This is a genomic window from Paenibacillus kribbensis, assembly GCF_001705305.1.
In the GTDB taxonomy this organism is placed as follows: Bacteria; Bacillota; Bacilli; order Paenibacillales; family Paenibacillaceae; genus Paenibacillus; species Paenibacillus kribbensis_B.
The window spans coordinates 1-115,343 of record NZ_MCBP01000016.1 but is presented as its reverse complement, the minus strand read 5'-3'; the positions used below and the strand labels follow the sequence as shown (position 1 = coordinate 115,343).

At 46.4% G+C, this 115,343-nt stretch carries 107 protein-coding genes, 1 tRNA gene, 1 rRNA gene and 3 pseudogenes (1 of these 112 running past the window's edge); 31 read left to right on the top strand and 81 right to left on the bottom strand.

The window, feature by feature from the left end:
* The 3 genes from BAZ21_RS23425 to nudK form a co-directional block, all read left to right on the top strand.
* On the top strand, positions 1–683 hold the final stretch of the coding sequence (locus tag BAZ21_RS23425) for a DEAD/DEAH box helicase (protein WP_068505315.1). Its footprint begins 763 nt before the window's first position; 683 of the gene's 1,446 nt are visible here — the last part of the coding sequence; the start codon falls outside the window, past its left edge; its stop codon occupies positions 681–683.
* A gap of 113 nt (positions 684–796) precedes the next feature.
* Positions 797–2,005 (top strand): MerR family transcriptional regulator, encoded by a 1,209-nt coding sequence (locus BAZ21_RS23420; protein WP_068505314.1) that lies wholly within the window; start codon positions 797–799, stop codon positions 2,003–2,005.
* Positions 2,006–2,125: 120 nt separating this feature from the next.
* On the top strand, positions 2,126–3,067 hold the full coding sequence (gene nudK / locus BAZ21_RS23415) for a GDP-mannose pyrophosphatase NudK (RefSeq protein WP_068505313.1): 942 nt from the start codon (positions 2,126–2,128) through the stop codon (positions 3,065–3,067).
* A gap of 146 nt (positions 3,068–3,213) precedes the next feature.
* Here the strand turns inward: nudK and BAZ21_RS23410 are convergent, their stop codons facing one another.
* The 3 genes from BAZ21_RS23410 to BAZ21_RS23400 all read right to left on the bottom strand — a co-directional run bounded on the left by BAZ21_RS23410 (position 3,214) and on the right by BAZ21_RS23400 (position 6,565).
* On the bottom strand, positions 3,214–4,170 hold the full coding sequence (locus tag BAZ21_RS23410) for an endo-1,4-beta-xylanase (protein ID WP_068505312.1): 957 nt from the start codon (positions 4,168–4,170) through the stop codon (positions 3,214–3,216).
* A 372-nt stretch (positions 4,171–4,542) separates the two neighbouring features.
* Complete coding sequence (locus tag BAZ21_RS23405; protein ID WP_068505311.1) at positions 4,543–5,481, bottom strand: alpha/beta hydrolase; 939 nt, start codon at positions 5,479–5,481, stop codon at positions 4,543–4,545.
* A 22-nt stretch (positions 5,482–5,503) separates the two neighbouring features.
* Complete coding sequence (locus tag BAZ21_RS23400) at positions 5,504–6,565, bottom strand: LLM class flavin-dependent oxidoreductase (RefSeq protein ID WP_068505310.1); 1,062 nt, start codon at positions 6,563–6,565, stop codon at positions 5,504–5,506.
* 373 nt (positions 6,566–6,938) lie between these two features.
* On the opposite strand from BAZ21_RS23400, the gene BAZ21_RS23395 reads away from it, so the two are divergent.
* The gene (locus BAZ21_RS23395; protein ID WP_068505309.1) at positions 6,939–7,520 is read left to right on the top strand and encodes a TetR/AcrR family transcriptional regulator; all 582 of its coding nucleotides are present in this window, start codon (positions 6,939–6,941) and stop codon (positions 7,518–7,520) included.
* Between the two features lie 277 nt (positions 7,521–7,797).
* Positions 7,798–8,244, top strand: a complete 447-nt coding sequence (locus BAZ21_RS23390) for a GNAT family N-acetyltransferase (protein WP_068505308.1) — start codon at positions 7,798–7,800, stop codon at positions 8,242–8,244.
* A 221-nt stretch (positions 8,245–8,465) separates the two neighbouring features.
* On the opposite strand, the gene BAZ21_RS23385 is transcribed toward BAZ21_RS23390, so the two are convergent.
* A complete protein-coding gene (locus tag BAZ21_RS23385) occupies positions 8,466–12,452 on the bottom strand; it encodes a glycosyl hydrolase 53 family protein (RefSeq protein ID WP_068505340.1) in 3,987 nt (1,328 codons plus the stop codon).
* 231 nt (positions 12,453–12,683) lie between these two features.
* Positions 12,684–14,183: a malate:quinone oxidoreductase gene (locus BAZ21_RS23380; protein WP_068505307.1), complete on the bottom strand. Its 1,500-nt coding sequence runs from the start codon at positions 14,181–14,183 to the stop codon at positions 12,684–12,686.
* A 479-nt stretch (positions 14,184–14,662) separates the two neighbouring features.
* On the opposite strand from BAZ21_RS23380, the gene BAZ21_RS23375 reads away from it, so the two are divergent.
* Complete coding sequence (locus BAZ21_RS23375; RefSeq protein ID WP_068505306.1) at positions 14,663–15,382, top strand: DUF4386 domain-containing protein; 720 nt, start codon at positions 14,663–14,665, stop codon at positions 15,380–15,382.
* An 8-nt stretch (positions 15,383–15,390) separates the two neighbouring features.
* On the opposite strand, the gene BAZ21_RS23370 is transcribed toward BAZ21_RS23375, so the two are convergent.
* Positions 15,391–15,975 carry a Crp/Fnr family transcriptional regulator gene (locus tag BAZ21_RS23370; RefSeq protein WP_068505305.1) on the bottom strand — a complete coding sequence of 195 codons (585 nt, stop codon included), beginning with the start codon at positions 15,973–15,975 and terminating at the stop codon, positions 15,391–15,393.
* Positions 15,976–16,065: 90 nt separating this feature from the next.
* Positions 16,066–16,440 carry a hypothetical protein gene (locus BAZ21_RS23365; RefSeq protein WP_068505304.1) on the bottom strand — a complete coding sequence of 125 codons (375 nt, stop codon included), beginning with the start codon at positions 16,438–16,440 and terminating at the stop codon, positions 16,066–16,068.
* An 86-nt stretch (positions 16,441–16,526) separates the two neighbouring features.
* Here BAZ21_RS23365 and BAZ21_RS28220 point away from each other — a divergent pair.
* Positions 16,527–16,715 (top strand): annotated as a pseudogene (locus tag BAZ21_RS28220) (transposase); the annotation flags it as partial.
* A 121-nt stretch (positions 16,716–16,836) separates the two neighbouring features.
* On the opposite strand, the gene bglS reads toward BAZ21_RS28220, so the two are convergent.
* Positions 16,837–17,550, bottom strand: coding sequence for a beta-glucanase (gene bglS / locus BAZ21_RS23360; RefSeq protein WP_068505303.1), 714 nt, complete (start codon positions 17,548–17,550; stop codon positions 16,837–16,839).
* A 598-nt stretch (positions 17,551–18,148) separates the two neighbouring features.
* On the opposite strand from bglS, the gene BAZ21_RS23355 reads away from it, so the two are divergent.
* Complete coding sequence (locus BAZ21_RS23355; protein ID WP_068505302.1) at positions 18,149–21,613, top strand: S-layer homology domain-containing protein; 3,465 nt, start codon at positions 18,149–18,151, stop codon at positions 21,611–21,613.
* Positions 21,614–22,078: 465 nt separating this feature from the next.
* Here the strand turns inward: BAZ21_RS23355 and BAZ21_RS23350 are convergent, their stop codons facing one another.
* Entirely contained in the window at positions 22,079–22,975 is an 897-nt protein-coding gene (locus BAZ21_RS23350; protein ID WP_068505301.1) for a class I SAM-dependent methyltransferase, read from the bottom strand.
* Between the two features lie 455 nt (positions 22,976–23,430).
* Here BAZ21_RS23350 and BAZ21_RS29935 point away from each other — a divergent pair.
* A pseudogene (locus BAZ21_RS29935) lies at positions 23,431–23,971 on the top strand (IS3 family transposase); the annotation flags it as partial.
* Here the strand turns inward: BAZ21_RS29935 and BAZ21_RS29930 are convergent.
* On the bottom strand, positions 23,951–24,073 hold the full coding sequence (locus tag BAZ21_RS29930) for a hypothetical protein (RefSeq protein WP_256022403.1): 123 nt from the start codon (positions 24,071–24,073) through the stop codon (positions 23,951–23,953). The pseudogene BAZ21_RS29935 and the gene BAZ21_RS29930 sit on opposite strands and share 21 nt — an antisense overlap.
* 228 nt (positions 24,074–24,301) lie before the next feature.
* Between BAZ21_RS29930 and BAZ21_RS23335 the strand changes: the two genes are divergently transcribed.
* Positions 24,302–24,541: a hypothetical protein gene (locus BAZ21_RS23335; RefSeq protein ID WP_068505299.1), complete on the top strand. Its 240-nt coding sequence runs from the start codon at positions 24,302–24,304 to the stop codon at positions 24,539–24,541.
* A 46-nt stretch (positions 24,542–24,587) separates the two neighbouring features.
* On the opposite strand, the gene BAZ21_RS23330 is transcribed toward BAZ21_RS23335, so the two are convergent.
* On the bottom strand, positions 24,588–25,097 hold the full coding sequence (locus BAZ21_RS23330) for a hypothetical protein (protein WP_068505298.1): 510 nt from the start codon (positions 25,095–25,097) through the stop codon (positions 24,588–24,590).
* Positions 25,098–25,495: 398 nt separating this feature from the next.
* On the opposite strand from BAZ21_RS23330, the gene BAZ21_RS23325 reads away from it, so the two are divergent.
* Positions 25,496–26,233: a glycosyltransferase gene (locus tag BAZ21_RS23325; protein ID WP_068505297.1), complete on the top strand. Its 738-nt coding sequence runs from the start codon at positions 25,496–25,498 to the stop codon at positions 26,231–26,233.
* On the top strand, positions 26,233–26,952 hold the full coding sequence (locus tag BAZ21_RS23320) for a glycosyltransferase (RefSeq protein ID WP_068505296.1): 720 nt from the start codon (positions 26,233–26,235) through the stop codon (positions 26,950–26,952). The genes BAZ21_RS23325 and BAZ21_RS23320 overlap by 1 nt, the downstream gene beginning before the upstream one ends.
* 336 nt (positions 26,953–27,288) lie before the next feature.
* Here BAZ21_RS23320 and BAZ21_RS23315 read toward each other — a convergent pair whose 3' ends face one another.
* The gene (locus BAZ21_RS23315; RefSeq protein ID WP_068505295.1) at positions 27,289–27,714 is read right to left on the bottom strand and encodes a hypothetical protein; all 426 of its coding nucleotides are present in this window, start codon (positions 27,712–27,714) and stop codon (positions 27,289–27,291) included.
* A 189-nt stretch (positions 27,715–27,903) separates the two neighbouring features.
* Here BAZ21_RS23315 and BAZ21_RS23310 point away from each other — a divergent pair, with 189 nt between their 5' ends.
* Together BAZ21_RS23310 and BAZ21_RS23305 are read left to right on the top strand one after the other, a co-directional pair.
* Positions 27,904–28,443 carry a nuclear transport factor 2 family protein gene (locus BAZ21_RS23310; protein ID WP_305953040.1) on the top strand — a complete coding sequence of 180 codons (540 nt, stop codon included), beginning with the start codon at positions 27,904–27,906 and terminating at the stop codon, positions 28,441–28,443.
* A complete protein-coding gene (locus BAZ21_RS23305; protein WP_068505293.1) occupies positions 28,440–29,018 on the top strand; it encodes a TetR/AcrR family transcriptional regulator in 579 nt (192 codons plus the stop codon). Before BAZ21_RS23310 ends, BAZ21_RS23305 begins: the two co-directional genes overlap by 4 nt.
* A 45-nt stretch (positions 29,019–29,063) precedes the next feature.
* On the opposite strand, the pseudogene rlmH (BAZ21_RS23300) reads toward BAZ21_RS23305, so the two are convergent.
* The 8 genes and pseudogenes from rlmH (BAZ21_RS23300) to BAZ21_RS23270 all read right to left on the bottom strand — a co-directional run bounded on the left by rlmH (BAZ21_RS23300) (position 29,064) and on the right by BAZ21_RS23270 (position 36,085).
* Positions 29,064–29,542 (bottom strand): annotated as a pseudogene (gene rlmH / locus BAZ21_RS23300) (23S rRNA (pseudouridine(1915)-N(3))-methyltransferase RlmH).
* 145 nt (positions 29,543–29,687) lie between these two features.
* Positions 29,688–29,873, bottom strand: a complete 186-nt coding sequence (locus tag BAZ21_RS28215) for an IS3 family transposase (protein ID WP_084011878.1) — start codon at positions 29,871–29,873, stop codon at positions 29,688–29,690.
* A gap of 156 nt (positions 29,874–30,029) precedes the next feature.
* Positions 30,030–30,308, bottom strand: a complete 279-nt coding sequence (locus BAZ21_RS28210) for a hypothetical protein (protein ID WP_084011876.1) — start codon at positions 30,306–30,308, stop codon at positions 30,030–30,032.
* 213 nt (positions 30,309–30,521) lie between these two features.
* Positions 30,522–31,718 (bottom strand): site-specific DNA-methyltransferase, encoded by a 1,197-nt coding sequence (locus BAZ21_RS23290; protein WP_068505292.1) that lies wholly within the window; start codon positions 31,716–31,718, stop codon positions 30,522–30,524.
* 25 nt (positions 31,719–31,743) lie between these two features.
* The gene (locus BAZ21_RS23285) at positions 31,744–33,222 is read right to left on the bottom strand and encodes a DNA adenine methylase (RefSeq protein ID WP_218061441.1); all 1,479 of its coding nucleotides are present in this window, start codon (positions 33,220–33,222) and stop codon (positions 31,744–31,746) included.
* Positions 33,204–34,466: a phospholipase D family protein gene (locus tag BAZ21_RS23280; RefSeq protein ID WP_218061440.1), complete on the bottom strand. Its 1,263-nt coding sequence runs from the start codon at positions 34,464–34,466 to the stop codon at positions 33,204–33,206. Before BAZ21_RS23280 ends, BAZ21_RS23285 begins: the two co-directional genes overlap by 19 nt.
* Before the next feature lie 127 nt (positions 34,467–34,593).
* Positions 34,594–35,073, bottom strand: coding sequence for a 23S rRNA (pseudouridine(1915)-N(3))-methyltransferase RlmH (rlmH, locus tag BAZ21_RS23275; protein WP_013312768.1), 480 nt, complete (start codon positions 35,071–35,073; stop codon positions 34,594–34,596).
* 160 nt (positions 35,074–35,233) lie between these two features.
* Positions 35,234–36,085, bottom strand: a complete 852-nt coding sequence (locus tag BAZ21_RS23270; RefSeq protein ID WP_068505290.1) for a DNA-binding protein — start codon at positions 36,083–36,085, stop codon at positions 35,234–35,236.
* A gap of 165 nt (positions 36,086–36,250) precedes the next feature.
* Here BAZ21_RS23270 and BAZ21_RS23265 point away from each other — a divergent pair, with 165 nt between their 5' ends.
* On the top strand, positions 36,251–36,595 hold the full coding sequence (locus BAZ21_RS23265) for a helix-turn-helix domain-containing protein (RefSeq protein ID WP_068505289.1): 345 nt from the start codon (positions 36,251–36,253) through the stop codon (positions 36,593–36,595).
* A 146-nt stretch (positions 36,596–36,741) separates the two neighbouring features.
* On the opposite strand, the gene BAZ21_RS23260 is transcribed toward BAZ21_RS23265, so the two are convergent.
* The 4 genes from BAZ21_RS23260 to BAZ21_RS23245 all read right to left on the bottom strand — a co-directional run bounded on the left by BAZ21_RS23260 (position 36,742) and on the right by BAZ21_RS23245 (position 39,355).
* On the bottom strand, positions 36,742–37,233 hold the full coding sequence (locus BAZ21_RS23260; RefSeq protein WP_068505288.1) for a DinB family protein: 492 nt from the start codon (positions 37,231–37,233) through the stop codon (positions 36,742–36,744).
* Between the two features lie 28 nt (positions 37,234–37,261).
* Positions 37,262–38,197: a helix-turn-helix domain-containing protein gene (locus BAZ21_RS23255; RefSeq protein ID WP_068505287.1), complete on the bottom strand. Its 936-nt coding sequence runs from the start codon at positions 38,195–38,197 to the stop codon at positions 37,262–37,264.
* 120 nt (positions 38,198–38,317) lie between these two features.
* Positions 38,318–38,485, bottom strand: a complete 168-nt coding sequence (locus tag BAZ21_RS23250) for a CxxH/CxxC protein (RefSeq protein WP_007433184.1) — start codon at positions 38,483–38,485, stop codon at positions 38,318–38,320.
* A 105-nt stretch (positions 38,486–38,590) separates the two neighbouring features.
* Positions 38,591–39,355 carry a class I SAM-dependent methyltransferase gene (locus tag BAZ21_RS23245; protein WP_068505338.1) on the bottom strand — a complete coding sequence of 255 codons (765 nt, stop codon included), beginning with the start codon at positions 39,353–39,355 and terminating at the stop codon, positions 38,591–38,593.
* A gap of 230 nt (positions 39,356–39,585) precedes the next feature.
* Between BAZ21_RS23245 and BAZ21_RS23240 the strand changes: the two genes are divergently transcribed.
* The gene (locus BAZ21_RS23240) at positions 39,586–41,307 is read left to right on the top strand and encodes a cellulase family glycosylhydrolase (protein ID WP_068505286.1); all 1,722 of its coding nucleotides are present in this window, start codon (positions 39,586–39,588) and stop codon (positions 41,305–41,307) included.
* A gap of 91 nt (positions 41,308–41,398) precedes the next feature.
* Here the strand turns inward: BAZ21_RS23240 and BAZ21_RS23235 are convergent, their stop codons facing one another.
* A complete protein-coding gene (locus BAZ21_RS23235) occupies positions 41,399–42,634 on the bottom strand; it encodes a S1C family serine protease (protein WP_068505285.1) in 1,236 nt (411 codons plus the stop codon).
* 503 nt (positions 42,635–43,137) lie between these two features.
* Between BAZ21_RS23235 and BAZ21_RS23230 the strand changes: the two genes are divergently transcribed.
* Complete coding sequence (locus BAZ21_RS23230) at positions 43,138–43,344, top strand: hypothetical protein (protein ID WP_007433188.1); 207 nt, start codon at positions 43,138–43,140, stop codon at positions 43,342–43,344.
* On the opposite strand, the gene BAZ21_RS23225 is transcribed toward BAZ21_RS23230, so the two are convergent.
* From BAZ21_RS23225 to rpsF, 40 genes are all read right to left on the bottom strand, one after another.
* The gene (locus BAZ21_RS23225; RefSeq protein WP_068505284.1) at positions 43,313–44,119 is read right to left on the bottom strand and encodes an MBL fold metallo-hydrolase; all 807 of its coding nucleotides are present in this window, start codon (positions 44,117–44,119) and stop codon (positions 43,313–43,315) included. The two genes, BAZ21_RS23230 and BAZ21_RS23225, sit on opposite strands and share 32 nt — an antisense overlap.
* 6 nt (positions 44,120–44,125) lie before the next feature.
* Positions 44,126–44,887: a two-component system regulatory protein YycI gene (gene yycI / locus BAZ21_RS23220; RefSeq protein WP_068505283.1), complete on the bottom strand. Its 762-nt coding sequence runs from the start codon at positions 44,885–44,887 to the stop codon at positions 44,126–44,128.
* 18 nt (positions 44,888–44,905) lie between these two features.
* Complete coding sequence (locus BAZ21_RS23215; RefSeq protein WP_068505282.1) at positions 44,906–46,246, bottom strand: YycH family regulatory protein; 1,341 nt, start codon at positions 46,244–46,246, stop codon at positions 44,906–44,908.
* Entirely contained in the window at positions 46,243–47,997 is a 1,755-nt protein-coding gene (gene walK, locus BAZ21_RS23210; protein WP_373441574.1) for a cell wall metabolism sensor histidine kinase WalK, read from the bottom strand. Before walK ends, BAZ21_RS23215 begins: the two co-directional genes overlap by 4 nt.
* A 71-nt stretch (positions 47,998–48,068) precedes the next feature.
* The gene (gene yycF / locus BAZ21_RS23205) at positions 48,069–48,800 is read right to left on the bottom strand and encodes a response regulator YycF (protein ID WP_007433193.1); all 732 of its coding nucleotides are present in this window, start codon (positions 48,798–48,800) and stop codon (positions 48,069–48,071) included.
* Positions 48,801–49,013: 213 nt separating this feature from the next.
* Complete coding sequence (locus BAZ21_RS23200) at positions 49,014–50,537, bottom strand: M23 family metallopeptidase (RefSeq protein WP_068505280.1); 1,524 nt, start codon at positions 50,535–50,537, stop codon at positions 49,014–49,016.
* A gap of 299 nt (positions 50,538–50,836) precedes the next feature.
* On the bottom strand, positions 50,837–51,457 hold the full coding sequence (locus BAZ21_RS23195) for a hypothetical protein (protein WP_068505279.1): 621 nt from the start codon (positions 51,455–51,457) through the stop codon (positions 50,837–50,839).
* Between the two features lie 147 nt (positions 51,458–51,604).
* Positions 51,605–52,321, bottom strand: a complete 717-nt coding sequence (locus tag BAZ21_RS23190; protein WP_068505278.1) for a GntR family transcriptional regulator — start codon at positions 52,319–52,321, stop codon at positions 51,605–51,607.
* 19 nt (positions 52,322–52,340) lie between these two features.
* Complete coding sequence (locus BAZ21_RS23185; RefSeq protein WP_068505277.1) at positions 52,341–53,366, bottom strand: CehA/McbA family metallohydrolase; 1,026 nt, start codon at positions 53,364–53,366, stop codon at positions 52,341–52,343.
* Positions 53,359–53,826 (bottom strand): hypothetical protein, encoded by a 468-nt coding sequence (locus tag BAZ21_RS23180; RefSeq protein ID WP_068505276.1) that lies wholly within the window; start codon positions 53,824–53,826, stop codon positions 53,359–53,361. Before BAZ21_RS23180 ends, BAZ21_RS23185 begins: the two co-directional genes overlap by 8 nt.
* Positions 53,823–55,310: a hypothetical protein gene (locus BAZ21_RS23175; RefSeq protein ID WP_068505275.1), complete on the bottom strand. Its 1,488-nt coding sequence runs from the start codon at positions 55,308–55,310 to the stop codon at positions 53,823–53,825. Before BAZ21_RS23175 ends, BAZ21_RS23180 begins: the two co-directional genes overlap by 4 nt.
* Positions 55,311–55,341: 31 nt before the next feature.
* Positions 55,342–56,184 (bottom strand): ABC transporter permease, encoded by an 843-nt coding sequence (locus BAZ21_RS23170; protein WP_068505274.1) that lies wholly within the window; start codon positions 56,182–56,184, stop codon positions 55,342–55,344.
* A 2-nt stretch (positions 56,185–56,186) separates the two neighbouring features.
* The gene (locus BAZ21_RS23165; RefSeq protein ID WP_068505273.1) at positions 56,187–57,356 is read right to left on the bottom strand and encodes an extracellular solute-binding protein; all 1,170 of its coding nucleotides are present in this window, start codon (positions 57,354–57,356) and stop codon (positions 56,187–56,189) included.
* 103 nt (positions 57,357–57,459) lie between these two features.
* The gene (locus tag BAZ21_RS23160; protein ID WP_068505272.1) at positions 57,460–58,491 is read right to left on the bottom strand and encodes an ABC transporter ATP-binding protein; all 1,032 of its coding nucleotides are present in this window, start codon (positions 58,489–58,491) and stop codon (positions 57,460–57,462) included.
* A gap of 27 nt (positions 58,492–58,518) precedes the next feature.
* Complete coding sequence (locus tag BAZ21_RS23155; RefSeq protein ID WP_068505271.1) at positions 58,519–59,343, bottom strand: ABC transporter permease; 825 nt, start codon at positions 59,341–59,343, stop codon at positions 58,519–58,521.
* A 452-nt stretch (positions 59,344–59,795) separates the two neighbouring features.
* Positions 59,796–61,082, bottom strand: a complete 1,287-nt coding sequence (locus BAZ21_RS23150) for an adenylosuccinate synthase (RefSeq protein WP_068505270.1) — start codon at positions 61,080–61,082, stop codon at positions 59,796–59,798.
* A 377-nt stretch (positions 61,083–61,459) separates the two neighbouring features.
* Complete coding sequence (gene dnaB, locus BAZ21_RS23145; RefSeq protein WP_007433205.1) at positions 61,460–62,818, bottom strand: replicative DNA helicase; 1,359 nt, start codon at positions 62,816–62,818, stop codon at positions 61,460–61,462.
* Positions 62,819–62,820: 2 nt separating this feature from the next.
* On the bottom strand, positions 62,821–63,264 hold the full coding sequence (rplI, locus tag BAZ21_RS23140; RefSeq protein ID WP_068505269.1) for a 50S ribosomal protein L9: 444 nt from the start codon (positions 63,262–63,264) through the stop codon (positions 62,821–62,823).
* Entirely contained in the window at positions 63,261–65,249 is a 1,989-nt protein-coding gene (locus BAZ21_RS23135; RefSeq protein ID WP_068505268.1) for a DHH family phosphoesterase, read from the bottom strand. The genes rplI and BAZ21_RS23135 overlap by 4 nt, the downstream gene beginning before the upstream one ends.
* A gap of 11 nt (positions 65,250–65,260) precedes the next feature.
* Entirely contained in the window at positions 65,261–66,178 is a 918-nt protein-coding gene (locus BAZ21_RS23130) for a DUF2232 domain-containing protein (protein WP_068505337.1), read from the bottom strand.
* A 5-nt stretch (positions 66,179–66,183) separates the two neighbouring features.
* Positions 66,184–66,486, bottom strand: coding sequence for a MazG-like family protein (locus BAZ21_RS23125; RefSeq protein ID WP_007433209.1), 303 nt, complete (start codon positions 66,484–66,486; stop codon positions 66,184–66,186).
* Positions 66,487–66,607: 121 nt separating this feature from the next.
* Positions 66,608–67,036 carry a CBS domain-containing protein gene (locus tag BAZ21_RS23120; RefSeq protein WP_068505267.1) on the bottom strand — a complete coding sequence of 143 codons (429 nt, stop codon included), beginning with the start codon at positions 67,034–67,036 and terminating at the stop codon, positions 66,608–66,610.
* Positions 67,037–67,406: 370 nt separating this feature from the next.
* Positions 67,407–68,039 carry an RraA family protein gene (locus BAZ21_RS23110; protein WP_007433212.1) on the bottom strand — a complete coding sequence of 211 codons (633 nt, stop codon included), beginning with the start codon at positions 68,037–68,039 and terminating at the stop codon, positions 67,407–67,409.
* A gap of 32 nt (positions 68,040–68,071) precedes the next feature.
* Positions 68,072–69,394, bottom strand: coding sequence for an LLM class flavin-dependent oxidoreductase (locus tag BAZ21_RS23105; protein WP_068505265.1), 1,323 nt, complete (start codon positions 69,392–69,394; stop codon positions 68,072–68,074).
* A complete protein-coding gene (locus BAZ21_RS23100) occupies positions 69,391–70,728 on the bottom strand; it encodes an LLM class flavin-dependent oxidoreductase (RefSeq protein ID WP_068505336.1) in 1,338 nt (445 codons plus the stop codon). Before BAZ21_RS23100 ends, BAZ21_RS23105 begins: the two co-directional genes overlap by 4 nt.
* A gap of 89 nt (positions 70,729–70,817) precedes the next feature.
* On the bottom strand, positions 70,818–71,804 hold the full coding sequence (locus tag BAZ21_RS23095; protein WP_068505264.1) for an ABC transporter ATP-binding protein: 987 nt from the start codon (positions 71,802–71,804) through the stop codon (positions 70,818–70,820).
* Positions 71,801–72,784, bottom strand: coding sequence for an ABC transporter ATP-binding protein (locus BAZ21_RS23090; protein WP_068505263.1), 984 nt, complete (start codon positions 72,782–72,784; stop codon positions 71,801–71,803). Before BAZ21_RS23090 ends, BAZ21_RS23095 begins: the two co-directional genes overlap by 4 nt.
* 44 nt (positions 72,785–72,828) lie before the next feature.
* Positions 72,829–73,746: an ABC transporter permease gene (locus tag BAZ21_RS23085; protein WP_068505262.1), complete on the bottom strand. Its 918-nt coding sequence runs from the start codon at positions 73,744–73,746 to the stop codon at positions 72,829–72,831.
* Between the two features lie 32 nt (positions 73,747–73,778).
* Positions 73,779–75,290 (bottom strand): ABC transporter substrate-binding protein, encoded by a 1,512-nt coding sequence (locus BAZ21_RS23080; protein WP_068505261.1) that lies wholly within the window; start codon positions 75,288–75,290, stop codon positions 73,779–73,781.
* 101 nt (positions 75,291–75,391) lie between these two features.
* Complete coding sequence (locus BAZ21_RS23075) at positions 75,392–76,312, bottom strand: ABC transporter permease (RefSeq protein ID WP_084011871.1); 921 nt, start codon at positions 76,310–76,312, stop codon at positions 75,392–75,394.
* A 412-nt stretch (positions 76,313–76,724) separates the two neighbouring features.
* Positions 76,725–77,594 (bottom strand): LysR family transcriptional regulator, encoded by an 870-nt coding sequence (locus BAZ21_RS23070; protein WP_068505260.1) that lies wholly within the window; start codon positions 77,592–77,594, stop codon positions 76,725–76,727.
* Positions 77,595–77,851: 257 nt separating this feature from the next.
* Positions 77,852–78,793: a D-alanyl-D-alanine carboxypeptidase family protein gene (locus BAZ21_RS23065; protein WP_068505259.1), complete on the bottom strand. Its 942-nt coding sequence runs from the start codon at positions 78,791–78,793 to the stop codon at positions 77,852–77,854.
* An 87-nt stretch (positions 78,794–78,880) separates the two neighbouring features.
* Positions 78,881–79,852, bottom strand: coding sequence for an ABC transporter ATP-binding protein (locus BAZ21_RS23060; protein WP_068505258.1), 972 nt, complete (start codon positions 79,850–79,852; stop codon positions 78,881–78,883).
* Entirely contained in the window at positions 79,849–80,832 is a 984-nt protein-coding gene (locus tag BAZ21_RS23055; RefSeq protein ID WP_068505257.1) for an ABC transporter ATP-binding protein, read from the bottom strand. The genes BAZ21_RS23060 and BAZ21_RS23055 overlap by 4 nt, the downstream gene beginning before the upstream one ends.
* A 13-nt stretch (positions 80,833–80,845) precedes the next feature.
* Positions 80,846–81,769: an oligopeptide ABC transporter permease gene (gene opp4C / locus BAZ21_RS23050; protein ID WP_068505256.1), complete on the bottom strand. Its 924-nt coding sequence runs from the start codon at positions 81,767–81,769 to the stop codon at positions 80,846–80,848.
* Positions 81,770–81,780: 11 nt separating this feature from the next.
* Positions 81,781–82,743, bottom strand: a complete 963-nt coding sequence (locus tag BAZ21_RS23045; RefSeq protein ID WP_007433226.1) for an ABC transporter permease — start codon at positions 82,741–82,743, stop codon at positions 81,781–81,783.
* Positions 82,744–82,811: 68 nt separating this feature from the next.
* Entirely contained in the window at positions 82,812–84,551 is a 1,740-nt protein-coding gene (locus BAZ21_RS23040) for an ABC transporter substrate-binding protein (protein WP_068505255.1), read from the bottom strand.
* Positions 84,552–85,087: 536 nt separating this feature from the next.
* Entirely contained in the window at positions 85,088–85,360 is a 273-nt protein-coding gene (gene rpsR / locus BAZ21_RS23035) for a 30S ribosomal protein S18 (protein WP_007433228.1), read from the bottom strand.
* Between the two features lie 21 nt (positions 85,361–85,381).
* Complete coding sequence (gene ssb, locus BAZ21_RS23030) at positions 85,382–85,873, bottom strand: single-stranded DNA-binding protein (RefSeq protein WP_010346813.1); 492 nt, start codon at positions 85,871–85,873, stop codon at positions 85,382–85,384.
* A gap of 49 nt (positions 85,874–85,922) precedes the next feature.
* A complete protein-coding gene (gene rpsF / locus BAZ21_RS23025) occupies positions 85,923–86,207 on the bottom strand; it encodes a 30S ribosomal protein S6 (protein WP_007433230.1) in 285 nt (94 codons plus the stop codon).
* Between the two features lie 216 nt (positions 86,208–86,423).
* Here rpsF and BAZ21_RS23020 point away from each other — a divergent pair, with 216 nt between their 5' ends.
* Entirely contained in the window at positions 86,424–86,618 is a 195-nt protein-coding gene (locus BAZ21_RS23020; protein ID WP_068505254.1) for a YjzC family protein, read from the top strand.
* A gap of 364 nt (positions 86,619–86,982) precedes the next feature.
* Positions 86,983–87,300, top strand: coding sequence for a hypothetical protein (locus BAZ21_RS23015; protein WP_068505253.1), 318 nt, complete (start codon positions 86,983–86,985; stop codon positions 87,298–87,300).
* An 89-nt stretch (positions 87,301–87,389) separates the two neighbouring features.
* Here the strand turns inward: BAZ21_RS23015 and BAZ21_RS23010 are convergent, their stop codons facing one another.
* Positions 87,390–87,755 carry a hypothetical protein gene (locus BAZ21_RS23010; protein ID WP_068505252.1) on the bottom strand — a complete coding sequence of 122 codons (366 nt, stop codon included), beginning with the start codon at positions 87,753–87,755 and terminating at the stop codon, positions 87,390–87,392.
* A 176-nt stretch (positions 87,756–87,931) separates the two neighbouring features.
* Between BAZ21_RS23010 and BAZ21_RS23005 the strand changes: the two genes are divergently transcribed.
* Together BAZ21_RS23005 and dinD are read left to right on the top strand one after the other, a co-directional pair.
* Positions 87,932–88,144 (top strand): helix-turn-helix domain-containing protein, encoded by a 213-nt coding sequence (locus BAZ21_RS23005; protein WP_068505251.1) that lies wholly within the window; start codon positions 87,932–87,934, stop codon positions 88,142–88,144.
* Between the two features lie 238 nt (positions 88,145–88,382).
* On the top strand, positions 88,383–89,222 hold the full coding sequence (dinD, locus tag BAZ21_RS23000) for a DNA damage-inducible protein D (protein ID WP_256022373.1): 840 nt from the start codon (positions 88,383–88,385) through the stop codon (positions 89,220–89,222).
* A gap of 512 nt (positions 89,223–89,734) precedes the next feature.
* Here the strand turns inward: dinD and BAZ21_RS22995 are convergent.
* The 3 genes from BAZ21_RS22995 to BAZ21_RS22985 form a co-directional block, all read right to left on the bottom strand.
* A tRNA-Ser gene (locus tag BAZ21_RS22995) sits at positions 89,735–89,825 on the bottom strand.
* Between the two features lie 76 nt (positions 89,826–89,901).
* Complete coding sequence (locus BAZ21_RS22990) at positions 89,902–90,126, bottom strand: DUF951 domain-containing protein (RefSeq protein ID WP_007433236.1); 225 nt, start codon at positions 90,124–90,126, stop codon at positions 89,902–89,904.
* Positions 90,116–91,066, bottom strand: coding sequence for a mechanosensitive ion channel family protein (locus tag BAZ21_RS22985; protein ID WP_068505250.1), 951 nt, complete (start codon positions 91,064–91,066; stop codon positions 90,116–90,118). The genes BAZ21_RS22990 and BAZ21_RS22985 overlap by 11 nt, the downstream gene beginning before the upstream one ends.
* Before the next feature lie 204 nt (positions 91,067–91,270).
* Between BAZ21_RS22985 and yyaC the strand changes: the two genes are divergently transcribed.
* Entirely contained in the window at positions 91,271–91,876 is a 606-nt protein-coding gene (yyaC, locus tag BAZ21_RS28205) for a spore protease YyaC (protein WP_084011869.1), read from the top strand.
* Here the strand turns inward: yyaC and BAZ21_RS22980 are convergent.
* From BAZ21_RS22980 to rpmH, 11 genes are all read right to left on the bottom strand, one after another.
* Entirely contained in the window at positions 91,830–92,351 is a 522-nt protein-coding gene (locus tag BAZ21_RS22980; RefSeq protein WP_068505249.1) for a DUF4446 family protein, read from the bottom strand. The two genes, yyaC and BAZ21_RS22980, sit on opposite strands and share 47 nt — an antisense overlap.
* 199 nt (positions 92,352–92,550) lie before the next feature.
* Positions 92,551–93,393 carry a ParB/RepB/Spo0J family partition protein gene (locus tag BAZ21_RS22975; RefSeq protein ID WP_068505248.1) on the bottom strand — a complete coding sequence of 281 codons (843 nt, stop codon included), beginning with the start codon at positions 93,391–93,393 and terminating at the stop codon, positions 92,551–92,553.
* Entirely contained in the window at positions 93,386–94,147 is a 762-nt protein-coding gene (locus tag BAZ21_RS22970) for a ParA family protein (RefSeq protein ID WP_068505247.1), read from the bottom strand. Before BAZ21_RS22970 ends, BAZ21_RS22975 begins: the two co-directional genes overlap by 8 nt.
* A gap of 188 nt (positions 94,148–94,335) precedes the next feature.
* A complete protein-coding gene (gene noc, locus BAZ21_RS22965; protein ID WP_068505246.1) occupies positions 94,336–95,154 on the bottom strand; it encodes a nucleoid occlusion protein in 819 nt (272 codons plus the stop codon).
* Positions 95,155–95,609: 455 nt separating this feature from the next.
* Positions 95,610–96,332, bottom strand: a complete 723-nt coding sequence (gene rsmG, locus BAZ21_RS22960) for a 16S rRNA (guanine(527)-N(7))-methyltransferase RsmG (RefSeq protein ID WP_068505245.1) — start codon at positions 96,330–96,332, stop codon at positions 95,610–95,612.
* The gene (gene mnmG / locus BAZ21_RS22955; protein WP_068505244.1) at positions 96,332–98,221 is read right to left on the bottom strand and encodes a tRNA uridine-5-carboxymethylaminomethyl(34) synthesis enzyme MnmG; all 1,890 of its coding nucleotides are present in this window, start codon (positions 98,219–98,221) and stop codon (positions 96,332–96,334) included. The genes rsmG and mnmG overlap by 1 nt, the downstream gene beginning before the upstream one ends.
* Before the next feature lie 96 nt (positions 98,222–98,317).
* Complete coding sequence (gene mnmE / locus BAZ21_RS22950; protein WP_068505243.1) at positions 98,318–99,694, bottom strand: tRNA uridine-5-carboxymethylaminomethyl(34) synthesis GTPase MnmE; 1,377 nt, start codon at positions 99,692–99,694, stop codon at positions 98,318–98,320.
* Between the two features lie 128 nt (positions 99,695–99,822).
* A complete protein-coding gene (jag, locus tag BAZ21_RS22945) occupies positions 99,823–100,578 on the bottom strand; it encodes an RNA-binding cell elongation regulator Jag/EloR (protein WP_068505242.1) in 756 nt (251 codons plus the stop codon).
* Positions 100,575–101,441, bottom strand: coding sequence for a YidC/Oxa1 family membrane protein insertase (locus BAZ21_RS22940; RefSeq protein ID WP_068505241.1), 867 nt, complete (start codon positions 101,439–101,441; stop codon positions 100,575–100,577). The genes jag and BAZ21_RS22940 overlap by 4 nt, the downstream gene beginning before the upstream one ends.
* A 71-nt stretch (positions 101,442–101,512) precedes the next feature.
* Complete coding sequence (gene rnpA, locus BAZ21_RS22935; protein ID WP_068505240.1) at positions 101,513–101,863, bottom strand: ribonuclease P protein component; 351 nt, start codon at positions 101,861–101,863, stop codon at positions 101,513–101,515.
* Between the two features lie 261 nt (positions 101,864–102,124).
* Positions 102,125–102,259, bottom strand: a complete 135-nt coding sequence (gene rpmH, locus BAZ21_RS22930) for a 50S ribosomal protein L34 (RefSeq protein ID WP_007433250.1) — start codon at positions 102,257–102,259, stop codon at positions 102,125–102,127.
* A gap of 1,072 nt (positions 102,260–103,331) precedes the next feature.
* Here rpmH and dnaA point away from each other — a divergent pair.
* The 6 genes from dnaA to gyrB all read left to right on the top strand — a co-directional run bounded on the left by dnaA (position 103,332) and on the right by gyrB (position 109,652).
* Positions 103,332–104,678, top strand: coding sequence for a chromosomal replication initiator protein DnaA (gene dnaA, locus BAZ21_RS22925; RefSeq protein WP_010346796.1), 1,347 nt, complete (start codon positions 103,332–103,334; stop codon positions 104,676–104,678).
* Between the two features lie 186 nt (positions 104,679–104,864).
* Positions 104,865–106,007, top strand: a complete 1,143-nt coding sequence (gene dnaN / locus BAZ21_RS22920; RefSeq protein WP_068505239.1) for a DNA polymerase III subunit beta — start codon at positions 104,865–104,867, stop codon at positions 106,005–106,007.
* Positions 106,008–106,053: 46 nt separating this feature from the next.
* Positions 106,054–106,272 carry a S4 domain-containing protein YaaA gene (gene yaaA / locus BAZ21_RS22915; RefSeq protein WP_007433253.1) on the top strand — a complete coding sequence of 73 codons (219 nt, stop codon included), beginning with the start codon at positions 106,054–106,056 and terminating at the stop codon, positions 106,270–106,272.
* A 54-nt stretch (positions 106,273–106,326) separates the two neighbouring features.
* Positions 106,327–107,442, top strand: a complete 1,116-nt coding sequence (gene recF, locus BAZ21_RS22910; protein ID WP_068505238.1) for a DNA replication/repair protein RecF — start codon at positions 106,327–106,329, stop codon at positions 107,440–107,442.
* Positions 107,443–107,458: 16 nt separating this feature from the next.
* Positions 107,459–107,710 carry an extracellular matrix regulator RemB gene (gene remB, locus BAZ21_RS22905; protein WP_007433255.1) on the top strand — a complete coding sequence of 84 codons (252 nt, stop codon included), beginning with the start codon at positions 107,459–107,461 and terminating at the stop codon, positions 107,708–107,710.
* 31 nt (positions 107,711–107,741) lie between these two features.
* Positions 107,742–109,652 carry a DNA topoisomerase (ATP-hydrolyzing) subunit B gene (gene gyrB / locus BAZ21_RS22900; protein ID WP_068505237.1) on the top strand — a complete coding sequence of 637 codons (1,911 nt, stop codon included), beginning with the start codon at positions 107,742–107,744 and terminating at the stop codon, positions 109,650–109,652.
* 137 nt (positions 109,653–109,789) lie between these two features.
* Here the strand turns inward: gyrB and BAZ21_RS22895 are convergent, their stop codons facing one another.
* A complete protein-coding gene (locus tag BAZ21_RS22895; protein WP_068505236.1) occupies positions 109,790–110,617 on the bottom strand; it encodes a YheC/YheD family protein in 828 nt (275 codons plus the stop codon).
* Between the two features lie 466 nt (positions 110,618–111,083).
* Between BAZ21_RS22895 and gyrA the strand changes: the two genes are divergently transcribed.
* The 3 genes from gyrA to BAZ21_RS22880 form a co-directional block, all read left to right on the top strand.
* Positions 111,084–113,648, top strand: coding sequence for a DNA gyrase subunit A (gene gyrA, locus BAZ21_RS22890; protein WP_068505235.1), 2,565 nt, complete (start codon positions 111,084–111,086; stop codon positions 113,646–113,648).
* Positions 113,649–113,868: 220 nt separating this feature from the next.
* Complete coding sequence (locus BAZ21_RS22885; protein WP_068505234.1) at positions 113,869–114,957, top strand: HD-GYP domain-containing protein; 1,089 nt, start codon at positions 113,869–113,871, stop codon at positions 114,955–114,957.
* Between the two features lie 307 nt (positions 114,958–115,264).
* A 16S ribosomal RNA gene (locus BAZ21_RS22880) occupies positions 115,265–115,343 on the top strand; the annotation flags it as partial.

Below are 115,343 nucleotides of genomic sequence, written 5' to 3'. Positions count from 1 at the left end.
TCGATATATTATTCAGGGAATTGGCTGATCTCGATTATCCATGTGATCGCATTCATGGGGGGATGGAGCAAGAAGAAAGGTTCGAGGTGATGAATGCGTTCCGAAGGGGGCAATTTCGTTACTTGATTGCGACAGATGTAGCCGCCCGAGGCATCGATATCACGAATATTACCCATGTCATTAATTACGATGTTCCCCTTGAGAAGGAAAGCTATGTTCATCGCACGGGACGTACGGGACGTGCAGGCAAGACGGGTAAAGCGATTACCCTAGTCACTCCTAAGGATAGCAAACGATTAGCCGATATTGAAGCATATATTGGATTTTCGATTCCGCAGGTAAAGGCCCCCTCAGAGGAGGCTGTTGATCTCCGTAGAGAAGATTTTGAACAGAAGCTACATGTTAAAACCAAACTGAAAAAAGATAAGCGCGAGCAATTAAACCAACAGATTATGAAACTTAACTTCAATGGCGGCAAGAAGAAGAAACTTAGAGCCGTAGACTTTGTTGGGACAATCGCTAAGCTTGACGGGGTGACAGCAGACGATATAGGGATTATTACGATTTTCGATCATGTAACAGACGTTGAAATTCTGAATGGCAAGGGACCGCTTGTACTTGAGATTATGAAAAATACGACCGTAAAAGGCAAGCTGTTAAAGGTGCGCAAGGGGAATAAATAGAAGCTACATGACACAGAAAGGGCTAGAGGAGGGGAGCTATTGGTGTACCTTTCCTCTAGCCCTACCAACAAAAAGTCCTTTAGGGAAATTAAGATAAGAACTGAGGAGAGGCCATGCCATCCCGAGAGCAGAAAAATGAGTATTTTACTACGGGTCAGATATCAAAGCAAACAGGTCTTACCGTGAGAACATTAAGATATTATGATCAGATAGGTTTGTTAAAGCCTTCGAATTACGGTCAAGCTTCACAACGGATGTATAACAGGCCGGATTTAATCAAGCTGCAAAAGATACAAGCGTTAAAATATCTCGGTTTAACGCTTATTGATATTAAGCAAACGGTAGCGGAAAGCCACATTCAGGAACAGGATCTGCGAAGCTCATTAAGAATGCAACGAGAGATCATTTTACAAAAGACAGCTCATCTGCAATTCGTTTTTAAAGCTATAGACGAAGCTATAGAAAAGTTAACTTATACAGGGGAAGAACACGTGGATTGGATGGCACTGGCTGAGCTTATTCATGCGGTACACATAGAGAAGGATTGGGTGGAGCAGTACCACACGGCAAATCGACTACAAACTAGAATTGAATTATATGAAAAATGCGGCGTGAATAAACTGGGGTGGCATCGATGGTTTTTTGAACATTTAGGCAGCCTATCGAATATCAGAATTTTAGAAGTAGGTTGTGGAGATGGAACTCTATGGTCTAGGAATGCGGACAGAATACCCAAATCGTGGAAAATTACAATCACCGATCTTTCACCCGGTATGCTCGAAGAAGCTCGCAAAAATATCCGTGACAAGACAGGGCAAATCAAATTCGTTGTAGCTGACGTTCAGTCGATTCCTTTTCACGACGAAGAATTCGATATCGTGATCGCCAATCATATGCTATATCATGTACCGGATATTCCAAAGGCAGTTTCCGAAATATACCGTGTGATGAAACCAAAGGCACTTTTCTATGCATCCACGATGAGTAAAAGCCACTTGCATGAAATTGACCTGATCGCACAATCATTCGATCCGGAGATTAAGGTACTAGATCCTATTATGGAGCGGTTCGAGCTTTACAATGGACAAGAGATACTATCAAAAAATTTCTCGGAAGTTAAGTCAATACGTTATGAAGATCATTTAATTGTAGACGAAGTACAGCCGCTATTGAGTTATATAACATCAACACCTATGAATGCAAGAAATATACTGGTTAAAACAAAACTGGAACAATTCATTGCATTTATTCAAAACAAACTGAATCTTGATGGAACTATTCCGATTACGATGGATTCCGGTTTTTTCCTTGCTCGTAAATAATGCTATTCAGGACTGTTCCATAGTAATTATCTCTTTTGTGGATTGGGCAAAAAAAGTCTTGCAGTTGACGTAACGTAACCCAATATAATGAGAGCCATCAAAAGAGAGGGGATACTTGGAATGAATCCGAAAATCCGAATTGTAAATGAAGAAATTTTGTCCGATAACTGGTATGTGCTTAAGAAAATTACTTACATGAGCGAAGCCAAGGACGGCTCTTGGAAAAGCCAGGCCCGGGAATCATATGACCGTGGGAACGGGGCAACTATTCTGCTCTATAATCGGGAGCAGCATACCGTAATTTTGACGCGACAGTTCCGGATACCGACTTATCTGAATGGGAACGAGACGGGGTTATTAATTGAAGCTTGTGCCGGACTGTTAGACAAGGAAAGCGCAGAAAACAGCATACGCCGGGAAGTCGAAGAGGAGACCGGTTACAGAGTGACAAAAGTACAAAAAATCTGCGAGGCATACATGTCGCCAGGTTCCGTAACGGAAATTTTACATTTTTTTGTTGCAGAATACACGCCCACCATGAAGGTTGGAGAGGGAGGAGGGGTCGTGGAAGAGCAAGAAAACATTGAAGTGATGGAAATCCCCTTCCAGCAAGCACTGGAAATGATAAAAGAAGGCGAGATTAAAGACGCAAAAACGATGATGCTGCTACAATATGCTCAAATAAACCGGCTTCTGGACCCCATCCCAAGTCAGCAGCATATACTCATAGCCGGCCCTTATCGTTCAGGGACGGGAGACGATCCGCATTTGATTCAACGGAACATAGATTTTATGAATGATATTGCACTTAAGGTATACGAGGCCGGTCATTTACCTGTACTTGGTGAATGGTATGCACTCCCATTAATCGAGAAAGCGGGATCACAAAGAATCGGAGACGAAATCTTTAATCGTATATTTCATCCATCCTCTGTTCGACTCTTGAAGTATTGTGATGCCGTTCTTCGTATTGGAGGGCCTTCCCAAGGCGCAGATGAAATGGTGAGAGCAGCGATCAGCATGGGGAAAATCGTGTATAGAGAGTTAGGTGATATTTCTTAAGTCATATATGAACAAAGTCATCGAAATTGACGATGCATTAATTTTTGGATCAACACTAATCGAAATAAACAAGCGTCTGAGCGAGTAGAATTCGCTCAGACGCTTGTTGTACGCGCGCTGTTTTCCTTCAAACCTCGCCCATGGCGCTAACTGCGCAGATATTGTCTCAACCATTGAAGCGCCGGGCGTTCCGTGCCGTTCGAATTCAGCAGATGTGTGTTCGACTTCCAAGTTTGTCCCTGGATATACCCCCAGAGCGTAACTCCCTTCACTGAAGGATGCTGCCAGAGTACCGGAAACTTCTCTTTGTATCTGGCAAGCTGGGTGTTGTCATCACCAGTTATATCCAATTCCGACACATAAATCGGCAATCCTGTTGCCGATAGCTTATTTAGTACAGTGTTCATCGTGTTGACTGAAACGGTATCCATATTGAATTGGTGGCACTGAATGCCAATTCCGTCAATCAAGCCTCTACTCTTGAGCTGATTAATAATATTGACATATTGATCGGTTAATGAAGGATCGCTGATAATTCCATATTCATTGATAAGCAGCTTGGAATTCGGAAAAGCTTGTCTAGCCTGTTGGAACGACCATATGACCCAATCCCATCCGGTCGACCCGTCACCGCCTATGGCATTGCGGAAGGACGGCTTCTGATGCAGTGGCTCATTCACCACATCTACAAACTCCGCATTCGGATAGCGTTGACCGGCTGCTTTAATCCACTGGGTCACTTCCGCCTTCTGATCAGCAGCCGACAGTCCGCTAATCCAACCTGGCTCCTGGGCACCCCATACCAATGTATGGAACTTGAACGGGAAGCCATTGTTACGGGCATAATTGTAGGCGGTATCCGCCTGCGACCAGTTCATGTTGTTACGGCTGCCTTCAACCGAGCCCCACTTGGTCGAATTCTCCGGCGTCACCTGATTCCAGTACGTTCCGTAACTTGCAGGGACACTGCCGGCAATAACATTCCCGAGGAATTTGCTTCCATTCGCCAGACCAGCATCAGCCTGATTCACCAGAACAGACGATAACAACACACCCGCTAACGCCAAACTGCTCACCAACTTGCCTACTTTAAGTCCTAACATAAAATCTCCTCCTCACACGTATTGGTTTTAATGCCTCTCACCATTAAATAAAACACTTACATTTCCAATTATAATAATGAGTGGTTATTTTCGCTACGTGTGAAAATATAGATTTTACCAAAAAAATTTTACTTCATTGCGGGACAGCTAAACATCCGGCACTCCTTTATTACACCGTTTCGAATAAATCTAGCCTCGTATTATGTATTTTCCTAAATTTATCAACCCATCCATGACAAATCCCAAACAACTCTGAAACGACAACAAAGGCTGCTGCGAAAAGTGATATACTCCCCTTACAGTAGCAGGTTTTATTATTCAACCTGTCTATCTTCTGGGGAGCATATCACTTGGAGACCGCCCCTTAATTATTTAAGGATTAAGCGCTCTTGCAATCGCGTCCACATAACTTTTGCTGGCACGTTGGCTTACTTCCGCTTGCGGAACCATCCCTTCAAAGCTGTGGAATGTACCGGGATACAGATGAAATTCGACGTCTACACCCGCGTGGGCAAGGCGCGTCACATATTCAATCGTCTCATCTCGGAACAGATCGAGCTGGCCTACGCACGTATAGGTTGGCGGCAGCCCCGCCAAGCTTTCCGCTCTTGACGGCACCGCATATGGGGATACCTCGCTGTCTTCAGTACGATCGCCCAAGTACATGTTCCAGGCCTCCAAATTGTTCGTCCGGTTCCATGTTGCATTATCGGCCGTAATTTCATGACTTGATGCCGTAATATTGTGATCGTCGATCATTGGATATAGCGGCATTTGGAAGATGAGGGCCGGTCCGCCTTTGTCGCGAGCCATTAAAGCAAGCGCTGCGGTCAGACCGCCACCCCCGCTTGCACCGGCAATCGCGATCCGATCCAAGTCGATGCCCAGCAATCCAGCTTCGTCGGTCATCCACTTCAAACCGGCATAACAGTCATCGATGGCAGCTGGATAGGGGTGCTCGGGAGCAAGTCGGTAATCGACCGATACGACGACGCATTTAGCCTCCTGCACGAAGCGTTCGCACAAAGCATCGTCCATATCAGGATGCCCCATCACATAACCTCCCCCGTGAATCCATAGCATAGCTGGAAGCTTAACGTCAGTTCGCTGGGCAGGTTCGTAGATTTTGACTAACATCTCGCCTGCTACGCTCGGAATCATCCGTCTTGTCGTGCGTACATGCTCCGACCGCTCAATGGGCGAACTCGACAAATAGCTTCTGCTCAGTTCTAAATTTTCCTCCAGTTGAAAACCAGGAAATTGTGCTAATATCGGCCTTAATTCTGGTAATACCCGACTTTCAAAATCCATTTGAATCACTCCTATAATTGAATTATGATCTTCTTTCCGTCTCAGCTTCCCACTTGGTTATTTCCTCCCGAACTCGGGGTGCTACCTCTGATCCCAGCAGCTCAATGGCTCTCATCACCTCGACATGTGGCATCGTGCTTAACGGAACATACAGCATAAAGCGTGTAACGCCTACATTTTTGCGAAGGTGAATGATCTTCTGGGCAACAGTCTCGGGATCGCCAACATACAGTGCACCTTCAAATCTACGCGCGGCATCATAGCTAGAACGATCATAATGCGCCCAGCCCCGCTCCTTGCCCAATCTATTCATACCTGCCATGGTAGAAGGAAAAAATGTATCAGCAGCTCGTTCAGTATTCTCTCCAACAAATCCTATCGAGTGCGATCCAACCTTAAGCCGCGATTCATCATGACCAGCGTGTGCTGCTGCTTTCTTATAAAGCTGCACGAGGGGGGCAAAATCCGTCGGTTTTCCACCAATTATCGCCAGCATCAGTGGCAGTCCTAACAGACCTGCACGGATAGCAGACTCCTGTCTCCCCCCGCTGCCAACCCATATCGGTAAAGGATTCTGAATGGGACGTGGATACACGCCCAAATTGTTAATCGCTGGTCGATGCCCACCCTTCCAGGTTACTTTCTCGGACTCCCGTATTTTAAGGAGCAATTCCAAATGTTGTTCAAACAGCTCATCATAGTCATCCAAGTCATAGCCAAACAGTGGAAAAGATTCAATAAAGGAACCCCGACCCGCCATAATCTCCGCACGTCCATTCGAAATACCATCCAGCGTAGCAAAATCCTGAAATACCCGCACCGGATCAGCTGAAGAAAGTACCGTCACTGCACTGGTCAGCCGAATTCGCTTCGTCCGTGACGCAGCCGCTGACAGCACAACTGCTGGTGAAGATGCCGAATAATCCTTCCGATGATGCTCACCTACGCCAAACACATCCAGTCCCACTTGATCAGCAAGGACAATTTCCTCAACAACTTCACGCAATCGCTGTGAGTGACTCATCACTTCACCCGTCTGAACGTCCGGCTTCGTTTCTACAAACGAAGTAATACCTATCTCCATGATCAATCTCTCCTATGCCAGTAACTTCTTCTGTCAACAACTCCAAACTATTTATTCCGTTTTTTCAAGCAGGTTGATGTGTAGCTCAGATTAATGCTGACCCCACCCCTATCTCCATTGATTTTAAATACCGGCAAATTATCATACTGATCGGTACGATAATTTTCCCAGTAAATATAACTCACAGAAACGAATGATGTCAATAAATAAACTTCCTCTTTTCAGGATAAACCAGCCTGCATTTGACAATACAAACGGCTAATTATAAGATAATAACATACTATTTGGTATGTAAAATGGCTGCTGACAATTACACATGGTCAGAGTCATTGAGCAATTAAAATAAAATCAAGAGTAACGAGAGGTATTGATTATGGGACGAACCCGCGAATTTGACGAAGAAAAAGCATTAGATGCAGCTGTGCAACTATTTTGGGAGAAGGGATACGAAGCCACCTCATTAAGTGATTTAACTTCCAGAATGGCAATTCAACGACCCAGTATATACTCAGCTTTTGGGGGCAAAAAGGAATTGTTCGAAGTCGCGCTACGCAAATACATGATGGCCCGTGCTTCTCTGGTCCGAACCAGACTTCAGAGCAATCCATCTGTAAAAGAAGCATTTCGCGCTTTTTTTGAAGGTGTGGTTGATGAGGAATATGCAGAGGGTATTAGAAAAGGATGCTTTTGCATCAACACAATGGTTGAACTTGCACCTCATGATGAGAAATTTGAAATTCTTACAAGGGAACATCAAATGTATCTATCGGTCATATTTCAAGAAACCATTGAACGAGGTATACAATCGGGTGAGCTTGAGATCGGGCTAGATGCGAAGGCTGTATCACAGGCGCTAATCGTATCATTAATCGGACTAACCGTAATATTGAAGTCTCGTCCAGAGCGATCATTCATTGATAATACGATAGAGGTGACACTTACACTGCTTAAGTAATTCGGAATGAGTCCAATTTTAACGAGGTAATCACTATTAGGTCATTCGCACATGTTCCTCAGCGCAACAAGGCTGCCGATACATTTTCTCGGCAGCCTCGCTGATATTAAACTGCTCCTTCTGCAACCGTCTTTTACCCATCGATAAATTCCACTAGCCTACCGAAGTGTATCTGGCGTAAGGCTAGTGTGATTAGGTGCTCTACTGATCTTTAATTCGAATATTTATTCTTAATTGTGTATAATAATTCAAATGTGATGAAAGGGGAGTGCATCTAATGTCATTTTTAGTAAGAAACGCTGAACCTGATGATTTAAGCAGTTTGACCGAGTTAATGTATGAATACATAGTTGGTTTTTATCAAAACCCTAGGCCACCTATCGAAAAAATTCATAATTTGATTCAAACCCTTTTTGAGCAGCAAAACGGTATACAATTTGTGGCAGAACAAGATGGAGAGTTAGTCGGCTTTGCTACATTGTTCTTTACCTTTAGCACTATGAAAGCAGACAAAATCACAGTTATGAACGACCTCTTTGTAATGGAACAATTTAGAGATACAGAGGTGGAATCACAGCTTTTTTTAGAATGCCAAAAGTACTCACGAAATCATGGATATGCTCGTATGACCTGGATAACTTCTATTGATAATAAACGCGCTCAAAAGTTCTTTAAAAAGATGAGTGCTGTCCAAGGGAAGGATTGGGTTCACTTCTCATCATAACAAAGCAAGACTGACGTGCTCATCTCTTTTGGGAAAATAATTTTTTTGCGCCTTCATCCATATCATAGTCCTCCTTATGAGTGAATTTAATCAATCGATTGATTAAGTCATAATGCGATTATTTTGATTAGACGTTCCCGATAGGTCTAGCTCGAATGAAAGAAGCCTCATCCAATGATTGCTTAGAGGCTTCTGAGAAAAATCTTCTATACTAGTATATCTTAGTGAATCCAGGTTGTTGCTGCGGCAATGTCCCGGAAAGCCCAATGCCCGGCCGGGATATCTGACCACCTGGACGAATCGGCGAAGGATACCGACTCTCTCTTCCCTACCCGATTGAACAAAGTGACTGCCTCTGCCCGGCTCAGAGTCTTGTCCGGCTGGAAGCTGCCGTCCGGCATGCCATGCATATAGCCGGCTTGCTGCACCCGTGCAATATCACCTTCCGCCCAGTGTCCGGCCGTATCCGGGAAGGTAGACGAAGCTGCCCCGCTCAGATGGTTCCAGCGTGCCAGCACTGTCGCCATCTCCGCTCTAGTGATCGGACGCTCCGGTGCAAAAGTGCTGCCGCTATAGCCCTTCATCCATCCGGCCGTTGTCACGGCATCAATCGCTTCGGCAGCCCAGTTCTGCCCTGCAACATCCGTATAGTTGGCGCGATTCTGCGCTGCTGACGATTCCACCAATGGCTGCTCCGACCGGTCAGCAGCCAGACGGAACAGAATCTCTGCCAGCTCCGACCGTGTCATCGTACGCGCTGGCTGGAATGTCCCATTCGGGTAGCCTTGCATATATGGCTGCGAACGCCCACTCTCCTGCTCTCCGCCTATGCTCGCGGTCTGCTTGTCCAGATGCAACACCGTAAAGGTGCTGAACTTGTTTACACTAAAGCTAAGTCCTGCCGCCTGGTTACCATCCCACAGCAGTGTCGGCTGTACCAGTTCTCTGGTACCGTCGCTATGCTCCACATATACGGCCAGATTGGCCAGGAATGACTGGCGTGCTTCGGCAGAGGCAGAGCTTGGCAGCGACTGCTGCGGGAGTGGCAGCACCAGCTCTACCGGCTGCCCCTGCAGATCCGTCTCGATCATCACCGGTCGGCCGATAACGAGAACCTCACCCTGACCCGCAGCTGCTTGCACGAGGCCATTCTGTTTAGCCCGTTCCAATATCGTCTGAATCGCCGCTTCACTCTTTACCGGGCTGAGCGTAAACTGACGGTTCCCGTCCATCGACGCGAGCGTTGATGGAGACAGGGTGAGACGCGCATGGTTCGTGTATACTTCCAGACCAATCTTCGCATCCGTCAGCATCTTCGCCGTATCTTTAGGCAAAGCGAATTCAAGCTCGGTGACTTCATCCTTGGGATCAGGCATTACCAGCCGGATGCTGGAACGTCCTTCGGCCTTCACGCTGCTCAATGCCTCCCGTGCCTGAGCAGATCCAAAGCTGACACGATCTTTTTTCGACCCGTCGGACAGCGTTGTCCGCTGAATGACGACATTGGAGAGCAAAGTACTGCTGTTCTTGCCGGCGTCCACGCTGACTGTCACGCTCTCACTTTGTCCGACAGATGCACCGCCATCATCAGTGGACGAATCTCTGGAGGAGTCTTTGCCCGGTACTGGCGTCGGCGTCGGTACTGGAGTCGGTACTGGAGCCGGTGATGGATCTGGTGTCGTACCCGGTGCCGGGGCTGGTGTAGGTACTGGCTCAGGTGTTGGCGTTGTACCCTCACCCGGGTTCGTCGCCTCTGCATCCCTGACGAACGTCAGATAGAAATCATCCAGAGTTCCCCACGCACCGCCGTCTGCCTGGATGGAAGCCCCCACCGTCAGCTTGCCGTCGGTTACCCGTATCTCGCGAATGATCGGCTGACTCCACTGTACCCAGCCATTTACACTGGTATCCACTGTATCTTCCTTGCCGTTGGTCGTGGCAAACAATTTCATCTGCGCGTTCTTTGCATCGCCGCCCTGGATCGACATGGAGAGGTCATAGTAGCCTGGCTTCAAACCGTAGACCGCCTGCTCCACCCGGAAATTGACCGCATCCGCCGAATAGAAATGCAGCGAATACTGACCCGACTTCGCATCGGAAGCTTTCTGCTGGTAGTCGGTGTGCGGCGCACTTCCGTCACCGTAAGTAATCTTCCACATGCTCCGGTCGCTCTGTTCAAAACTACCGTTCACCAGCAGATTGGGCCGGCGAATCTCCAGCGCCGCCTGCACCGGATAACCGCCTTTGGCTATTCCCTTAATCACGTAGCTGCCCGCTCCCTGACTCACGGCTTGCTCTAAGGCCGCCTGATCCCACTCCACAGCGAGTGTTCTGGTGCTGCCATCGTTATACGTCACGGTGACAGAATCCGGCAGCGAGATGTTCTCGCCCGCGTTGGCCGTTACCGTTACCGCTTGAACTTCATCGACCTGGAGCGCAGCAACCGCTCCGGTGTTGACGTACTTAAACACATTCAGCGAAGGAAGCGGATGACCCGTAAAATCAAACAGCGCCTGGTTGTCTACCGCGCTGCCGCCATACCATTTTCCTGCATCGTCAGGGTCATATTCCGCAGCATAGCTGGCCGCCCAGCCGGAACCATATTGTTCCCACAGCCGTTTGTTCTGCTCGACATCTGCTTTTGGTCCCACCGGCAGCCAGGCCGGCTCCCAATAAAACACGCCAATGCCTGCATCGCCTACATTGGACACCGCTTCAATGACATTACGAACCGACGTAGCCTGCCCCTGAACACTGATCGGATAGTCCAGCGTCTGGCCCGAGCTTCTCGGGGCGGTGTTCTCATGTCCATCGCCATCTTCAGATGTATAGGTATAGGACGTTTCTGCCACCATCACTTTCTTACCATACGTATCTGCGACCTGCTTCAGCACTGCTGTGAGATTGCTCGGTGAACCGTGCCAGAACGGATAATACGAGCTGGCAAAGACATCATAGTCCACATGGTTGTCCGACAGCGCCTTCGCATAAGAAGCATAGCGGCCCGGCGTCTCCGGGTTGGTAAAATGCAGTGCCACGAGAATATTCGAATCGACAGCACGTACCGCTTGGCTTCCCTTATTAAATAAAGCACTGATCTTCGTCCAATCTTTCTCCCCGACAAACGACTGGTTCGTCTCATTGCCGACCTGCACCATTCCTACATCTATGCCCTGATCGAGCAGCTGCTGCAGGCTGTTCCGGGTATAGTCGTACACCGCCTGTTCCTTGTCAGCAAAACTCAGATTCTGCCAGGCTTTCGGCACATGCTGTTTGCCCGGATCGGCCCAGAAATCGGAATAGTGGAAATCCACTAGCAGCTTCAGCCCGTTGGCAGTCGCCCGCTTGCCGATTTCAATCGCTTTGGCCAGATCGTTATTCCCGCCGCCATAGCCGTTGCCTTTGGCATCATATGGATGATTCCACACACGCACCCGGACATAGTTTGCGCCGGATTCCTTCAGCGTCCGGAATATATCCTGTTCGGTGCCCTGCTCGTTATAGAAGCGCACTCCACCCTGCTCCAGAGAGAGAATGCTGGATATATCGACACCTTTGATAAAATCAGACTTTAATCCTTCGACCTTCTTCACGAAAATATCCGCTGCCACCGGCTGAGTCGTATCCGTGCTGACCTGCTTTAAGGCAAATCGGTCCAGATAGCCCCACGCAGCCGCAGCGCCGCTGATCCTCGCTCCAATGACCAGACCGGAAGTTTGCTCGGTCAGCACGAATTTCAAGGTCACGCTTCCCCATTGGTTGTAGCCTGACGTTGCCACCTCGCTGCTCTGATCGGTACCTGCGAATACCTGTACATGTCCCGCTGCGGCATCGGAGCCGCCCATCGATTGCACTGACAGCTCATAACTTCCTGGCTGCAACGTCGGAAGCTTTTGGCTGACCGTGACCTGCTGATTCGCCGGCGCAGCGTCGTTGATCCAATACTTGAACGCATACGTGTCTTCGGACGGCGTAATAAAAGGATCACTGGCATAGGCATAATGCTGAATATCCACCTGCTTCCAATCCGATGCTTCGACCTGCCATGATTGATCACTCCAGAAGTTCGTCTCGAACCCTCCGTTTACGATTGCCGAAGCACCAGCTGACTCTGCTGCCGCTGCTGGTGTCAGCCGCATTGGCCACGAACCGAACACGAACATGATCGCCACCACCAGCAACAACCATGCCTGTCTCTTTCTTCTCATCTCTCTGTCCCCTTTCTTCAAACCCGAATAGCCATAAGTGATTCCGTTTTTATAAAGCGCTTTCACAATTACTGTGAACACTATATCAGACACCTATGATCGGAAACATGGGAGGATTGCAACATTTTGTATTCTTAAGCAAGCATTTTAGCGGTGGGAAGACCTCCCACCGCTTGGCGTTGTTGCTTATGCGATTTTAATGTATATCGTAATTAAAAATAAATCCAACAATTAACGATGGAGCGGTTCTTTTTGGCCCAGACCAAGCGTCTGCGTTGTGGAAGCATGAATTTCTTGGAAAAGCTCCGGGTTTTCCGCTAGTGACACGCCGTAAGAAGGAATCATTTCTTTTATTTTCGGTTCCCACGCTTTCATATGTTGTGGGAAGCATTTTTCTAATACTTTCAGCATCACGTTAACAGCAGTAGAAGCACCCGGAGAAGCACCGAGCAATGCAGCTACCGAGCCATCAGCCGCACTAACCACTTCCGTACCAAATTGAAGGGTTCCTTTGCCGCTCGCCGTATCTTTGATCACCTGCACACGTTGGCCCGCTACTATGATCTCCCAGTCCTCGATTTTGGCGTTCGGGATAAACTCGCGTAATTCTTCCAGGCGCTTTTCATTCGATAACATCACTTGCTGGATCAGATATTTGGTCAATGCCATCTCTTTTGCGCCTGCCGCCAACATCGTACAGAGGTTATTTGGTTTTACAGAACAGATCAGATCCAAATTTGAACCCGTTTTCAAAAACTTTGGTGAGAAACCGGCAAACGGCCCAAACAGCAGTGCTTTTTGGTTGCCGATGTATCTCGTATCCAGATGTGGAACAGACATGGGAGGAGCACCAATCTTGGCTTTACCGTATACTTTGGCATGGTGCTGCGCGACAACTGCAGGATTTTTACATACCATAAATAGCCCACTTACCGGAAATCCTCCGATATGTTTGGACTCAGGAATACCGGTTCTTTGTAGTAAAGGCAGACTTCCACCCCCACCGCCAATAAAGACGAATTTGGCAGTATGGTATTCGACTTTTCCGCTATCCAGATTATGCACTTTGACTTCCCACGAGCCGTCGCTCGTACGTTTAATATCCTTAATACTATGCTTGTAATAAATCTCGACATTTTTACTTTTTAAATGATCAAACAACATGCGTGTTAAAGCACCAAAGTTAACATCTGTTCCAGAATCGACTTTGGTCGCCGCAATCGGTTCATTCAATGTACGACCTTCCATGATCAGAGGAATCCATTCCTTCAGTTTTTCAGGATCATCGGAAAATTCCATTCCCTGAAACAGAGGAACATCTGAAAGCGCTTTAAACCTATTTTTCAAAAAAGATACATTTTTTTCACCTGTTACCAAACTCATGTGAGGTATGGGCTTGATAAAGTCCTGCGGATTACGAATCAAATTGCTGCTTACAAGAAAAGACCAAAACTGTCTTGAGAGCTGAAACTGTTCATTAATGTTCACAGCTTTACGAATATCTATAGATCCGTCAGCTTTCTCGGATGTATAGTTCAGCTCGCACAGTGCAGCATGGCCTGTACCCGCATTATTCCATTCGTTAGAGCTTTCTTCTCCTGCGTTTGCAAGTTTCTCAAACACTTTAATTTCCCATTCCGGTGCTAACTCTTTCAGCAATGATCCCAGAGTCGCGCTCATAACTCCGGCACCAATTAAGATAACGTCTGTTTTTTTCTGCATGCCGCTCATAAAAACCTTCCTTATCTTTTTAAATTTGCAAAAAAGAGCAGGCCCTCCTGCTTAGGTGATACAAGAAGCAAGGCTCCACTCAGGAACATATCTTTTCTTTTCTGTCTCCATTATAACTTAAATCTAAGCTTTTAAAAATTATATCGTCTATCATCTGATAATTATAAACTACTTTTGCTAAAAAGTGAGAATTCTCTTCAGAAAAATAAGGATTTAGCGTTAAAACCATTTTAACCGAAAATGGAGCCTTCGCAATAATCCATGACATACTAATGATAAGTGGACTTGCGTCAAGTGGGTAAAATTTTATCTTGCTGGAGATGGATTATGGTCCACACATATCCATATTATGCGAGCAGGGTTATCGGGTGATTCATAAAAACAGTTAAAAATCTCTACGTCCCCTTGATTTAAGTCAATGATCGGTCTTACTCCTCCTATTAAAATAAAATTAACAATGTGTTATAGGAGGCTACTTTATGGCTACTTCAGTGAGAGAACTATCCAATGAGCGAAAATCTGCTTTAACTGCTGGGATATCACTTATCATCATGGCACTCGCTGCATTTTTTTCCTATAGTTTTGTCCATGGAAATCTTGTGGTGAAGGGCGATGCCAGCATCACATTTAACAACATCCTGTCATCAAATGGCCTTTTCAAGGCCGAAATCTTGGGGTGGGTCATCATCCTGATCAGTGACATTATAGTCGCATGGGCTCTCTATATCTTCCTGAAGCCAATGAATAAAAACCTTTCATTGTTCGGCGCATGGCTCCGTCTTGCCTATTCGGCTATATTGGGAATGGCCATATTGAACCTGATATTTGTGCTGCTTCTCCTGAGATATACAGACGATTTATCCTCATTTAAAATCGAACAAATTCAATCACTCATGATGCTGTTTCTTGAAGCATTCGAATCTATTTGGTCTATTGGTTTGATTGTTTTTGGAGGGCATCTGTTGATTGTGGGCTATGTGGCTTTAAAATCAGACAGCATCCCTAAAGTTATCAGCATTTTATTATTGCTTGCTTCAATAGGCTATATTGTCATTCATCTAAGCAAAACGTTTCTTTCACAATATGATGGGGTAATTGCAATACTTAATCTTGTTTTTGCTATACCCATGATTGCAGGAGAACTTGGCTTTGGGATATGGCTGCTGCTCAGAGGAGGAAAACTTCCCAAAAGCGCATGACAACTTTTCTAAAAATCATGGGTATTGATCCGCTTCTTGATTCTACTTAATGACTCTGGAGTAATACCAAGATAACTTGCCAATTGATGCTGAGGTACACGATTGACTAGATGAGGTCTTTTTCGTAATAGCGCTTTGTAGCGTTCTTCAGGTGTAGAAGCGATAAATGAAGCCAATTCATCTTGTACCTCGCCCAGGTTTTCTTCTACCATCTTGCGTATCATGGATTCCAATTGTGAGTATTCGTCCAACATATCCTTTTTGGCAGCAAGATCACCAACAACCAATGTACAGTCTTCCAGACAAGTGAAGGTGTACGCAGATGGCTTATTTTGTTGATGACGATTGAAAATCGAGACCGCTTGCTCTTCTGTATAGAAATTGGAAGTAACTTCTTTTCCCGTTTTATCTATCGAGTACTGCCTTACGCATCCTTTCAACACGAAATAACATGTGGTGGGGACGTCCCCTTGTCTAAGGAGCACGGTTCCCTTTTTATATTCCTCAACAGGGATTTTTTCAGCGATAGCCTGTTGTTCCTCATCGTTAAGAGATGTAAATTTCGTCATATACTTGAACAATATGCTTTTCATTGTCCTCTCCTTTCATCTCGTACATAAAGACGTAGTACCATCCTGCGATTGTCCTTGCCCGATCGGTGCATGATTGCTCCTTCTGCACCCTCACTTGTCGTTGCGTTGAATAAACTCACCTAAAATGAAATTCCTAAGTGATATAATTAAAACTTCAGGTAACAAAACGAAGAATATATATGCCATTATAATAAATGGCAAGGAAGAAATAAAAATTGCAGGCCCCTGATCTTCTCGAAAACGCTCAATTAGCAGCCACCACATAGGTATTGCTACAACCCATAGTAGAACATTAGAGATCATTAAATAACTAAGATTTTTCCATAAGAAACAAAATAAAATCGCAATAACTGCTGGAACAGCCCATGTGCCTATCGTACGACCATTACTTAATATCACAAACGCAACAATCGGGTAGAGAAGTGCGGTTAATATCTGAACCCATCTATTATTATAAAAACTCAATTCTTCATCTCCCCTCCTCTTATTTCAATACAAATTTATTTTTACATAATTATACCTCATTATTATATTTACTCCCAGTATCTAGGAAACAGCTGTACCGCAAACAAAAAGAGACGATTGAGCGAAGCTTCGCGGATGCCAAAGAGCTCCATGGGTTTCGCTATTGCCGTTTGCGCGGACTTCCGAACGTCAGGGAACAAGCCCTTATGACGGCAGCCGTGCAGAACATGAAGAAGATGGCGATCCACCTGGATCGCCTGGAGAAGCAGGGATAACCCCCCCGTTTTTCTAGAGACGAGAGCATTATGATGTAAAGAAAAAGAAACCCACGTCTCAAAAAGACGGGGTTTCTCGACAATCTGAAAGCAGCCACTATAGGGCTGCTTGTATTGTGGGCTAATTGCTTGTATATCTCACCCAATCGTATTCCGCGTACAGCGGGTTAGCTCCGTTATACGGTCCTAACCAGTCGTCAACGCCAGTGCCATTCCATAAATTCATCATAATCTTGCCTGGCGTGCTCGGTATGTTCGTAGTTGCCGTATGCTTTAGAACCCCGTCAACATACCACTTAATGTACCCTGGCTGCCAATCGAAAGCATAGGTGTGGAAGCCTGTTGATGCATCAAAGCCCAGATCGATAATCTTCTCATGACCACCAACCCCGTTTGTAAAATAGTTGAATTGTACTTTTGTCGTGTCTTTTCCTAAAAATTCAATATCTATTTCATCCCATTGCGTACCATGAGCAGGTCCGGTATACGTGAAAAAGGAAGATACGATTCCTGTATTTTTAGCAGGCTTCATGCTGACCTCGTATAAGCCGTATCTGTAAGTATTAGTCGATCGATACTCTCCGCAGTCAATTTGATTGTACGCAGAGCTCGTTAGACCAAGCTTCATTTTGCCATCGTTAGTAAAATTGACATTGTTGGCGCGCCAAGTGCAATTAAACATGTTTCCATTGGAATATCCATCCGCCTTTTGCCATGCATCAGAATTGAAACCATTAAGTGGCTCCCAAAAAACATTCCCCGCATAAACGCTTACCGAAAAAAACAGAGAGACAATACCAATCGTCACTAAAGTGAACCAAGACTTCTTCTTCATCTTACACCTCCATAAAAGATTGTCCGAACATGAAAGAAGTCGCGGAAAGCGATGAACCATTGCAAATATTGCCGATCTTGCTATACAAAAATAGAACGCTTTCATACTCGGTATCTTCACTATATATCAATGTACATACACTCACAATAGAAAAGTTAAAGGAATCCATATTAGATCATTATTCCCTTACCAACCTATCCGTAACAGGAACCCCTATACTGTTCTCGACAGCCTTGATCATTGTCCATTACTTAATATCAATTCTTTCCTTCCTCTTATTTCAACAAAAAAATTTCTTTTTTTACCTGCCAGAGCGCAATCCAACGGATTGTTCATCCAAAGGACAAAATTAACATTACTATGACATCTCGAAAACATAAAAATGATAAAGTGAGCTACGCAGCCGTGGAAAAGTATTTCCGTTCTGCATGAATTCATCCATTTTAAATGAACAAGGAAGGAAGAACGGGAAATATGACGAAAAATATCAGCCCCAAACTATGAACCCGAAGCAGGTTAGTCGCTTCACATTTGGATTTTAAATGAACAAACGCATGAAACAGCATGAGAAAACATAAGAGTTGGAGGCTTATTTATAATGTTACCCCAAAAACGGTTTTTTCGATTATTTTCTCTCTCCCTGGTGTGTGCCATACTCGTTACAGGACTCCCTGTATCTAAAGGATACGCTGCTCCTGAAGATCAGGTTCAGACCGGAGCTAGTAACGGAAAATGGATGACAGGTGAGTATCATACACACACCTATCAGTCTGATGATGCACAGGAATCCCTTACGAGCGTGTTGGACCATGCATTTGAGCAAAACGACCTCGATTGGCTGGCCCTTTCCGATCACCTGCGGATGTCAAGCCGAGACGATAACGGAACTACGCTGCCTGGAGGTGCAATTCCGTTATCCAAGGGACTGGCACTTTACCAGGTGCCTAAAATAAAAGAGCTGCAAAACTCAGGAAAATACAAAGATAAAATCATCTTTTCCGGCTTTGAGTGGGACATGCCTCAATATGATCATGCAGGGGTAGGCATCCTCACGGATCATCCGGGATCAGAAGAGGAACTAAAGGCGATTAACCAGTTCGAATATATGTTTACCAATCGAAGCGAAAGCTCGTTCGATCCCGCAAATGTAGCCGAGTGGAAGCTACAAGGTAACAGAGCTTACTCGACAAAAGAAGATACCCGGACCGCCATACAATGGCTCAAAGATCACTACCCCGACAGCTATGTTTTCATCAATCATCCTTCGAGAAAAAAAGGGAGCAGCTCGGAAATTAAAATATCGGATATCCGTGATTTTAATAATCTTGCCCCTAATATTGCTTTTGGGTTTGAAGGCATGCCCGGCAACCAGATGTCTCCAGACAGAGGGGAAACCGTCGATGTGTATGGCGGGGCAGATATCACGCTTGCAAAAGTTGGCGGCGTCTGGGATGCGCTGCTTGGAGAAGGGCGTAAATTCTGGACCTTCTCCAATTCTGATTTCCATTTTAATATCAGCAAAGACCGGAAATACTCCAGTGGTTACTGGCCCGGCGAATACTCTAAAAACTATACATGGGTGAACGGTAACACCATGAAAGCCGTTGTGGACGGTATGCGATCAGGAAAATCATTTTCCGTCTATGGCGATTTAATTAACGCACTTGATTTTAACATCACCAGCGGCGGAAAAAAGGAAGAGACGGGCGGCAATCTTCAGGTCACACAAGGAGATAATCTTCAGCTTACGATCCGGTTCAAGAGCCCTGAAAAAAATAATAACGGCGATCCCGTTCAGGTTGACCATGTGGATCTGATTGCAGGGGATGTTACCGGACCGGCAGCGTCTGGAACTGCTGAATATACCAAGAGCACCAATGATTCAACCAAGGTACTTCGTCGATTTACCAGCAATGACTGGACGACAGACGCCGAGGGTTACCATGTCATCACTTATAAATTGGATGCTGCGAGCAAAAATCAATATTTCCGGCTGAGAGGCACCAACCTGGGAATCAACGTACCTGGAGAAACCAGTAACGGGGAGCCTCTGATTGATCCGAAGAATACGACCACTGATAACGAAACTCGTTTCGCAGAAATCAACAAGCGTAACTATTCCGATATGTGGTTCTATTCCAATCCGATTTTTGTGAGCGTTGAGCCTTACAGTGACCAACAGGCCGTTGACCATACAGCAGCCACTTTGAGCCTGGGTGATACAAGTCAAGTCACCAATGATATTACACTGCCGCAAGAAGGCGAGCATGGAACGACGATTCAATGGGAAAGCTCCAATCCGGACCTCCTGAGCCATGATGGACATCTGCTTGTTCGTTATCCGCGGGAGAACCAGCCGCTTACGTTGAAAGCTACCATTACGCGTGGAGACGTAAGTGTAACCAAACTGTTCGATGTAACGGTCAAAGGTCTTGACGACATAACATCCGTAGAACTTTTTGACTCAATGAAAACAGCAGATGGACAAGGCTATACAGCCGGACAATGGACAAATCAAAGCGTTATCGCCAGCGTGTATTCGAGTGTATATGCCGAGCCTGTGACGTCCGTCAAGCTGGAGTTGTCCATGGACAAAGGCGAGTATCAGCCTTATATAGCTAACCAGCCTATCGAAGTTTCCCAAGAAGGCAAGCATACGCTTGAATTCAAAGCAACTGATAATTTGGATAGACAAGCCTTACTTTCCCTGCCGATAAATATCGACCATACGCCCCCGGTAATTACGCTAAAAGGGACGAATCACGTGATTCTGAAACAAGGGTCCTTATATAGCGAGCAAGGAGCTGATGCTACCGATAATTTCGGGGTTTCGGGAGACGTTCTGGTGAGCGGTACGGTAGATACCACAACACCAGGGACATACACTCTGCGTTACAACGTGAACGATCTGGCGGGGAACGCAGCACAAGAAGTCGTACGTTCCGTATCTGTAGAGGCTGTGAAGAAAAACGATTCAAATGATAATGACAGCCAATCTGGGGGTAGCTCGAATAGCGGTTCAAGCAACAGCTCCTCCGGCCAGACTAGTGGCGGTGGCGGCAGTGGCAGTGGAGAAACGAACACTAGCAGTAAGCCTACAAACGAACAGCCTTCAACTATGCAAATGGATGTAAAGGCACAGCAAGGATCAAAAGGAGCTCTCAACGGTGTGTTCAGCTTAGACATTCCGACAGGGGCCGTGAATTCGGACGGTCAAGTTAGCGCTGTCGTTCTGCCGAAGGATCAAGCCCCGTCAGCGGGAAATCTCCAATTGTTAAGCCAGGTGCTCGAATTGAACAGCACATCCGGTAATAACTTGAACAAACCTGTGAATCTCACCGTCCATTATCAAGCGGATAAGGTTGCCCAGGATAGCAAGCCAGCGGTCTATTATTACAACGAATCACAGCAAAAATGGATTTATATTGGCGGAACTCCAAACGAAGACGGAACGGTCACCGCCAGCTTTAATCGCATGGCTAAATTCGCCGTATACGATTATAAACCATTGTCACTTAGCGATCTGGATGGGCACTGGGCGCAATCGTATACTGACCGTTTGATCGGTATGAATGTCATCCAGGGATTTGAGAACCAGACGTTCCGTCCCAATGATCAAGTTACGCGGGCTCAATTTGCCAAAATTCTCGTTAACGCATTGGGGCTGCGTCCGTCCGATGAGGAAACCACCTTTGCTGACGATGGCAAAATTCCTTCCTGGGCCAAGGCTCAAGTAGCAGCGGCTGTCAAAGCCGGACTGATCACTGGCTACAAAGAGCAAGGAAAAACGGTCTTTAAAGCAAATCAGGTCATCACCAGAGCCGAAATGGCAGTCATGATCTCCAAAGCGCTGAACTCAAATGCTGGCGGCTCGCAAGGTACGGTGAATCCGTTCCGGGATACATCCAGTATTCCAGCATGGGCGCAATCTTCGGTGAACACTGCGGTTTCCGCTGGCATTCTGAACGGATACGAAGACAGTACCTTCCAGCCGGATGCCGAGGCCACCCGAGCGGAAACGACCGCGATGATCTACAAGCTGCTTGGCGCATTGCATATCTAACAAGTTTCCGAGAATATGATAGCTCCCCTTACAGTAGACAGGTTAATCATAAAACCTGCTGTTGTGAGGGGAGCTTTTTCATATCAAAAATACAATCTAGCGCACCAGAGGGGCAGAAAATGCATACGGGGCAGATGGGTGTTAAGACAGCGACTGTAAAATACGGCATAACTAAAAACCACCTTGACGAAGTGGCGTCGTCGTTATGAATTTACAGATACGAGGGATTAGAGACACGAAGCCTGCTGTGTGCAGAAATACAATGCACACGAGGTGCCCGATGGAAGTTGAAAAGGTATTTAGAAATACGCGGATTTATGATCTTAATGGAGATTACGAAGCCGTTCATTACCATTTAGTGGTCAATTCGTTTATTCCGCATCAGCAACTCTGCGGAAGGAATATCAAAATAGAGCCCGTCAAGGCACAAAGCTTGCTTGACGGGCGTTTACTTTTACCCTTTGACTATAAGTCATATTCTTGCTTTTGGAAAAATCCAGTTAATTGCCTTCCTAATCCCAATTCTCCTAGTGCCGAATACAAATTTAATGTTTTTTCTATAGAAAGATCATTTAATAAATTTTCAATTGCAATTCGTTCTTTATGACACGAGTTCCCTTTTGTTGAATCATTAATATAATTAGTATTTGGATTAAATAAGTTTAAATCAATAGGATAATCACCGATGAAATATTTTTCAGAGAATCCCGCTTCTTTACATACGCTTGCTAATCCCATTCTATTAAAATATGAAATATGATCGGGACTTACAACCCAATAATTTCTTGAAATATAATCTTCCTCATATAGTTTCTTTTGAATAGGCGAAAAGTCGTTTGGAACTTCTATGATAAGAACTCCATTGGGTTCAAGTAGGCTCGAGCAATACTTTAAGATTTCCAAAGGATCGAGAAGGTGCTCAAGTACATTATCCAACAAAATACAATGGTATTTTTCCTTATTAAGACTTGATTTAATATTCTTTTCAATATCCCCGACCAAAATATCTTCTACACAATCCGGGTTAAACTGCTTACAGCCATAATTACTAAAATCCATTCCTGTTACTTGCCATGACTTCTCCTTAAAAAACTTTAATGCCCAGCCTTCCCCACAACCGATATCCAAAAATTTATAAGATTGATTAGGGTCCAATTCGCCAATTAGTTTTCGAATAAGATAATATTTTCTTTCCAATTGATTATTGTAATAAGTAATCTCTTCGGGAGAATAGCTTGCTTCATAGCTCCCCTTAGGATCCTGATAATATTTTTTAGAATAATATTCATCAAGTTCGTCTTTAGTAGGTTTATTTTTCAATTCATAATAACCATATTGATTCAAAAACACGTGTTCATACATTGGGTTGCTCCCCTTTTGGCAATGAAGATATGATAAAAATTGAATAAACGAAAAATCAAACGATCCAGGTTGCCGATAATAAATATAATCTACGTTTGCGAAATCCTCTGGAACAAAATTTAACGAGGGATAGTGGAACCAACTATAAAAAGCACCCTCTATTAACCATGGATCGCATAAAACACGTTTAATGCTTTATCATTACATATACGTTAGAAATATATTGAACACGCATTCGAAAGGCTCTCCTCATTGAGAAATATAGTATTGGCTATTTATTTATCGGCAAAACGCGTCAACTATCTTAGACATTTTTCATAAACATAACAAATCCAAAATGAGTGCAAACTATGTGTTTACGTTCTCCTTATACGCTCTAACGGCTAAATTTTGTTAAATTCCTTTGAAGCAGGCTGATTAGCAACCTTGATAACCCTAATTATTTCTTTCTACAGAAAATGGAGAACGATATTTTAAAGCAAGCCGCGCTGATCATGGGACGACAGTAGCGATCATCCAGAACAATCGGGATAAAATACTCGGTATCAGCAATGCGCGACGTCCTGCAAATCGCAAGAAACACGTACTACTATGAAGCCAAAGAACAAGCGAAGGAAGACCATGTGTCCGAAGCCATTGTGGACATCTTCTACAAGAACCGAAAAGCCTACGGCACCCGAAAAATCAAGGTCAAGCTCCACGAATGTGGGCTGGTCGTTTCCAGACGCCGAATCGGTCGGATTATGAAAGAAGAAGGACTGATTTCAACGTACTGTGAAGGTTCATAACCAATGACACTATATTGGTGTGCTTGTGGATCTGTTCAATCGAGAAATCATCGGCCATAGTGCAGGTCCCCATAAGGACGCAGCACTGGTTTCCCGTGCCTTTGCGACCGTGAAAGGCAACTTGCGTCAGATTCAATGGTTCCACACAGACAGAGGAAGTGAATTTAAAAATCAATGCATGGATGAGCTACTGAAAACCTTCGACATCCTGTTCCCTTAATTGTTTAGCCTGCTGGCAATAGCCCCTTATTTCCTCCATCAATTGCTCATACTCTGCTTGCGCCTGGGCAATTGAGCGTACCGTTTCCACTACTACATTGTTCCTCTACTACCTGTTCACGTTTTGCCATTGTCTGCTCATCTCCTTAGATTTTTCTACATGCAAAAAAGGCTCACTCCATCTTCAACAAGTGGAATAAGCCTTCTAAGCGAGGTAACTTCTCTGCCGTTATCACGTGGAAACTTTATCTGTTGACATTTTATGGGGGATACTGTATATATTCAAAGCCAATACGAAAGACAGAAAAGGAGGATCTGCATGCACAGAGTGATCAAAATCAGATTTACGCTCTTCTACGGTGAAGCACCTGAGGCAAAATGTTACGGATACATGGAGTTGAATCAGGATGGCAATATGATCGCGCTCTACAATATGTACGGTGAGGAAATAAACATGTACGGCGGTCATGAATATGTTAGGGTACGGACACTTGGCAAATTTGATGACGAAGACCGTGATCATTTTTATTCCTTGTTAGAAAGTGATGGTGTGGGCTAGCCCCCTTTGACCACTCAAAGGGGGCTTAAAGTCCGCAGGTATACGATTATTCGTTATCCGGCGCAGCCGGACCAGCCGGGGTCATCAAGCCTTGAACGGCACCGAAGAACGGGCGAATGGACTTGATCATGCCGTAGCCCATCCTCACGACTGGAACAAATTTCTGGACCACGCCGAACAGCCGCAGGCCGCCGCCGAGCATACCGCCGAGCGCTCCTACGCCCCCAGCGGCACCGCCAAGCCCGCCCAGGCCGCCTAACAGCGAGCCCATCATCGGCAGGAATGCAGACACCTTGGCGGACGGTTTGCGCGCGCCGTTTCTCCGGTTGCCGAGACGGACGCCAGGGGCACGCGAACCGGCTTTGCGTTTGAGAGATCGGGAGCCTCGCTTCCCGGAAGAAGCGCGTGGGGGGGCTTCAGCGCTGGCAAGTACGAACCCGCCGCAATTAACGTCGGTGATGTAGCCGACGTAAGTCTCTCCGCTGTGCAGGGTGACGCAGACCGGACGACCCTGAAGCTTCTTAGCCCGTGCGCGCATCCCATTCGATTGTGCCATGGAAGTTCACCTCGCTCACTGATTATAATTCAGTTTACGCCAGGGGCGGGCTGCCTGCCTGTGCGAATGGGGCATGCGCACGCCGAAAATCGCTTAATGGGCTCGCCGTCACCGGGGCTTTAGCCTGCACAAAACGTTGGAAGCAAAACTAGCCGCCCCTCCAGATTCAGATTTTTGGATAGTTGGTAGGAGGTTTATCCCTCTTCCAAGTACATTTTCACAATTTCCAACTTGAATTCCTGACTATATGTCTTTTTTGTGAGGGGAGCTTTCTCATACCAAAAATACAATCATTTGTGCTAATTGTCCATTTTGTGGATATGCCGTTCCTCTTACTTGCCGCTCACATATTTTAAAGAGAGATAGTTTTGATCATCACGGATAAGGGGGGCGATATCATGGGAGTCAGCCCAAAGAACTCTATCAAAAAGCAGGGAGTTTCTATTATTACCTGCACGAATCGTCAGAGATATTTAAACAACCTGTTTAATAATTACAGTCGACAAAACCATCCCAAGAAAGAACTTATTATTATTGTCAACAACAATAAGATACCTCTTGCACCTTATCAAACCTTAGCCAAAAAGTTTCGAAACGTACACATTTTTCGTGTTTCAGAACGGTCCTCTCTCGGTGCTTGTCTAAACTACGCCGTCAAGAAAACGAAATACCGCTACATTGCCAAATTCGATGATGATGATTATTACGCTCCCTATTATTTGACAGAAAGCTTGCAGACCTTTCAAAGAACAAATGCCGATGTCATTGGAAAGCGGGCACATTATATGTATTTACGTGGATCAAAGACTCTTATCCTACGTTTTCCACATGATGAGAATCGACCTGTAACCCTAATCCCGGGCGCAACACTTGTCTTTAAACGGAACGTATTAAACAAAGTTCAGTTCCCAGATAAAAGCGTCGGTGAAGATGATCTTTTTTGCATAAGAAGTAAACGGAATGGTTACAAAGTTTATTCTGCAGGGAAAAATAATTTTGTCGCCATACGAAGGAAAAACTCATCAAACCATACATGGATCATCAATGATAAAGAACTAATCTCTCGTAGTAGAAAAATTCCATCTGTTAAGAATTACAAGAGCTTTGTACAGAAAAAGCCAAAGGGCGTATTATAATGGCGAATCCAGGTACTTCTCGTGGTCATAATGCTGTTTCCATAATCGCTTGTACCAAACGGCGACAATGCATGGACAACCTTTTTCATAACTACACCAGACAGAATTATAGAAATAAAGAGCTTATCGTCATATTAAATAATAATAAGCTGAAGGTGAACGAATATATAAAAGCCGCAAAACAATATAAGAACGTAAGGATATATAGCTTACCGGGTCGTATATCGCTTGGCCATTGTCTGAATTATGGGGCTTCATTATCTAAATACAGCCTAATTGCCAAATTTGATGATGACGATTATTATGCGCCGGGCTATTTAACTGATAGCGTGCGAACCCTGTTAAAGACCAACGCTGATATTGTAGGAAAACGAGCCCATTATATGTATCTGAATGAAAAAAAACTCCTCCTGCTTCGCTACCCTACCAAAGCTAATCAATATGTTTCCCTGGTTCAAGGAGCCACCCTGCTCGTAAAACGACATGTGCTAAGTAAGGTTGATTTCCCCAATAAAAATCGAGGGGAATGCGTAAAGTTCTGTTCCGATAGCCTGGCAAAGGGCTATAAGATTTATTCAGGAAGTAAATCCAACTTCCTTGCGATTCGCAGGAGGAACTCTAAAGGTCATACTTGGATCGTAAGCGATAAACACCTTTTAACAAGAAATGCTAAAGTGCTAAAAGTAAGAAACGCAAAAAAATTTGTATGCCAAAGCTAACTTTCTTTAGCTGATAACAGATCCATTTGAGCCCTTCAAGACTCTGCTGCCAACCGTAACCATCAAATCATGCTTAGTCGTATCCAACAGCCAAGCCCAGTCGGGGTTGAAGGGCACTAGTCCATTTACAAAAAAAGTGATGTTTGTCCTAACTCAAGCCGACCAACGAACATTTCACAGGTGTTGTGAGATATTGTGAGAATAACATGCCCTTACTTATGATACGGTTCACCGTAACGGGTCTAACGGAGAATTATTCTAAAAACTTTATCCCTTTTTATTTATAATTTGCTTATAATGGTTAGTTACACCTGCAATATGGCTAACTACTAGGCATTACTCATCTGCTTCTTTATTTTGAAAGATTTCTCTCAAACCGATATGCGTTGCTATTCCGAAATCCATTAATTTACTATCTCCGGGGTGGATTTTAAGGCTCATGAGTTTGAACATGAAATTACCAATTGCCAGATTTCTTTCATTATACTGATATAGTATAAATTTTTTTAAAGCATCATAAATGTAACATATTAATATAGGAAACAGTTGTTCCCACTCTTTGTTTCCTCTTAAATCATCTTGAATTAGCGCCTCATTTTTAAAGCCGATGTGACCTTGACAAGGCTCAATTACGAAATTAATGATGGCGTAATGTTCTGCCCCAGCCCCCTGTCTAATGTATCTAGCTTGTTTTTCGACCCGTTCTTCTACAGAAATAATAGATACCTTGTCTACTTCATAAGGTGGATCAATCCAAATCATAGCGAACTCCTTTCTGTTCTAGCATCGGAAAAGATCTTTCCCATAAGTAACGCCTTCACACTTCTTGTTTCACTCCCGAAATAAAATGATTTCCCCGTTGCCGTTACTTATGGTACGGTTCCCCGCGCTGTCTATAACGATAAGTTTTTGTTTAGCGCATGGACTTGTACACCTTAGCCCCCCATCTTTTTGCAATCCTGTGTGCTTGCATTTATAAACCGATCGGTATACACTGTACCAAACAGAAATGAAGGTGAGGAGATTTTAATGAATATACTCATTCCCCCATTCACTCGCGAATCCGCAATTAAAAAAGTCCGGATGGCAGAAGATAGCTGGAACAGTCGTGACCCGCATCGGGTCTCACTTGTCTATACAGAGGACAGCCGTTGGCGCAACCGCACCGAATTTACAGTCGGTCGAACGGAATTTGTCTCGTTACTTACAAAAAAATGGGCTAAGGAGCTGGACTACCGGCTCATAAAGGAGCTTTGGTCATTCACCGATGACCGGATCGCAGTACGCTTTACATACGAGTGGCATGACGATAGCGGAAATTGGTTCCGATCATACGGGAACGAGAATTGGGAGTTTGCTGCCAATGGCTTGATGAAGCGCAGATTTGCATCGATCAATGATATGCCAATTAGTCAATCCGAACGAAAATTTCATTGGCCGCTCGGTCGGCGCCCCGATGACCATCCTGGTTTAACCGATTTGGGCCTATGACCCGTACCGTATTCGAAAAGGCCGATGTCATTCCGATGGTTGCTGAGGTTTTTCGCGAGCTCGGTTACGAGGGTGCATCCATGAGCAAGATCACGGCCCGCACAAGACTTTCCAAAGGAAGCCTTTACTATTTCTTCCCTGGAGGGAAAGAGGAAATGGCAGCCGAGATTCTCGCACACATAGATAAATGGTTCATAAGCAACGTATTTGAGCCGCTCGAACGGGACGAACCCCATGCGGCGATTCAAAACATGTGGCGTGAGATCGATGTGTATTTTCGATCGGGTCAACGTATATGTCTTATCGGTGCTTTTGCCCTTGACGAGACGCGGGACCGGTTCGCTTCGATGATTCGACAGTATTTTAAAAGGTGGATCGATTCCTTAAGTGCTGCAATTGTTCGAGCAGGGGCGTCCATTGAAGTCGCTGCCAAAATTTCAGAAGAGGCGATTGGCAGGATTCAAGGGGGACTGATCCTTAGTAGAGCGCTCAACGATGAGACCATTTTCGAACGTACCCTGGTAGGTCTCGCCGAACGAATAACGGAATTTTTTGAGGCGACTCATCATGATTGATGCCAGGCATGGAGTTTGTCCGTCCCCTGCCTAAAAAACTTGCCGTTACTTATGATACGGTTCACCCCGATTAATCTTCACCGCCCGAAAAATCTGTTCCACCAGCACCAATCGCATCAGTTGATGAGGCAAAGTCATCCTTCCGAAGCTCAGCTTCTGCTGGGCGCGGCGGAGGACCTCGTCAGATAGTCCGTGGCTACCGCCGATGACGAAGACGACATGGCTTGAGCCGTGGGTGCCGAGCTTGTCCAATTCCTCAGCAAGCTCTTCCGAGCTCCAGAGTTGCCGTCGATGGCAAGCACAATGACATGTGCTTCACTTTTCACATGGGCTAGGATACGCTCGCCCTCTCGCTCCTTGACCTGTCGGACCTCCGCCTCGCTCAGTGTATCAGGAGCTTTTTCGTCCGCTACCTCGATCATTTGGAACTTGATGTACGGGCTCAGCCGTTTAGCGTATTCCTGAATCCCCATGACCAAATATTTTTCTTTTAACTTTCCCACACCTATAAGTTGAATAAACAAATTCCCTACCCCTATCTATGTCGAATGATAATATAAAATCGTATTGGATTGTCAACAGAAAACTGGACAACAATTATGAGGGGATCTCCCTAGCTTCTACCGGCGTGAGGTATCCCAGAGTCCCGTGGATACGATGGTGGTTAAATCAGTTCACGTAGTCCCAGAGTTCACGTTCCAACTGCTCTGCGCTTTGGAAATGGACTTGGTTTGCAAACTCCGTTTTAAATACTTTAAACATGGCTTCAGCTACGGCATTGTCATAAGGACAGCCCTTCATGCTCAGAGACTGCTGGATTCCAAACGTACTTAAAGCACTGGAATATGAGGGCATTATCAAACTCTTTGCCACGGTCACTATGAAACAATTGAATCCTATCCAGGCCGCACGGAAATACTGGCAATGGCTTTGTAGACCAGGATGACTGTCTTTTGAGCACCGCTGCTGTAACCAATAATCTCACGGTTGTAGAGGTCAACAAATAAGCATTCATAATGCCATTTTTTTTGCACACGTATGTAGGGTTAAATCACTGACGACCACGGCAAAAGGCTGCTTTTGCTCAAATTTCCGCTGTAGGATATTCGTCTCTTTGGATTCATTAGAACCCGTTCGGAAGGGTTTGTATTGAGCTACTGTGTAGTTGGAAACCACCCCATGCTTCTTCATGATCTTCCCGATTTTGCGACGCGAAGCGTGGAACGCTCTTTTCCGCAGCTCAAATTCGGCCCGAAGGCATTCAATAATAAGTTGGTGTACAACATTCATGATAATCTGCTCCTTTTGCTTCGGTGTTATGATAGCCTGATTAGATGTAATATGAATCTAATTGCTATTGGCCTATATCCAACGTTTTGAGAAACATTACACTTCCCTTTGTCTTATGCTTTCTCCATCTATGGAACAAAGAAAACTCCCCTGCTCGCTCTTTTATGCGAACATGGGGAGTTATTATGTTACTTTCTCTATTAATATTTGCTGCTAAATAGAGTATTTAAGTTTACGTTCCTTTATAATACCAATATTCAATACATCACCATTTTCACTATTAACGTAATAACTAAAGCCACCGCCACCTTGCCAACTTACTTCTTCAGAAACGCCACCACTTTCTCCTTCAATGACTTTTCTCATTCTTGGAACAACTAGGTCTTGAATATGTTTACCAACTTCTATTCCAATATACCTTCTCTTCATCTTATGTGCTACTGCGGCTGTAGTTCCTGATCCTAAATACGCATCTAACACTAAGTCACTTTCATTGGTTGCAATTTCAAGAATCCTTTTTATCAAGCTCTCTGGTTTTGGTGTATCAAACACTGGACTTCCTGGGAAAAGACGTAAAAGGTGCTTTTTGGCCATTTCATTCGTTCCAACATCATTACCCAACCACAAAGTTTCTGGTGTTACCCCAATATTACTCGATAAGAATTTTTTTATTCTTGGGACGCCATTTCCATCTTTCCCAAACCAAATATTGTTTGACAGTATTTCTTGTTCCATCCGTTCTTTACTGTATACCCAACACCTTCCATTCGGTGGCGAATGTTTTCTTCCGTTAGGTGCAACTATCTCATAGAATTGACTCTTGACAGCATGTCCTGCTTGCACATGAGCGGATACTGACTGCCATGGTCCTCTTGGATCATTACCTTGATTTTTGTATCTAGACAACATTTCTGAATTTGGGGGGAGTAAATTTCTCGAATGCTTAAACTTGATAGGATTTTTAGCGTAAACCAAAATATATTCATGATTATTTGAAAACACTTTACGATTTTCCCTAGTAATTCGCTGTTGCCATACAATAGTTGTAATAAAATTTTTCCTTCCAAAAACTTGATCAGCAGCCACTTTTAAATAATGAACTTCACTATCGTCAATAGATATCCATATACTACCGTCATCGGAAAGGAAATGGTTTAGCTTTTCTAGTGTCTTAGTAATCTCTTCAAGCCACATTTCATGTTTCATATCATCATTATAATGAGTGTACTTTTCGCCATTATTATATGGCGGATCAATATATATACACTTCACCTTATTGCTAAATTGCTCACTAATAATATCAAGGATACTGCAATTTTCACCTTCAATAATCAAATTACCCGTATCTTCTTCCCCGTAGGAATTTCCTTTTACATACGTTAATTTACTATAATCATTTATTTTAACCATCTACCTTCTATTGTGAAATTATAGTTTATACCTGACAGACTATAAGTAATTCTGCATCATAGGATATATCAAAATTATTGCTAGAGTTGTTTAGCTTACTGTGTGAAAATTGACCCACGGAGATTGTTTCAACTCTTGAAAAATACCTCTTAGCCATATTTTCAAGCCTATTTATAGTGTGTACCCTAGGGGTAGCCTTTTTTGTTTCATCATATGGAGAATATGATAGAACAAGTGGAACATCTAGCTGACGTACTTTCTTGAACAAACTTTCAAAAGCGGTTGTTGCTTGAGATTTTATTGAAAAGGGTGACTGATGTCTGTCTTCTCTATATATTCCTTTACTTAAGTTTGTTCCGCCATTTAGGTTTGTTCTTGAGACTTTAGGATTATCTCGAAGACAAATTGTTTCAAGTACGTGATAATACCTACTATAATGATATCTAGTATAAGGAGGATCAGCATAAACAACTTTCGTGCTATTAATGTTACTCTTATAAATATAATCTAATGCATCCGAGTAATCCATCTTGTACACGTAATGATCAAACACTGACTTCTCTTGAGCTAAATAAAGCTCTAACCATTCTTTAAATACAAGAAATACATCTTTGCTTCTATCCTTTTGAACTCTGTTACCTATATTTTTTTTCGGGGTACCATCAGCGTTTCTGGGTTTGATTGGTTGGGCAAATTGCTTTCCAACAGTATTAACAATATCACTTGCTGTACTTAAAACTGAAGCAAGGAAAGTATCCTGTGCTTCTTGCGGAAGTTTATGGATCGCATCTAGAATGGAGTCTATTTGTAAAGATTGAAGGTAGGAGAAATAGATTCCTCCGAAATAACGGACAACTAATGCATCAGCACCTGTTGTAAGCTTTGAAGTTTCAAGACGAGAAACTGTACTCTTCAATACATGATTTAGTTCAGAAGAACAATCAAGATTCATACCCTGCTCATAGGATAAAATAGATCCCTTTTCTATTAGTTCACATAAAGGATTCGGATCTCCATGTAAAGCTTGGTTAATACAAAATGACTCGTATTCAATCATTGGTTGAATACTTGAATATAACTTTTCATAATGTGATGAATTTAGGCATCCTTCCAAAAACTCATTTACATTAAAGCCCCTAGCCACAGGCTTTAGTAACGCTGAACAAATAACCCTAGAATACTCCTGTATATCTACTGAAGTTACTGGTCTAAACCTAGACAGGTGCCTTGATACAGTCCCCGATCCTGCAAATAAATCACAGACTCCACCACCTGAAGGCTCTACTTGATCAATTGTATTTAGAATAAAATCAAGAATTCTTAACTTACTACCTAGATAGTGAATAGGTCTAAATTGTTTCTCTTGAGTAACTATTGATATCTCTGGAAACATGCTTAATTGACTGTATTTTAAATAATCATTTTGATCCATTTTAAGTTCTTGTGCATATTCAAGCTGCCTATGTTTCATTAAATCACCCCATCTTATACTGTTATATTCCAAATTGGTAGATGAGGACATCTTATTCTTAACTCATTTACGGATGTAATGTGCCTCTTCATTTGGTTGTTCGTAGTGACGGGAATCTCCCGATCTAGATATTGTCTAATTTCATTATAGAAAGGATCAGTAGGCATTGCGAGCACGTAAAGAAAATCTCGAGTAGACACACGCACAAATACACCAATAGGTCGATTAACTGTTGGGTATGCTAATCCAGCCGCAGCTCCAAGCTCTATTCGCCAATTATGGCTGGCTACTGAAACACTATTTCTTATCTCAGTTTCTCCAAGAATTCCCGTTGCAGAAACGTTTCTGAGCACCATACGGTAATACCCATTAACACCTGCTGGAGCACCAAAAAAGTTCTCAAAAGTATACTTACTAAAGTTAGCCTGTTTCCACCTAACGTTATTATTTGGTATCTCCGCAACCAATGCAGGATCACTTTCGTCGAAAATCCATGCTTGTAGATCTTCCTCTTCGATAAGCTCAGATATCAAAGAAGCATGTTCTTCTTGCGATTCATCTTCTTGCTCCTGATTCTGCTGGACTTCAAAGCTTGAATCAGCAGTAGATTCGTCTGGTCCAAGTAATCCGGCTTTATTTTTTAATCTTGAAATGACCTTTGCATTCTCCCTAGCCTTCTTAATAACTTCTTCATCATCTACTTGCTTCAAGAATCGCGCATTTAGATCGAGCCAGCTATTCCAGTAATCTTCAATTTCTTGAATTTTATTACTGTCAACTTCAACTAAACTAAAAGCTTCTCTATTTCGTCTTAAACCTTTTTCTGTTAAATTACCAGAGCCTAAAACTAAAACACCACCAGTATAATTTTTAAACCAACTGAATTTCGGATGAAACAATGATCCCTTTGTATTATGATGGAAAACATAAACCTCTAGTCCACTGAATTTATTTCTTAATTCATTTACTTGTTCAAGTGCCTTTTCACTGGTTATCTCATCAATCCCAACTATTAACTTAAAGCTTCCATTTGTAATAAGTTTAGTAAATGTATCATCCTCAAGAAGTAACTTTGCCCCTCCGGCAGTAACGAAAGCATATGCCCCTCCACCTTGGGTAGCACCCTCAGATGCTTTTAGTAATGCTTCATGTAGGGAATACCCATCCTTAAACATAGGGTCCTGTATGTAGAAGTCCATTCTTATTACTCCTCTAACAATAAGATATTTAGTTTCATTATATCTTATTTTTTTATAATAGAGGGAAAGAAACTGCACCTACATTCGATTAATCTTAAGTTTAGTGATGGAGTCATACAGATGAAGTATTTTTATTATACCAAACATATGTTTCCATAACTATATTTTTTAATTTCCTATGCCCATTCAGGTGAGAATTTAGCCGTTACTTATGATACGGTTCACCTCGATTAATCTTCACCGCCCGATAAATCTGTTCCACCAGCACCAGCCGCATCAGCTGATGCGGCAAAGTCATCCTTCCGAAGCTCAGCTTCTGCTGGGCGCGGCGGAGGACTTCGTCAGAGAGTCCGTGGCTGCCGCCAATGACGAAGACGACATGGCTTGTGCCATAGGTGCCGAGCTTGTCCAATTCCTCTGCGAGTTCTTCCGAGCTCCAGAGTTTGCCGTCGATGGCAAGCACAATGACATGTGCTTCACTTTTCACATGAGCAAGGATGCGCTCTCCCTCTCGCTCCTTGACCTGTCGAACCTCCGCCTCGCTCAGTGTGTCAGGAGCCTTTTCATCGGCTACTTCAATCATTTGGAACTTGATGTATGGCCCTAGCCGTTTAGCATATTCCTGAATGCCCATGACCAAATACTTCTCTTTTAACTTCCCCACACCTATAAGCTGAATAAACAAATTTCATACCCCTATCTATGTCGAATGATAATGTAAAATCGTATTTACGATCCTTAACTTAAAAACATACCTGTAACATAGTTATTTTAGCACCTGAAACGCCTCTTACCTATCTATTTCCTCTCCGCTACGAGCCTACCCCTGTTCAGGTTATAGCGGATCATTCATTTACGCTCTTCACAATGAAATGCCTATCCGTTTCGTATTCATCAAGACACTGTATTAGCATCTGTCGATATTCGCTGATTTGTTCCGCTGTCGCTGACTCCCGTAATGATTCAAACAATGCTGTACATTTCTTGAAATTACGATCGTTACCCGACTGATCAGCTAGTTGCATCGCCTGTAAAGTAAGCCCCACTGCATCCTGTAATCTATCGTACTTCCGATAATACAAAGCCAGGTGATAGCAGTAGCTATAATAGTAAGATACGTTTTCTGCGTCTTCATAACTCCCGAATTCATCAATCTGCTCTGTAAACGTATGTAAAATATCTCCTACATCCAAATGATACATAAGTGCTGTCTGTAATATGGTATTCAGCCCCGGTAATATTTCCTCCGGATGATCCTGTAAAAAGATTACGTATTCCTCCACAAGCTCTAAGTTCCCAGATAAAATATCTACTGCATATAAATTAGTCTTGGCTAAAAACCTGAATTCATCGACAACCTGCATACCCTCTTCCTCTAAATCCTCCATCCAACCAAGCTCAGCATACTTATAGATGCACTCCCTTGCCTGCTCATATGCCCCCTGGTTCTGGTGAGCCATCCCACACATCAGGTGGCTGAGTCCAAAATAATATACCAGCGGACGCTCTAATTGCACATGCGGGATGGATAATTTCATCGCTTTATGATACTGCCGTTCTTCATAGATGCGTTGTACACATTGGTACAAAATATCCGCCGTCTCCATCACCTTTTTCCAATTCTCAAAAGCCACAGCCATCTTCAACATTTCAACAATGATATCCGGTTTGAGTGATTTTAGGATAGAAGTTCTCAAGAATAGTCCCTCCTTATATTTCCATTTACACCCAATTGTATAGAAAATGAAAAGGGAGGTCAATATAAAAAGCACTTAAAAGTACAGTTTTCTACGTTTTTATTTTGCATAAGATGGTCTGTAACGATAATCTGTCCTCTTCTAACCTTAAGTGGAGGTGATTACATGAGTTTACCAGAAAGCGTCGGAAATCGGATACGAGAACTAAGAAAAGCTAAGGGATGGACGCAAGAACAATTGGCGGAAGCAGCAGGACTCCATTACAGTTATATTGGCGGAGTAGAACGTGGAGATCGAAATATTTCATTGGAGACGTTGGAAAAAATAATTTTAGCGTTAAAAGTTCCACCCTTTGAACTTTTCCAATTCGAAGAAACTACTGATCGAAAAGAAATCATAAATAAACTTATGTTACTCATAAATTCAAGAGAAACAACAGAGCTTGAAATGCTTACTACTATAACAAAAAATATTGTTGATTTAATTGAGTTACAACAAAAAATTAATTGAACATGAAGAGCAAATCGGGATTCTCAGACGAGTTAACAAAGAAGTTTCACGCGCGTTTGAGTAGAGCCATTTCACCCTAAAAAGCCTTGAATACAACAAAAAAAGGCACCACACAGGTGCCCTTCATAAACCTTTACAAAAAATACTCAAGCGTACAGCATAAAGAAGCTCACATCATGCCCCAACTGCTTCAAATAATTATAGAGCTGCGAACGGTGATGGAACACATGTGTCACGGTCTCAATCTGCCATTGGACCTGCACATGTCCATGCTCCATATAAAAGGCCTTCGTCGAACGGTTCAAATAATCGTCTTCGCTAAGCGAAAGAATGTAAGCTTTATAGGCCTCAAAGTTCTCCCTGAAAGCCGTAGCCAAGCGCTCGGGATCTTCCACTTCGGACAGGCTGTTTTCAATCTCTCCTACTTCCCCCTCGGACTTCTCCTGATGCATAATCGCAAGATCCGAGGCCGGAATAAGCACAAAATGATGCACTAACTCCAGCAGCGAGCGGAAATTATCCTGCGGCCGAAAGCTCCAGTCCTCTGGACGTATTTTGCGGATCAGGGCTTCCCCCGTTCGTACTCCGGTCTCCAGCTCATTCAGCAGATGATCCCGAATTTGCAGCGTTCCACTCATGTTCGCATCTCTCCTTTGTCATTCTTCTTCATGTTTTGAGTATAACTGAGGTCTCAGGGCGTGTATTGTAAAAATCGGACAATCTCCGAAAATCCTTGGCCGCAGTAAGCGGAGAATCGCCATAAAACCTGCGAAAATCTCGGCTCAGGTGCGCCTGATCGAAAAATCCATGCTTTAGCGCAAGCTCCGTCCAATCCATACTCCCGCCGCTTTGAATCGTGTGCAAAACACTCTGGAAGCGGACAACTTCACTGAACTTTTTGGGGCTGATCCCTATCCACTGCCCAAACTTGCGGTTAATCTGTCTTTCACTGATCGCTTCTCGATCGGCAAGCTCCTTGATCCCCACGCTTCCACCGCTCACAAAAATGCGATGCAACAGGCTTTTCATCAGGTCACAATCGCTTGTCCTTTGCCGCAGCAGAAGTTGGCTGAGATACTCATCCATTATGCGCACCCGTTCATTGAAATCCTGCGCTTCCAATATACGCTCACCCATCATCGCAGTGCTTTCGGGCCAGATATCTTCGAGGTGAAAATGACCACCTGTAAACAAATGAAGCGGTATGCCGTGAAAAAAATGTGCCCCGCCCGGAAAAAAACGCACAGCAAAAATACGTGTCTCGGCACCTTCCTGTCTGGCAGACACGAACGGATGCGTAAACGTCCCGCAGTACGAGATTTCCTGACGCTCACTCACCGGGTCGTATTTTAACAGAATATCCGTACAGCCATCAGGTAATACCCGCTCTACAGTTTCTTCCACCAGCAGACTTAATGAAGTAGGGTCTCCACACGAAGCTGTTAAATTTCCCTCTACCACTCTAGCAGCCGGACCGAACTCCCAATAACAAGCTACGTAAGCTCTAAGCGCGGCGGATGGCTTTTTTTCGATATAATATGTGGAGGAGTCGCTTCCATTAACTTGAATCGGACGAAACAGTGAATGCAGCCAAGGGTCCATCCATCGTTCACTCCTGTCTCAGCACGTGATGGGAATAAATATAGCTCTATGTATGAGGATTTTGCAAAAATCCTGGTATACAAAAAGGACGTTTCTGCCCGAAACGCCCGTGCTCGTTTTTTATACGACCAAAAATTCCGCTTTGTTCTCACATTCCTTGCACTTCACCGGAGGGTCCCAATCCGAAAATTTCGTTTCCTTGAGATCGACGACATCCGGTGCATCCTCGTATTCATCGACGAACATATCAATTGCCAGTTCCACATGCTCTTTACATACCACGTACATTCCAGTTGCATCCCTTTCCATTTGAAGCTCTTCCTGTTGCAGGTGTCTCACGACCACCTTCTCTTGTTCTACCATACTTGACGCGGAAAGGAAAGAGCCTGCTTCCTAAGCCTGACGTTTGGTGTTAAAAATAAGAAAATGGCTGACATTCAGGTCTTCCCGGAAATGGGGATATCTCTCCAGCATTTCGGCAGACGGCTTGGGTTCGATCATCCCTTCCAACAGCAAACCCGCCCCAATAAGGGTCTGTACATAGCTACCCAGCGTGCGGTGAAAATACAAGAACTTTTCCTCCTGATCATAGGGAATAGCCTGCTCTAAGGGACCTTCGCTGAAATATCGATCCACTTTCCAATACAGCTTTTTTCCTGTCTCATCTTTCACCCACCCACTCTGCGGCGTCTGAAAGCACGGATGCAGAATCGAAAAAATAAAGCGGCCCCCCGACACCAGTAGCCGACGCATTTCGGCAATCGCCTGCTCATAATGGGCCAGGTCCTGAATGACCATATTCGAAACGATCAGATCAAAGCTCTGATCTCTGAACAGGTCCAGCCTCTCCAGATTGCCGTGGTGATATGTAATGCCCAATGCTGGCGGTGTCCGCTCTCTTGCAAGCTTCAGCATCTCTGTCGAATAATCTACAGCCTCCACCAACGCACCCGCCTTGGCCATCTTGCGGCTCAGATAACCTTCACCACAGCCAGCATCCAGCACTTTTTTGCCCGCAAGAGTTCCCATACATTGTTGCAATGCAGGATTGAGCAGCACCTCGCGAGACCGATCTCCTTCTTCTGTGTACTTGGAGGTAAAGTTCTCTGCATGCATATCCCAGCGTCGGATGGCCTCTTCGGTATCCCACTTATTCATATTCATCTCCTTCTTTCTCCTGTCTTGGCTAATCCACGCTACTCTAATTTCCGCGTAGGGCCATAGATTCTACACTCATCCTTACCTTTTTGCAATGATAACGTTTACAATAATAAAATATCTAATTATGACATTATTCTTCCATTAATTATATATGTATTATATAATGGAATAGTATGGTAGTATATCACTAGAAAGCGCTTTCAATAAAACTTGTAAAGGAGCCTGTTATGTTAAAACGAAAACCCGTTTCATTACTGTCGTTGACTCTTGCCATCACCCTATTATTATCTGCGTTCGCGTCTGTCGCTGCCGCTGCGGAATCTGACGGACAAGCACCACAAGCCACCGCCACAAGGAATATGCAATCGTATGTGGAAGCCATGCAGCCCGGATGGAATTTAGGAAATTCCCTGGATGCTACCGGAGCAGATGAGACATCATGGGGCAATCCGCGCATTACCCAAGCGCTGATCCAGCAAATTGCTGCCCAGGGGTACAAAAGCATCCGTATTCCTGTCACCTGGGATAAGCACATTGGGGCAGCACCCAATTATACCGTTGACTCTGCCTACATGAACCGCGTGGAAGAAGTTGTTCGCTGGGCACTGGATGCCAATCTGTATGTCATGATCAATGTTCATCATGATTCATGGATGTGGGTAAGCAGTATGGAGCCCAAGCACGATGAAGTGCTGGCTCGCTATAACGCAATATGGACACAAATGGCCCAGCGCTTTAAAGATAAGCCGGACAAGCTGATGTTCGAAAGCATTAACGAACCCCGTTTCACCGAAGGCGGAACAACCAATGAAGCAAAAGCGAACCAGATGCTCCAGGAACTGAATGTGTCCTTCCACAAAATTGTCCGCGCCTCCGGTGGCAACAATGCCACTCGCCCACTTGTTCTGCCTGGCTTGGATACTTCACCTGCCCAAAACAAAATCAATGAGTTGTACAACACGATGACCAAGCTCAACGACCCCAACCTGATTGCCACCGTTCACTATTATGGATATTGGCCTTTCAGTGTAAATATTGCGGGCCATACTACTTTTGATAATGATACTAAAAACGATATTATCCAAACCTTTGATAACGTCTATAACACCTTTGTAGCCAAAGGTATTCCGGTTATTGTTGGTGAATTCGGTCTACTCGGCTTCGATAAAAATACAGGCGTTATTGAACAAGGGGAAAAGCTGAAATTCTTTGAATTCTTGACCTATTATTTGAAAGAGAAAAAAATAACAGGCATACTTTGGGATAACGGCCAGCATTTTAACCGGACAGCGTACAAGTGGTCCGATCCTGAACTTTTTAACGTCATCCGGGCCAGCCTGAAAGGTCGTTCCTCCAATGCAGTCAGTGACCTCATTCACTTGAAAAAGGGAGCTTCCGTTCAGGATGCCAAGGTCACTTTAAACCTGAACGGCAATCAGCTGAGCACACTCAGTGCCAACAGTAAGCAACTGAAACAAGGCACCGACTACACGCTGAACGGTGACACATTAACGTTCAAGGCCAGCTTGCTTACCAACCTGACCACATCCGGTAAATATGGCGAGAATGCAGTAATTAACGCCAAATTTAATAAGGGAGCAGACTGGAATTTCAAAGTAGTGGTGTATGATACACCAAAATTAAGCGCTACTGAGGGGACTACGCAAGCTTTTACCATTCCAACCGACTTCCGTGGCAGCCAGCTTGCTACAATGGAAGCTGTTTATACCAATGGCGGCAATGCCGGCCCGCAGGACTGGACACCCTATAAGGAGTTTGGCAATACCTTTGCTCCTGCCTATGATACCAATGGCATCAAGCTGCTGCCTGAATTTTTTAACAGCGTGAAGGATGGTGAAGTCACACTGAAGTTCCATTTCTGGAGCGGCGATGTGGTGACATACAAGATCACCAAGAGCGGAACCCGTGTGACGGGAAAGGCATCTTAACCTAAAACAACACAACCGGCAAACTAAAAAGGCGTTCCCGGATAATAAGCCGGAGAACGCCTTTTTTATAGTTATGCCTACAAGCCAAATCCTAGCCTTCCGGCTTATCCGTTAATTTCAACGTCACCGTTTCTTCCTTGCCTGCCCGGTAAAAGGTAACTTTCAGCTCGTCGCCAATCTTCTTGGTATCATACAAGTAGCGGCGCAGATCAAGCGTGGAGTTGATCGGCTCACCATCAAAAGCCGTGATGACATCGTTCAGCTTCAAGCCTGCCTCTTTGGCAGGACCGTGGGCTTCCAGAACCACTGCACCGTCCTTCACACTATCGGGTAGCTTGAGTTCCTTGCGCTGTGTTTCATCCAGCGGTGCATACTCATTGTTGAGGTCAACTGTGTAGACCCCCAAATAAGGGCGGGCGATCTTGCCGTCCTCAACCAGTTCATTCACCGTCTTCATTACCTCATTGGCGGGAATGGCGAACCCGAGTCCTTCAACCCCGGTATCGGCGATTTTCATCGTATTGATGCCAATCACTCGTCCGTCCAGATCGACCAGCGCACCGCCGCTATTCCCCTCATTAATCGCCGCATCGGTCTGGATGACATGCTGCTCCCAGTCATATACCCCATCCTGATTAATGGAAATGGGAATGATCCGATTCGTATAGCTCACAATGCCGGAGGTAAGCGTGTCACCCAAGCCGAGCGGATTGCCAATGGCAATCACGGTCTCACCCAGACGGAGCTTGCTGGAGTCGCCGATATCGGCTACCGTGCTAATGCCTTTATCATCAACCGCCAACACGGCAATATCGCTAATGCGATCCTTCCCGATCAGCTTTGCCTCTTTTCTAACACCGTCCACAGTTACAATATCCAGATCGTCCGAGCCTTCGATGACATGGTTGTTCGTCATAATAAAGGCTTTGCCGGAGCTCACGCGGAAAATGACACCCGATCCAAGCGCCGATTGCTCTGTGCTGGTGCCGTTTTCCCCTTTCAGGTTCACGATGCTGACGACGGCCGGGCGCACCTTGGCTGCCGCCTGCACAATCCGGTCATACGGATCACCCGCTGCTTGCCGCAAGGAATAATGACTTGCTCCGGTTACCGCTGTAGTGGAAGGCAGACCTGTAATAAAGCTGAACAGCAGCACAGCAACCACTGCGCTGACTACCCCGCTAATGACAGCAGCCTGCATCGGACTCACTCCGCGGTTCCGGTGTGGCCAACGCCCCCTTCCTCCACGGCGTGCCTTGAATGCCGTTTTCTTAGCCGCACGTGTAGATACCTTTGTTGAATAAAAATCGTCTTCAAACAAGCCCATACTAATCCTCTCCCCTTCGTTGTCATGCACCGACACTCACTAAAAAATTAGGGCTATTCGGGCTTGCGCCAACCTATGCTACAGAGAACCTGCTCCGTTGAACATCTCAAGTGGATTGAAAATCCCCCATCATCGGAATTCAGCAACCAATCGTTCCAGCCTACTTATCTATCACCACAAATGGCGACTTCCCAAGCAACCGGATCTCATAAAATAGCATACACGCCGAATCTGACGCCGAATAGAGGAAAAAGGAGGAATGATTTCCAAACCAATGGACTACAATAGTAACAAGTCTTCTATTCTATTACAAAATGATCGTCTCATAGAGACGTTCTGGCCTGTTCCCGTCCGCTTAAAGCAGCCTATACTTTTGGATGAGAGCCTTCCTTCAGAAAGCTATCTGTTGTTAGCTTCATTGTATCACAGCACCCAGCAAAACCACAGGCATAACCAAGCTTATCACACGCCATTTTCAAAATATTTTTCAGGAGGAATATATGATGAATTCACATCGTTCAGCTATGGATGAAGTTCGCATGGCTGCCAAGCTTGCGGATTTAAAAGACGAGCATTACCGCAACACACTGGCACTAAGTACATTGATTGAACTACTGGTGGACAAAGGCGTCGTGACCCGTGAAGAGGTAGAACGCAAAGCCGCCGAACTGGACAGCTTTATGACTCACTTACCTTATCCCAAGGTGTAGGACGATCATAATACGTATCGCACAATCGGAACTCACTGTCCTTGTAAAAGCAGCCGCGGTCTTCCATCGCCCCGCGCACCGTCATCTTCGCAAGCTCCATCATGTTATGGTCGCGGCTCAAATGTGCCAAATACGTTCGCTTCGTCCGTCCTGTCAGCAGCTCGCTAAGAATTGCTCCCGCCATCTCATTGGATAAGTGACCGATATCGCTCAGAATACGACGCTTGATGTTCCATGGATAACGCCCCATACGCAGCATCTCCACATCATGATTAGCCTCCAGCACCAATACGTCCGCGTCTGATATCGCCTGCTTCACCTTGTCGCTGACATAGCCGAGATCGGTCGCTACGCTGAGCTTTTCGGCCCCATCGTAAAAGCTATATCCTACGGGCTCGGCTGCATCATGGGATATGCCAAAAGACTCCACGCGCAATGACTCGAATTCCCGCGTCGCGCCTGTCTCCAATATCCTGCGGTTCTCGTCCGCAATTTGCCCGACAGCATTGCTGATGGCAAACCACGTCTTCTCATTGGCATACACAGGTAAATTATATTTACGCGCCATGGCGCCTAGTCCTTTAACATGATCAGAATGCTCATGCGTGACCAAAATACCATCCAACTCTTCTCCGCTCAGATCGCGTTCCTTCAGCAATTCATCAATACGCTTCGCGCTGAGACCTGCGTCGATGAGTAATGTCGTGTCTTCGTTCCGCACAACGGTAGCATTGCCGGTCGAACCGCTCGACAGCACGGTAAATGAAATCCCCATATCTGTTCAAGACCCTTCTGTATGTTCTTTCTTTGGACTAATGACATCTCCGTTCATCTGTACATAATAGACACCTTTCCCGTTATCCAGCATAAATCGCCACACCGGGGCAGCCACCTGGCTATCCGAGTTAAAGGTCTGTCCGTAGTAACCGAGCCGAATATCCTTCACAATCGAGTCACGCGGCAAATAGCTGTCGATCAAGCGTGCCAAGGCCTTGGACGCAGGCAGCATTTTCTTTGCCTCGTCTGAGGGCTGGAGAACCACCTGAATTTTACGATATCCTGTAATCTTCTGATTGCTGTAAAACAGAGCCAGCTTCACATTAAACAGTGGCCACTTGTCCTGTACCAACGGATGCAGCACAAAAGCGTCCGTCTGTCCGGATGCCGGCTCCTCCTGAACATCCAATGGATCATACTGGTAGTTGTCGATGTCCTTGATTTGCGGCTCCAATGCCTCAACCAGTGCATCATGAGTGAATACAAGCTTGCTGTCTACCGGTTTTACCAGCTGCACGCGCTCATCCTTTTCCCCACGAACATACGTGTAGGAAAGCTTGGGCAGCTGCGGGGTATCCCCGGGAATCGGAGCCAGCACCTGAATGCTCTTTTCTTCCATTAAACGCTGCGTATTTTCATCCAATGAAGTAAAATCCAAATTCGGCCCTGCCGTTTCCTGCGCATCATTCCACAACTGGCGTCCCAGCACTACATTGAGCAGCAAAAATGTACAGATCAGTACGTTTTTCGCGCGGCTCCAATCCATTCCCGTTCCCCCTTCCTGTCACTTTTTTGTCTCCTGAGATAGCTGCGTTTGTGGTGAATTCGATGCTGTCGTTACCGGAACAGCATGAATCTCTGCGGCAGAGCCGTCGCCCAGCGTAACGCGCCATTCGGGAACAAGCTTCAACCCATCATTGGTCAGCTCCGGCTGATATACAGGGGTTAGATCCCTGATGGTTTTTCCTTTGCCTACCGTCTCCAATTGCTTCTTTAAGGTTTCTCCGCCCGGAAGCATGACCTTCTTCGAGGATTGCTCCCCACCCTTGAGGTACAGCAGCGAACGATCATAGACAGATGCCGTTTCCTGCTGGATTTGCAGCGAAATCGTACCAAAGCGGAATGACGGTGTATCCAGCACGGGATAAGCCCCGTAATACTGCTGAAACAGCACACTCGTACGATTTTCATCGCTGCTTCTCATTTTTAGCTGATAAGAAGCATCCCAGCCGCCATGCTGATTTACAAAATCGACTGCGGCCAACACATCCCTAATCGGGCTGCTTCCGCTCGCTCCGGGGGCGCTGGGATCGGTATAGCTCATCCATCGCTGGTCCTGCTTGATTTGCAGACTCCGCTTGCTGTCGGTATAAATTTGGGAGCCGTCCTTCTCCTGAATATTGCGCGTAATCCCTGGATCAAAAAACAAGTTCCGCTGCATCTGCTCTGTCGTAAACAACCCGGCATACACCACAGGCTGTACCGTCTCCAGATCGTTTACAGGGATGTAATACTGATTATCCACCAGCTCGTACAACGGGGCATTTTTGCCAAAATTCACATGCTGTCTTACATCCTCCACCGTCATGTCGAACTGGTTCGCCTCATACACAACATCGCCTCTGGCACTGAAAAAGAGCGCATGCGGCTTGGCATTCTTTTCATCGATATAGATCCAGATGCGGTTAATCGTCTCTCCCTGAAACACCGAATCCGGCGTCAGACGCATGACCCGCTCCAGTAATGAAACGGGGACGCCGCCTGCAAAAGACAATTCAATACCCTCATTTTCGCTGCGAATCCGCGCCCAGTCCGCCGACTGAATACTCCGACGTTGGAAATTGCTAAAGCTCCGGCTCTCCAGCCGTGTATAAATCAAGTCATAAAAAGCAACACCCGGATAAAAAACAGTATGTTTTTTGCCCCCTTGGTGAATGAGCATTTTATCGGGAAACACGAGGTTCTCAATCTTTTTCTCCTGCCCCATGCTTTCAGTCTTCACATAGTTTGTTTCTGAAGTGAGTACAGAATCACTGCCCGGAAGGCGGTAGATCAAAAAATAAGTCTGTACCAGGCTGGAAGCCACCAGAAAAACAAGCGCCCCTGACTTCAAACGTTCCCTCACTGTGCTTCCCTCCCTTCACCCGACATGGGGAGTGTAAAGGTCGTGCAGGTCCCTTGACCATATTCTGACTCCAGAAAAATCTGGCCTCCATGAGCCTTTACAATTTCCCGGGCAATCGACAGCCCTAATCCTGTACCACCCATATTGCGCGATCTTGCCTTGTCTACACGATAAAACCGTTCAAAAATCCGGTCCAGGTCCTTTTTCGGAATACCAATTCCGGTATCCTGTACCGAAATGGACAGCATCCCCTCGCTGTTGCGGCGAGCTTCAATCCGAATACTTCCGCCCTCCGGCGTATATTTCAACGCATTGGACATCAGATTGTCCAATACCTGCTCAATTTGATCACGGTCGATGACGACCTTGCCGATCCCCTGTTCTACGAACATTCCTGAACGAATGTGCTTTTGCTTCATTTGAAAAGAGAATCGATCCGCCACTTCGTCCAGCATCTCCATCACATCCGCAGGCTGCATCCGCAAAGGCGCTTCATTGGAATCAAGCCGCGACAGATGCAGCAAATCCGTAACCAGCCGGATCATACGCTCCGTCTCGTTGCGAATCACGCCCACGAAGCGCTCCGCAAGCTGCGGCTCACTCATCGCGCCGTCATCCAGCGCTTCGGCATAGCTGCGGATCGTCGTCAACGGGGTGCGCAGCTCATGGGATACATTCGCTACGAATTCCCGTCGTGTCGTCTCCATCTCCTCCTGCTCCGTCACGTCCTGGAGCACGGCAATCGTTCCCGTAATGCCAAATTCCCGCCGATGAATCGGCGTGAACGTCACGCGGATCACGATGGGCTCATCCTGCCCCGCAGGCTCCAGCTGCAGCAGCGTGGAGGCCGAAGAGCCGCTATACAGGGCCTCGGTTTCCTCCGGGTCGATCCCCAGCAGTACCGCGATATGTCTACCGGTCATTTCATTCTCGTTCACGCCCAGCATGGCGCTAGCCCGACGGTTAACGAGAATGACCCGGCCATGATCATCTGTAGCGACTACACCGTCGCTCATATTGGTCAGGATGGAGGAAAGCTTCTCCTTCTCCTCTTCATTTTGGGACAGCGCCTCACGCAAGCGGCCTGTCATATAGTTAAAGGCCACGCTGAGCCTGCCGATCTCATCTTCACCAAACACCGGCATCTGCTGGTCAAACTTGCCCTCTGCGACCTCTGTCGCATGGCGTGTCATCACCTTGATCGGGTGTGTAATGGTATGCGCCAGCACTACGCCGAGCACAGCCGTTAACGCCAACGCAATCAGCATACCGGACAGAAACACATTGTTAATGCGTTTCATCGTATCGTACAGCTCGGTCATCGAAGCGGCGATGTACACCGCGCCGACGATTTTACCCTGGCTGATGACAGGTTTGGCGACGACCTTTTTGCGGACGTTATCCTCGTCCACCATGTACTCCTCGTTATCGCGAATCCCCTGGAGTGCGCGACTGACGACGGTCTGCGTGTTTTTACGCCCGACATAATCGGCGTGTGAGCCTTGAGAGGTAATCAATACCTTGCCGCTGGCATCCAGCACCTGAATTTCTGCACCGCTGAAATCAAACAAATTGTTCACCCGCGCGCGCAAGCTTTCAACGCTGTCTTCTTCCATTTTACCGTCACTGCTGCTCAAATCCTGCTCTGCCAGCACGGACAGCATTTCCGCCCGTGCCTGCAAATCCTGTGTAAAATTACTCGTCAGAGAGTTCTTCATGGAGCTGACAAAATAGACTCCGATCAGCTGCATCGCCACCAAAATAAGCAGCACATAAATAATAATCAGCTTGGCATGAATGGTGCGAAAAAAAGACAGCCATCTCATGCCCGCAGGCCACCTTTGCTTCCGCTAACAATATATCCGAGCCCACGGCGTGTCAGAATGGTCTCCGGTTTGCTCGGATTTTCCTCGATCTTCTCGCGCAGTCTCCGAATCGTCACATCCACCGTCCGTACATCCCCATAGTATTCGAACCCCCACACCGCCTGCAGCAAATGCTCGCGGGTCATGACTTTTCCGGTATTCTTCGCCATGTAGTGCAACAGCTCATACTCTCGGTGTGTCAGATCAAGCGGCGTCCCGTTTTTGTAAGCTGTATACATATCTGTATCAAAAAAGAGGTCACCCACGCGCAGCCCCTGCTTGTCTTCCTGCGGACGGCTTTCCGGCGTACTTGCCCCGCCGCGCTGCTGTCTGCGCATCTGTGCCTTTACGCGTGCCAGCAATTCCCGAGTACTGAATGGCTTCGTCACATAATCGTCCGCACCCAGCTCCAACCCCAGCACCTTATCAATTTCACCGTCTTTGGCGGTCAGCATAATAATCGGCGTCTGGAGCTGATGCCCACGCACCTCGCGGCATACATCCATCCCGTCCATGCCCGGCAGCATCAGGTCCAGTAAAATCAGGTCAGGCTGCTGCTTGACCGCAATATCCACCGCGCTGATGCCATCAAACGCGCAAATCACCTGGTAGCCCTCTTTTTCCAAATTAAATTTCAGAATATCAGCGATAGGCTGTTCATCATCCACGACCAGAATCGTCCCCTGCATACAGCGTTCACCTCTTCTCACGGATCGTCATTTATATTGATCTTTCGTGATTCTATTCTATCATACCCGCGCGCCATTCCATTACTTCTTCGGACCCTTTTCTTTACGCAGAAAAAAACCATGCCTGCACCTGACCTTAGTCATGCAGAAAAACATGGCCTTTCCCCTTGATCTTCATGAATCCTCAATTACCCATCGTTATCAACAACTCATCTATCTTAAATACGTCATTGGATTTTGTGCGGTATTATTTTTGCGAATCTCAAAGTGAACATGTGTGCCTGTTGAACGTCCGGTGCTTCCCATGATGCCAATCGCTTCACCCTGCTGTACGACCTGTCCCACACGAACACCAATACTGCTCAAATGCCCGTATACCGTTTGGTAGCCGTTGCGATGGTCAATGATAATGACATTACCGTATCCATTCTGTTGGCCTGCAAATGTGACCACACCATCATCCGAGGCCTGAATCGTATGATTGCCGACCAAATCAACACCTTCATGCATACGCCCCCAGCGTCCTCCGAAGCTGCTCGTCATGACTGCACCCGCCGTCGGCCAGGCAAATTGACCCGAGCCTTCTCCCATGACCTTCGTGCCTCTTAGAACGACCTCGGTAACAGACGGCTGCAGCACTTTCTGACCGAGCCATTCCTCTTGCACAACCTCACCGTTCTCCTTGGTCAAACGATAGTCCATCTCTTTAAGGCCTGCTTGTCCCGGTCTGACGACTTTGGTGACCCCTGCCTTCAATTCATCACTCTGGCGAATCTCAACCTCAGGCTCGATGGCAATCTGCTCGACGACCTTCTCTACCGTCCGTACCGTGACTGGAGCCTTGGGTGCAGTGACCTTCAATTCGTCCCCAATTTGCAGATACAGCTCGCGCACGCCAGGATTATTCTGCTTAATATCCCAAGCCGTCATATTGAATTTAGTGGCGATGGACGACAACGAATCGCCTTCCTGCACCGTGTACGTTACAGGCTCCTCGCGCCCCTCGGTCAGTACTTTAACCGCTTCTGTCTCCGTCAGCACCTTGTTAGGGTCAGCTTTCACAGGCTCATATGCAATTTTCTCACGGATACGGGCAGACTCCAGCCACGCTTTAGGGGTTTTGGTGCTGGCACCAGCATGACTGCTGCCCACCGACGTCTTGCGAACCAGCCCCTTAATACCTGCAGCCTTATTCTCACCCGCAGGTATGTATTTCTTCTGTACTTGCTTTAACGCCGCCTGTGCTGTCGCTTTATCCTTCACAATGCCAACCGTCTCTCCGTTGACCTTCACTTCGACCCCTTTGGCATATGCTGTCAGCATACCGTCCAGCTTTTTTAGCGTGGCAGCACTGTCAATGTCCGCTTTATATGCCTTTTCCATGCTTGTTGTTACCGCGCTCGTATTGAGCACCATGTCCACGCCGGGATACTTGTCCTTATACTGTTTGGTCTTGGTAGCATACAGCTGCTTTAGCTGCTGCTCATTCAGGATATTGCCGACCTCGACGCCCTTTACATACACTTTATAATAAGGAACCGTGTTGGCTCCAACATATTGATTACCAGCAAAAATAAGACTGCCTGCAATTACTACACCGCCTGCCGTCCAGCTCAACCATTTTTTCCGTCCGTTCCACCATGTTGCCATTTTCCCTGCTTGTCCAGCAGCATTGCTTTCAACGCTTGAAACCTCATTGCTGTGATCTGGTGAATACTTTCCCTTAGAAACCTCCATGGTCCTCTCCTTTTCAGCATATCCTCTCTCTATATAAATGCGTCCGTTATTGTTCTTTTCCACGATAAAAGTAGTCATTTTGCAAGTCTATATAAGTAATTAGTCGCTATATATCATTACGTAGTTGCGTAAAAGGTTTCAAAAATTTAACCTTTTCGCAACACAGTTTACTTTAACATAGCTTTTACAAAGAATTCAACTACGCTCCAATTTCTTCCGAGTACGCAAAAAAATCCGCGCCTGGCGCGGATTCCTCAGTGTTATGTTGAGCATAAGCATTGCCTATACCATCATCGTTTTTATTTAAGCATATTCATCAGCTTGTTATATTCATCTTTGGTCAAATACTTCGCAAGTACCTGCTGAATATCCTGAAGCTCCTGTTCGGTCAGGCCGCCTTCCATGGCGGCTGATATTTTCTGCATTTCCTCCGGCGGCAGCTTGTTCATCAGAATCGCAAAAATCTCCTGTTTCTGCGCCGCAGGCAAATTGTTCTTCTTCTCCGTTAAATGATCGGGCGTAATCACCAAGTCATGGCCTTCAATACTGGTCGACTGACCTGTTTCAGGTGTAGCGGCACCTGTACCGCCTTCACCCTCGTTCAATCCCTGTCCCATGACGGGCAGAGCACCATCCGGTGGAGTTGCATTTTCCGAGCTCCCGCCCGTTGCCTTGCTTTTCCCTGTGTCTGAGCTTTTACCCGTATCTGTACTTTTACCTGTATCCGTGCTTTTATCTACGCCCGAGTTCCCATTGAGCCAGCCCAATCCCCATATCGGTTGATGATCGAGCTGAATGTTGAATTGCCGCAGCAGCGATTGAACATAGGCATTCACGACCACACCTGTCACAGCCAGCGTCAGAACGCTGACCAGCACCACCGTCATTCCTTTTTTGAGCAGCCATCCAAGCAACCTCATACCCCGTTACCTCCTTCATACGCAGCTTGCCATGTGTACATCATCATGAAGTGCATATCAATCAGTATTGACGAGATATGACGATTTTTAACCCTTGGAATATGTAAAACTAGCACGCTTGAATAGTAGAGGTGATCGAACAGTGGATCAGCGAGTACGGCGTACCCAGAAACGGAAAATATCATTGCGGACATAATCCAGTGAATACAGCACCTGCCGATTCAGCTCATCATAATGAAGCTGCTTGAGCAGTAATACCGTAGCCTGTGGTTGTTGGAGCAGACGTGCCGCGTGGGCATCGTGATCGTTCGGAACGGTAAGCTCTGAATATGCCCCTACAATTCGTACCCCGGCCTGAAGCTCCAGGCTCTGAAATAAGGACCCTGAAAAAGAGCCGTCCTCCAAAATTGGACTTGCCAACTTTTCCGGCATCCAGTTAATAGAGTGTGCCACCGCCTCCCCATCCGCGGTACGCGTACGCTCCAGTACAATCATCGGCTCATGCTCGGAAAGTTCCATTTGACTGGCAATATCCGGTGGACACGCCGAAACCCTCTGAATGGATTTCAGTTGCTCGTCTTCCCTCAGCCCTGCGGAACGGATCATGTCGCCGATGCTGTACAAGCGATCCAATGAGCTGGGAATGCTGGGAAGCGGACGAGTGGCGAACGTGCCGCTCCCGTGCTTCACCAGCAGCTTTCCTTCCAGCTCCAACTGGCGAATGGCCCCTCGCAGCGTCGTACGCGATACTCGGAACGATTGGGAGAGCGCCGCTTCCGAAGGCAGCCTGTCGCCCGGGCCAATCCGGTTAGCCTCTATATATTCCTCTATGAGCAGCTTAATGCTCTCTTGTTTGGTCGACACCGTCCAAAGCCCAGCCTTTCTATCGTAATGATTGGATTCCAGCGATATAAATCGGATTGGTAAAAGCAATCATAGTAACGCAGTCTTCCATACAACCATACAGCTCGGCTCGTATCCAGCCCTTTTCTGCCGGGTCTTGCAGCGTTATCGTATATTCTCCGGATTGCGCAGGAATGTGGATTTCAGAGCATGTCCCCTGACGGCTGGTCAGCAGCAGACGGAGGCTTTGCGGCTCCAGACGGTAATGGGCGGCTCTGATCTCTGTATCCAACTGTATTGTCACCGACAGTGCATCTTCTACCTGCGGCTCTACATATTCCCCGATACGATAGCGCTTGTCATCCCCCTCAACCTGTGCCTGCATCGTCAGCAGCGGCCCCATCGTCACCGATGCAGAGCCGTTGCGGATCGCCTCAACTGCCCGAATCGCCAACGTCTCTTTTTCTCCTGCTTCCTCCTGCACACCCAAATAAGTGACCGCCGGAAGGGCATCATCCGGTTTGGATACGTGCCAGTCCCGACCACTTACCGCCGTGATGCGATAACCCTGATTTAGCAAATCCGTCCACATCGCGAATGCCCGCTGGCTGTCTCGCTTGATCGACGGCATGAGCGTTGACCATACCTCGATATAATCGACCTCATGCCAGTCCTGAATGGTGTATTCCCAAAAACACCCCGTACAGATCGGACTTCCAATCCTGAACGGATGGGCAATCCCTGCAATACCTCCCTGCTCATGCACCTTCCGAATCCCCTCGTGAATATCGTCCGGCCCGAGAACACGCCAGTCGATAAAGCGGTCTACCCCAAGCGTCAGCATATGTCCGTAAAAGGTGGTCCATTCCATCCCTGGAATGATCGGGACACCAAACTGCTGTTGAACCCGCTCCTGATCTACAAGTGCAGACTGGGTATTGTGATCGGTCATGGCGATGCATTCAAGCCCGAGATTGGCTGCGCTTTGAGCCAGCTCCTCCAGTGTTTGCTTGCCGTCACTGTGAAGCGTATGGGTATGAAGCTCCGCCGGAATCCATTTAACCATGTGCGGCATCCTCCCCCCATACCTGAATGCTGTATGCCAGCGTCTCTGTTACAACGGCATGCAGACTGACGGTTATCCTCCACATTCCTGCGGGATTGTCGCCTGCGACAAATCCCGGCGAAGCCGCGGAAGAACCCAGTCGATGATCCTGCTGCATCTCGGGGCGGTGCGCATTGCCCCGATGACGAACAGGATCATCGACAGACAGCGTTAATAAATTCTGTAGTGGCGCATACTTCTTCCATGCGTTCTCCGTATGACCCGGTTCATCGTATCCGTATCGGCTCATACTCTCTTCAATCATACTTCGAGCCTGCTCCTGATCCTCCAGCAGCTTGGGGGTGTATGAAAATTGAATGCGAATGATTTCTGACGGCTGCGAAATATGAAAAGAATACGTAATATGACTCTGGGTACAGGAACGATCAACCGTTCCTTCCACATACAGCAGCTTGCTCATACATGCTCATCCTTGCCTGTCTGGTAATTCTCAGCATGAGCACCTGACTCTGCCTCGTCTGCCGCTGCCCATAGAATAGCTGCTGGGGTATCCCTTGTTAGCTCAAGCACCCGGTTGGTACGAATCCCCGACTGCTGCGGCAAATAATTTTCGTTCAGCATAAAAGCATACAACCCTGCCACCTTCATCCGGTCGGCACCACCTTCCAGCAGCACTGCTCTGATTTCCGCTATATCATCCAGCGCAGGCTCTCCCGATAGCTTGATCGTCGTAGAAAAATGCGACTCAGCCCCCTCATAAGCGGCTCTGAAATCTCCGAGTCTCAGATCATGATGGCATGATGAATACCACTGCTCGGAGCCATGCAGGCGAAGCTGGATATCGACACAGGCATCCTCTTCCCGTCGATTAAAGCCCGGTCTGGATGGCAAAGCGCGTTCACCGTCGGAACTGGGCACAGGATATTTGGAAGTCTGGATAAAGACATAGCTTCGCTGAGAAGCAAGGGCGATAGATGACGCAAGCGACGGCATTTCCAGCTCCTGCTGGCGCTCCATTTCCCACCCGGTGACCTGATAGGCAAAAGGAAAACGGTTCATGACCGCCTCACGCGGCTCTTCCTCTGGCTTCCACTGGAAGGAAGGTGTCAGCATAAAACGGTAGCCTGACGTAATATGATCCGTAAAGTTTCCATTGGTCGTAGCCGATTGAAGAACAGGATGACCGCCCAGAGCATATTTTCCCTGGAAAGGAGTAGTGATGTGATGAGGACCTTGGAAAACAGCATTCAGCACATGGCCTTCCGCATCCAGTTCAACACGATACATCCATTCAATATCTGTTGTTCTTCCCCACTTGCTCATTAACAGCGGTGCTGGCGTTCCTTCGTCCTCATGGCTGAACATCATCTGATATTCGATGATCGTCCGTTCTTCCTCCTCTGCCACCGAATAAAATAGAACCAGCGGCGTATCCGTGAAACGATTTTCATAGGGATGGGACAGATTGCGACCGTACAAAAGAGGGGTGTGACGATAGACAAGCGATCTGGCCGAAGTATCAGCCACACAGCGCAGCTCGACCCCGTCGATCCATGCTCTGGACACCAGCGGAGCAGACTCCAGTTCCCGGAATTCCACATACACCTCATAATCGCCTTCCTTCAGATACCCCAACAAACGAGTGTACACACCCAGGCTGCTGCCATAATACAAAATAACGTCCTGATTATAGACATCGTTCAGGTAGAGGCGTACAAAGGCTGATTCCCGATCTGCCGCAGCCCAGTCGCTCTCCGAGCGGGCCAGCAAATCAAGCTCTGCGAATCCGTCTTCCGGCATGGAAAACGTGAATCGGAACCCGTTCCCCGTGCTGAGCTCGACCTCGGCTTTGTGTAAGGCAATCCGATACCCGCAATCCAGCAGGTCTTTTTCCTGCGATTCCCCGCGAAATCCGGTCATCTGCACTTCTGCTTGGCTGTTCATCCCTGTAACCTCCTTAGTGTATAGCGGCCCTCTAGCCCGCATCCGCATCCTTCACCATGGTTCGAATATAAAAGTAGCCCATGAAAGAACACAGTAAAAACATAAACACCGCCATAGCGCTTGCCGTATGCGTTTCCTGATAGCTGGAAAATACCTGCTGCATGGCGACACCCAATACCTGCGGCGAGTTGGCACCGATCAGGAACGGAGCTGTGAAGCTGCCCATGATTCCCATAAAGATGAAGGTTACCGCGACCCACATCGTTTTGTAGGAAAGGGGTAAAATAAAGCGTCCAAACAGCTGCATCGTGCTGGCTCCTGCATCTCTGGCACTTTCGACGACAGCGTTCGGAATGCTGGCAAGTGCCGAGCTGAGCAGCATGGTTGCAAACGGGATGTTGAACCACAAATTAGCCAGCACCAGCCCTTTGTAGTCATAAATAATCCTTGGAATGGTTTCAATGCCGAGCGGCAGCAAAAGACGTGCAGCCCAGCCGTGATTGCCATACATCGTAATAATCGCATACGTTGCAATTACTCCGGGAACAAACATCGGAATAAAATACAATCGGCCTATCCATTTCACGACGATCCCTTTGCCGAATCTCAGGTAAATCGCCAAAGCATAGCTGATGACCAGCGTAAGGGCCGTCGAGACTAGCGTGATGTTGATCGTATATATGATGTTTCTGCGCATGGCAGGCTCCGTGAACAGCCGAATATAGTTCGCCAGGCCGTAGCCGGTTCCATGCTGATCAATCAGGCTTTCCTTCACGGCATAGAGAATGGGAATAATAACGACCACCAGCAAAATGAGAAAAGACGGGATGACCAGGGCAAGCCCCACCATCCCTCTTTTAGAAGATGAACTCATGATCAGCCGCCTGCGACTTCACTTTGCCAGCGTTTGTAGATTTCCTGCTGAAGCTCGCCGCTGTTGAAGCTGCGGTAGCCTGAAGATACGCTGTTGAATTTCTCTTGCAGCTCACTTGGCATCAGACTCCACTTGATTCCCGGATATCCATACATTTTATTGATAACAACCTTCTGTGCTTCCGGTGTCAGCACATAGTTCAGAAATTCTTGTGTCGCTTCCTTCTTGGAGGAAAGGGAAGGAACCATCAAATAAGACGGGCCGCCTGTAAAAGCAGGATCAATCTGCGTCAGCTTGATCGTATCAGGCAGCAGTCCTTTCGCCAATTGCTCCAAGGCCATATCGGACCAGGCTGGAATCATATCCACCTCTCCGCTCGCGAGAATATCAAGCGTGCCCTGATTCTTTTTCGGATAAACACCCTTTTGATACATCGAAGGCCCCAGTTCCTTGAGCAGCGAGAAGCCTTGATCCCATTTCTTCATATTAGCCGGATCATTACTGTTCATGGCCTCTGGCGGGAGGAAGTTATAGATGACGGTATTTACAAACGAACTGCCTGAACCACCCGTGGACGGGTCGTTATAAGCAAATTTGCCGGGATGCTGGCGAATCCACGCATACAGCTCGTCTGCTGTTTTGGGAGGCGTAGCCACCTTCGCGCTATTATAGGCAAGGACTACCGAAGATGCCCGGTATGGAATAGCCTGATTATTTACTTGCTTCAGATAGGTTTCATCGACATTGGTCAGGTTCGGAACCTTCTTGGCGTCCATCGTGTCCCACAGTTGTTCACCTGCGCCTCTGGTGATGTCATCCAGACTACCCTCGTACAGATCGATATCCACATCGGTTTGTCCGCTCTTTTTGGCTGCGATCAGACGATCCAGCGTCGATGCGCCTCCGGTTCCGGCTGGCAAATACACCAATTTGACCTTAATGCGATCATTTTTAGCTTCAAAATCTTTAATTAAGGTTTCCCATAACTCTTTGACGTTCAAAGATCCGCCAGTGTACAAGGAAATCTCCGTCGTGCCTGCAGCTGCCCCTGCTTTCGTGTCCTTGGCCTCTCCTGTCGTGGTTGCGGCCTTGCCGCTGTTCCCACATCCGGCCAATAACGATAGGCTGAGCACCCCAGCCAAAATCAGACTCATCTTCTTTTTCCCAAACACGTTGTTTCCTCCTTTAGATGGTTGCACAAGTTCGCAACACCGCTAGATGATGCGTTCATGATGGATTGATTTTGAAGCGATGCAGAAGGTTGATGGCAGACATTCACTGTGCTGCTGGAAAAGTAACAATTTTATTGAAGCTGAATCTGATTCGCTCCCCACTGCGCAGCTCGGCAGCCCGTTCACGCGGCACAAACATTTTCAGATGATCCGTCCCGCTGTCCAGCGACACCTCGGCATAATGCCCGAGAACCATCACCTGTCGGATCGTTCCAGACAGTGAATGTATGTCCTCATTCGCCAGAACAATATCCTCCGGTCTTACACCTACCATGGATTCACCTGTGTATTCATGCTCTTGCGGAAAAGGTATTCCACTCACGGAGACACTGCGACCTTTGCTCACCCCCCTTAATAAATTAATACGGCCGATAAATCCCGCCACAAACAGCGACTGCGGATGGTCATAAATCTCCTGCGGCGTCGAAAGCTGCTCAATTCGGCCTGCATTCATGACTACAATCCGGTCGGAAATGGACAAGGCCTCTTCCTGATCGTGGGTGACGAACACCATCGTCATTCCCGTTCGCATTTGGATGTCGCGCAGCTCTTCCCGCATCTCCATCCGCAGCTTGGCATCGAGTGCGGAGAAAGGCTCGTCCAGCAGCAATACTTCCGGCTTTAGCAGCAGAGCACGGGCGAGCGCTACCCGCTGCTGTTGGCCGCCTGAGAGCTGACCGGGCGTTTTGCGTTCCGCCGTCTCCAGCCGGACCAGCGCCAGCGCTTCCTTGACCTGGCGGTCGATCTCCGCCTTTTTCACCTTGCGAATCTTCAGTCCGAAGGCCAGATTGTCATACACCGTCATATGCGGCCACAGATTATAGCTTTGGAACACCATGGCTGTCGGGCGTTTTTCGGGAGGCAGCTTCAGTACGCTTTTACCTTGAATCCGGATGTCACCGCTGTCCGGGTCAAGAAAGCCGCCAATTGAGCGAAGCACGGTTGTTTTACCGCAGCCGGACGGCCCAAGCAGCGTCACCAGTTCTCCCTTCATTACGTCAAGTGAAATGCCTTTGACTCCGTCTCCTGTCTTGAAGCGTTTGGTTAGCTCTTGAATGGATAGTTGAATGGACATGATCTAGGCTCCTTTTGACCAGTTACGTTATTTCACCTGAAATCCGCCTGCCAGTACATCCGCACTTACAAAACGCTTGGCGGCCAATAGCAGAATAATTGTTGGCAGAGTAAGAATGACCGAGAACACAGCACCCGTTGTGCTCGGATAATCGGCAATGATGGAATACATAATGACTGGCATCGTTTTATAGTCCGGTGTTCCGACCAGCAGTGTCCCCTGTGCCTCATCCAGTGAAGCGAGAAAGGTAAAGATGGAAGCGACCACAATGCCGGGCAGTGCCATAGGAAAGGTAATTTTCCAGAATACCCGAAAGGGTCCGGCTCCGGCATCCCGTGCGGACTCCTCCTGTGCGCGATGTACGCTGCGGAACGCTGAGGAAGGAATCCAGGTCATATACATGAGCGTGTTCACCATGTGGATGAGCACAATGCCTGCAAAGGTATTCATCAACCCGAACTGGTAGAACAGCACAGCGATGGATACATACAAGCCCATTTTTGGAAAAGCATGCGTGAGCAGGAATGAAAATAGAAACCACTTGCTGAGCGGAAAGGAAATCCGCGCGAAGGCATAGGCAGCAGGAACACATACGATAATCGAGCAGACCGTAACGGTAATAGCAATCAGGAAGGATAAGGAAATCGAGCTGAGTACGTCATCCTGCGTAAGTACAAACTTCCACCATTCCAGTGACAAGCTCTGCGGGAGTGGTGCAGGATACTGCCATTTTCCCGAAACCGCCAACAGAAGCAGATTGGTCAGAGGCCCCAGAAAAAAAATGACAAAAATGACAAGCACGATGAATTCCACAATTTTGCGTGTGCCGAGTGAGCGAAGATACCAGTTCATAATTCATCCCTCTCAAGACGTCTAGACGTCCGAATCTCTTTTCAATTTGGATTATAGAGAGGGTTTGTTATCACAAATCGACAAGGAAGATAAGATTATGTAAAAGGGGGACGGAAAATGTACACGAAGCGCCACTGCGCGAACGGATGGTGCTTCCCATCGCTGTTGTGCCCGGATTTCCTTAAATCAAGCTAAAATGGTTGAAATCCAGGCACAAAGGCGAACGCTATCGCTTGTACAGCACCATTCCGCCCACTTCGTTCTCGTTCCACTTGTTCTATTCTTTAGTTCATCCTATATAGTACGGAAATAATAAAGGTCTATCTTTAAAGATAGACCCGATCCTTCTTATTCCGAATTTATATAGGACAAAACCAAAAAGAGAAACCCGGAGTCTTTGAAAAAGACTGGGTTTCTCTTTTAATATGCAGGAATAGCGATATCATTCTGTCTTACAAATAAATCGGAAGCACCTGGTTCGTTTGATCACGGTTACGGCCCACAGAGAAGATAGCGATAGGAATGCCTGTCAGCTCAGATACGCGTTGTACATAATTACGAGTAGTCTCAGGCAGCTCCTCCAGTGTTTTTACACCTGTAATGTCTTCGCTCCAGCCCGGCATTTCTTCGTATACCGCTTCACACTCCGCCAGCATTTTCAAGCTTGCCGGATAATGTGTAATGATCTCGCCACGGTATTTGTAGCCTGTGCAGATTTTGACTGTTTTCAGACCTGTCAATACATCCAGTGAGTTCAGGGACAGACCCGTAAGTCCGCTGACACGGCGGGCATGGCGCACAACAACGCTGTCAAACCAGCCTACACGGCGAGGACGACCTGTAACCGTGCCGTACTCATGACCTGTCTCACGGATATAATCACCGATCTCATCGTTCAGCTCGGTTGGAAACGGTCCATCGCCTACGCGAGTAGTATACGATTTGGCTACACCGATCACTTGTTGAATTTTGGACGGTCCGACACCGGAACCGATACATACGCCGCCAGCCGATGGGTTGGAGGACGTTACGTACGGATACGTACCTTGGTCGATATCGAGCATAACGCCTTGCGCACCCTCGAACAGTACCTTACGGTTCGCGTCAATCGCATCATTCAACACAACAGACGTATCACCTACATAAGGACGAATAAATTCTGCATACTCCAGATACTTCTTCAGTATTTCTTCCACATCCAGCGGCTCACCGCCGTATACCTGCTGGATCACTTGGTTCTTTTCCTTCGTTAGATGACGCAGCTTCTTCTCGAACTCCTCCGCATCCAGCAAATCAGCAATACGGATACCGTTACGTGCAGCTTTATCCATATAAGCAGGGCCGATCCCTTTGCGTGTCGTACCAATTTTGTTAGGACCCTTCCGGTCTTCTTCCAGTACGTCCAGCGTCATATGGTAAGGCATAATCACATGCGCACGGTCACTGATGACCAGATTTTTCGTTGAAAAGCCATTATCATGAATATAAGTAATTTCTTCAATAAGAGCGGCTGGATTCACTACCATGCCGTTGCCAATAACACACTTTTTATCTTCATAAAAAACGCCGGATGGAATCAGGCTCAGCTTATACTTTTTACCGTCAATGAGAATCGTATGACCAGCATTGTTTCCGCCTTGGTAACGGGCCACGACTTCAGCGCTTTCTGCCAGATAGTCCGTGATTTTACCTTTGCCTTCGTCTCCCCATTGTGTTCCCACAACGACTACAGTTGACATGTTTCATTCCTCCGTGGAGTGCCCACAGACACTCTGATTTTGAGCTGACACCCTACACATATCTGTCTTTAACTGTACCAGCGAACAGATATGGAGCGTTCTCGGACAGCAGGAAAAAACGTCCGTCGCAAACATTCCGTAGGTCGGAAAGTCCCGGGCGTAATGATCTCCCCACCGCGTTGAAGCAGCACTATAAGTGTACCAGTACCATTTTTCAAAGTCAAATAAAAAACGAACAATATATCACATGAAAATAGTATTGTTCGTAATTGGGAGTTTCAATCCTGATATGAAAACATGCAAGCAGCCTATGAAAAAGACTCCTTCAACTCGTAAAACACGCGTCGAAAGAGCCCTCTTCTAATATATTCATTACATTAGCCCGCGAACGCATCCGAATGGGCACGCTCGTAATTGGCGAATTTATTATAGTTTTTGAGAAACACCAGCTCTACCGTTCCGACCGGGCCGTTACGCTGCTTGGCTATGATAATCTCAATAATATTTTTCTTTTCCGTTTCCTGATTATAGTAATCGTCCCGGTACAGAAACGCGACGATGTCGGCATCCTGCTCGATGGAACCCGATTCCCGCAAGTCACTCATCATCGGCCGCTTGTCTTGACGCTGCTCCACACCCCGGCTCAGCTGGGAAAGGGCAATAACAGGCACTTCAAGCTCACGGGCAATTTGCTTCAAGGTCCGTGAAATTTCGGATACCTCCTGCTGCCGGTTCTCGCCTGCTTTGCCTCGTCCGTGAATGAGCTGCAAGTAGTCGATTACGATCATGCCCAGTCCCTTTTCCGTCTTGAGGCGGCGGCACTTGGCACGAATATCGGCGACAGTGACGCCGGGCGTATCGTCGATATAGATTTCTGCCTCGGACAAGGCTGCAATCCCCATCGTCAGCTTGGCCCAATCTTCGTCGCCTTTAAATTCACCTGTCCGCATGACGTTCGCGTCCAAATTAGCCTCGGCGCAGATCATACGCTGTACGAGCTGAGCCGCCGACATCTCCAGACTAAAGATGGCTACCGTCTCTTTCGCCCGCACTGCGACGTTTTGTGCGATATTCAGGGCGAACGCCGTTTTACCTACAGATGGACGGGCCGCTACAATGATCAAGTCATTGCGTTGAAAACCTGCTGTCATCTTGTCCAGGTCAACGAAGCCGGATGGAATTCCCGTCGTGTTGCCCTTGTTCTGATGCAGCATTTCGACACGGTCGAACACTTCCATCACGACATCGCGGATGGCGATAAAACCACTGCCTGAGCGACCGTTGGATATCTCCATGATCTTGCGCTCGGCATCGCTCAGCATACCGGCGACATCCTCGCCGTTGCTGTAGCCTTCACTTACAATTTGCGTAGCTGTGCGAATCAAGCGACGAAGCATCGCTTTTTCTTCAATAATCTGGGCATAGTAATCCACGTTAGCCGCTGTTGGCACCCCGTGAGCCAGCTTCGCCAGATAACTGACACCACCGATATCCTCCAACTGACCTTTGTCCTGAATCTTCGAGGTCAGCGTAACCAAGTCAATCGGCTGCCCGGATTCACCCAGCTCAATCATTGCTTCGTAAATCATCTGATGAGCCTTATCGTAAAAATCCTCGGTCTGCACCCGCTCCATCGCGGTAATCAGTGCTTCAGACTGGAGCAAAATGGACCCGATAACCGCCTGTTCAGCCTCCAGATTTTGCGGAGGAATCCGATCAAAAAATTCGCCGCCCATAATTATTCTTCAGTCACCTGTACCTTCAGCGTAGCTTTGACCTCAGGATGAAGCTTGACGGTCATTTGAGTCACGCCGAGCGTACGAATTGGTTCTTCCAGTTCGATTTTGCGTTTATCCAGCTTGATGCCGGTTTTAGCAACAGCCTCTGCGATTTGCTTGCTTGTAATCGCGCCGAACAGCCGTCCGCCGTCTCCAGCCTTCGCTTTGAGCTGAATCGTTGTCTCTTCCAGCTTTTTGCCGAGTACTTGTGCTTCTTCCTTTTCCTCTTGCTTGCGTTTTTCCTCGGCAGCGCTCTGATTCTCCAGCGTCTTCATATTTCCTTCCGTTGCTGGACGGGCAATACCACGCGGCAGCAGAAAATTCGCTGCATAACCGTCGGACACTTCCTTAACCTGCCCTTTCTTACCTTGGCCCTTCATATCTTTAATGAATATCACTTTCATTCAAATAACCCCTCTTCCCCATCAATTTCGGCCAGCACGTCGACCACTCTGCGCTCGGCTTCCTCCAGCGAGCAATCCAGCTGGACCGCCGCATTCGTCAGATGTCCTCCGCCGCCTAGCCGTTCCATGACGACCTGTACGTTCATGCGCCCGAGCGAACGGGCGCTGATCCCCACCAGGCCGTCAGGACGTTCACTGACCACAAAGGAGGCCAGTACATCCGTCATATTGAGTAATGAATCTGCCACCTGAGCAATCAGAAGCTGCGGTATTTTTTGTCCGGGCTCTGTTACCGCAATCGCGATGTGGCCATATATCATTTTAGCATGCTTTATAATTTCCGCCTTAGCAATATATTCATCCAGGTCCTCTTTTAACATGCGCTGGATCATGACTGTATCTGCCCCACTACGCCGTAAAAAACCGGCCGCCTCAAACGTACGCGAGCCTGTATGCAGGGAAAAATGCTTGGTATCCACCGTAATCCCGGCCAGCAGCGATGTCGCCTCCAGCGGTGTCAGCTGGACCTTCTCATGGATATATTGCAGCAGCTCGGTCACCAGCTCACAGGCCGACGACGCATACGGTTCCAAATAGATCAGAACTGAATCGTTAATAAATTCCTCGCCCCGACGGTGGTGATCTACAACCACCACCCGGCTTGCCGTCTGCACGAGACGTGGCTCAATCGTCATTGAGGCCTTGTGCGTATCCACTACGACCAGCAAGCTATGCTCGGTCATGGCCTGGAGCGACTGCTCCGGCGTCATCAGTGCCTGTGACAGCTTCTCGTCCTTGTTAACCTGCTCCATCATCCGGTCAATGGACGGATTGGATTTATCCAGCACGATATGTGCTTCAACATTGTACAGCGCTGCGGCCTTCCACACGCCGATGGCCGCTCCCAATGCATCCATGTCCGGTATTTTGTGTCCCATGATCAGCACGCGGTCGCTCTCCTGCATCAGATCACGCAGCGCATGGGCAATGACCCGGGCGCGCACCCTTGTACGCTTTTCGACAGCATTGGACTTGCCTCCGTAAAAGGACAGGCGCTGCCCGGCTTTCACTGCTGCCTGATCGCCCCCACGTCCGAGCGCCATATCCAGACTGGACTGAGCCAGCTCGCCCAGCTCCTTGATGCTCTCCGCACCGAAGGACAAGCCGATGCTCAGTGTCATGGGCACTTTCAAATCCGCCGTCATTTCCCTTACCGTATCCAGAATGACGAATCGGCTCTGCTCCAGTTCCTGAAGCGCTTTATGATTCAGCATAATGAGATAGCGCTCGGATGACAAGCGGCGCAAATAAATATTGTAATGGTTCGCCCAGGACGTAATCTCGCTCGTCACCTTCGCAATAAGCGCAGTACGCTGCTGATCGTCCATCCCCTGAGCGGCCTCGTCCATATTATCGAGCATGACGATACCGAGCGCCAGGCGCTCGTTTTCATACTGCTTGCGCAGCACCGCCAGCTCTGTCACTTCATACAAGTATATCAGGCGCTCATCCGGCACGATCAGAAACTGGTAGTAGCGCTCATCATGCTGTAGCTCCACCTTCAGCTCACGAGTAAGCTCCTTTGTTTCCTTTTTGGCACTTAAAGCTCCTGCCAGTTGGGGAAATAGGTCCTGCAGAGGCTCGCCTATCAGCGACTGCTCCTCAAACATCTCTCCGGTAAACCGATTGTGCCATTCTACCGTTCGATTTTCACTGTATAAAATGATCCCAAACGGCAGTGTGCTGATGGCTTCTCCCTCTACCCGCTTGATCCGGAAGGAAAGACCGCTGATATATTGATTCAGCTCCCGACGAAAATCCAATTCCGTCTTCAGCATCAACCCGCCAAGCAAGAATGACAGCAGCAGTCCTATCACACCCAGTTCCCAATTGTACATGGAAATACATATGACAAGCACCAGCAGCAGCAAAAACGCCCAGACAGTTTGATAGCCGTGCCAGCGTTTTTGTAGAAATTTAGGCATGACTGTTCACCCTATTTCTTTGATCTTGTAATAGCTTCACGCAGCGGAAAGGCCAAATCAATAATACCTATAATGCGGAGCGGTGGGACAATCAGGACGACGAGCGACAGCAGCAGTGCAATCACCGAACTCATTTTGCGGCTATGCATCCAGAAGTAAACAAAACCAATCGTCTGAATGGTGAAGCATGCATGGACTAGCGGCAGCATACTGATGGAAACCATTTGAATCCAGCTGCCATTGGAGGAACTCGCTATCCATTCAATCACAATAGCCAGCAGATAATACCAGATCAGCGCGCGCGGCAGCCTCCACTCTCGGGCAGGCTTCATTTTGCGCACAGGCACATCGAGACTGTTCAACGCCGGACGTACCAAAGCGTGTGTGATTACAGCCAATAAGAAGGAGGTTACGATCAGCACATACGGCACTCTACCGATAAGCATCGTACCGAGCTGCTGTGTATCCTCCGCAGTCCAATTTGTGCCCGAAAGCATCGGGTTGGCGCTTAAAATCTGCTGTACAACATTTTCCGTTATCGCCGCCTGATCGCGAAGAAACTGCGAAAGATCGAATCCGAATGAATACGTAGCGATAAACAGTACAGCCAACAACTCGCCTAAAATAACGCCCATTCCTGTCATCAAAGCCTGAAAAGAAGATCCTCCCTTTTTATATATCCGTCCCATCAACATGGAAGGAATCAGAAAATAAATCGCAAGGAGCAATGAATACACATCTAGTAGCGCCAAAATCAACAACGCCGGCATGACGTGAATCAAAAATCCTTTGAAATGCAGCGATGAAAACAGTACAGCGCCAGGCACAATTAGCAAAAATACGGTAATGATTTTCAGTGGTGTCAATAAAGTCAGCAGCAGAAGCAAATAAATAACGCTCCATGCTACAGTTGCCAAGCGGAATTTCAACATTTTCACCTCTTACGCATATGTTCTTCCAGTGCAGAAATATCCTGATACCAATCCTCCAACTGGTGTCCTTCTTTTCTGTGTCTTCTTAGCTTGTCGATGAGTAGATCATCCAATTCACGGTAAGACACTCCAAGACGCCTTCCCAAAATATAACTGCTCATCATTAAGCTCGCCAGACAATCGCCAATACGGGCTGTACTGCCTTCCCACATCGCTTTAAACAGACGGGAAACTTGGTCAAGAACTTCTGTTTTGAGCCATTCAATAACCTTGGCCCTTTTCACAACATCCATTTCTTTAGGCATATGATGAAGAGTCACACTCCTCTGAAAAAGCTTTATTCTCCATTATAGCATATCCTATTTTGAAAATAACTGTTGCCCCATAGGAGAAATCGTTATTTTCAAAAGCAGCTATGCGCTTATTTTAAGATGAAGCATTAAATGATTCTCTGGACACAAACTTTTCACAATACTCAATAATTTGGCTGCGGCGCACGATACCGATAAACCGTTCCATGTCATCCACAACGGGTACAAAGTTCTGTACTTTAGCCAAATTAATTAAATCCTCCATATTCGCATCAATAGACACCGGCTTCATCGAAACCCGCAGCGGAACGTCCCTGAGCATAAACTTAGAAGCGTTTTCGAAGGTGATTTTCCCCTCAGACTCTTTCATATGCCACAACAGATCACCTTCTGTAACCGTACCCGTATATCTACCTTCCTTATCCAAAATGGGAACCGCTGTGAAACGGTGATATTCCATCCGCTCCAACGTTTGCCGCAAAGTAGCATCCGCCGTTACACAAGCGACTTCCTGTTTGGGAAGCAAGAAAAAAGCGATATTCATGAGAACCGAATCCCCCTCAAAATCAAATGTAAATCAAATGATTACTCACTGACTAACATAATACATCGCTTCTTCACCATTATAAAGCAGCTTGCCCGCCTCAATGCGAAACTTGATATGCAGCGAATTTTTATTCGGGCCCTTCTCCTATGTCTTCTCTCCATAACAGATTCCTTCCTTCTTTCCTTCACAAGTCTCATCATCTCTTCATTAAACCGAATAGATTCCTCATGAAGCTGAAACTTCCCCTCAAAGCATAAAAGGTCTGCTGCCTTGTTGTCAAAAAGTGTAACGTGCTGTAAAGTACGCATACAGAAAAACCATCTATCGGTCCTCTAAAGGGATAGATGGTTTTTCTGTATGCGTATAATTAAATGGAGCCTGCGCCTAATCCGAGTACTTTGTCCAGATAACGCAGTGCTGCTTCTTTATTACCGGACACTTCTGTCTCCCGCCGCTGGTCCTGAACATACTTCAGCCTCGCTTCTTCAGCCACCTGCTGCTCCATCCCCTGCGGAACAACCACGACGCCGTCGACATCCCCGATAATCCAGTCTCCGGGTTGAATACTGACTCCGCCAACCGATACGGGTACATTCGTTTTGCCTCCACCATATTTGCTGCCCGAGGCAATCGTAGTTCCTCTGGAAAAAATGGGGAAGTTCAGCGTGCGGACTCCTTCAATATCGCGAATCACGCCGTCCACTACAATCCCCTGCAATCCCAGTGTCTGCGCCAATCCTGCTACAAAATCACCCGCAACCGCACGGCTGGTATCTCCCTTGGCGTCAATAACCAACACATCGTCGGGGTTAGCTTCCCGAATGGCCCGAAGCACGGCCAAATTATCTCCCGCAGGTATAGTAACGGTAAATGCTCTGCCCGCAATCTTACAATGCCCGTGTATCGGCTTAATATCATAATCCAGATTGGTTAATCCGCCAAGAACATCTGAAATACTGGTTGTCGGAAGCTCCTTAAATGGTTGGTCTATGCTCGACATATCGTTCTCTCCTCTTGATTGCTTTTGGTTACTTATTGTGAAGCCACGCGCGTATGGCGGTTTACCGGGACAGGTAAGCCTAGATGCTCCCGCAACGTGCTGCCCTCGTATTCTGTCCTGAACAACCCGCGATTTTGAAGTTCAGGGATTACACCGTCCACAAATTCATCCAATCCACCCGGTACATAAGGCGGCATAATATTAAACCCATCGGCGGCATATCCCACGAACCATTGCTGAATGTGATCCGCAATTTGCAGAGGCGTGCCCGTCACAATGCGGTGCCCACGCGCTCCGGCAACCTCCTTGTACAGTTGGCGCAACGTGTACCCCTTATCGCGTGCAAGCTTGAGCAGCAGCTGAGGACGACTCTTTCGCCCGTCCGCTTCCGGAATATCCGGAACCGGCTCATCCAAAGAATAAGCCCTCATATCATAATGAAATCTCTCTGACAAGGAGTCGTACGCGAAGGAGTCATCAATAAAGCTTTGCAAATATTCATATTTTTCATGAGCTTCCTTCTCTGTGGCACCGATAACCGGAAGCAGTCCTGGCATGATATGTAGATGCTCAGCGGCACGACCGTATTTGGGCAGTTGCGCTTTCAGATGACTGTAGAACTGCTGTGCATCCTCCAAGGATTGCTGTGCCGTAAACACCACTTCACCAATCCGTGCAGCGAGATTCTGACCCGGACCAGATGATCCTGCCTGAATAATGACTGGATGCCCTTGAGGACTTTGCGTGACATTAAGCGGCCCTTTTACGGAGAAAAATGTGCCTTCATGATTCAGCTCATGCAGCTTGCTCTTGTCGATGTACTCTCCCGTTTCTTTATTCACAATGTAGGGCTGCTGTTCCCAACTATCCCACAGCCCTTTGACGACCTCGACAAACTCCGCAGCGCGTTCATAACGCAAATGATGATCCGGGTGATCTTCCCGCGAAAAGTTTTTGGCCGCTTCAGGTGATGAGGTTGTGACGACATTCCATGCTGCTCGTCCCTGACTCAGTTGGTCCACAGATGCCAACAAGCGGGCGATATTAAAAGGATCGTAATATGTCGTTGAGGCTGTAACAGCAAGACCGATCCGGCTGGTGACCGTAGATAAGGCAGCCAGCAATGTAATCGGCTCGAAACGGGCAACGACGGATGCCGAAGCATCGGGAGACGTGATCAGACCGTCAGCGAGAAAAACCATATCCAGCTTGGCCCGCTCGGCTGTTTGAGCCAGTTGCTTGATTAATTCAAAATTTTCACTTCCCGATTGGGCATCTTTATGCCGCCAGCCCGATGTATGGTGACCTGCAGCCTGAATGAATAATCCGAATTTCAGCTTTCTTCCTTCGCTCATGTATGAAGAACTCCTTTCCCCTCCTGTAGATTGGCAGCAAATTGATTCGTCGGCCGGGATAGACCGAGATTCTCACGCAGGGTTCTTCCCTCATACTCCGTATGGAATAATCCTCTGCGTTGCAGCTCAGGCACGACAAGGCGGGCAAAATCCTCTAGCCCGGTCGGCAATTGCTGCGGCCGAATTACAAAGCCGTCACAGGCTCCCTGACTGAACCATTCCTCCATCTCGTCGGCAATCTGGACAGCCGTCCCGGCAAAGGTACGGTGGCCATTGCCCCCGGAAGCTCTCTCGATCAATTGGCGGATCGTCAGCTTTTCGGTTTCGATCATATTTTTCATCAATTCAAACCGACTCCGGTTCTCATTAATGGTGGCAGGATCAGGCAACTGCGGAACCGGACCATCCAGCGGATAGGCGGACAAATCCACCTTCAGTCGCTTAGACAACCGCTGTAGACCAAGCTCGGGAATAACCGACTCGCGCAGCTCAGCCTCCTTCTCTCTCGCCTCAGATTCAGTAGCTCCGATGATCAAGCTAAAACCCGGTACGATTTTGACATCCTCTGGATTGCGTCCGTATTTCTCCACTCTCGATTTCACGTCAGCATAGAACGCCTGTGCATCCTGTAACGTCTGCTGGGCCGTGTAGATCATTTCTCCTGTCCGGGCGGCCAGTTCCTTCCCATCCTCCGACGAACCCGCCTGTGCCAGCACCGGATAGCCCTGCGGAGGACGCGGAAGATTCAGCGGGCCTTCGACCGAGAAGCGCTCGCTTTTATGGCGAATCGCATGGATTTTGTCCGTATCGGCATATAGTCCCTCGCCTTTGTTAAACAGCAGCGCATCGTCTTCCCAGCTATCCCACAGCTTGGTTGTCAACTGTACAAATTCCAGGGCCCGTTCATAGCGCTCCGTGTGTTCAAAATTCTGCTCTCTGCTAAAATTCAGATGCGTGTTGCCGATGCCTGTCGTCACAATGTTCCAGCCTGCACGCCCCTGACTCAAATGATCCAGCGAAGCAAACAGACGGGCTGTGTGAAAAGGTTCTGTATAAGAAGTAGATACCGTAGCCACCAACCCTATACGCTCCGTTACCGCAGCTAGAGCCGCCAGCAGCGTATACGGCTCCAGACGGTTTAATGCCTGATGCTTGACTTTCTCGCCCAGTTCGTAGGAATCCGCCAAAAATATCGTATGAAATTTGGCTTGTTCTGCAATAAGCGCCATCTTCTTATATAAGGAAAAATCCGTAATCCCCGCCGGTTCTGCCAGAGGATGCCTCCACGCGGTTTCATGAAAGCCTGTACTATTCATAAAAAAATTCAAAATCATTTGACGTTGATAACTCACTTTCCCTCACCTCATGTTCTGGTTCATTTGAGTTTCCACATTGTTCCTGTAGGTGTTGCTTACATCGTCACTCACATTGGAAAATGGCAGGCTACGCCATGCTTGTCTGTATGCTGCTCGAAGACCGGAATCTGACTTTTGCAAATATCCTGAGCCATCGGACAACGAGTATGAAAGCTACAACCGCTTGGCGGGTTGATCGGACTTGGAATGTCGCCCTTCAACAAAATTCTCTCCTTGGTTTCCCGGGGATGAGATACAGGAATGGACGACAGTAATGACTTCGTATACGGGTGTTTGGGGCGGGCAAACAACTCATCCCTCTGCCCCATTTCAACAATCCTGCCCAAATACATGACAGCTATATGTTCACTGACGAATTTGACGGAAGCGAGACCATGAGCAATAAAAATATACGTTAGCTGATATTCCTTTTGCAGCCTTTTCAATAGATTTAATATCTGAGCCTGAATCGAAACATCGAGCGCCGAAACCGCCTCGTCGCAAACAATCAGCTTTGGGTTTAGCGATAATGCCCGGGCAATTCCGATCCGCTGCCGCTGTCCACCACTGAATTCGTGCGGATACCGATTCAGATGATGCTCTCTCAAGCCGACAATTTCCATCAATTCGCTAATTCGCTTTCTTAACTGCAATCCTTCTGTTTCCCCGCGAATGATCAGTGGCTCTGCGATAATATCCTTAATTTTCATTCGTGGATTCAGAGAAGCGTAAGGGTCCTGAAAAATGAGCTGCAAATCGGCACGAACATGACGTAATGTCTTACCGCTCATCCCTGTCAATTTACGCTGGTCGAACCAGACTTCACCGCCTGTCGGCTCCTGCAATTGTAAAATCATCTGTCCCAGAGTCGTTTTCCCGCTACCCGATTCACCGACAATACCCAGCGTCTCCCCCCGGTTAACCGAAAAGCTAAGACCGTCCACTGCTCGAACATAACCGGTTTTGCGTGATAACCATCCTGTTTTCACAGGGTAATGCTTTTTCAAGTCCTTGACCTCAAGCAAAGGCTTCTCTTCCGAAATGGCCAAGCTCATAGCACCTCCCCTTTAGTGCCGGGATAAAAACAACGTACGACATGGCCTGCCTCCACCTGTTCCAGCTCTGGCTTGTCCAACATACATCTGGTTGTCGCCACAGGACAACGTGATTGAAAGGCACACCCTTTCGGAAGTTGCGACATATGAGGTACTGTCCCGGGGATCGAATATAATTCCTCCTGATATCCATCCATTCGGGGTAGTGAATGCATCAGGCCTATCGTATACGGATGAAGCGGACGGTCAAACAAATCAACTGCATACGCTTCCTCCACAATTTCACCGGCATACATCACCGCAACCCGGTCTGCCATTTCAGCCACCACGCCCAGATCATGGGTAATCCAGATGACGCCCATCTCCAGCGTGCCGCTCAGTTGCCCGATAAGGTCCATGATTTGGGCCTGAATGGTTACATCCAGTGCTGTTGTAGGCTCATCTGCAATGAGCAGCTTGGGGTGGCAGGACAAGGCGCTCGCAATCATGACTCGTTGTCTCATACCGCCCGATAATTGATGAGGAAAATAATGAATGACCTTTTCCGGATGAGAAATGCCAACCAGCTTCAGCATCTCGATGCTTCTGGCCTTGGCCTCCTGTTTGCTCAATCTTGTATGAGTTCGTAGTGATTCCGAAATTTGGCTGCCTATCGTAAACACGGGATTCAGCGAGGTCATAGGCTCCTGAAAAATCATCGAGATTTCGTTACCACGAATTTTGCGCATTTCTTTGGGCTTCAGCTCTAACAAATTGCAGCCTTCCAGTACAATTTCGCCGCCTACGACCTTCCCCGGCTGATTTACCAATCCAATAATGGACAACGAGGTCACGCTTTTGCCGCTGCCTGATTCACCGACAATACACAGCGTTTCTCCCTTGGCTACATGGAACGATACCCGATTGACTGCCGGGACCACACCAGACTTCGTCATGAACGAGGTCTGCAAATCTTTGACCTCCAGCAACATTTCTGGCATTCTATCCCTCCTTTCCTGCCTATGCCGAACCATCAGCTGCACTGCTATACATCCAGCTTGGGATCAAGCCAATCTCTTAGCCAATCTCCGACAAATATAATGGCGAGCACGGTAATCGTAATAGCAATACCCGGAAAAGTAGCCACCCACCAGCTTGTAGCTAAATACTGGCGACCGTCACTCAACATTCCTCCCCACGATACGGCAGGCGACTGAATACCCAATCCAAGGAAGCTCAAAGCCGCCTCAGAAATGATCACCCGACCTATGCTAAGCGTAGAAATGATAATAAAAGAAGAAATCACATTAGGCAGCACATGTACTCGTATGATTCGGAAATCTTCAGCACCGACCACTCTTGCCGCGCGTACATAATCACGCTCACGTACACTCAGAACCTCACTCCGTACCATTCTTGTATAGCCCACCCAGCCGGTTATCCCAATTACAAAAATCAACGTTCCCAATCCCTGCCCGAGCACCAGCATGAACAGCATCATAAACAGGATCGTGGGTATAGCCAGAAAGGCATCTACAATCCGCATAATGAACGCATCCACCCAGCGGCCGTAATATCCCGAGATCAGTCCTAGAATAATGCCAATAGCACCCGAAATACCTACGGAACAGAAACCCACGATTAGCGAGACACGGGACCCGTACACGATTCGGCTCCAAATATCTCTGCCCAAACTATCTGTCCCCAGTGGAAATTCAGTCATTCCTCCTGCTGTCCATGCCGGTGGCAATAGCTTCCGCGCGATATTGGTCTGAGCCGGATCATGAGGAGCGATCAGGGGTGCAGCCACAGAAATAGATACAATAATGACAAGAACAATCAAGCCCAGAATACCCGTCTTGCTCTGAAACAGATAGCTCATACCCCTCCTCAGCAATCCTTGTGTACCCACGCTTTGTACGGGCAAAGCAAGAGCAGCCTTGGATTGAACAGATTCAGACATGCTCATACCACCCCCATTTCCTTTTTATCCGACTATTCTTTCAGCTTGATATCATCTGCATAGAACATCTCGTCCACACGTGGAGTAAACTCCACCCGGTTATTGACACCATAATTGAATTTGTTCTGGTACAAGAAAATTCGAGGGCGATCCACCGCCAGAATCTCCTGTGCTTTTTGATACTGCTCTGCTCTCTTCTGGTCATCCAGATTGGTAGAAGCGTCTTTCAGAAGCTTATCGACCTTCGAATTGCTATAATCGGTCTGGCCTTTGGCATTTTCCGTTGTAAATACTTCCAGCGGAAGCGGTGACTCAAACATGGAATTGCCTTTACCCTGAAGTGCCAGTTCTTTAAAGGTGTTGGAGTTATCCCGTTGTTTATATTGCGTCTGTTCCAGAATTTCAAGCTTCACCTTGAAGTTGACCTCTGTCAAATATGCAGCGATCGTCTCCGCGACCTCCTTCGTACTGGCCGGACTGCTCAACGTCAGCTCCACTCCATTCGGATACCCTGCTTCCACCAATAATTGCTTGGCACGTTCAGGATTATAGACATTCGTATTGAACAGCTTGGGGTCATGTCCCAGAATACCTGGACCAATCGCCTCCTGTGTGGGAACCCCTGCCCCACCAAGTACATTGTCTACGAGTGCCTTCTTATCAATAGCCAGCTCAATAGCTTCCCGCACTTTGGGATTAGCGGTTACGACTCCGGGTGTCTGACGCACCAGCAAGCTTTGGACCCGCGCGCTATCCTTATCGGTATAGTAAGTTGATCCGCTATCCTGTACACGCTGGATATCCCCGGGCGGAATGATGACGGCAATATCAATAGCGCCTGTCAACAGTTCGGATATGCGGGTCGTGGATTCAGGAATCGTACGGAACACCAGACGATCCCATTGGGGCTTATCTCCGTAATAGTCTGTATTTTTAACCAGCTCCACACGGTCGTCCTTAATCCATTTATCAAACTTATACGGGCCTGTGCCCACCGGATTCCGAATGAATCCTTCTACACCCTGTTTCTGAAAATAGGCTGCAGGCAGGATTCCCGAGCTAATTCTGCTTAAGCGGGCCAACATGATTGGGTCAGGTCCTTTCGTAATGATGTCCACGGTATAATCATCAATAACGTTCACCTGCTGAATACCGGAATATGCCGAATAATCCACCAGCGATTTATCTTTGGCTACGCGCTCCAGTGTAAATTTCACATCTGCGGCGGTGAATGGATCTCCATTATGGAATTTGACCCCCTTTCTCAACTCAAATCTCCATGTCTTGTCATTCGTTCGCTTCCAGGATGTAGCGAGGCCCGGTAGTTTTTTTTGCGGATCATTGCCGTCCTTCTTAACCAAATATTCAAACATATTGACATGAATCGATTCTGTCTGCGTGTTTCCATGATCGTGGATATCGAACGTTACGTTATCAATCGTGTTACCGATGGTCAGCGTCTTCTCCTGTCCTGATCCGTTCGTGCTCGCGCATCCCGTCACCGCCAAAACAATCATTAGCCATACCCAAGCTATTTTCCGCATCCTCTTCTACCTGCCTCTTCTATTTTTCTTCGATTTCTCTAAAACTTATTTTTTCCACTTGTTTAGTTGGTTTAAAATTTAAAAAAATAGAGACTTCGCTGTTATTCATTGTACTTAATACGAGGATCAAAAACTTTATAAGCAATATCCGTAATCACTGTGATCAGAATGACCATAATAGATACCACGAATACCGAAGCCTGAATGATCGCCATATCATGAGTATTAATAGCCTGCACAATCAGTTGCCCCATACCGGGCCAAGAAAATACAGTCTCTGTCACCAGTGATCCGCCTACCAAATTGGTGAATTGCAGCCCGGTTATCGTCACTACCGGAATTAACGCATTGCGCAAGGCATGCTTGTTGATCACGATCATTTCCCTAATTCCCTTGCTGCGGGCGGTTCGAATGTAGTCCTGTCCGATGATTTCCAGCATACTGGAACGGATTAATCGGGTCATTTCCGCCGCTATCCCTGTTCCCAATGTAATCGCCGGTAAGATCAAATGAGACAAGCCTCCTCTTCCAGATACCGGAGTCCAGCCCCAATGAACAGCTACGACCAGAATCAGCATGATGCCTACCCAGAAATTCGGCATGGCTTTACCTAGTACAGATACACCCGAAATGAAGATATCAATGAATGAATTACGCTTCACCGCAGACCATATCCCCAGAGGAATAGCGAGACAGCAAGCAATAATCATCGATGCAGCCGCTAACTCAAAGCTGGCAGGCAATCTCTCCAGAACGATGGGCAACGCGGGTTCACTGTAACGGAAGGAAGTGCCAAAATCACCTTGTACCAAATTAGAGAGAAAAATATAATACTGCACATATAGCGGCTGATCCAGACCAAGCGCCTCAGTCAAAATTCTCCGGTCCTCAGCTGTTGCCGTATCCGGTAGCATCATCGCCACAGGATCACCCGTTACTTGAACAAGAATGAATACAATCAGTGTGATAATAAAAAGCACCGGTACCACTTGCAGCATCGTTTTTCCAATATACTTACTCACCGATTCACATCCTCTATCAACTAATTCCGGGCTTCCTTCACAACACCCGTTCGAGTATGAATCACTTCTCCCTGAATATCCTGAGATTTCAGCAGCAGATTATAGATTGGACATACACACTTAACAGCGGCATGCAGCGCAATCGCCGCCTCTCTTTTTAGACCAAATATTCATTTAATGAACTCATATCTTATTCGCCTCCATCAGATATAAAAATATTAAATAAACTTTACTCATAGGTTTAATGAGTTTTTAGATTAAAAATAATGCCCTATTCCAGCCGACTGTATAGACGGACAAGATAGTGCTGCCTCCGTTATGCTTAATACTACTGTAATATAGAAACCATATCCGATAAAATCGAATTTTCTGATGCCCCGCCATATCAAATAGCTATGACAGTTCTTATCCATCACCGTATGTTCTGAAAATCCAGATCTTTGACAAAGCTCACAAAAGCCTTCACCACGTTCAATTGCAACGACTCCCCATGGTAAAACATCCACGTATTACGGTGAACAGGCTTCCCTTCCTGATTCTTAATTTCCACCTTCGTAATATCCTCTTCATCAAAATACATACTCGGCATAATCGCATAGCCCAGACCATTCATGACCATCTCCCGACAGCTGTCCACCTGATCCACTTCCATGCCTACCAAGGGAGGCACCGAATAATTCTCAGCCCACCAGTTGTCTATGGATGCTTTCAGTACATAATCCGTACCATAGTCAATTCGGGGTCGATTGGGCAGATCGCTCAGATCGATTTCACTTTTGGAAACAATGCACAGGGTGTCCTGAAATAAAAAATGCTTCTCATCTTTCCATGAATAATGACCCCGGATAAAGCCAATATGAATATCTTGATTAAAAATCAATTGATGGATTCTTTTACTCTGCCCCGCTATGACTTTGAATTCGACATCAGGATAACGCTCCTTGAACATTTTCAGAACCTTGGGCAGCTTATTTTTAGTGAAAAAGAAGCCCGCTCCCAGCCTTAACGTCCCGGTAACCTTATCTTCCATATTTAGCAGATCATCTTTTATCTTTTGATATTTTTTCAGCATTTCTTCAGCAGTCAGTGCCATATATTCCCCTTGGGGAGTGAAATTAACCCCCCGCCTTCCCCGCTGTACAATCGTAATGCCGAACTCCTTTTCAATATGCTGGAGTCGACTGGTTAAAGCAGGCTGTGACATAAACATGCTCTGGGCTGTTTTCGTAATATTTTTATGTGTATATAAAGCCTGTAATAGATGCCAATCCCGGTCTTCCATACCCATTCCCTCCTTCTCCGATTCTACTTCCAGTGCCCAATCGTATGATTCTTCCTCCTCTGCGACATACGCTTTTTCCCCACACTATACCAAACCCTCATTCCCAAAAACAACAAAAGACCCTCCTGCACTGAATCTGCAAAAGGGTCTTCTACTCTGGTTTTCATTTTTGGGGTCATTGAATATGCAATTCCTCATCATCACTCTGAGGTTCCACACCCCTATGTAGCCTAGCTTTTAAAATCAAGTCTCCTGCCTTAGCGTGGAGCCAGCTTCACCAAATTTTGCAGCCGTACCGGGAAAGAAGTCGACAGCGAAAAACCATAATCGAACAGCTTCCGTGTCTGCTCAAATCGCTTTTCCTTGCTCGGCGCGCCGAGTACCACAGCAATTAACCGTCTGCCATGCTGTTCGGCGGTACCCGTGAAGCAATATCCGGCATCGCTCGTATATCCGGCTTTCAGGCCATCCGTTCCGGCGTAAGAGTACGGTCCAGCCAGGGAAGGCAGCATCCAGTTCGTATTACTAATGTAGAGCCCCTTATCCTTTAACTCCATTTGCGTACGACTGGACGTTCTTAGAATCTCCGGATGTGACGCAATCAGGTAAGAAGCCAGCTTTGCCGTGTCGCTTGCTGTCATTTTCGTTTCTCCGCGAATATCCTCGGGATGATTCGGTCCCAATTCACTCTGCCCTGCTCCAGATGCATTGCTAAAGCGGCTGTCGGATGACAATCCAATTTGGACAGCTTTCTCATTCATACGCTTCACAAAAGCCGCTTCATTGCCTGCCGAGCGCTCTGCCAGTGCCACAGCTGCGTCATTGGCTGAATACACAACCATACTCTGGAACAGTTCGGATACCGTCATCCTTTCGCCATACCGTAGAGATAGATTTATACCCCCCACCGTACTCGCGTAACGGCTAATTCGCACCTCATCATTCCAGCCTAGCCGTCCAGTCCGAATATCCTCCAGCACCAACAGCTCGGTCATGAGTTTGGACATATTGGCGGAGGGCATAGGCGTATTGCCGTTCACATCCATCAGCAATTCCCCGGTATGCATGTCCATCAGTACCGCAGCCTCTGCATCCACATCCGGCTTCCCCACCAACAGGCGGGGTCCAAGTGTAATAAAAATCAATATGATAAGTACCGGGACAATAGTAGCCCAACGTAACCAGTGTTTTTTCATCATCGTAATAACCCCCATACTTATTAGACGATGAAAAATTCATTTTGTCTGCAATTTTTCGAAAAAAAGATACAATTTTTTCACCTTTTTTTATTCTACAGCAAAATGACAGGCTACAAAATGCTGGTCGCCCGCATCCCGATATACCGGAGCCTCTGTTTTACAGCGTGCTTCCGCCATAGGACAGCGCGTATGAAACTTGCAGCCGGACGGCGGATTGGCCGGAGAAGGAATGTCCCCTTTCAGGACAATTCGCTGTCTCTTGATCGTCGGATCGGGAATCGGAACCGCCGATAGCAGCGCCTTCGTATACGGATGAAGCGGATTGCGGAACAGCTCCTCCTTGGAAGCCAGCTCTACCATCGAGCCCAAATACATTACGCCAATGCGGCTGCACAGATGCTCAACCACACTCAGATCATGCGAGATAAACAGATACGTCAATTGACGTTCCTGCTGCAAATCGCTTAACAAGTTAATAATCTGGGCCTGAATGGACACATCCAGCGCAGATACAGGTTCATCTGCCACAATAAAATCAGGATTTAGGATCAAAGCCCGTGCAATCCCGATCCGCTGGCGCTGACCGCCGGAGAACTCATGCGGATACCGATCATAGTGATACAAAGACAGGCCGCAAATGTTCAGCGTTTCGTTAACCTTCTTCCGCAGCTCGCTACGGTCAATCAGTCCGTGATCCAGCAACGCCTCTCCGATGGCTTCACCGACCTTAATTCTCGGGTTCAAGGAGCTAAAAGGGTCCTGAAAGACGATTTGCAGCTTGGGACGAAGCGCTCGGATTCGCTCCTTGCTTAACGCGTGCAGGTCTTCTCCTTTGTATCGCACCGATCCATCCGTCTTATCCATCAGCCTGAGAATAGTCCGCCCAATCGTGCTTTTTCCACAGCCCGATTCCCCTACCAGACCGAAGGATTCTCCCTTATGAATGTCAAACGATACATCATCGACCGCTTTCACATGTCCGACCGTACGCTGAAAAACTCCGCCTGTGATCGGAAAATATTTTTTCAGCCCTTCCACCTGAATTAAAGGCTCGCTCATATCCGTTGCCCTCCTTCTTTCTCATATAGCCAGCAGGCAACCTTATGACCATTCTCCTTTTCGTTCAAGGGAGGAGCCTGATCCTTGCAAATTTGCATACAATGCGCACACCGATCATGAAAATGACAATTTTCCTCCAGCTCAATCGGATTGGGAACCTGACCGGGGATGGAGTACAGTCGATCCATTTTCTGATTAATGACAGGTTTCGCCTTTAATAGCCCTTGAGTATACGGATGCTGCGGGTTTTTGAACAGCTCAATGACAGGAGCCTCTTCAATGACGTTGCCGGCATACATGACGACCACATAATCAGCCATCTCTGCCACAACACCCAAATCGTGCGTAATCAGCATAATGGATGTTTTCAGCTTATCCTTCAAATCCCGCATCAAATCGAGAATTTGTGCCTGAATCGTAACATCCAGAGCCGTTGTCGGTTCATCTGCAATCAACAGCTTCGGATTACAGCTTAATGCGATGGCAATCATGATCCGCTGGCGCATGCCGCCACTCAGTTCGTGGGGATAGGAATGGAATATTTCCTCCGACCGCGAAATGCCTACCAGGCTAATCAGTTCAATCGCTCGCGCACGCGCTTCCTTTTTACTCATTAATGTATGCATGAGCAGCGGTTCCGTAATCTGTTCTCCAATCGTTAGCACCGGATTCAGAGAAGACATCGGCTCCTGAAAAATAATCGAAATGTCATTGCCGCGAATTTGCTGCATTTGACCTTTCCCCAGCGTTAAGAGGTTTTTGCCCTCAAACCAGATTTCACCGTCTGAGGTGTGAGGAGAATCAATCAGCTGCATCATTGTCATCGCCGTTACACTTTTACCACAGCCGGATTCCCCTACCACACAGAGCGTTTCACCCTCACGAATTTTAAAACTGACGTCATTGACCGCTTTGACAGTTCCGCTAGAGGTATGAAAGTGAGTTTTCAGGTTACGAAATTCAATCAAAGCATTTTCCATAAACGTTCGTCTCCTACTTCTTCATTTTAGGGTCCAGTGCATCGCGCAAACCATCGCCAATCAGGTTGATGGCTACAACTGTAATGAGTATACACATTCCTGGTGGAATCCATATCCAAGGCCGTTTGCGGAAGTCAATCAGGTTATTCGCAGCCGAAATCATATTCCCCCACGAAGGTGTAGGTGGCACCACGCCAATTCCCAGATAACTGAGCGCAGACTCTGTAATAATCGCACCCGCCACCCCGAGCGTAGCCGTAACAATAATGGTAGGAATGGTGTTCGGCAGCAAATGACGGAATATTTTTCGGCGATCCCTCAAGCCCAGCGCTTCTGTGGCCTGCATGAACTCCTGTTCACGCAGTGTAAGAATTTGCCCTCTGACCAGACGGGACAAACTCGTCCAGCTCAAGACCCCGATAATGAGCATCAGAAAATAAATCCGGTTCGACGGATCGACCTTCAAATCGGATAAAACCGCACCTAAAATAATAAGCAGCGGCAACGTAGGCAATGCCATAAAAATATCAGCAATCCGCATAATAATCGTATCCACGCTTTTACGGTAAAACCCTGCCAGTGCCCCTAACGTCGCACCGATGGCAACCGAAATAAACGTGGCAACCAGTCCTACCGTCAATGAAATACGACCAGCCAGCATTGTACGCAACAAAATATCTCTACCAAACTTATCCGTACCGAGCCAGTACTGAGCATTAGGCGATAAATTTTTGTCAGATAGCTTGTAATCATCTAAATGATAAGGTGAAATCATCGGCCCAAATATACAGATGATCACCATCAGAATCAAAATAACGAGTCCGGCTAAAGCCAGGCGGTTTCGGTTAAAACGGCGAACGGCGATTCTCCATGGAGACGCTTCAGGACGGATCGCCGCCTTTTGATTAGGTTCAATCGTGACGGTTTTTGCGGACAATAGTATCCCTCCTATTTCAAGCGAATTCTTGGATCTGCCATGCCATACAATACGTCAGAAAGTAGATTGCCAATGAGCGTAAGGACCGCCAGGAAAATGGTAAAGCCCAGCATAAACGGGTAGTCCCGCATGCTGATTGACTCCAGATAAACCTGCCCCACACCCGGCCACACGAATACCTTCTCCAGAATCATGGCCCCGCCAAATAAGGCCGGCAGCTCGAAGCCGAGCAATGTGATTGCCGGAATTAGTGCGTTGCGCAGAGCGTGCTTGAAAATAACCGTCCGTTCCTTCAACCCTTTGGCACGTGCAGTACGAATGTAGTCCTGACGGATAACCTCCAGCATGCCTGTACGGAAATACCGGGTTAGGCTGCCTGTACTCAACATCGTAAGTACGAGTGTCGGCAGGAACATATGCTTGAGAATATCCACCATATAAGCCCACGAGCCCGGCTCCATCCCTGCTGTAGTCATGCCGCCAACCGGAAGAATCCCCCATTCGAGTGCAAATATTTTGATCACCAAAAGGCCTATAAAGAATGATGGCAGTGACATACACAAGAAAATGAATAGCGTGACAAACTTATCGAACAACGAGTATTGAAACTTGGCTGAAAACACTCCTGCAATGACCGCAATCAGCCAGCTAAAAATAAGACTAAAAAAAGCAATAATAAAAGAATTCCATACATAATTGCCAATGACCTTCGTTACCGGCTGCTTATGCTGCAATGAATCTCCCATATTTCCCTTCAGCATATTACCGGCCCATATAAAATAGCGTTGGTACTCCGGCTTATCCAGCCCGTAGATATGTCGTAGCTGCTGCGCCTTTTCGGCGGTCATATTCGGGTTCTGCTTGGCTGTAATATAATCACCCGGCACCATGGCTGAAATCGCAAATACGATAATGGATATGCCAATAAGTGTGGGGATGAGCTGCAGCAGTCGGCGAATAATGTACTGCTTCATAATCATTCCTCCAGACGAATAAAGTGATATGCCCAGCCCGTGAGAGCTGAGCATATGATTGGCAACCCTTATTGAGCGATCTGAGCGTTATGCAAAGTGAATTCAAAATCCTTGTATGGTGAGATATCAAAGCCGGTCAAACGGCCATTAATCGGCCACATATCTCTGCGTTGGTACATAAAGATAACCGGCAAATCCTTGTTCAATTCTTGATAGAGCTGTTTGTAAATCTCCTTGCGCTTCTCTTGATTCAATTCATGCTTGCCGGCAAACGACAACTCATCGACCTTTTTGTTCGAGTAGCCGATATCATTTTGTGCACCATTTGTAATATAAGTCGTCGAATCCGGATCAGGTGTCAAGCCCCAAGCTGCAAAGAACATATCGTACTTGCCTGTATCCTTTTTATCCATAATTGCGTTAAAATCCAGCGTTTCGGACGTCAGCTTAATGCCCAGTTCCTTGTAGTTGTTCGTCATAATCGGCAGCAACGCTTCTACAACGGGATTATCGGCGGTCGCAGAGAAGTTAATGGTCAGTTTCTCTCCGTCCTTCTCACGGATACCGTCCGCGCCAGCCTTCCATCCTGCCTCATCCAGCAAAGCCTTCGCTTTAGCCATATCAAATTCATACTTGTTAATGCCTTCATCCGTGTAAGACCAGGATTCTGTAGACTGTGGAATGTTAATCACGTTCGCATATGGGCCATATACACCCTGCACAATCTCCTTGCGATTCAAACCAATAGTCAGAGCCTGGCGTACCTTAGGGTCCTGAAATTTCTTTTCTTTGTGGTTAAACGCGATATATCCATAGCCGTTCGTCGGCATAATATGCACATCCAGAAAGCCCAGAGCCTTCAATTCCTCTACATTATCCTCAGTAACCGTAACGTTATCCATATCTGTTTCACCTGTTTGCAGCATGGACAGGTTAGTCTCTTCCGTCGTTGTTTTGAAAATAACCGATTTCACTTTTGGTGCACCTTTGAAATAGTTTGGATTCGCTTCAAATACGACCTGTTGTCCCGGAGAAAAGCTCTTCAGCATATACTGTCCGGAGCCGATTGGCTTATTATTAAGCGCCTTAATGCTGTCCAGGCTGCCCTTTTTGTAGCCTTTTCCGTAATAAGCTTCTGGCATGAAGTATTGTTCACCCAAAAAATCCTTAGTATAGGCTGTTGCTTCTGTAACTGTTACTTCTACCGTGTTATCATCAATGACCTTGATACCGGAAATATCATTGGCTTTACCATCGTGATATTCTTTACCGCCTTTAATCTTGAACGACAAAATGTCAGTTTCACCATCGTAATTCGGATCATGCAGCACCTTGAGAACAAAGGCATAATCCTTCACCGTTACCGGCGTGCCGTCGCTATACTTCACACCTGGTTTCAGATGGAATGTATATTTTAGACCGTCCTGCGATACATCAACTTTATCGGCGAGACTATTTTCATATGTACCATCTGCTTTTACCTGCAAAAAGGAATCAAATACGGTTCTGACTACATACAGATCGTAAGTCGTTTGCCAGAAAAACGGATTAAATACCCCTTTAGGTGACGTCATACCTACCACTATATTATCTTTTCGATTAGTTGCTCCCGGTGGATTTTGTGCCAGATCCGTCGCTTTAATGACACCCTCCGTCACTTGTGTACTGGCTTCATTACCCTCTGTTTTATTATCCGCATTGCCCTGCTGTTGCTGTGCCTCATTAGCACCTCCACTGCATCCTGCAAACAGAACACCAACCATCGTAAGCACCATAAGCAAAGAAAGCCATTTCTTAGTCATTACCATCCTGTTAATCCCCCTTAGTCGGTTCTTTATTTAACAGCTTGACTTATTCCTGCGGTAATTCATTAAAGCTTTAGGTTTAAAAATGTAAGTCTGTACATCCTCCTTACTGTCACACATGATAGCGTAAACACGTGTTTTAGACCTTTGGTCAATTTTGTGAACTGGTAACCATTACATTTTTATTAAGGTTTATCTTAAGTGTAAAATAACATCACGTCAATATCTTTTTTTATGTAATATAAAAGTTTTAAATATCTATTTATGTAAAATTCATGAATTAAATTTGTATAAAATGAAGGAATATAGCACTTGGTGTAATATAAAATAACATTATGGAGAACCGGAATGTTTGCTCTGGCGAGTTGAGGAACTTGTAATCTTACAAGTGAATAAAAGATAAACTTACGTGCTATGGTTAAACATGGATTGTATTATTAGTAAGTTACAATAGATGGGACTTGATGTCAATATAAAAAGTCACAAAAAAAGAGACACTCCCGGAATCGGGAACATCTCTTTTTTCTCTCCATTCACTACTATTCAGTAGTGTAAGGAAGCAATGCGATTTGACGGGAACGTTTGATCGCGATTGTCAACATACGTTGATATTTTGCGCTTGTTCCAGTTACACGACGAGGAAGAATTTTTCCACGCTCGCTGATGAATTTTTTAAGCAGGTCTGTATCTTTATAGTCAATGTGAGTAATTTTGTTCACAGTGAAGAAACATACTTTACGACGTTTGTTGCGACCACCACGACGAGCTGGTCTTTTGTTATCGTCTCCGCCTTCTCTTTGTCTGAAGCCCATTCTTTGTCAGTCCTTTCCCAATTAAAATGGTAAATCATCATCCGAAATATCGATCGGTTTTCCGTCATCGGAAAAAGGATCCTGATTGTTTCGCGAGTTATTATTCCCGCGTCCACTATTGCTGTTACCGCCTCCGAAAGGAGACTCCTCACGCATACCTCCACCGCTATTGCCGCCACCGTTGCCGCTATCGCGGTTAGATTCCAAGAAACGCACATTATCAGCTACAATTTCAGTCACGTATACACGTTTTCCTTCATTGTTCTCATAGTTACGCACTTGAACACGGCCTTCAACAGCCGTCAGACGACCTTTACGAAGATAGTTAGCGCACGTTTCAGCAAGCTGACGCCAGGTTACGATCGGCAAGAAATCCGCTTCCCGTTCGCCGCCTTGACTTGTAAACGGACGGTCTACAGCCAGGGTGAACTGGGTTACTGCTACACCCGACGGTGTATAGCGCAGCTCCGGATCTTTGGTCAACCGACCGATCAGAATGACACGGTTCAACAATCCAATCCCCTCCTTTGAGCGTTGTTCATTACATAATCACGTACAATAATTAAGCTACGTCGTTCGTAATGAGATAACGAATTACTTCGTCAGAAATTTTCATGATACGCTCAAGCTCAGTAACAACAGCAGGTTCTGCTGTGAAGTTAACCAGAACGAAAGAACCATCACGGAATTTCTTGATCTCATACGCAAGACGGCGTTTAGTTACATCATGATTCGTAATTTCGCCACCGCCGTTAGAGATGATACCTTGGAATTTGTCGACTGTCGCTTGAACAGCTTCTTGTTCAATGTCAGGACGAATAATGTACATCACTTCATATTTGCGCATTCTTTACACCTCCTTATGGACATAAGGCCCTCAATCTTGGTTGAGAGCAAGGAACGAGCCTAAACTCGCACTAAAACAGTTTACCAAATTGAGCGACTGAATGCAACCTGCTGGAACAAAAATTACGCATAGATATCGCTTCCGCATGTTTCTGTTCAGGACAGCGCACAATAACCGTTGCAGTTCAAATTCATTTATCTAAGGGAGGTACAATTCATGGGTGAAAAAACCGAATTTGAGCCAGGTGACAAGGTCCCAAATGATGGCGTATATATGGAAGTGGGCGAGAAAAGCTTTCACACCGAAATTCAAAACCCGCAGCAGGTAACGCTGGAAAGAGGCGATTTTTTTCCGGAAACCACCAACCATAACCGCAAGTGGAAGAAAAAAACGAAAGCCCGCGTTCACTAATGTATATTTCTTCGGAATCCGGGCCATATTATGATTAGGCGGTACAACAGAGAGGTGTGGTTCCGTTGGACAACGTAGCCGGACAAACTGTTAGGAGATCCATTCAAGGCATTAGAAGCGTTAGGTTTGTGTAAAAGGACACTGTCTTTTCAACACTGGTATTGCTTGTCAGTACACCAAGTTTCATATGTGATTGGACAGATCGTATCCTGTTAAAAATGTACCGCCTACGATGGAGGACCTTTGGGGTCCTCCTTTGTTGCATTATCGTACTTTTTGCATATACTGGTAAAATGCAGATTAATTCAGCTCCTTCTGCTAGAATATATCCAAGTACAAGACCTACTATTACGGAGGTTTTAAGATGAGCTATTCTCGAATACTAAAATGGATATCAGGTATATTCGAATTGGTGCTTGCTGTACCGATCGTGGGAGGAGCCATTGTCATAGGGACGGGTTATTCGGCTCTGGGCTTCATGCTAATCCTGCATGCAGTGACACTCATCCTGTCCTTACGCAATCAGGAGGGTATCTACGGCTCTGTATGGGGTATACTCACTTCCTTGCTTGCCTGGATTCCCATCATCGGCTGGGTCCTCCATTTGATTGCAGCCATCCTTCTGATGATCTCCGGCTCGAAAAAAACAAAACGCTATCATTTTCCGCCAAACCAACTATAACCACCCCAAATACTCCTGACGGTACTGATTTCTTCTGCTGTCGGGAGTATTTTTTTGCTGTAACGGATATACCTCTCAGAAGGAACAACTTAACCCTTATTTTTTACAAGATCGAGCTGTAGGTCTCCCCTTCCCCGCAGACACAGCAATTCATCGAACAGGAAAGTAAGACCACTTTTGTCCCTCCAATCTCTGATGATGTCCGTTACTACCTCCATCAAATCACGCCGAATCCCCTCTGTCAGTTGTAACCCTGCACTATCACCCTCGATGAACAAATGTGTGTGCTCCGGCTCATCCAACCTGCGTACCTGACGCAGACACAGCACACCATTGTCCAGATAGAAGAAGTAGCATCCTTTATATAGCACCCCTTCGAATATCTCATACATATGCGGCAAATCATACGGCCCGTATCCCATCGAAGCCCATTCCAATCCCAACGATTTACTCATACATTGGTTCCCCTCCTTCTCCCTTTATCCATTTTAGTTATTAAACCAATTAGAGACTCATCTTCCTTAATGTTTTTTTAAATTCGTACGCTTATGCGTACAACATGTATCTCAATTACATTGTACGCTTATAAGTACAGTCAACGGTTTTTAAAATATAAATAGGAGTGTGTGGGATGAAGGTAAAAGTAATGCTTGGCGAGTTGATCAAAGCGAGGGGGATTTCTCTAAACGAATTGTCTCACAAGACTGGTGTCCGTAGGGCGGCACTATCTGAACTTGCAAACGAGAAGAGAGAAAACATAAACTTCAAACATATTGAAGAAATCGCAGATGCGTTAGACATTACGGACATCCGTGAAATAATCACACTTATAGATGAAGATTGAAACAAATTAGTACTATACATGCTAGTCCCGATCAACGCGTACGAATTGATATCGACTCCGATTGACCACGTGCCAAAATCCGGTGCGACTCCGTACCTTTCGAAGACTTGATACGTTTATTCCATACCAATATCATTCCGTGCAAGTGAACGGAATGATAAAGCTTATTTTTCTATAGAGATATGCTAATATAATAATGCAGTTAAGAACTAGTTTGTGTGATATGGGAGGGTTCATATTGAAACTAACAACGTCGGATCAAGCTGATCACCATTCTATTTTTGAAGAGACCAGACGTCAAGATGCAGACGGAATCGAGTTTTGGTCAGCCAGGGATATTGCAAAAATACTTGAGTATACTGAATACCGTTATTTTATCCCTGTAATTGAACGCGCTAAGAGATCATGTGAAAATAGTGGACAAATCACTGAGGAACACTTCATCCCAATGACTGACTTTGTAGAACTCGGTAAAGGTGGAAAACGTGAAGTTGAATCTTTTAAGCTTTCACGTTATGCATGTTACCTCATTATTCAGAATGCTGATCCCTCAAAAGAAGTTGTGGCATTAGGACAAACATACTTCGCTGTCCAAACACGTAAACAAGAACTATTTGAACATGCCTCAGAAGATGAAAAGAGATATATGCTTCGTGAAGAATTAAAAAATCATAACACCGCTCTGGCTGATGCGGCCTACGAGTCCGGTGTTGTTACTCCATTAGAGTTTGCAGTATTCCAAAATCATGGTTATAAAGGACTTTACGGCGGGCTAGACAAAACTGGGATACACGAAAGAAAAGAGCTTAAGAAATCACAAAAAATTTTAGACCATATGGGCACGACGGAGCTTGCCGCGAATCTCTTTCGGGCAACACAAACAGAAGACAAGCTCCGCAGAGACGGTATATCGGGACGTACAGCAGCAAACCAGACCCACTTTGAAGTGGGCAAGAAAGTCCGCCAAACAATAGCTGATTTGGGAGGGACTATGCCGGAGGACTTGCCCACGTACGAGAGTATAAAAAAAGTTGAAAAACGACTTAAGAAAAAACAAACAGATTCGACAATTAAATAAGATTATCTAGCATGTCTCCTATTTTCTTTTTGTTATTCTAGACAGCGGAGAGTACTTTTGTGCTCATCCGCTAAATTCCCTTCGATAACCTGTGTATACTCCCGCATTATTGAAATATCCACGTACCCATCAACTTTTGTAAATGGAGTATCGACATTCCATTTTTAGCCGCCGCCATAGTAGAAAATTTATGCCTCAATACATGCAACGCATTGACCGCACAATTTGTTTTTTCACATAGTCCATTTTGGACTTTTCTAGCGCTCAAACTTCCCCGAGACGCATTCCACTATCTAGTATCAGCGTCATGACTACCGGCTTGCGTGCGCTGATTGTCTTGCGTCCTGTACGTTTATCCATACTAAAAAACCCCCTACGCATGGTTAGCGTAAGAGGTTAACGGACTCTCATTTAGGTATATCGGAATCATCTAGCTCAATTTCGTGTAAAATCGTACGGCTTTCAATCCACATATCGTACTGAAAACGCCAGTAGCGCTTGTTTACGTATAGTGGCGGAAAGAGTGGGATTCGAACCCACGCACGCCTCGCGACGCCTAACTGATTTCGAGTCAGCCCCCTTGGACCTCTTGGGTACCTTTCCGCAGCAAGGTTTATTATATCATCATTGCAGCCATGACGCAAGCTGATTCTTGTCCATCATGATTCATTTTCTCGGCTCAAATGGTTTCCGAATTCTGCTCGTCAGCATTGGACTTCGAGCGCAGCACCTTCTTCATATTCTTTTCGAATTTGGCACGCGGGATCAGCACACTATGCTGGCAACCGACACACTTGATTCGAATGTCCATCCCCATACGGATAATTTCCATTTCATTTGTTCCGCAGGGATGAGGCTTCTTCATCTGCACAATGTCCCCTAGCTCAAACGACTTACGCTCCACCCTTTTCTCCCCCTTTTCCTTCCTCGTAATCTTCTTTCTCAAGGGTTACCGACGTCTCCAGCACGGCCTGCCGATACTCCTCATCCTCCAGAGCCTTCTTGATGTTATTGTGGATATCCCGCTCGACCACAGCCGCTGTATTCGGCATACATTCCGCCACTACACGCACAATATACTCTGCTGTAGTCATGGACTGGACCCCCAGCACATCCGGTATATTCAGCACCTGTGCATTGGACTCCTCAATTCCCCGGATTGCCTGCTTGACCAGACCAACCGCTTCTTCCAGACTACGCTCCGCCTTCATCGGTACGTCGACTACCGCCAATGCGTTGGACATGGAGAAGTTCGTAACTGTCGTAATGGAGCCGTTCGGTAAAATGTAAACCTCTCCTTTCCAGCTCACCAGTCTGGTTGTACGCAGCCCAATCATTTCTACCGTTCCTTTGAAGGTTCCTGTCTGAATGACGTCTCCTACGGCAAACTGATCCTCAAAAATTATAAAAAATCCGGTGATTACATCCTTAACCAGGCTCTGTGCCCCAAAACCGACAGCTAATCCAAGAACTCCGGCTCCGGCAATCAGAGGTCCGAGATTAATCCCCATTTGCGACAATACCAGCATAATCAAAATGAAATTGAAGACAATATTGGTTACATTCTTTAGAAGCTCCCCAACAGTCGTTAACCGTCGCGTATTTAATCGGAACCTGCCGTTATTTCCCTTTTGCTGCATCGACTTATCTATAATTTTATTAATAACCCGAATAAAGATACGTGTAATGATGAAAATAATAGCAATTTTCAAAATGACAAACAAAAAGGCCGACCACATCTCACCATCTGTAATAAACTTCCACACAACATCCTTCAAGTGAATTGCACCCTTCACTACCTCTTCTGTGCCTGTGTCGCCCTCCAGCCAATGCATAAAGGTCATGCTGTATTCCTCCTTAAACAAGGGAACTTCTCTTCCAGCTTCCCACATTCTATTTCCTACAATATAAACTCATCAACTGATGATTCATACGCCTATGAATAATCTACTTTCCCAAGTATAAAAACACAAACTTATCCATATACTAGCTACTATATAAAACGAGCGCAACCGGCACACTCCATTACAGAGCGAAAGGAAGATATCATGTCTCATCCATCTGACTTCATTCCGGGGCAAGAACCCCTTAGCCTAAAAATATCACATACCGACCCCGGGATCCAATCAGCCATCATCCATCGTTTGCTGTTCCATCTGCATCAGGCACCGAGTCTACAGAATATCGTCATCATTTGCATTGGCACCGACCGTTCTACTGGAGATTGCCTCGGACCGCTCGTAGGTACCCATTTATTACGCTATAAAAGCCCCCTATTTAACCTATATGGTACATTAGACGAGCCTGTGCATGCTATGAATCTGCAAACGACGCTTAATGACATATATGCGCGGTATGAACAGCCTTACATCATCGGCATCGATGCATGCCTTGGACAAACCTCCAGTGTTGGGTGCATCCAGGTCGCAGAGGGTCCGCTAAAGCCTGGAGCAGGCGTAAATAAAGAATTACCGCCGGTTGGCGATATCCATTTGACAGGTATCGTTAACGTCGGCGGCTTCATGGAGTACTTCGTATTGCAAAATACAAGGCTAAATCTGGTAATGAAATTATCAGATATCATTGCTAGCAGCTTATACTCCGCGATTAAGGAGTGGCATTACCGTTCTGTCCTGCTTGCTGCGCAAGAGTAATGGCTTCCTTTTCTTCAGGTGATAAGGAATAGGATGATTGTCCAGCTTCCAGAGGCTTGGCATACACATAAGAGCCATCCCGGTTATAGATACCGGTTAACACAATGCCATCCTGATTGTTATCTACAATAGCCAAAGAGAAGCTCAAATCACTTCCTCTTTCGCCAAAAGCATTATAACGCTTGATGCCTACATTCCCCTTCAATCCAGTCAATTTGCTACGTAGAGATTTCATACTTGCACGATGGGTCGCCTGCTCATCCTCAATCGTATCCATCTGTACTTTCAAATCAATCAGCAGCGTTTCCAAATTCTCGACACCACTGCCTGCCATCATGGTCTCATACTTGCGCCGCATTTTCTTCAATTTTGCACCCTGTACAATAATAACAATCAACAGTAAGAGCAAAATGAACACGATCCCTGCAACGATTCCAGCAAGCTGTTCCATGATTAGTCCATTCAATTCAGCCATATGCTTGTTTCTACCCCTCTACCTCGAAAATCATGTACCTGTATATCTTATATTTTATACGTTTGAGAACAGCGAAACAAATAACAGAAGGCTATTAGTTTACCCATCAATACCATTCTGATTCTTACAGATTCAGACAAAGCAAAGACATATCTCACTTTCCGTTTTGCTCAAGGAGACATGTCCATATTGTTACAGACTACTGCAATAGCTCCAGTAATCTTTCCAAATCCTGCTGGCTGTAATAATTTAATTCGATTTTGCCTTTATCCTTATTGTGCTTAATTTTTACAGTCGTTTTAAAACGCTCACGCAGGGACTCTTCCATATGGTCAATATAGGGGTCCTTTTTTCGCACCTTGGCTTTGGCCTTCGTTTCCCCAGGTTTATGATCCAGCTGTTGTACAGCTTCCTCCAGTTCGCGAACACTCCACTGCTGCTCAATACATTGCAGTGCTAGCTGCTTCACTATACTTGGATCTTTGAGTCCAACAATGGCTCTGGCATGTCCCATCGACAATGTTCCACGTGAAACATGATCTTTAACTTCCTCCGGTAATGCAAGCAAGCGAAGAAAATTGGCAATATGAGAACGTGATTTCCCAACCTTCATGGACAATTCTTCCTGCGTTAAGGAAAATTGATCCATTAATCCCTGATAAGCTACTGCCACTTCCATCGCATTCAAATTTTCACGTTGTAAGTTTTCAATCAAGGCAATTTCCATCACCTGCTGATCCGTAAAATTGCGAACGACCACAGGTATGGTTGGATTCCCACAAAATTGGGACGCCCGAAAACGTCTTTCCCCTGCTATAATTTCGTATCCTCTTAATACACTACGCGCGATAATAGGCTGGATAACACCGTGTTGACGAATGGATTCCGCTAACTCTTTAATGGATTCATCATCAAATGTTTTCCGAGGCTGGTACGGGTTCGCACGCAACTGGCTAAGCGGAATGTCAACAACCTTGTCCTCTTCATTGACTGTAAGGGAGGGAATGAGTGCATCCAGTCCTTTTCCCAACCGTTTACTCATAAGATACCACTTCCTTTGCCAACTCAATATATACCTCTGCCCCACGAGAGCGGGGATCATACGTAATAATGGACTGGCCATGCGATGGGGCTTCGCTAAGTCTTACATTGCGTGGAATAATTGTCTGATAGACCTTACTTTGAAAATACTTTTTCACTTCTTCAATCACCTGAATACCCAAATTCGTACGAGCATCAAACATCGTCAACAACACACCTTCAATTTGCAATGAGGTGTTCAGATGCTTTTGTACTAATCTTACGGTATTTAATAGCTGGCTTAATCCTTCCAATGCGTAATATTCACACTGAATCGGAATAATGACCGAATCAGAGGCTGTCAATGAATTGAGCGTCAAAATACCCAACGATGGAGGGCAATCAATTAATATATAGTCATAATTATGCTTCACGAGCTGGAGCGATCTCTTTAATCTCAGCTCACGAGATATGGTCGGTACCAGCTCGATCTCCGCACCGGCTAGCTGAATGGTTGCTGGAATAATATCCAGTCCCTCAACCTGTGTGTTGACAATCGCCTCACTAGGATCAACCTCATTAATGAGTACATCATAAATACAATTTGCCACATCCGCCTTATTGATACCCACACCGCTGGTTGTATTACCTTGCGGGTCGATATCCACGAGCAATACCCTTTTGCCGAGGGAAGCAAGTCCGGCGCCCAAATTCACGGAAGTAGTTGTTTTGCCCACTCCGCCCTTTTGATTGGCTACGGCTATTATTTTTGACACTTCATTCACCTCATAATTTAATCGGAATTCTGCTACATTCCATGATGCAAAATGCTCTATGGAGACGTTACTTAATCCTTAGCTTACGGATAACGGCAATTTTATAAAATAGAATACGAGTATGCTGCGGTTTTATTGGGCGTTAGACAGAAAAAGCGGCAATTGCTGCCGCCTGTACGCTGCATCCCTTACTTACGTTTGGGAATTTGAATGACAATCTCATAGTGATCCTCGTGATCGGATTCCTTGGTTTTGATATCCAGGCCTGAGCCAGACACCATATCAATGGATTGACGAATCGTATTCAGCGCAAGCCGGACATCCTTGGTAAAGGAAATCCGCTTGGATTTCTTATTCGTTGACACTTGTTTATAAAAGGCAACTCGTGCCTCTGTCTGCTTTACATTGAGTTCCTTAGAAATGACTTCATCTAAAACCTTATACTGTAGCTCTTCGGTCTCTAATGACAATAACGCACGAGCATGACGCTCGGACACCTTCCGTTCCATTAAAGCTTCTTTCACTCTCTCTGGCAGATGAAGCAGTCTTATCTTGTTGGCAATGGTGGATTGGCTTTTACCCAGTCGCTGAGCAAGGCTTTCCTGAGTAAGCTGATGGAGATCAATCAACTTCTGATAAGCCACTGCTTCTTCAATCGCAGTCAGCCCTTCCCGTTGAAGATTCTCAATCAACGCGATGGATGCAGCTTGCGAATCATTAAACTCACGAACAATGGCTGGAATTGTGTCCATTCCCAGCTTGGTAACAGCTCTCCAACGGCGTTCCCCTGCTATAATTTCATATTGTCCATTACGGAAACGAACGACAATCGGTTGAATTACACCATGCGTCTTAATGGTCTGGCATAGCTCATCAATCTTCTCGTCGTCAAATATGGTGCGGGGCTGATAAGGACTGCTGACAATATCCCGAACAGGAAGTTGCTTTATTTCGTCCCCAGTAGATCGCTCCGTCAAACCAAATAGCCTGGAAAATTGTTCTTTCATTCCGTATAATACCACCTAATTTCATAATAGCACCATACTTACAGCGCTTCGTGAAAAACAGTTCCTTACGCGGATCATAGACCCCTTTTATATGAGAAAGCCCCGTAAGTGGATACACTTCGCGTGCTCTCCCGACCTTGTTGCCCCACTTCCCTATATGTATGCTGGAAGAGGATTTTGCAAAATCCCCGGATAAATGAGTACGGGAAGTAGTCAACTGATATTAAAACGATTATCTCTATTCTATCACTTTTTCAGCCATAATCCTATCGCCTCTACCAGCTTTTCGGAAGGATCAGATAATAAATTGTCCTCCTATCCCGCTACCTATTCAGTCATTTTCCTTTTCGTTACAAAGTAATTCCCCCGTATCTACAAATTTTCGATAGAAAGAGCCTACTTAGCCATAAAAAAAGTGAATGTTTCACGTGAAACACTCACTTTCTTTCAAACATTTACACTAACGGTGATTTCAAAGGCGTACCCGGCTTACGCGGATATTTCCGTGGGGTAGCTGCCCTTTTTTCAATAATAATCATATGTCTGGCTGCATCTTCAACAGGTAGTTGAAAGGCTTGGACATGCTTGATTTTCCCTTTTAGCTCTTTCAAGCTGAAGGAAGCCTCCTTGATTTCTTCCGCTGGATCACTGCCCTTCATCGCAGCAAAGTGACCTCCTTCACGGACAAAAGGCAAACAGAATTCATTCAGTACTGCAAGACGGGCAACAGCTCTGGCTGTAACCAGATCGTAGCTATCGCGATAGCCTGTTTTACGTCCTAATTCCTCTGCCCTGCTGTGAATCAGTTCAACATTTTCTAACCCCAACTGCTCTACTACATGTGCTAAGAATTGTATGCGTTTGTTCAACGAGTCCACAATAGTCAACTGAATATGTGGAAAACATATTTTCAAAGGAATTCCAGGAAAGCCTGCGCCTGAACCAATGTCAGCCAGGCTTCCCACATCCTTTAACGGAACATAGAAGGCGAGTGAAAGAGAATCGTAAAAATGCTTGGTGTACACCGCATCACGCTCTGTAATCCCCGTAAGATTCATTTTTTCATTCCACTCCACCAACACACGATAATACGTTTCAAACTGCTCTAGCTGATCGTCATTAATCACAATGCTATGCTCGGCCAGCCGCTGCTTAAATTGCTGTTGTATGTCGTCCATTATGATCCCCTTGCTGCCGTTACGCGGTTATAGTGCTCCAGATAAACCAACAAAATGGAAATATCCGCAGGAGTCACACCCGAGATACGGGATGCCTGACCAATGGACATCGGACGGATTTTTTCGAGCTTCTGCTTCGCTTCAATAGCCAAACCTTGAACCTCATTGTATGCAATATCTTCTGGAAGCTTCTTTTTCTCCATCTTTTGCAGACGTTCTACATGCATCAATTGCTTTTCAATGTAGCCCGCATACTTAATTTGAATTTCGACCTGCTCCTGCTCTTCCTCAGTAAGAGCGACAGGTGAAGGTGAAATCTGCGCCACTTGTGCATAGCTGATCTCTGGTCGACGCAGCACTGTTAACAAATTACTGCCATCTTGTATTGGTGCGGAACCACCTTGCTCCAGCATTTCATTTACATCAACTGGACGAACCTTCGCCAAGCGAAGACGCTCAATCTCCTGCTCTACCTTTTGCTTTTTATCCAAAAAGCGCTCGTACCGCTCATCCGTAATCAGGCCAATCTCATGCCCAATCGGCGTCAACCGCAGATCTGCATTATCATGACGCAGCAACAAACGATATTCTGCACGGGACGTCAGCAGACGGTAAGGCTCATTCGTACCTTTAGTCACCAGATCGTCGATCAGAACCCCAATGTAGCCTTGAGAGCGATCCAATACAACCGGCTCTTTACCCTGCACCTTGCGAGCTGCGTTAATCCCTGCCATAATGCCTTGGCCCGCAGCTTCCTCGTAACCGGAGGTACCGTTAATTTGACCTGCTGTGAACAAGCCGGGAACCTTTTTCGTTTCCAAAGTAGGCCACAACTGCGTAGGCACCATCGCATCATACTCGATAGCGTAACCGTTACGCATCATTTCTACCTTTTCCATCCCCGGAATGGTGCGCAGTATAGCCAATTGCACATCCTCTGGCAGGCTGGTCGACAAGCCTTGAACATAGTATTCAGATGTGTTTTTACCTTCAGGCTCCAAGAAGATTTGGTGCTTCGGCTTATCACTGAAACGCACCACTTTATCCTCAATAGATGGACAGTAGCGTGGCCCTGTTCCTTCAATCAGACCGGAGAACATCGGCGCACGATGCAAATTATCATTAATAATTTGGTGTGTTTCTACAGAAGTATACGTCAGCCAGCAAGGAAGCTGCTCATTATCCGAAGACTTCGTCTCGTAGGAAAAAAACTTCGGTTGGTCATCTCCCGGCTGAATTTCCGTTTTGCTAAAATCAATCGTATCCTTATGCACCCGCGGTGGTGTTCCTGTTTTGAATCGAACGAGATCGAAGCCCAGCTCTTTCAAATGCTCAGCCAATCTCACTGAAGGCTGCTGATTGTTTGGACCACTCTCATACATCAGCTCACCCATAATGATTTTTCCACGCAAATAGGTGCCGGTCGTCAGCACAACTGCTTTACTCCGATACTCTGTGCCCGTCTTCGTAATCACACCCACGCAATGGCCGTCTTCTATAATCAGTTCTTCTACCATACCTTGGCGCAAGGTCAGATTGGATTCCTTCTCCATCGTTTCCTTCATTGTATGCTGATAAGAGAACTTGTCAGCCTGTGCACGCAATGCGTGAACCGCAGGTCCTTTACCCGTATTCAGCATACGCATTTGGATAAAGGTCTTGTCGATGTTGCGACCCATTTCACCGCCCAAAGCATCGATTTCCCGCACCACATGACCTTTTGCAGGGCCGCCAATAGACGGGTTGCAGGGCATAAACGCGACCATATCCAGGTTAATTGTAATCATCAACGTACGACAGCCCATCCGGGCTGCTGCCAAAGCGGATTCTACACCCGCATGGCCTGCGCCTACGACAATGACGTCATAGTCGCCTCCTTGATATCCCATACCTCTCTTACCTCCTTATACACTCCGGTCTTCCGCCGAATATGTCTTGTATATCTATAACGATAGCAGGGCTTATACCAGCCATGCTTGAATGTCCTATTTGCCCAGACAAAATTGTGAAAATATTTGATCTATTAACGCATCATGCGCAGTATCGCCCACGATCTCGCCCAAATGCTCCCACGCCAGCCTTACATCAATCTGAATCATGTCGATCGGTACAAATTGATCAGCCGCTTCATAGGCATCCACCAGGGATTGGCGAGCCTTCTTCAACAAAGCAATATGCCGTACATTGCTGACATATGTCATATCTGCTGATTCCAGCTTGCCGCTGAAGAATAAATTCGATATCGCCTGCTCCAGTCGGTCTGCTCCCTCATGCTCCTTGACAGACATCGGTACGATGAGCTCTTCAGGTACATAGCGCAGCAGCAAATCCCGGTCCACTTGGGCCGGTAAGTCCATTTTATTCATAATGACAATCGCTTGTCTACCGCGGATTTGTTCCAGTAATGCCATTTCATCCTCATGTAGCGGTTCGTTGGCGTTAATCACGACAAGCAACAGATCCGCTTCACTGACAGCCGTTCTCGAACGCTCTACTCCGATTCGTTCCACCACATCCATCGTTTCGCGAATGCCGGCCGTGTCCAGCAGCTTGAGCGGGATGTTATTCACTGTCACATATTCCTCAATCACATCACGGGTGGTGCCCGGAATATCGGTCACAATCGCCCGTTCACCCTGGGCCAGTGTATTCAACAGCGAGGATTTGCCCACATTCGGCCTGCCGACAATCGCCGTGGTCAGACCCTCCCGCAAAATTTTCCCCTGCTCCGCCGTATGCAGCAGCCGATCAATTTCCGCCATAACCTGACTGCTCTTATCCTTAATTAACTCAGACGTAAAGGATTCCACGTCATGTTCAGGATAGTCAATGTTTACTTCAATATGGGCAAGCGTCTCTACCAAAACATTACGCAAGCGACGAATATTCTGTGACAGCTGTCCATCCACCTGCTTTAGAGCTACCGAAAAAGCTTTATCCGACTTCGAGCGAATGAGGTCAATGACCCCCTCCGCCTGACTCAGGTCAATACGACCATTCAAAAAAGCACGCTTCGTGAATTCGCCCGGCTCGGCCAAGCGTATATTTTGCAGCAGTAATAAATCCATAACCCGTTTGACGGCTACCACCCCGCCATGAGTGCTGATCTCTACTACATCTTCTGTTGTAAAAGAGCGTGGCGCCCGCATCACCGTAACTAAAACCTCCTCCACCTTTTCCTGGTTGTGAGGATCTATAATGTGTCCATAGTGTACTGTGTGAGATGGAGCCTTGCTTAGAGGCGTTTTGCTGCGGAACAAAGCCTCCACTTCCGTGACAGCTTCCGGGCCGCTGACCCGTATGACCGCAATGCCGCCTTCGCCGACTGCCGTTGCAATGGCAGCTATGGTATCGCTCAGCATATCGTTTCTACCTCCTATCAAGTAGAAACGGCTTTGCCGTCCTTGATTAAGGACGGCACCCGTTTCAGTCAGAAATATAAGAAAAAAAGCAATGGCTTCTGCACCATGCAGAGAGCCATTGCGTCGGATTATTTTTTGGCAATGACGACGCGCCGATTCGGCTCGTCCCCCTTACTGTATGTTCTAACCTGCGCATGCTGTTGAAGCTTGGCATGAATCAGCTTTCGCTCCTGTGACGGCATTGGCTCCAACACAACTTCCTTACCATAACGAATAGCCTGGTTGGCCAACCGATCTGCCAAATCCTCCAGCGTTTTTTGCCGACGTGCGCGAAATTGCTCGGCATCCAGAACAATTCGGATGAATTTGTCAGAATGACGGTTGGCAACAATATTCGTCAGATACTGCAATGCATCCAAGGTCTGTCCCCGACGACCGATCAGCATCCCGAGCGACGGACCGGAGATATCCAGTATACTTTCATCCTTGCGGTGGTGGACATCAACCTCAACGTCCAATCCCATTCCTGCTGCTGTTTCGCGGATAAAACGCACCGCCTCCTCATAGGGATCAGCTTGTCCCGTAGAGGTCGGGTTGATGTGTGCTTCCCGCGTGACAGATTCAGCTTCCGGAACAGCCTGTCCCGCACTAAAAGGCGCTTGAGCCGATACATGAGGTTCAGCCGTGTGTATGGTTTCGGGAGATGGCTCAGACAGCAGCGTAAGCTCCACCTTCGCCTTCTTGACCCCTAGCCATCCCAGGAATCCTTTTGACGGCTGTTCCAACACGTTTACGGTTACCCGTTCACGGCTTACTCCCAGTTGGGAGAGTCCTTGTTTTACAGCATCTTCAACGGTTTTTCCTGATGTCACGACCTTGGTCATCTCGACTTTTTAGCCCCCTTCGTATTTCTGTTACTTTTTTTCTTGTTATTGGGTGAACCCGTCTTCGTATGACTGGCTGTTTTCACATTCGCCAGGGCAGCTTCTTTATCATTATTGCGATAAAGGAAATAGTTTTGGATAATCGTGTAAATATTACTGTAGAACCAGTATAACGGCAAAGCGGATGGGAAGTTATACGACATGAACAGAATCAGCACCGGATACACGTACAGCAAAAACTGCATCGGTCCCTGCTGCGGCGTCGGATTCAATTTCATCATCATCCAGGTTTGGACAAATGTCGTAATTGCTGCCAGAATCGGCAGGATAAACAAGTGATCCGGTTTACCCAACTGGAGCCACAAAAAGTCATGATCCCGTAATGCCGAGTTATAGTAAATGGCATTATAAAGCGCGATAAAAATCGGCATTTGTACGACCAAAGGCAGACAGCCCGCCATCGGGTTGACCTTGTTTTCCTGAAACAATTTCATCGTCTCTTGCTGAACTCTCTCAGGTGTATCCTTGTATTTCGCTTGAATTTCTTTTAATTGTGGCTGAATAGCCTGCATAGCTTTGGAACTGCGTACTTGCTTAAGTGTAAGCGGCAAAATAATCGTCCGCACGATGATCACCAGAATCAATACGGCCAGGCCATACTCTCCAGAGAACCATTGGGCAAATGTATCCAGCGCATACGAAAACCAGTAAACGACATATCTCTGCCAAACTGATCCGTTGGCCAAATCTGCCGTCGTGTAAGAATTGTGGGCCGTCGGGGCACACCCGGACAGCATGGCAACAAGCGCCAATAAAGCAATTAGAAGGAACCATTTCCCTCGTTGAGTCTTCAAACGCGACACTTCATAACCCCTTTCTTAACCAATCCATTCCAACGTAAATCATACCATATCCTGTAGGACAAAGATACTGACTATCGGCGCGAAGACTTGAGCAGCGAGGCTTTGCGCAGAACGTGCAGCACGCTTTTCTCCAGCTCTTGATACGACATCGCAACCGCATCCTTACGGACGATAAAAATCAGATCAATTTGCCCCACCAATTCATGCTCATGATGACGCACAATTTCCTTGACGATTCTGCGCATCCGGTTACGCACAACTGCGTTGCCGATCTTCTTGCTGGCCGAAATTCCGACACGGAACTGCTCTACCTCTCTACGGCGGAACCAGTACACCACAAACTGATGGTTGGCAAAAGATTTGCCATGGCGGTATACGCGCCCAAAGTCCGCCCGGTTTCGAAGACGCAATTTTTTTCGCACGGCGCTTCTCCTTGCTCATCTCTTTTACACACTTCGGCAAGCCAATCCTTAGCTCTTATATAGTAAGAAGTATGGACAACATTCCGTCATGGTAATCTCGCTTATTTTACATCCATTTTCAAAAAGCTTCATCTAATATAGGACAGGAATCGGCACTTCCCCCTCTTTTTCACTACATTTCTACAGAGTAGAGGTAGCGATCCGATCCGTTAATACCTCAATTATGAAAAAAAGACCACCGTAGTGGTCTTTATGCACGCATTACGCACTCAATACTTTTCTACCTTTTTGGCGACGAGCCGCCAAAACTTTACGGCCATTCTTTGTGCTCATTCTTTTACGGAAGCCGTGAACTTTTTTACGTTTGCTGACATTCGGTCTGAAAGTCGGTCTCATTGTGCTGCACCTCCTTACAAGGAATACGTTTTATATGGAATATACCTAACATAGCAATCTCCACAAAAAACACCTTTATACATCTAACCACAAATAGCTGTCAAAGTCAATGTGCTTGTGAATCCTCTCCCTCTTTTTCGTATTCAGGAATTCCCCCCTTCTCATTCATTCACTCACACTTCATTCTCGTTTACCCTGATTTAACGACAATTTTCTTGTTTCTCCTTCCTCTTATTCAGCAATCCAGCTGCATTTTCTCCCAGCCAAAACCGCTCGTGTCTACCTTCTATCCATTCTGCCACTTCAATCCGCTCTTTCTCAGATCGTCGTCGCCAATCCATTCACAAATAATGTCGGAAACGTTACCGGAAATTTTCAACAGAAAAATAAGCCGCTGTGACCAAAAGGCAACGGCTGTTATACACAGATTCACAAAAAGAACGGTATTGTGATTTAAATGGTCATAACCTGTGCATAACATTTTAGAGCAAAAAAGAGTTATTGTCGAAAACTGAACAAATTATAAACAATATCTTGTGTTGTGAATAAAAATTGTACACAACAGATTGAATTTGTGGATAAATAACCACGAGTCATTGAAATACAAGGCTTCTTTTGCTATGATGATATTACTTTTGAATGTGAATATGTTGTTTTACCCTCCATATTATCAACACCCTGTGGATAAAGTTGTGAACAAGTTCAATTTATCCATCTTTTTATTTTTGTGCGGATTCGGGATTCTGGGGATATATTCTACATTTTTCATTTGATTTCGACATATTGCAGTCTCGTTTTGGCCTGCGGGATAAAGAGAACGGATCGTGCCGCGCATTCCCTCCTGAGAAATATCGCCTTTCTTCTGCCCAGCGGCAGTGGAATTTTCCATCAGTTATTTCTCAGGGTCATTTTGTGCTGCGTTCTCTCATCACACTGCCGCATGATTTAGGCGGCGGTATGTCTTTTTATGGCCTTCAACAAATATTTTTGGGATTTTAGGCGTTTTGCTGAAGCGCCGGGAGCAGCTCTCAGTTCATCGGCAAAATGTCAGGATTTAAAAGGAGTGACGTCTGTGGACAGCCATATCTCTGAACTATGGCAGCAAATTTTATCCATTATACAAACCAAGCTGAGTAAGCCGAGTTACGACACTTGGTTTAAAGCTACCAAGGCAGCGAAACTGAATGACCACTCCATTGTGATTTCTGCCCCGACAACCTTTGCCGTGGAATGGCTTGAAAGCCGCTATACCAAGCTAGTCGGAGCAACGGTTTATGAAATTTTGGGTAAGCAACTGGAGGTCAAGTTCGTCATCGAGGAGAACAAGCCCCCCGAGGTCGATCTTCAGCAGCAACCTCAGCAGCAGCCGGTCGTACATGAAGAAGCCGTGTCCCATATGCTAAATCCCAAATATACATTCGATACATTCGTCATCGGATCGGGGAACCGTTTTGCTCATGCAGCGTCGCTGGCCGTCGCCGAGGCGCCGGCCAAAGCGTACAATCCGCTGTTTCTTTACGGCGGCGTAGGTCTGGGCAAAACGCATCTGATGCATGCTATCGGGCACTATATTTTGGAGCACAATCCGACCAGCAAGGTCGTATATTTATCGTCGGAGAAGTTTACGAACGAATTCATTAATGCCATCCGGGACAACCGCGGGGAGAGCTTCCGGAACAAATATCGCAACATTGATATTTTGCTCATTGACGATATTCAATTCATTGCCGGCAAAGAATCGACGCAGGAGGAATTTTTCCATACGTTTAACGCGCTTCATGAGGAACGCAAGCAGATTATCATCTCCAGTGACCGGCCTCCCAAAGAAATTCCGACGCTGGAAGAACGGCTGCGCTCCCGCTTCGAGTGGGGACTCATTACGGACATTCAGCCGCCAGATCTGGAGACCAGAATCGCTATTCTTCGGAAAAAGGCCCGTGCAGAAAACCTGGACATTCCCAATGAGGCCATGATGTATATCGCCAACCAGATTGATACAAACATCCGTGAGCTGGAGGGGGCGCTGATTCGCGTTGTCGCCTATTCTTCCTTAACCAATCAGGATGTATCAAGTCATCTTGCTGCTGAGGCGTTGAAGGATATTATCCCGTCCAGCCGCCCCAAAATGATCACCATTCAGGATATACAGCATCAAGTCGGGGAATTTTACAATCTGCGTCTGGAGGATTTTAAAGCGCGCAAGCGGACAAAGGCTGTGGCCTTCCCACGACAAATTGCCATGTACCTGTCGCGTGAGTTAACCGACTATTCTCTGCCTAAAATCGGTGAGGCCTTCGGTGGGCGTGATCATACGACGGTCATTCATGCGCACGAAAAAATCTCCAAATCCATTCAAGTGGATCAGGATCTGTTCAAAGTTATCAACAACCTAATAGAGAAAATCAAAAATCCAACCTGAACAAGTTCAGAGCCTATACACAATTTATACACATGTGGATAGGCTTGATTTTATTAGGTTTATACCTACTTATCCACATATTCAGTGCGCCTATTACTATTACTACTATATTTTAAAGAAATTCATCACCTAAATAGGGCCCGCGTCAACGCGTGCTTGAAGGACTAAAACCCGTAGGAGGAACTTATGAAGATCAGCATTCTGAAAAACGTTTTGAACGAGGCTATACAGCATGTATCCAAAGCGATATCGAGTCGTACTACGATTCCAATTCTGAGTGGTATTAAGCTGGATGTGAATCATCAGGGTGTAACGCTAACTGCCAGCGATACAGACATCTCTATTCAATCCTTTATTCCAATGGAGGATGGAGACCAAACTGTCGTTCAGGTTGAACAACCCGGAAGTGTTGTGCTGCCAGCCAAATTCTTTGTCGAAATTATCAAAAAACTGCCGTCTCAGGAGATCCGCATGGAGGTAAAGGATCAGTTCCAAACCTTTATCTCGTCCGGTGCTACTGAAATTCAAATCGTTGGTTTGGACCCTGAGGAATTCCCTGTGCTCCCCAGCATTGAAGAAAATCAGGTTATCTCTGTGCCAGGTGATTTGCTCAAAAATATGATCAAACAGACGGTTTTCTCCATTTCCACCCACGAAACAACACCGATTTTAACCGGGGTATTATGGAATCTGGCTGAGGGAGAATTAAAGTTTGTAGCAACAGACCGCCACCGCCTGGCCACCCGCAGCGCTCGTTTGGAATCGTCTGAAGACTTGCGTTTTAGCAATGTTGTCATTGCAGGCAAAACGTTGAATGAACTAAGCAGAATTATTCCAGATCAAAATATGCTTGTGGATATCGTCGTAGCGGACAATCAGGTGCTTTTCAAGGTTGACCGGGTACTATTTTATTCCCGCATCCTGGATGGAACCTATCCTGATACTTCTAGAATTATTCCGACTTCCTACAAAACAGAACTGATTGTGGATACAAAAAGTTTGAGCGAGTCTATCGACCGTGCTTATTTGCTGTCCCGCGAGGAAAAAACGAATATTGTAAGAATGCAATCGTTGGAAAATGGCGGTCTGGAGATCTCCTCCAGTTCCTCTGAGCTTGGTAAGGTGCGTGAGGAAGTGAATGTGTCCAAATTTGAGGGAGAGCCCCTCAAAATCTCATTCAACTCCAAATATATGCTCGACGTGCTGAAGGTGATTGACAGTGAGCAGCTGACGATCGCTTTCACCGGCATCATGAGTCCGATTATTTTAAAACCGGCAGATTCCAGCAATGCGCTGTACATCATCCTGCCGTATCGTACAACCAACTAACATGTAGCGTTACCCGCCTGAGAACAAGCGAAAGGATGAACAAGCCTTGAAACGGATATCGATACAAACCGAGTACATCAAGCTCGATCAATTTTTAAAACTGGCTGACTGTGTATCAACAGGTGGAATGGCCAAGGCCCTACTACAGGAGGGACAAGTCCGCGTCAACGGCGAGCCGGAAGAAAGACGGGGAAGAAAGCTATACCCTGGCGATACTGTAGAAGTAGAGGACAACGGAAGTTTCGAAGTTACGGCAGGAGCATAATCGCCTAGTCGGCAAGGACTCCTTTTAGGTACGGAGTAGCAAGGGGGACCCTATGTGTTTGTGAACAACATTGCTTTGCAGCAGTACCGGAACTATGAACAGCTGGAGCTGAATGAATTTGGGCCCGTTAATTTGCTGATTGGACAAAATGCCCAGGGCAAAACAAACCTCGTAGAGGCGATTTTTGTACTGGCTTTGACCAAAAGTCACCGAACGTCGCGCGATAAGGAGTTAATCTCTTTCGGAGCTGCTTCTACTCATCTGGCTGCGGATGTGGATAAAAAATACGGGAAGATCAGGCTTGATCTGTCGTTATCCACACAAGGCAAAAAAGCGAAAATCAACGGATTGGAGCAGCGAAAGCTGAGTGATTTTATCGGTTCGTTAAACGTGGTTATGTTCGCCCCCGAGGATCTGGAAATTGTCAAAGGAACACCGGGGGTTCGCCGCCGGTTCCTTGACATGGAAATTGGACAGGTAGCCCCAGGCTATCTGTATCATTTGCAGCAATATCAAAAGGTGCTGGTTCAGCGGAACAACCTGCTCAAGCAAGCTTGGGGGAAAGATATGGCCTCGGTGCAGCTGATGCTGGAGGTATGGAACGAGCAACTTGTTGAGCATGGTGTTAAAATTGTTAAAAAGCGGAAACAATTTATAACAAAGCTGCAAAAGTGGGCTCAGGCCATTCATGAAGGGATCGCGGGGGGGACTGAAGAGCTGAAATTAACCTATGTTCCCTCCTTCAGTGAGCCAGAGGAAGAAGATGAAGCTGTCTTATTGGAGCGATTTATGATAAAGTTATCCCAAATGAGGGAACAGGAAATCCGCCGTGGCATGACTTTGGCGGGACCCCATCGTGATGATTTGGCCTTTGCCATTAATGGCAGAGAAGTGCATACGTATGGCTCTCAGGGGCAGCAGCGGACGACGGCCCTGTCCTTGAAGCTGGCCGAAATTGAATTAATTCATGAGGAAATCGGTGAATATCCTGTCCTGCTCCTGGATGATGTTTTGTCAGAGCTGGATCCTTATCGTCAGACCCAACTGATCGAAACTTTCCAGAGCAAGGTACAGACCTTTATCACCGCAACCGGGATTGAGAGTCTGAACGCGGAGCGACTCAAGGATGCGAATATTTATCACGTCCATGACGGGCATGTGGAACACTAAGGAGTGAGTAACCGATATGTATATTCATCTGGGTGGCGAAAAAATCATCCGCTCGTCGGAGCTTGTGGCTATTTTCGATATCTCGATTGAAAAATCCTCTAAAATCTCCAAGCAATACGTAAACCATGCCCAGCAGCAAAAGCATGTCGAGATGATTGGCGAAGAGGAAGCCAAGTCCATCGTAGTGACTCAGAATACGGTGTATTATTCCCCCATCTCCTCAACAACACTCAAAAAGCGGGCAAACCAGTTTGTTGCCAATGCTTAACCATAGAAATCTATAGAAGTAGGTGAAAGGCATGTCTATGAATCAACCGTCTTATGATGCGGGCGAGATTCAGGTCCTGGAGGGCCTGGAAGCGGTTCGGAAACGTCCCGGGATGTATATTGGCTCCACGAGTGTCAAAGGTCTCCATCATTTGGTCTGGGAAGTTGTGGACAACAGTATTGACGAAGCGCTGGCAGGTTATTGTAACAGCATTCAGGTTGTCGTTCACACGGATAATAGCATTACCGTTACAGACAATGGTCGCGGTATTCCAGTAAGTGAACACGCCAAAATGAAAAAATCAGCACTGGAAGTCGTTATGACGGTACTTCATGCAGGTGGTAAATTCGGAGGCGGAGGGTACAAGGTCTCCGGCGGTCTGCACGGGGTTGGTGTATCCGTAGTGAATGCTCTATCCAGCAAAGTGATCGTTCATGTCAAACGGGACGGACATGTGTATGAACAGGAATATCATCGTGGTGTGCCGCAGTATGATGTGAGAGTTATCGGTGACACAGACGAGACGGGGACTCAAACAACATTTTACCCGGATGAGCAAATTTTCACAGAAACAACCGTATATGACTATGATACGCTGCAAACGCGGATTCGTGAGTTGGCCTTTCTGAACAAAGGAATCGCGATCAGCCTGACTGATGAGCGGACGGGGGCCAGCGATACATTCCACTACGAGGGTGGAATCAGTGAATACGTGCAATTTCTGAATCAACAAAGAGAAGTACTTCATGAGCAGCCGATTTATGTCGAAGGCTCACGCGATATGATTCAAGTCGAAGTTGCGCTGCAATATAACGACAGCTATACCGAGAATATTTATTCTTTCGCCAACAATATCAATACGCATGAGGGCGGAACGCACGAATCTGGCTTCAAGAGTGCATTAACCCGGATTATTAACGATTATGCACGTAAAAACGGCATGATTAAGGATAGCAACGCTAACCTGACTGGCGATGATGTGCGCGAAGGGCTGACGGCGATTATCTCCGTCAAAATTCCGGAACCGCAATTTGAGGGTCAGACCAAAACAAAGCTCGGTAACAGCGAGGTGCGAGGGATTGTCGAATCCCTGTTCGCTGAGAAACTTCAGGAATTTCTGGAGGAAAATCCATCTGTCTCTCGCCGCGTAGTTGATAAATCCTTACAAGCAGCACGTGCCCGTGAAGCGGCCCGCAAAGCACGGGAGCTGACGCGCCGTAAAAGTGCACTGGAAATCAGCTCTCTTCCCGGCAAGCTGGCGGACTGCTCCTCCAAGGATGCTTCGATTAGTGAGCTGTACATCGTCGAAGGTGATTCAGCGGGGGGATCGGCCAAACAGGGCCGTGATCGTCACTTCCAAGCTATTTTGCCGATTCGTGGTAAAATCCTGAATGTGGAGAAGGCACGCCTGGATCGCATTTTGTCCAGTGATGAAATCCGCTCGATGGTAACTGCAATGGGTACAGGGATCGGAGACGATTTTGACATCTCCAAAGCACGTTACCACAAGGTCATTATCATGACGGATGCAGATGTCGACGGTGCTCACATTCGCACGCTGCTGCTGACGTTCTTCTATCGGTATATGCGTAAAATTTTAGATGCAGGCTATGTTTACATTGCTCAGCCACCGCTGTTCAAGGTAGAGCGCAACAAGGTCATACGTTATGCAAATTCAGAAGCAGAACGTGATGAGATCATCAGGGAATTTGGAGAAAATGCAAAGTACAATGTACAGCGCTATAAAGGTTTGGGTGAGATGAACGCGGCACAGCTATGGGAAACGACAATGGACCCTGAAAGCCGTACTATGCTTCAGGTAACCATTAATGACGCGATGCTGGCAGATACACTGTTCAACACTCTAATGGGGGATAATGTAGAACCTCGCCGCGACTTTATTCAGGAACATGCTAAGTATGTGAAAAATCTCGATTTTTAATGTGTGATATTTTCATCTTAGCTAATGTACGATTTGCTCGTTATGATTTGAGTTCAACACCAAGGGGCGCCCAGACGGCGTCCCTTTTCTTGTTTATTAACCAGCTAGGGTGAATTTGAATAGTTAACATCAATGCCCTAGGCCTTTCTCTTAGAGTGTGCAGGCTTGCCCGTGGACGCTGAATAACGGCCATAGCCTACAGCATACCTGAATATTTTATGATAAAGGCTTTTGTTGGGAAGGAAAGAGAAGACTTTAATAGCTGGTCTCGTATTAACCTCCAAAATCCACGGATAGATCTGCTGATCCAATCCCACATCCAATCCAATTTCCTTTAGCCGAGGGTATCTTTTTTGCAGCTGCCAGGCTACTCGCTCGCCTAATTTTGATAGTTTTTGCTCTAGGTGTACTGTTTCCTTTTCATCTAGATAGGGTGCTACAAGTTCATTGAAAAAGCGTACTGTACCACCGCTATGGTGATTGGTGACGACTTTGTCAGGAGCAGCTATGCGTCCTATTATAAGCGTCGTTTCCCAATGTTTTCTCAGGTTCATCTGGGTTAATACCCGCAGGTCAAAGGGACGCGTTTCATGTTGAAGAAGGTCAATCCCGCGTTGGATCAGATATGGACGCTTCCGTATGCGGTTAGAAACCACCTTGTTCAGTTCTTCCAGACTGTCAAAAGTAAGGGTATCTACTTCATAACGAAGGACGTACCAGATTCTCTCTCCGATGATTCCTTCTTCTGTTGGAGGAAGCGGCTCTGTGAGCCTTTCTGCACGCATAACCCCTTTTCCATAAGTACCAATATCCGGCTTAATATAGACGGTTCCATACACCGCTAGCATTTCGTTCAAGTGCTCGAATGTGTACAAACGTGTCTCTGGTATATAAGGGGCCAACGCCGGATTGGGGAGAATGGCATTTGTTTTGGTCCACTTACTGGCTACTCGCTGAATAGACAAGTATTCTCATCCCTTTCTTTTCGAAATATGAGTCGCGCACATGGAATTCACAACACTTTAACAAAACAAGGGAAACTAAAGGACAAGCGCGGAAAACAATGATATAATAGAGAAATACGGCGTTTTTCGGAATCTTGCTACATTAGCCCTGACCGTATACGTATTGTATGTGGAAAAGGCCCTTAGGGTGGGGGCTAATCCCCAACTCAGGGGAATTTGTTATAATCAGGGCTTGTTAGTGGTGTAAGGGTATAGCTATCTGCTTCTGCCAGAAGGGGTAAGACGAGAAGATTTACGCTGTAAAGGGGACAGAGGCGTTTAATTGTGCTCTTTTTGTGAAAGTAATATAATTATACAGATGGGTTTTTAGCCAAAATCCTGCGCAGAGAGCGGAGTATATAGGCAATGTCTTGTTAGGCTTTTCACATAGAGAGCAATGTATTGAAGGACGAGAAGGAGGACCAGCATGGCCGATCAAAATAACCCGCAGATCATTAACAGGGATATCGGAGTGGAAATGCGCGAATCCTTTATGGATTATGCCATGAGTATTATTGTTAGCCGTGCCTTGCCTGATGTGCGGGACGGACTAAAGCCGGTACACCGTCGTATTTTGTACGCGATGTCCGAGCTAGGCATGTCGCCAGACAAACCTTACAAGAAATCGGCAAGAATCGTCGGCGAAGTTATCGGTAAATATCACCCTCATGGTGATACGGCTGTATATGATACGATGGTGCGGATGGCGCAGGATTTTTCCTTGCGTTATATGCTGGTGGACGGACACGGCAACTTTGGCTCCGTTGATGGAGATATGGCGGCTGCGATGCGTTACACCGAAGCACGATTGTCTAAGATTGCAATGGAAATGCTGCGTGATTTGAATAAAGAGACCGTTGATTTCATGCCGAACTACGACGGTGAAGAGAATGAACCTGTCGTGTTGCCTGCACGTTATCCTAACTTGCTGGTCAATGGCGTCGGCGGAATTGCAGTCGGAATGGCTACCAATATTCCTCCGCATAACTTGGGAGAGGTTATCGACGGTGTACAAGCACTGATCGAAAACCCTGACATTACACCAATGGAACTTATGGATTATATCCAAGGGCCGGATTTCCCGACAGCAGGCTATATCTTAGGTCGTTCTGGCATTCGTCAGGCGTACCAAACAGGCCGCGGTTCTGTGACCATGCGTGCAAAGACCACCATAGAGGAAATTGGCAATAAAGCACGGATCATCGTGCATGAGCTGCCTTACCAAGTGAATAAGGCTCGTCTGGTCGAGAAGATTGCTGAATTGGTGCGTGACAAACGCATTGAGGGCATTACGGATTTGCGGGATGAATCGGACCGTACAGGTATGCGTGTCGTTATCGAGTTGCGCAGGGATGTGAACCCGAACGTCGTTCTGAATAATTTGTTTAAACATACGGCCATGCAGTCTAATTTCGGTATCAATATGCTTGCCATTGTGAACAATGAGCCGAAGATTTTGAACCTGAAAGATGTCTTGTATCATTATCTCAAACATCAGGTTGAAGTTATTCGTCGTCGGACAGAATTCGACCTGAAAAAAGCCGAAGCTAGAGCACACATTTTGGAAGGCTTGCGTATTGCTCTTGACCATCTGGACGAAGTTATTGCCTTGATTCGTTCCTCTCAAACTGCAGAAGCAGCTCGTGAAGGACTGATTGAGCGGTTCTCACTTACTCTTGAGCAGGCTCAGGCTATTCTCGATATGCGTCTGCAACGCTTAACCGGTTTGGAACGTGAGAAGATCGAGAATGAATATAACGAGTTACTACAAAAGATTGCCGAATACCGCGAAATTTTGGCCAACGAGCATTTGGTGCTTAACATTATTAGCGAAGAGCTGAATGAGCTTAAAGAACGTTTTGCTGATCAGCGTCGTACTGAAATTACAGTAGGTGAAGAGAGCATTTTGGATGAGGATCTTATTCCTCGTGAAGATGTTATTATTACGGTAACCCATACCGGATATATTAAACGCCTTCCCGTTACTACCTATCGCAGTCAAAAACGTGGTGGTCGTGGTGTAGTGGGTATGGATACCAAGGATGAAGATTTCGTAGAGCATCTGTTTATTACGAATTCACATCATCACTTGTTATTCTTCACCGACAAGGGCAAGGTATATCGGATTAAGGCTTATGAGATTCCAGATCTCAGTCGGACAGCCCGGGGAACACCGATTATTAATCTAATTCAGATTGAGCAGGGCGAGTCGATTAACGCGGTTATTCCAATTGAGGAGTTTGTTGAGGATAGCTATCTGTTCTTTGCGACCCAACAAGGGATTATCAAGAAGACGCCGCTCGACGACTATGCTAATATTCGCAAAGGTGGCCTGATCGCCATTAACTTGCGTGAAGATGATGCCCTGATCGAAGTAAAACTGACGGACGGACAGCAGGAAATGGTCATTGGTACGGCAGAAGGCATGTCTATTCGTTTCCATGAGAGCGATGTACGGTCTATGGGCCGTAGCGCTACGGGGGTTAAAGGGATCAGTCTCGATGAGAGTGATGCTGTAATAGGTATGGATATCGTTGATACCGACCTGGATATCCTGATTGTAACGGCCAAAGGCTATGGCAAACGTACCCCTGTAGCGGATTATCGTATCCAAAGCCGCGGAGGTAAGGGAATTAAGACAATTAATGTTACGGATAAGAATGGTCCGGTTGTCGGCCTCAAGGTTGTAAAAACTGAAGAGGATTTGATGATCATTACGGCCAGTGGTACCGTAATTCGGACCAGTATGGACGAAATCTCTACAATGGGCCGTAATACACAAGGGGTAAGGCTGATTAACATCCGCGAGGATGATTCGGTTGCTACTGTATGTCGTGCGAACAAGAATGAGGAGCAGGAAGAACTGCTTGAAGAGCTATTAGAGGACGGAGAAGCTAGCCGAGATACATCTCCATCAGGTGCTGAATCTTCTCTTGATATGGATAACCCAGGCGCAGAAGGCAGCGATTCAGAGTCTTCTGAGAACGAATAAGAAGCCATCCATACTACACAAGTAGTTACTGGATTTCTTAAGTGATGGAAAGACTCCTTGACTATTGTGGTCAGGGAGTCTTTTTCTTATTCTGGCTAATGAATTCAGAAGGCCAAGCTTTAAATGGTATAAAATAAATGTACAGGATCATTTTCAAGTAATATAATGACATCATAAACTGGCAGCTGGAGCAGCTGTTGTGAGAACAGAGAGGTTGACCATGACAACTGTACCCGTATCCGAATTAAAAGCAGGGCTTAAATTGCAAAGCGATGTATTTACTGAAATGGGCAGCTTGCTGCTGCCGAAAGGCCGCATTCTACTGCCCCGTGACTTGGAGATTCTACAGGCGTTCCTGATCCAGCAAGTAGAGGTAGGAATGGAGGATGATGCAACTTCCGGCGGCGATCATGCTACTGTTCGATCCGGAGCAGCTGAATCACAAGCCCCCTCATTAGATGAGCGAGATGAGTTTGCACAATTCCAGGATGAGTATGATAAAATGGTGATGCTTGTTAAGAATGCATTCCAATCAGTACTTGTCTCTAATTTATCTATATTTGAGCTGCGAAGTCAGCTGGAGTCCTTACTGGTGCACATACAGCGCTATAACGTAATGACATTCATTCCGCGATCCATGATCGAAGTTGATTATATTTTTCACAATGCTGTATTGACCTCACTTACTTCGTATTCCATTGCGCAGTGGATTGGTTTGCCTCAAAAGGACTGGATGCAGGTTGCCTTTGCCGGATTGCTTCATGATATCGGCAATGCCAAAATGGACCCGGTCATCCTCTACAAGCCTTCCGCATTAACAGGGGAGGAGCAAGAAGAGGTTCGTCGTCATACTTCACTGGGATATCAGTTGCTCAAAAATGTGAAGGCCATTAACGAGGGCGTGCGTCTGGCTGCTCTTCAGCATCATGAGAAAGTGGATGGTACCGGATACCCATTGCGTCTCAAGGGGGAACAGATCCACATTTACGCTAAAATTGTCGGAGTGGCTGATGTATTTCATGCCATGACGCTGCAGAAGACATATCGACCTGCCCAATCACCATACCTGGTTCTGGAGCAAATCAAATCAGAATCGTTTGGCAAGCTGGACCCAAGTGTGGTACAGGTTTTCATTCACAAGCTCACCCAATTTAACAACGGGACCAAAGTACGCCTTAATGATAATCGCATAGGGGAAATTATATTTGCTGATCGAGATCATCCGACTCGTCCGTTGGTTCAAGTAAATGGGGAAATCGTTAACTTGATGCTTCACAGAGAGCTTTATATTGAATGTATTGAGACTTAACTTTTTTAAAAAAAGAGTTGCAAATTATAATAGAGGTATGGTATATTATTTCTTGTCGCTTCAAGTGTTGTCGAAAAAGAGCGAAAACACTTTTTGAAAAAAAGTGTTGACATAACTCTGAAGAATATGATACACTATAAAAGTTGCTGAGGGGATAAAGCCTGAGGCGAACATGAAGTGTTTGATCTTTGAAAACTGAACAACGAGTGAGTAATGATTTTGTTCGCAAAATCAACAATGAGATATTTTATCTCGTCAGATTCAAAATGAGCTAATCGCTCTTTCTATAACCAACCTCGGTTGGTCTTTAATGGAGAGTTTGATCCTGGCTCAGGACGAACGCTGGCGGCGTGCCTAATACATGCAAGTCGAGCGGGATTATTTAG

What these genes read in the sequence shown, in the direction of transcription:
- BAZ21_RS23305 (WP_068505293.1), top strand. Translation starts at nt 28,440, where the DNA reads ATGACCCGTACCGTATTCGAAAAGGCCGATGTCATTCCGATGGTTGCT.
- jag (WP_068505242.1), bottom strand. Translation starts at nt 100,578, where the DNA reads ATGACCAAGGTCGTGACATCAGGAAAAACCGTTGAAGATGCTGTAAAA.
- BAZ21_RS23385 (WP_068505340.1), bottom strand. Translation starts at nt 12,452, where the DNA reads ATGAGAAGAAAGAGACAGGCATGGTTGTTGCTGGTGGTGGCGATCATG.
- BAZ21_RS23225 (WP_068505284.1), bottom strand. Translation starts at nt 44,119, where the DNA reads ATGGGGATTTCATTTACCGTGCTGTCGAGCGGTTCGACCGGCAATGCT.
- BAZ21_RS23290 (WP_068505292.1), bottom strand. Translation starts at nt 31,718, where the DNA reads ATGGTTAAAATAAATGATTATAGTAAATTAACGTATGTAAAAGGAAAT.
- BAZ21_RS23405 (WP_068505311.1), bottom strand. Translation starts at nt 5,481, where the DNA reads ATGGATTTTGAAAGTCGGGTATTACCAGAATTAAGGCCGATATTAGCA.
- mnmE (WP_068505243.1), bottom strand. Translation starts at nt 99,694, where the DNA reads ATGCTGAGCGATACCATAGCTGCCATTGCAACGGCAGTCGGCGAAGGC.
- BAZ21_RS23235 (WP_068505285.1), bottom strand. Translation starts at nt 42,634, where the DNA reads ATGGGCTTGTTTGAAGACGATTTTTATTCAACAAAGGTATCTACACGT.
- BAZ21_RS23260 (WP_068505288.1), bottom strand. Translation starts at nt 37,233, where the DNA reads ATGAGTGGAACGCTGCAAATTCGGGATCATCTGCTGAATGAGCTGGAG.
- BAZ21_RS23245 (WP_068505338.1), bottom strand. Translation starts at nt 39,355, where the DNA reads ATGAATAAGTGGGATACCGAAGAGGCCATCCGACGCTGGGATATGCAT.
- BAZ21_RS23160 (WP_068505272.1), bottom strand. Translation starts at nt 58,491, where the DNA reads ATGTCCATTCAACTATCCATTCAAGAGCTAACCAAACGCTTCAAGACA.
- BAZ21_RS23110 (WP_007433212.1), bottom strand. Translation starts at nt 68,039, where the DNA reads ATGTCGAGCATAGACCAACCATTTAAGGAGCTTCCGACAACCAGTATT.
- BAZ21_RS23355 (WP_068505302.1), top strand. Translation starts at nt 18,149, where the DNA reads ATGTTACCCCAAAAACGGTTTTTTCGATTATTTTCTCTCTCCCTGGTG.
- gyrB (WP_068505237.1), top strand. Translation starts at nt 107,742, where the DNA reads ATGTCTATGAATCAACCGTCTTATGATGCGGGCGAGATTCAGGTCCTG.
- BAZ21_RS23040 (WP_068505255.1), bottom strand. Translation starts at nt 84,551, where the DNA reads ATGGTAATGACTAAGAAATGGCTTTCTTTGCTTATGGTGCTTACGATG.
- BAZ21_RS23105 (WP_068505265.1), bottom strand. Translation starts at nt 69,394, where the DNA reads ATGAGCGAAGGAAGAAAGCTGAAATTCGGATTATTCATTCAGGCTGCA.
- BAZ21_RS23255 (WP_068505287.1), bottom strand. Translation starts at nt 38,197, where the DNA reads ATGGACCCTTGGCTGCATTCACTGTTTCGTCCGATTCAAGTTAATGGA.
- BAZ21_RS23015 (WP_068505253.1), top strand. Translation starts at nt 86,983, where the DNA reads ATGAGCTATTCTCGAATACTAAAATGGATATCAGGTATATTCGAATTG.
- BAZ21_RS23055 (WP_068505257.1), bottom strand. Translation starts at nt 80,832, where the DNA reads ATGGAAAATGCTTTGATTGAATTTCGTAACCTGAAAACTCACTTTCAT.
- BAZ21_RS22980 (WP_068505249.1), bottom strand. Translation starts at nt 92,351, where the DNA reads ATGGCTGAATTGAATGGACTAATCATGGAACAGCTTGCTGGAATCGTT.
- gyrA (WP_068505235.1), top strand. Translation starts at nt 111,084, where the DNA reads ATGGCCGATCAAAATAACCCGCAGATCATTAACAGGGATATCGGAGTG.
- BAZ21_RS23240 (WP_068505286.1), top strand. Translation starts at nt 39,586, where the DNA reads ATGTTAAAACGAAAACCCGTTTCATTACTGTCGTTGACTCTTGCCATC.
- BAZ21_RS23315 (WP_068505295.1), bottom strand. Translation starts at nt 27,714, where the DNA reads ATGATTTGGATTGATCCACCTTATGAAGTAGACAAGGTATCTATTATT.
- BAZ21_RS28215 (WP_084011878.1), bottom strand. Translation starts at nt 29,873, where the DNA reads ATGCCCTCATATTCCAGTGCTTTAAGTACGTTTGGAATCCAGCAGTCT.
- BAZ21_RS23420 (WP_068505314.1), top strand. Translation starts at nt 797, where the DNA reads ATGCCATCCCGAGAGCAGAAAAATGAGTATTTTACTACGGGTCAGATA.
- BAZ21_RS23080 (WP_068505261.1), bottom strand. Translation starts at nt 75,290, where the DNA reads ATGCGGAAAATAGCTTGGGTATGGCTAATGATTGTTTTGGCGGTGACG.
- walK (WP_373441574.1), bottom strand. Translation starts at nt 47,997, where the DNA reads ATGCAGCTGATCGGAGTCTATTTTGTCAGCTCCATGAAGAACTCTCTG.
- rpsF (WP_007433230.1), bottom strand. Translation starts at nt 86,207, where the DNA reads ATGCGCAAATATGAAGTGATGTACATTATTCGTCCTGACATTGAACAA.
- dnaN (WP_068505239.1), top strand. Translation starts at nt 104,865, where the DNA reads ATGAAGATCAGCATTCTGAAAAACGTTTTGAACGAGGCTATACAGCAT.
- yycF (WP_007433193.1), bottom strand. Translation starts at nt 48,800, where the DNA reads ATGCAGGGGACGATTCTGGTCGTGGATGATGAACAGCCTATCGCTGAT.
- BAZ21_RS23350 (WP_068505301.1), bottom strand. Translation starts at nt 22,975, where the DNA reads ATGTATGAACACGTGTTTTTGAATCAATATGGTTATTATGAATTGAAA.
- yycI (WP_068505283.1), bottom strand. Translation starts at nt 44,887, where the DNA reads ATGGATTGGAGCCGCGCGAAAAACGTACTGATCTGTACATTTTTGCTG.
- BAZ21_RS28210 (WP_084011876.1), bottom strand. Translation starts at nt 30,308, where the DNA reads ATGAATGTTGTACACCAACTTATTATTGAATGCCTTCGGGCCGAATTT.
- BAZ21_RS23320 (WP_068505296.1), top strand. Translation starts at nt 26,233, where the DNA reads ATGGCGAATCCAGGTACTTCTCGTGGTCATAATGCTGTTTCCATAATC.
- rsmG (WP_068505245.1), bottom strand. Translation starts at nt 96,332, where the DNA reads ATGGACGACATACAACAGCAATTTAAGCAGCGGCTGGCCGAGCATAGC.
- BAZ21_RS22975 (WP_068505248.1), bottom strand. Translation starts at nt 93,393, where the DNA reads ATGAGTAAACGGTTGGGAAAAGGACTGGATGCACTCATTCCCTCCCTT.
- BAZ21_RS23090 (WP_068505263.1), bottom strand. Translation starts at nt 72,784, where the DNA reads ATGCCAGAAATGTTGCTGGAGGTCAAAGATTTGCAGACCTCGTTCATG.
- BAZ21_RS23085 (WP_068505262.1), bottom strand. Translation starts at nt 73,746, where the DNA reads ATGTCTGAATCTGTTCAATCCAAGGCTGCTCTTGCTTTGCCCGTACAA.
- BAZ21_RS23410 (WP_068505312.1), bottom strand. Translation starts at nt 4,170, where the DNA reads ATGTTAGGACTTAAAGTAGGCAAGTTGGTGAGCAGTTTGGCGTTAGCG.
- BAZ21_RS23065 (WP_068505259.1), bottom strand. Translation starts at nt 78,793, where the DNA reads ATGATGAAAAAACACTGGTTACGTTGGGCTACTATTGTCCCGGTACTT.
- BAZ21_RS23175 (WP_068505275.1), bottom strand. Translation starts at nt 55,310, where the DNA reads ATGAACAGCCAAGCAGAAGTGCAGATGACCGGATTTCGCGGGGAATCG.
- BAZ21_RS23400 (WP_068505310.1), bottom strand. Translation starts at nt 6,565, where the DNA reads ATGGAGATAGGTATTACTTCGTTTGTAGAAACGAAGCCGGACGTTCAG.
- BAZ21_RS23395 (WP_068505309.1), top strand. Translation starts at nt 6,939, where the DNA reads ATGGGACGAACCCGCGAATTTGACGAAGAAAAAGCATTAGATGCAGCT.
- BAZ21_RS23265 (WP_068505289.1), top strand. Translation starts at nt 36,251, where the DNA reads ATGAGTTTACCAGAAAGCGTCGGAAATCGGATACGAGAACTAAGAAAA.
- BAZ21_RS23180 (WP_068505276.1), bottom strand. Translation starts at nt 53,826, where the DNA reads ATGAGCAAGCTGCTGTATGTGGAAGGAACGGTTGATCGTTCCTGTACC.
- BAZ21_RS23135 (WP_068505268.1), bottom strand. Translation starts at nt 65,249, where the DNA reads ATGCCTAAATTTCTACAAAAACGCTGGCACGGCTATCAAACTGTCTGG.
- remB (WP_007433255.1), top strand. Translation starts at nt 107,459, where the DNA reads ATGTATATTCATCTGGGTGGCGAAAAAATCATCCGCTCGTCGGAGCTT.
- BAZ21_RS23375 (WP_068505306.1), top strand. Translation starts at nt 14,663, where the DNA reads ATGGCTACTTCAGTGAGAGAACTATCCAATGAGCGAAAATCTGCTTTA.
- BAZ21_RS23150 (WP_068505270.1), bottom strand. Translation starts at nt 61,082, where the DNA reads ATGTCAACTGTAGTCGTTGTGGGAACACAATGGGGAGACGAAGGCAAA.
- BAZ21_RS23250 (WP_007433184.1), bottom strand. Translation starts at nt 38,485, where the DNA reads ATGTACGTGGTATGTAAAGAGCATGTGGAACTGGCAATTGATATGTTC.
- BAZ21_RS23045 (WP_007433226.1), bottom strand. Translation starts at nt 82,743, where the DNA reads ATGAAGCAGTACATTATTCGCCGACTGCTGCAGCTCATCCCCACACTT.
- noc (WP_068505246.1), bottom strand. Translation starts at nt 95,154, where the DNA reads ATGAAAGAACAATTTTCCAGGCTATTTGGTTTGACGGAGCGATCTACT.
- bglS (WP_068505303.1), bottom strand. Translation starts at nt 17,550, where the DNA reads ATGAAGAAGAAGTCTTGGTTCACTTTAGTGACGATTGGTATTGTCTCT.
- BAZ21_RS23005 (WP_068505251.1), top strand. Translation starts at nt 87,932, where the DNA reads ATGAAGGTAAAAGTAATGCTTGGCGAGTTGATCAAAGCGAGGGGGATT.
- rpsR (WP_007433228.1), bottom strand. Translation starts at nt 85,360, where the DNA reads ATGGGCTTCAGACAAAGAGAAGGCGGAGACGATAACAAAAGACCAGCT.
- BAZ21_RS23070 (WP_068505260.1), bottom strand. Translation starts at nt 77,594, where the DNA reads ATGGAAGACCGGGATTGGCATCTATTACAGGCTTTATATACACATAAA.
- BAZ21_RS23185 (WP_068505277.1), bottom strand. Translation starts at nt 53,366, where the DNA reads ATGGTTAAATGGATTCCGGCGGAGCTTCATACCCATACGCTTCACAGT.
- BAZ21_RS23155 (WP_068505271.1), bottom strand. Translation starts at nt 59,343, where the DNA reads ATGAACTGGTATCTTCGCTCACTCGGCACACGCAAAATTGTGGAATTC.
- yyaC (WP_084011869.1), top strand. Translation starts at nt 91,271, where the DNA reads ATGTCTCATCCATCTGACTTCATTCCGGGGCAAGAACCCCTTAGCCTA.
- BAZ21_RS23120 (WP_068505267.1), bottom strand. Translation starts at nt 67,036, where the DNA reads ATGAATATCGCTTTTTTCTTGCTTCCCAAACAGGAAGTCGCTTGTGTA.
- BAZ21_RS23020 (WP_068505254.1), top strand. Translation starts at nt 86,424, where the DNA reads ATGGGTGAAAAAACCGAATTTGAGCCAGGTGACAAGGTCCCAAATGAT.
- BAZ21_RS23100 (WP_068505336.1), bottom strand. Translation starts at nt 70,728, where the DNA reads ATGATTTTGAATTTTTTTATGAATAGTACAGGCTTTCATGAAACCGCG.
- BAZ21_RS23125 (WP_007433209.1), bottom strand. Translation starts at nt 66,486, where the DNA reads ATGCCTAAAGAAATGGATGTTGTGAAAAGGGCCAAGGTTATTGAATGG.
- BAZ21_RS23335 (WP_068505299.1), top strand. Translation starts at nt 24,302, where the DNA reads ATGCACAGAGTGATCAAAATCAGATTTACGCTCTTCTACGGTGAAGCA.
- BAZ21_RS23095 (WP_068505264.1), bottom strand. Translation starts at nt 71,804, where the DNA reads ATGAGCTTGGCCATTTCGGAAGAGAAGCCTTTGCTTGAGGTCAAGGAC.
- BAZ21_RS23200 (WP_068505280.1), bottom strand. Translation starts at nt 50,537, where the DNA reads ATGGAGGTTTCTAAGGGAAAGTATTCACCAGATCACAGCAATGAGGTT.
- BAZ21_RS23010 (WP_068505252.1), bottom strand. Translation starts at nt 87,755, where the DNA reads ATGAGTAAATCGTTGGGATTGGAATGGGCTTCGATGGGATACGGGCCG.
- BAZ21_RS23330 (WP_068505298.1), bottom strand. Translation starts at nt 25,097, where the DNA reads ATGGCACAATCGAATGGGATGCGCGCACGGGCTAAGAAGCTTCAGGGT.
- BAZ21_RS23380 (WP_068505307.1), bottom strand. Translation starts at nt 14,183, where the DNA reads ATGAGCGGCATGCAGAAAAAAACAGACGTTATCTTAATTGGTGCCGGA.
- rplI (WP_068505269.1), bottom strand. Translation starts at nt 63,264, where the DNA reads ATGAAAGTGATATTCATTAAAGATATGAAGGGCCAAGGTAAGAAAGGG.
- nudK (WP_068505313.1), top strand. Translation starts at nt 2,126, where the DNA reads ATGAATCCGAAAATCCGAATTGTAAATGAAGAAATTTTGTCCGATAAC.
- rpmH (WP_007433250.1), bottom strand. Translation starts at nt 102,259, where the DNA reads ATGAGACCGACTTTCAGACCGAATGTCAGCAAACGTAAAAAAGTTCAC.
- BAZ21_RS22885 (WP_068505234.1), top strand. Translation starts at nt 113,869, where the DNA reads ATGACAACTGTACCCGTATCCGAATTAAAAGCAGGGCTTAAATTGCAA.
- dnaB (WP_007433205.1), bottom strand. Translation starts at nt 62,818, where the DNA reads ATGGGCGGCGAATTTTTTGATCGGATTCCTCCGCAAAATCTGGAGGCT.
- BAZ21_RS23370 (WP_068505305.1), bottom strand. Translation starts at nt 15,975, where the DNA reads ATGAAAAGCATATTGTTCAAGTATATGACGAAATTTACATCTCTTAAC.
- BAZ21_RS23230 (WP_007433188.1), top strand. Translation starts at nt 43,138, where the DNA reads ATGAATTCACATCGTTCAGCTATGGATGAAGTTCGCATGGCTGCCAAG.
- BAZ21_RS22985 (WP_068505250.1), bottom strand. Translation starts at nt 91,066, where the DNA reads ATGACCTTTATGCATTGGCTGGAGGGCGACACAGGCACAGAAGAGGTA.
- BAZ21_RS23325 (WP_068505297.1), top strand. Translation starts at nt 25,496, where the DNA reads ATGGGAGTCAGCCCAAAGAACTCTATCAAAAAGCAGGGAGTTTCTATT.
- BAZ21_RS23195 (WP_068505279.1), bottom strand. Translation starts at nt 51,457, where the DNA reads ATGAGGTTGCTTGGATGGCTGCTCAAAAAAGGAATGACGGTGGTGCTG.
- BAZ21_RS23060 (WP_068505258.1), bottom strand. Translation starts at nt 79,852, where the DNA reads ATGAGCGAGCCTTTAATTCAGGTGGAAGGGCTGAAAAAATATTTTCCG.
- BAZ21_RS23390 (WP_068505308.1), top strand. Translation starts at nt 7,798, where the DNA reads ATGTCATTTTTAGTAAGAAACGCTGAACCTGATGATTTAAGCAGTTTG.
- BAZ21_RS23170 (WP_068505274.1), bottom strand. Translation starts at nt 56,184, where the DNA reads ATGAGTTCATCTTCTAAAAGAGGGATGGTGGGGCTTGCCCTGGTCATC.
- mnmG (WP_068505244.1), bottom strand. Translation starts at nt 98,221, where the DNA reads ATGGGATATCAAGGAGGCGACTATGACGTCATTGTCGTAGGCGCAGGC.